Here is a 104,854-nt window from a genome sequence, read left to right as displayed (position 1 = left end):
TGAGTGATAACCTCAGTCGTGGCCTTCACACAATACTGCTACTTGATATTAAGGATAATGGTGATTTCATGAGTGTTAATGAGGCCGTGGAGCTTCTCAAGAGGATGGAGAGTGCGAGTAAGATGGGTGTCATAAGCAGTGAGTTAATGGTTATTTACGCAGCCAGGATTGGTTGGGATAACCAAAGTATTAAGGTGTCAACTATAGACGATGTACCTGACATGGGCGATACACCGCACACAATTGTTATACCGGGCCAGCTTAATCCCGTGGAGGAGGATTACCTAGTTAATGTCTTAGGTGCTAATGAGGAGTTGGTGCGTAGACATGAAAGATTCATAGATAAAATGATTAAGAGGCCCTCATGAACTGTGATTAGTGCGGTACGTTTCTTCGGAATATAACAGTACCATCCTTATGCCTAATCTCCACAACCCTGTGGTAGGGTATGTACGTCTCCCTACCACTACTACTAATGTATGTAAACCCATCCCTACTGATTGAGGTGACCCTTGATAAGTCAACAACCTCCTCATTATTCGGTGAGCCCCTTGATATGAAAACAACCACGTAATTATTAATCTGGTTCGTCCACTTAAGCCTATTTAATATGTCCCTAATTGTTACCATGAATCCCATAATTCCCATTACGCTTGATTATTTAATACTGACTAATGATGAAGAAATCAACCTGAAAATATTAATTAATTAGTTATGTAGTTGCATTGCGATGGTTGGGCCGTGCATATTCGTGAGCAGGAGTAACATGCCCTCTATAATATACTCAGAGCTCAATAAATTGCCTGTGGAAATCAGGATGTGGAAGGAGACGGGGGGCCCATGTGGGGGGGTAGGCAAGCATCGCCACCAAGGGAGGTTTGGATTGACGTGTTTAAGAACTGCACGGGGGCCATAGTTACCCTGGGCGACATTATTGATAGGTCACTCATTAATGAGGCTGATAAACTATTCATAATTAGTACGTATAGTGTTGGCGTTGATCACATAGACGTTAAGGCAGCTACTGAAAAGGGGGGGATCTATGTAACGCACACACCTGAGGTCCTTGTTGAGGCCGTGGCTGACCTAGCCATGGGCCTATTAATAGCCCTCGCCCGTAAGATAGTGCTCGGCGATAAACTCATTAGGGAGGGTGGGATATACGATAAGTGGGGGGGTTGGCTTCTTGGTAGTGAGGTGCATGGCGCCACCCTGGGAATAATAGGGCTTGGCAATATAGGTACGGCACTCGCCAGGAGGGCTAAGGCCTTTGATATGAAGGTAATCTACTGGTCAAGGACTAGGAAGCCCCATATAGAGTTTGCCCTTGGCATTGAGTATAGGCCTTTAGAGTCCGTACTCACTGAGTCCGACTTTGTCGTAATAACGGTAGCCGCAACCCCCGAGACTAGGCACTTAATTAATGAGGAGCGGTTAAGGCTTATGAAGAAGACCGCATACCTAATAAACGTGGCTAGGGGTGACATTGTCGATACCAATGCGTTAGTAAAGGCACTTAAGGAGGGTTGGATAGCAGGTGCGGCATTGGATGTGTATGAGGAGGAACCATTACCAAGCACCCACGAGTTAACGAAGTTTGATAATGTCGTATTAACCCCCCCACACATAGGCTCCGCCACATACGAGACCAGGGAGAGGATGGCTGAGGTGGCCGTTAGAAACCTAATAAATGTACTAATGGGTAAGAGACCATTGTACCTGGCTAATCCTGAGGTTCTTTCAATTAGGCCTCTACAGGCCCTAATATGATCTATGATGAATAGTGCTTATTAATTGGGTATAAGTGATTAAGGTATAATGTATTATGGAGTCATATAATGTAGAGAAATTGAGAAGGATTGTGAAGAGTAATAGGCCAATACCGGATAATGAGCATCTATGGGCTGCTGTTGCCGTTATTTACAACCCATGCCTAAATGCATTTCTCATAGGCAAGAGAACGGAGAACCCTGAGGATCCCTGGAGCGGCGATGCCGCGTTTCCTGGTGGTAGGTTTAAGCCCGCTAGGGATGGTGATTTGGTGGAGACGGCGATTAGGGAGGCTAGGGAGGAGGTTGGTCTTGACCTCACGAAGAATGCGGAGCTGCTCGGTGTTTTAGATCCATTCTCACCAAGCAATGCACCAAATATTAATGTTGTTCCGGTGGTGTTTTCATTGAGGGATTGTAATCCTAAGTTAATGGTAAATAGGGCTGAGTTATCGAAGGTGCTTTGGCTAAATGTCAATGATGTTATGAAGTACGTTAAATTAAACGTCAGTATAAAGGGCAGGGTAAGGCCAGCGATAATTATAGGGGGGGATGTAACGATATGGGGGGGTATGACGTATAGAATACTACGTAAATTGTTAAGGGATGCCTTCAACATAGATCTGCCAAAGGATCCAAGGGATATTGAGTAAATAACGAATTACTTAGGCTCACAAAGCAGCGCTAATCGTAATGGTGATCCTTCAGCTCCTCGAATCTTAAGTGGCATGAATATGAATAATCCCTCACCGTCTTTACAGGTATTCAATGCAATGTCCAGGTTAGTAACGCCCTCGATTATGTAGATACCGTTAGATAGTAACTTATAATGTACGTAGGTGACGTCATCCCTAGGCACCCTGGGCGGGTATGGGTAGCCCTCCTTACCTGGCCAACCGGCTATGCTGAGTGCCTCAATACCCACAACCCTAATTCCCTTAGTGACTAGGTAATCTGCCCCCCCTGACCTGTCCAGGTACGGCCAGTTATATAGGAATTCCTCCGTACCCCCCCAGGTCTTTGAGAAGCCTGTGTATAGCATTACTGCGTAATTACGCTGTATCTTATCATCGAACCTCCTCAGGTCATCCGCGGTAATGGCCTCGCCATGCCTCTTATAGCTTAGGTCTAGTATTACGCCGTAAGCCATGAAGTCCGTTAATGGTAATGCCTCCGCGGTCAAGCCATTGGGTACGAAGTGGCGTGGTAAATCTATGTGTGTACCGCTATGAAGCCCCCCCGCGGATATTTTCGATAGTGTTGATTCGCCATAGCTTTTTCCAACCTTAACATACTCATGGTTGAAGGGTGGGTCGCCAGGGTATGTGGGCATTCCGTTGTATAATTCATGGGTCAGGTCTATGAGCACTAGATTCTTGCTCATTAATTGATTGATTAATTCCTTTAACGTCTGCGACATACCGCGCTTATCACATGAGTGAATTAATACGCATTTCCCTAATGACTACATAATCTATATAGTGATTAAAACCCTTAGAACGTTTAAACATGAATTAATGAATATTAATGAATTGAAAACACTACACATATCTGGTTTATTAAGGGGGGGAATATCTCCATGAACCTTGATGAAGGCTGTTACGGTAATTCCATTGGTAAAGGACTCATTAGCATTAAGGGATATGCCAAAGCCATTACCTAAGCGTGGCCAGGTTTTACTAAGTCCAATTGAGGTGGGTGTTTGCGGTACTGATAAGGACATTATTGAGGGCAAGTACGGAGCACCACCACCCGGTGAGGAATACCTAATTCTTGGTCATGAGGCTGTGGCTGAGGTTGTGGAGCTTGGTGATGGTGTGGATAATGTGGGTGTTGGTGACGTAGTCGTACCAACAGTCAGGAGACCCACAACATGCACCCTACCAATAAACGAACTAGACTACTGCCCAAGGGGGGGTACATATGCGGAGCACGGTATATGGTACTTACATGGTTTCGCCGCCGAATTCGCAGTAACCGACTCCCAATACCTAGTTAGGGTTCCTAAGGAGGCGGTGGACGTCGCCGTACTCACGGAACCACTAAGCATCGTTGAGAAGGGTATTGACTTAGCATTAAGGCTTGGTAAGGCTAGGTTTGAGTCCTGGAGCCAAGGAGGGTTCTAATAATGGGTGCGGGGCCCATCGGCATGCTGGCATTAATGGTCATGAGACTCAGAGGTTTCACTGACGTAACCGTAACGGCCACAAGACCCTACGATAGCCTCAAGGCGAAGCTCGTTAGGGAGATAGGCGCGACCTACGTTAATACCAATGTCGATCAAATAAGTGGTGATTTCGACATAGTTATTGAGGCCACGGGATCAACGAGCGCCGCATATGAGGCGCTAAGGCATTTGGGGGGGCTGACGGTGTGGCGGTGCTACTGGGATATACCTGGATAGTAAGAATGTTAACATTGGGCCGTTACTCGATGATTGGAGGAGGAATAAGTTAATAATTGGTGCAACTAATGCGAGCATAAAGGCCTTTGAGATGGGTGTTTCAGACCTTGTCAAGGCTAAGTTTGAGTTCGGTGGCTGGGTTAGAAAGTTAATAACAAAGGAGGTAACACTCGACGAGTATGAGTACGCATATAACTGGGGGGGTCATGAGGATATAAAATCCGTAATTCAAATAAGGAGTTTATGAGTAGTCTACGAATTCGTCCTCACGGAAGAAGAACCTAATCTCCCTCTCGGCCTCTTTGGGGCTGTCGCTGGCATGGACCAGGTTGAATAATGCCCTCTTCTCCAGGTTTGCCAGGTCGGGGGGGCTGTCAACGGAGTAGTCACCCCCCCTTATTGTGCCTGGTGGTGATGAGTACGGCGTTGTTGAGCCTACGATCTTCCTAACAACCTCAACAGCCCTGTTGCCTTCGAGAACCATTACCACTATTGGGCCCATTGACAAGTAATCGGCCAACCAACCCCCCCTAATTATTTTACCAATCTCCACTGGGTCGTCAGTGCCTAGGTCAACCTTTGGGTCTTTCCCAATCTCTGAGTAGGACTTCAGGGACTTACTACCCACTGAGCGTAGCCAATTCTCATCGCTTGGGTAGAACTTGGCGGCCTCCTCCTTACTAAGCCGGATCATCTTCATGGCGATAATCCTCAAGCCAGCCCTCTCGAACCTACTTATGATCTCTCCAATCAACCCCCCCTTTTAACCGCGTCAGGCTTAATTATTACCAGGGTCCTCTCAATCATGTTGTGGATTGACGGCGCTCACGCCCTTTAAAGTTTTATGATTATGAAGATAAAGCTTAATGATATAGCCACTTTTTAAAGTCTTGATGAGTGAGTCCAGTAGGTTGTATGAGGAGGCACAGAGGGTACTAGTTGGTGGTGTTAATAGCCCGGTCAGGGCGGCAATTAAGCCATACCCATTCTTCGTGAGAGAGGGTAAGGGCCCATACCTATTTACAGTGGATGGCCAGCGATTAATAGATTACGTACTTGGCTATGGGCCATTAATCCTCGGCCACGCGCCTGAGCCTGTCGTTAAACGAATCGTGGATTACGTAAGCAAGGGTTGGCTTTATGGAGCACCAACAGAGGTTGAGGTTGTCCTGGCCAAGAAGATAGTGAGTCACTTCCCGAGTATTAAGAAGGTTAGGTTCGTTAATAGTGGCGGTGAGGCTGTGGCCACCGCAATTAGGCTTGCCCGTGGCTACACTAAGCGTAGGAAGATATTGAAGTTTGAGGGGGGGTGTTACCACGGCGCTGTTGACTATGTATTGGTCAAGGCAGGTAGTGCGGCGGCACACTTTGGCGCGCCATCATCTGCCGGCGTCCCTGAGGATGTGGCTAAATTAACGCTTGTGGCTAGGTACAACGACCTTGATAGCGTGGAGAGGATAATGAGGAGTGAGGGTAATGACGTTGCCGCGATAATAGTTGAACCTGTAATGGCTAATTACGGGGGTGATACCACCTAAGGAGGGTTTCCTGAAGGGACTTAGGGAGATTGCGGATAGGTACGGTGCCTTACTCATACTTGATGAGGTGGTTACAGGATATAGGCTTGGCCTTGGTGGTGCCCAGAGGTATTACGGCGTCAATGCGGACATAACCACGCTGGGGAAGATAATTGGTGGCGGATTTCCAGTGGGCGCTGTAGGTGCCCGTGATGAGATAATGGACCTACTGTCACCGAGGGGTTCCGTCTTCAATGCTGGTACGTTTAATGGACACCCAATATCCATGATAGCTGGGTTAGCCACTATAGAGGTTCTTGAGACCACGAATGCGTATGACATAGCCATAAGCGCATCGCGCAAACTGGCGGAGGGGGGGCTTAACGACATACTTAGCAGGTTAGGCATTGACCACGTCGTTAATTGGGTACCAACAATGCTTCAGGTATTCTTCACAAAGGGCGAGGTTATTGATCACGAAACAGCCAGTAAATCGGATACTAAGCTGTACTTAAGGCTCCATGAGGAGTTGCTAAGGCGCGGAGTCTTCATAGCCCCCCCAGTCAATTTGAGGCCGTGTTCACGAGCTCAAGCCATACAGGTGACGTTATAGAGGAGACGCTTAGGCAGGTTGAGGACGCTGCCAAGGCCCTAAGGCAGATTTAATTCTCGTTATTGCCCAGGATACCCATTAAATAACTCTTCAACTTCCTTACAGCGCCCTCATCACCTGCCTCCGCAAGTCTCCTCATGTTCTCCAGGTAATTATGCATGATCTTCTTAATTAACGACCTACTCATGGCATCAATCACAGCTTCCACATCCTCACCACTCCTTAATGCATTCACGGCCTCCCTAACCTCCTCCTTCCTGATCTCCTCAATAAACCTCATAACATCCTTAATGACCTCATCAGCATCACTACGCATGATAAGTCTCATTATTCTCTCGGCCTCATAATCAATTTCCGACAACTCACCCATCACCTTACTCTTACCATTAACGTAATTCAGGTATGGCTCCCTCAAATCCTCAAGTTTAATAACCCTAACATGCCCATCACCCTGGACATTAACGGCACTCGGTGTTGAAACATCAATTATTAACTTTGGTAATGAGTCACTTATAGATACATCGAGATTGATTAATGGTGATTGGACCGATACTGCAGCGATCAGGGCGTTATATTTACCGCTTGTTAATTCACTTGTTAATGAATCAAGCCTAATAGCCTTATTGAGTTACCAAATTCATACCTAAGCTTATCCGTTGTCCTATTTATTACCGTTATATTCCTATAACCATTCCGTAGAAGCTCCCTAACCACGCCCCCCCTTGCAACCTCACCACCGCCAATAACGAGTACACTACTATCCTTATCAACATTCCTCATTACGTAATCCGCCAGGAACTTCACGAATGAGATATCGTAAAGGTTATGCCTACGTCTAAACCCCCCCTCCCCCCCAAACCTAATCGCGGACTCAAACAATACTCTTAACCTTGGTGATGGCTTACCCGCACTATACGCCCTCTTGACCTGGGACAAAATCTCCCTTTCCCCCCCCAGAAACATTGAGTCAAGCCCAGCCACAACCAGCAGCAAGTGCTTAACGGCATCTAAGTCGTAAAGTACCCTAGGCCTTACCCCCCCAGCCTTCACATTAATTAACTCAATTAACTCATCCTCATTCTCATCACCATCCAGGTAAAACTCAACTCTATTGCATGTCTCTAACGCGACTAGTGAGTCGTATAATTTATATAACTTCGTTAATTCATCATTCGTGAAATACGCCTTAGCCAATGTGCTTAAGTCGTAATCCCGGTAAGTCATTACCAATGACTTTATCCTACTCATTCAATAATCATTAAGTATCGAATGTAGACTTATTTTAAGCATTGTTTCAGGTGCTAATGTAAAATAACTATGCTGTGGGCCTAGCATAAAGCTAAATAATTAACACTAAGGATCGGTTATTGTGGAGTCAAGGTTGGACCTGGGCAATGTGCTTAAGTATGTTGATGGGCAAAGGGATTTTGTAATTGAATTGTATAGAGGCTTCATACCAATAAAGGCCCTGGCCCCCCCGAGAATGGTGGCGACGGGGAGTGGGATAGGGCCAATTACCTATTGGGTGTGGTTAGGAGGTACTTTGATGAGGTTAGAGTGATAGAAGCTCCAGATAGCAGGGTTAGTAGGGGGGGTTCAAGGCCGAACATAGTAGCCCTGATAAAAGGGCTTGATAAATCAAGGACCTACTGGGTCATTGCTCACATGGACACTGTACCCGAGGGTGATAGGTCATTATGGAATTACGAACCTTTTAATGCAACAATAATTGGCGACACAATCTATGGTAGGGGGGGCGTTGAGGATAATGGGCAGGGAATCGTCATGGGGGGGATTACGTTGGTAAGGTGCTGAGGGAGCTCGGCATAACTCCACCGGTTAATTACGGCGTAATACTGGCCAGCGATGAGGAGGTCGGTAGTAAGTACGGCATTCAATACATAATCAATAAAGAACCAAATCTAATAAGTAGTAAGGACCTCGTGCTTGTTCCCGATGCGGGTAATGCCGATGGCACAATGATAGAGATCGCAGAGAAGGGAATACTCTGGGTTAAGGTTACCGTTTACGGGAAGCAGGCACATGCATCATTACCTGAACTAGGCCTTAATGCTACAGGCTTGGTAGTGAGTTGACCCTTGAGATAGATAGAAAGTTACATGAGATGTTTAATTATGAGGACCCGTTGTTCATACCGCCCAGGTCGACCTTCGAACCAACGAAGGTAGAGCTAAACGTTGGTAATGTGAATACAATACCTGGTAAACACGTATTCTACATAGATTGTAGAATACTACCTAAGTACGGCATTGATGATGTCCTCAGGGTGATTAAAGACACGGCGAATAAATACTGCAATGCCCACGGTTGTAGGGTTGATGTTGAAATTGTTAGTAGGGAGGATCCCGTACAACCAACAAGTGCGGATGGTGAAATCGTTAGGAGGCTGGCGAAGGCCATTAGAACCGTGAAGGGCTTGGAACCTAAGCTACTTGGTATTGGTGGTGGCACATACGCCCGTTACTTAAGGGCTAGGGGTATACCCGTGGCTGTCTGGATGACGTCTAAGGAAACGGCTCACGCACCCGACGAACACGTTTCTCTTGGCGACGTTATTAGTGATATAAAGACGTTGATCACGTCATTACTCACAGAGCCGTAATAACCAATGCCTTTAAACTCATAAAATTCCACATTAATCAAAGGGTAGAAATGAGGGTTTTAGTAACCTTTGAGCCATACGCGAGGAGTATAAGTCCATATGACTTACTATCTAAGATAAACTGCGGTCAAGTTGTTGAGTGGGGGGGTCGTAATAAATGTGTAATTGACCTAAGCAATTGCAGTTCAAACGCTCTAACACTTCTTAGGGATATCAATTATGTAGCGCATGTATCAATAATTGACCAAGTAATCAACAGAGACCTAAACACGTTATTTACGGCAGCCAGAGAGGTACTCTCAAACCTTATTAGCAATAGGGATGGTACGTTTAAGGTCATTGTTAAGAGGATGGATAAGAAGTACCCAATAACCAGCGTTGAACTTGCAAAGAAGCTTGGTGAGTACTTAGCCCAATTCGCTAAGGCTGACCTGGAGAATCCCGATTACATAATATATGTTGAGGTTAGGGAGGACTCCTTCATTGTGGCCCACTCGACGAGGGACTTATTCCGTAAGAGGAGGGAGGCGATACCAATGGACTGGGTAAATAAAGTGGTTGGTATTGTTGAGGGTCCTAAGGAGGTTTATGAGGCCATGGACCTGATACAGCTTAGTCACGCGCTTGGTATTGAGATTAGGTTAATAACAAACCAGTTGCTCGTTGATAGGGCGTTGAGAGCTTTAAAGCTTAATTCCCTGCCTAGGGTTAGGGTTATGAATGTTGAGGAGGCGTTAAGTGGTGTTGACATACCCATTGTTTTGTCAATGCATGCCAATTATAATGAGAGGAAGTTAATCGAGGTGAGTAGAGAGGCGTTTAGTAGGGGGGGTTGAGGATTGGCTTGATACTTGGTAATGAGTATGAGGATGTTAGTCTAGCCCTGAGGAGTAGGGCTATGTATGAGGTTAGGCTTGGCCCCCCCATGACCGGTCACCCTATGAGGACCACCATAGCGTTAGCTTATGCCATTAGTGTTATATACACAACGTGGTTAATGAATCAATGATGCTCCCAGAGGTTAATGTGGGGGGGCGTGGCAGGTTTAAGGCGTTACCTAGTAAGTACGCGTTACTATTTATTGCCTGGCACTCAAGAGGATCCTCAATAACCCTCTACAGGCTATTGTTAATGACCTACTTGGCATCGCATGTTGTTAGGTACGTATTTGAGAATCCACCAATTATTAGTAGGTCGGTTCTGAAGGACTTAAGCGAATTGATTAATGAGGGCTTGGTTGAGTTGGGGGACCGTGAATGGGAGGACCGTTGTTAAGGTTACTGATAGGGGTAGGCGATTAATTGGTGAGTTGTATGGTATGGGTAATGAGTATGTTTTATTTGGTGATTACCTAATAGTTAGGTTGAGGGATTTATTTAATGAGTTGGCTAGGCTTATTAATGCATATCAGGACATGGATACTGCCGTGCTTCTTTCAATAGCGCTTAGAGAGGTGTCGCTCAAGGAAAGTGGAGTTGAAAGTAATGTATTGAGGGACTTGGCCTTTGACTTGAGGAGACCTTGTGAAAACGCGCTTGGCTAGCATAATGTTTTTAATACCCACTCACAGCCAGGTCTTGATGGCGAGGGGGGGACTTTACCACTATTTGGCTGAGGCGTGGGCTGGGGGGGGCTAGGGATAGCTGGATTTGGGATGTGGTAATGAAGCAGAGGTTGATAGAGTGGCGTAGGGAGCCATCCATCGTTAGGGTTGAGAAGCCAACTAGGATTAACAAGGCTAGGCAGTATGGTTATAAGGCTAAGCAGGGGGGGATAATAGTCGTTAGGGTTAGGCTTAGGAGGGGGGGTCCATTTAACAGGAGGAGACCTAATAGTGGGAGGAGACCGAAGAGGATGGGCGTCTATGGAATAACAACCAGTAAGAGCTTCAATTAATCGCTGAGGAAAGGGCTGCCAGGAAGCACCCGAATATGGAGGTTCTTGGTTCATACTGGGTTGGTGAGGATGGAACGTACGTGTGGTATGAGGTGATACTCGTGGATCCAAGCCACCCAGCCATCAGGAGTGATCCAGACTTTGCCTGGCTTGTTGGTAAGGAGGATAGAGAGGGGGGGCGTAGAAGGAGAAGGTTGAGGGAGAGGCAGAGAAGGTTAATTGAGAGGTTAAGGAAGAGGCTGAGCAGTCTCAATCTCAGCAGTCGTGAATCCCTACTTTTTATGGCCATTAGTCAATTAGATCTTGAGGTTAATATACACGCGACTGAGGATCTGGATAAAGCCATTACTCATCTAATGAAGTTATTAACTGATAAAGCGCCAATAGTGATTGAGGTGCTTTATGGACATTATGGCAATCCAATATATAGGATTCAATCAACTATTAAGGATAAGGACCTGGCTATGAGTATTATTAAGTCCATATGCTCGTCGCTGGTGAATAAGGATTACCTATTAAGGACCTTGAGAGTAGGGTTGATGATTCTGGTAATGTCTTCCTTAGGCTTGATAAGCAGGAGTTTGTGATGAGCCGTATCGTGCTTAGTGATGGGGGGGATGATGTGATTAGGGTTAGGGTCAGGGTTACTGGTGTTGATGCCGTGCAGTTTATTAATGAGGTTTGTAAGTGAGCATTTATAATGTTTGTGGAGCTACACCTTAGCTCTACGGATAGGAAGTTGATTAGGCTTCTCAAGGCACTTGGTTATGGCATAGCGGCGCTGGTGGTTGGTGGTAATGATGTTGAGGAGATACCCACCTTTAGGAAGCTCGTAATTACGCAGAGGAGTGCCTGGAAGATTAGGATGTATAGGAGCTTTGACTTGGTGTCTGTGATTCCATGGAGTAGGTTCGTACTTAATAAGTTAATAAGTGATGATCGGGTTGATGTAATAACGATTAACGAGGTTAATAGGAGCATCCTACCATCTAAGGATCAGGCCAGGGTTATGGCTAGGGAGGGTAAGGCATTGGAGTTAGTGATAAACCCAATAGTGAACGATGGCGAGAGTGGACTTGCATTTCTGAGAGATGTCATTAATGAGTATTCAACGATCGATGGCCTTAGGATAATAGTGTCGCAGGGTATAGGCAGGGTATCCGATGTTAGGAATCCTAGGGATGTCATGAAATTAATAGAGGTATTAACAAACGTTAATGCCAAGCCCCCCCTGATTAGTGATAACCCATATGAGGTAATTGCTGATGCATTATACAGGAGAGGTATCTGCCTATGAGGTACGTGATAATAGATGTTTACCCGAGGGAACTCATTGACAGTGTAATTTCCGAGTTAAATAATTGGTTCCGGGTCTTCGCGGGCAGGGATGCCATTGGCTTTGAGTTGAGGATAATAGCGAAATACGATGGTAAGGGCAGGCTGGTTATTCAAGTACCTAATAACCTGCTTAAGTACCTAAGGTCGGCAGTAATAATGGTTGGTAGGGGAAGTGATGCTGCGGTCATTACTGTTAAGGTGACGGGTACGATGAGGAAGGCCCTGGCGATAGCAGCTCAGTGCCCTATTTATTTAATGAATTTCTTGAGCAATGATCAGCTCGTCGTGAGATCCTCACGGCTCAGTTTTGATACCCATCATCACCCGCGATATGTGTAATTCCCGGCTTAAATTGCTTTATAACATTCACTGTAGCGGTGTTGCCTGCCTAATGCTGTAATAACCCCTATTATAGTATATCAATGGCAATTTACTACTCATTACCTGGGCATCAACAACCTCCCCAATAAATATTGTGTGGTCACCACCTGGATACTTAGCAACCACTTTACAATCGAGATAGGCAATTGCACCCTCAATTATCGGCGAGCCGGTCTTTGCAGTCCTAATTCTCAACCCCCTAAACCTCTCCTCCCTTGGCGCAGTGGCGAATTTAATGGCTAGGTCCTTCATATCATCAGGTAGTATGTTAACGGCATAAACATTTGACTTATCAATGGCTTCATGACTAGCTAACCTCTTATCAATTGCTATAAGTACTAATGGTGGATCGAGTGATAATGACGTGAAGGAGTTAACTGTTAATCCGTAATACTCATTGTTATACACCGTGGTCACTATCGTGACGCCGGTCGGGTAATTCCTCATTACCGCCTTAAGCAATTCTCCTGATATGGACATTACGGCATTAAGTATGTTGATATTAAAATGCTTTGTGCCTCTAGTCATTACCTTTTGACGTAGAGCCAGCACTTAACGAATACGCCAGGCCTCGCCTCAACAACTGGTGGCTCCTGCTTCTTGCAAATATCCATTGCAAACGGACATCTCGGGTGGAATCTGCAACCACTTGGTGGATTAACTAGGTTAGGTGGTTCGCCGGGAGCTACCTTCCTCTCCCTCAGCCTATTACTTGGGTCCGGGTCCGGTATTGCCTCAATAAGTGATTGAGCATAGGGATGAAGTGGATTCTTAACTACATCCCTGAATGGGCCATACTCAGCGAATTGACCTGCATACATTATTAGTATGTAATCACTGAAGTACTTCGCAGTTGATATGTCGTGAGTTATGTACATGAATGCCATCTTATGCCTCTGTTGAATATCCTTAAGTATTGTCAGTATCTCAACCCTTATTGAAGCATCGAGCATTGAGACAGGCTCATCAGCAACTATGAAGTCAGGATTAGTTATTATGGCCCTAGCGATCGCAATTCTCTGTCTCTGCCCACCACTGAGCATGTGTGGGTACTTATTGATGAAGTCCTCAGGTGGCGTTAACTTAACCTCCTCGAGAGCCCTGTATATTCTTTCTTCCCTCTCCTCCCTGGCTACTCCCTGTACCATGAGTGGTTCCTCGAGTATGAAGTGGATACTGTGGAATGGATTGAGGCTTGAGTATGGGTCTTGGAACACCATGCTAACCCTCCTTCTAAATCCTATCCTTTTCAACTCCTCCTCCTTCATGTGCGTTATATCATTACCATCAAAGTAAATCTCGCCAGATATGGGTTCGAGGAGCCTAATGAGTGTCCTGCCCAGCGTTGTCTTACCACTACCAGACTCACCAACGATAGCTAATGTAATGCCTCTATCAATGCTTAGGCTAATATCATCAACAGCCTTAACGTATCTCGGCTTTGCAAATAAGCCTGGCTTTATTGTATAGTATGTCCTTAATCTATGGGCAACGACAAGACTATCTTTCCTAACCCATGGCGTATCCTCAAATACCTCAGGCATATAGCGATTATGCCTTTCAGGGATTGTTTAAAAATCTAACCTATATTTGCATTTATAATTTATTTGCGTATAAATTATTTATATAACCAACAGGCCACGAGATGCTTCCTACTGGCCTTACCCTCGAGTTCTATCATTGGTGGCTCCTTAGCATCACAAAGACCCTTTAGATAATCCCTATCCCTATAGAATGGGCATCTTGGGTGAAATCTACAGCCAGGTGGTGGGTTTATTAGACTCGGCACCTCACCAGGTATGAACGATAAGGTCTTATCAACCCTTAGCGTTGGCACGCTAGATATTAATCCCTGGGTGTACGGGTGGCTCGGGTTTCCATAAATATCCTCTGCACCGCCGATTTCCACAATCTTACCGGCATACATTATGGCGACTGAGTCTGCGAGCTCGCTCGCTAATGCTAGGTCATGAGTTATGAATATGTATGATAGCTTGTACTCCCACTTAAGCTTCTTAAGTAGGTTCATTATGTTCGCCTGTGTTATTACGTCAAGGGCTGACGTTGGTTCGTCGAGAATGACTATTTTGGGATGGGCCATTATTGCCATGGCTATTATGACCCTCTGCTTCATACCACCACTGAGTTGGTGCGGATATCTGTTCACGGTGTCCCTGGGTAACCCAACGGATTCCAGCGCATCCATAGCCATCTTCAACGCTTCATCCCTGTTAGTTCCCTGTAGCAGCAGTGTTCAATCATTTGATCGCCAATTCTTATTACTGGGTTTAGGGCATTCATTGATGCTTGAGGTACCATGGCAATTTTCTTCCACCTAATCTCCCTCCTAAACTCCTCCTCAGGTATGTGGAGAACCTCCTTACCGTCAAGGTAAACATCACCATCAACAAGTGACACATTCCTCTCCCAAACCCTAACGAGTAACTTAGCTAGTGTTGACTTACCACTGCCGGACTCGCCCACGACGCTAAGGTCTCCCCCTCATTTAGCTCAAAAGACACATTATCAACGGCCTTAACAATGCCCTTAGTAGTCGTGTAGTAAAGCCTTGCGTTTCTAACCTCGAGCAATGCCATACTCATCACCCATACCTAAGCCTTGGATTGACTACGGGTTCCGAGGCCATCGCAGTTAATATAAATACTACTGCCACGAAAGCAACGAGCAAACCTGGCGGTATAACCCACCACCAGTAACCAGATGTTAATGCACCGAATTCATCGGCGTAGTACAGGAGCATACCCCCCCACGTTGGATACTCAGAGCCTGCTAGGCCGAGGAAGTTTATGGATGCCAGAGTCAGTATTGCGCCAGGTACGTTCGTGACGAGTAGATACAGTATGTACGGAATTATCTGGGGTAATATGTGGTTCCTCAATATCCACATCCTGCTCGCCCCCCCTGCAATCACTGCTGATTCTATGTATTGGGCGCTCCTTATTTGCATTATCATTGCCCTAATAATCCTAGCCGATGCACCCCAGGACACAATTGCTAGGAACACAACGGCATCCCAAATACTCCAGCCGAACAGGACTGAGAAGACGATTAGCAATGGGAAGGCTGGCAATAATATCACGAAGTCCGTAAGTCTCATTAAGGACTCATCAACAAGCCCTCCATAAAATCCGGCCACGATGCCGATTACCACAGCTATAACCACTATTATTAATGCAGAGAGGAGACCAACCGCAAGGTCTATTGGGAAGCCCGCAAGTAGGCCGAGCCATAGGTCATGACCCTCATTATCAGTACCCATCAAGCCGTAGATCTGTCCCTGAAGCACTATTTCAAGGTCCTCCTTATTAATTACTGTTGAGTTTTGTGAAAATACGTAAAACACCATGACGAACTTATATGGTCCCTTCAACGGCACTAACTTACCATCATTAACGGTATAGAATAGATACGGCGTTGCAGATTGCCCAGTAGGTACAACACTGCTTATGTGGTATTCCTCACTATAGAATAGGTTGACTTGACTCACAACCTCTGGAGTCACACCGAGCGTCGTCACCCTCGTGTTAATAGGTAATGGGCCAAGTGTTATCTTGCTACCGTCAGGCCTATAAACTGTTATTGACACCACAGGAGGTTGAGACATGCTATATATGGCTGGGTTATTTACTACAATGAATAACTCATTCCATGGCTTATCATACTCATAATCAACGCTGAACGTGACTGTAATATAGGTAATTCCACTCTGTTGCTGGACTGTGAATGTGTAATCATGAACGTAAATCTGCGGTGAATATACAGGACCTATTATTGAGTCAATCCAGGCAGGCGGCGCATACTGCGGGTTTAACTGCCAATACTTTGGGTTATTCCATATCTTCGCGAAATTTGGCGGCAATACTATGAGTGCGTATATTGATACTACAATCAGGATTATGAATAATGCGGCAGCCACCTTACCGGTACTTGATGAGAAGAACTCCCTAACGATTTCACCAGGTGTCATTCCAAGAATCCTAAACTCACGCTGCTTTTTGGCCATGCCTATCACCTTATTCCCTTAGCCTTGGGTCAAGCATTATATAAACAATTTCCATTATGAATATTATCACGATATAAAGCAGCGTCGAGGCGTAAGTCAACGCAACCACGACAGGTAGATCAGGTGTTGGGGGGGAACCAACAATTGCTATGTTATATACGTAGCCCAACCCCCCACCAATGGAACACCATCTCTGTGACTAGGAAGCCGCCAAATATTATGAATGGTATTGTTATGAATATGCTCGTTAATATTGACGGCGCTGCAGGCCTGAGTATGTACCTATTCACCACATGGCTCTCGGGTAACCCCTTAATTTTTGCGAAGGTCACGAAGTCCTCCTGGGAAATGTTAAGTACGACGGTCCTTGCGAAGTACGCCCAACCACCAATATTGATTATTAACACTGTTATTAAGGGTAATGTGAAGTGCCATAGTAAGTCGAGAACCGCCTGCGGTATTGTGAATACCTTGGCAGGGTCTGTTAGCCATAGCTCATAGTACTTAGGGCTTATTATACCACCTGTTGGGAAGTAGATTGGTGAGTGAATCTGCGCTAAGTAGAATGAGAATACTAGTAGCATGACAATGCCAAGCCACCACTGAGGTATACCATTAGCTAAGGCCGCATAGTACATTACAGCCCTATCAGTCTTTGATCCATACTTAAGGGCTGACCTAAGCCCTATCTCAATCCCTATGAAGGCACTTAATAATATGCCAAATGTATCGAGAAGTATTGTTCCAGGCAGCGCGACAGTATTATATCAACAACCTTACCACCACCAATATTGCCATACTCACTTGGGAAGTATGAATAACCCCCCCAATTAAAGACAATCATATTATACATTATGTAAAGCGTCCTAATTGCAGGCGGTTTATTAAGGCCATAGGCATTCTCCAACTCAGTCATTATCTGAGTCTGTAACTGCTGTATCTGCGTTGAGTTGTAGTGACCATGAAGCATTAAGTGCATTATTATCGACTTCGTCTCCATCATTATCTCATCCTTAAGAATCTTCGACGCAGGACCTGCCAGGGCAAAGGATATTACAAAGAGTACTATGAATAGCAGAACGACGAGTGTCGCAGCCCTAACAGCAAGTGTCCTCGCAAGACCCATCGAACTTGAAGAGAATCCTTGCGTTATTTAAGCCTTACTAACGTTATGTAGGTCAATCTAGAATAAATATAAGAAAATAATTTTTAAGGGATTAAATTTTTACAAAAATAATTATTTCCTCCTTCTAACAGCCAACCAGGCGCCTATTGCAATTATTATTACAACTATAATTACTATTATGGCAATTAATAATGTTGTGCTCACTGTAGGCGGCTTCGTAACCTTAGGTGGCGGTGGTGGAGGCGGTGGAGGCGGCGGTGGAGGTGAGACTGTTAGTGATGTTACGTACTGAACGGGTATCGTGACTACGTTTGTGAATGCGTATAGTAATAGTTCGTAGGTTCCTGGCGTTAGTGTTGCGGTTACGTTGCTCGGTATCGTCACCGTCAACGTACCTGGCGTTGTCGAGGATGCGAAGGTCTCATAGACAATCTGCCAGTGGCTGGGTTAATCAGGTACACATAAGCCTCTGGGTTGCCAACAGCACTCACGCTGACCGTTAATGACGCCGTGGTGTTTGCGGTTATTGTAGTTGGTGATACCGAGGTTATACTAGGTATTAGATTAATGGGTACTGAGGTTACGCCTAACTTAACGAAGACCTGGTTGAACCAATACGTGTAGTTGTATGGGTAGCCACTCCATCTAACCAGTATTGCTGATTGCGGTGTCACAGTGGTTATGCTCTTGAGTATGTATGGCCCATTACTAATCCAGAAGTTGCCATAGGTGTTGTAGAAGTTGAGTGCGTCCTCATAGTCCTGTATGGCGGTTGCGGTTGCGTTTGGACCTAGGAAGTTATAGCCGTTGATTACGGCCCATGAGCCATTATCCCATATGTACCCAGTCTTAATCCAGTTCTGAAGCACACTGGCTAGGTACTGGTTGAACTGTGGTGACCTGAAGTCAGCCTGCGGTATACTTAGCGATTGAGCTTCACCGCTCGTGAATGCGTACTTACCCTGCTGATAGGCGTAAAACTCAAGGGCTAGGACAACCCATGGATTGGCAAATGACGGGAAGCCGGGTGCGTAGTATGCGGCCACGAAGTTGGGGTCTGGGAACCAGTAGTTGCCGTAAATCACCACTGTGCCGTTCGGGAAGAACTGCATGCCAACAATGGTGCTCACGGTTGGCGATATTGCACTACCAACGTCACTCGCAGTTGCCTGGTTGGGGGCCTAAGTCTGGCGCTCCAGTTGTTGTCGTAGCTGCTAGGTCAAACCATGTGTAGTAGTAGAAGATTATGTCTGCCATGCTTATTGGCTGGCCATCCTGCCAGTACTGACCCAGCCAGGTGCCGTTGAAGTATAGGTAGACAATGGACTTAGCGTAGTGTCCAGGCCCAACATCCTGCCACTTCTCAGCGGTCGCATTCCAAATAACGGCATTGGGTGGTACTGGGAATATCGCTGAACCATTCGGGCTAATTATTGCGTTCCAGGCACCCCCCCTAAGTGGCATTGGTTCGCCGGTGAATGGGTTATAGAAGGCGAATGGGTCGCTTGTGAACTCCTGAATGACGTCATATGAGTAAGCGTCTATTGAGATGAACCACCCGAAGTTATTCCATGGGAATTCACTGACGTGGAACATACCGACATTAAGCACGTTGGGGGGGTGAGCCGTTGAGTACGCGAACTTAATGCCTAATGGCCACTCAAGGCCGAAGATGCTGGGCATCCAGTTAGTTAGGTTCTGTATTGGATATGGGAATGTGGCTGCGACGAGCCAAACCCTAACGGCCTGCTGGAAGCAGTCATAGAGGGCGGTCTTTGAGTAACTCTCGAATTGCTGGAGTGATGTGAAGTTGCCTTCAGCAACCCACATGGTTATTGTATCAATTGTCGAGTTGGTGTACTGCCAATAGCCGGGCACGCCCCAGCCTGGCATGTCTCCAGTCCATGAGGCGCAGAAGTAGGCACCGGCGTAGGTGTCCCAGGGCTCTGGGTATATGGTCCAGGCCTCAGTGTATATCTGCCACTCCATCTGTGCTGGGTTAGAACCATAGACTATTGTAAGTGCCTCTGATAAGTCGCCGTATATTGGCTTGACTGTGAAGCCTAGGCTCTCGAGCTCTGACATGAACATCTGGCCAATGGCGTATCTGTATGGGTCATCCTTCCTAATGAAGAATATTATCGTGACAGGCTGCGGCGTAGTGCTATTGGGTGGTATGTAGTACCACTCGTGGTTGATGTATAGTATCCTGCCGACCCACGGATTATACATGCCGTCGAAGTTCGGCGTCGTGTTTATCGCCTGGAAGAGGGCGAAGATTGATTGATTAACGTAGGTTGGGTCGTAGTGTATATTTGCTTGAACAATCATTGGCTGGATTAAAAGCTGGCTGTCTATTGCGAAGGGCCCGGGCCAGTCATACATGGGTGTTGCATAGCCTGAGAAGACCTGGGTTATTATTGCGTGCCTATCAACTAGGTAGTTCATTAGGAATCTAAACTGCCAATAGGCAAATGGTTGAACGTAGTATTGCTTGGGTATGGGTTAAAGAGCAAGTCATAAGCTGAGGTTATTGCTGGGCTAACCATCTGAATGCCAGGTGTCGTACTTAACTGCGATAATACATTGGGCGGTAACGCGAATGGGTTTAAGTAAATGTCTATCTTACCTGATGTGAAGTATTGAACAGCCTCTGTCGGTGTAACTTCATATAGGTTTACCGTTGATGGCATTGTTTGTTGGGCATTAACAGCAAGGCCTAGCACTAAGAGCGCCGTTATTAACGCCGTTGCAGTTAGTACAAGTATTTTGTGGTTCATCCTCCATTGTTTAGGCATATCAAGCTAACCTGAATTAAGCTTTTAAACTTTTCCATGTATATTAATTATTGATTCTGTAAATCCAATTATTAATAATGCAATTACTATTATAAATAATATTGTGAGTATAATTGTTAAGGCATTAATCATCTCAGGTCTATAAATACCGATTATCGTAACCTCCCCCCCATTACCAACCGATGTTAAGTTAAGCCTAGTTATTGTTGTGAAGTTTAATTCCTTTAATTGATAAGGGCCTAAACTAGCCGTATAATAAAGCGTTAATGTTATGTTAGTTTCAGGCACCCACTTAACCACTGTTACGTTAATACTCAAATTACTATCGTTTGTCTCTAAGATAAGAAATATAATCCCCCCCGATGGATTTACCGTGAACGAACCATTAATTGGAGGCCCTTTATAGTAATAATGTATATTAAATGGATTTAATATTATATATGCAGCAAGAATAACGGTAATTATGCCAATTATGTAGGCGGCAATCACAAATTTATTTCTAAGGATTTCACGGAGCATTAAAAACACGCATTTTACCCTTATACCTTTAACTTCGTCCTTCTCCAGAGTCTCCTCGCTGGGTTCGTTAATACCCTCCTATCGGTCTTAGCAGTTACCCAAATTGGTGGTGCCCTATTTGACTTACCCGCCGCCGCAAGCCTTAACTTCTTACCCAATGGCTTATTCCTGGCCATGCCCATCACCTATACCTTATCCTGAACTCCCTATGGGTCTGTTTATAAATTGTTTCCAGTATCTTCTTGAGGTCCTCATCGGTTATGGGAACCCTAATCCTGCCAGACTGGGCCAGGGCAATTAACTGCTGCTCAAGGGCCTCAACGAGTTCTGGCTTAACAACCCTAAGATTATCAAGTCTCTCCCTGGCCTCAGGCGTTAGTATTACCCTGAGCACGGCCCTCCTCTGGGCAGCCAATTCCTGCTTCTTCCTCTCCTCCTCAATCTGCTTCTGAAGCTCCTGGAGCTTCTTCTGCCTAATGGCTTCGAGCTCGTCCTCACTCACCTCCTGGTCACCACCTGTCTCCTCTCCATAATCTTCGTCAATAGACATGGCATAACAAAGATAGTGAGCCTATTTATTAACCTTAAACCCTTATTGAACCCATGGATTTAATTTATTCAGTAGTTGTTTTGGGTGTCAAATACTTGGCAAGCTCAGGTCTTTGCTTAATTAATTCCTTAAATATATTTAGTGCGATCTTGTCAAGTAATGACCGGCCCTGTGGCGTTACAACCCTACCCTCCTTAGTCTTAGTTATGAGACCGGCAGTCTCGAGTTGATGAAGTATATTCCTAATTATTGCACCACCAGCCTTCCTCGTCCTCTCACTCCTGACAGCACTACCGACCTTAGCCCTATAGCTAAATGCCATCCTTAGGCTGCCAAGTCCTACAGGGCCATTTAGGTAAATTTTTTCTTAAAACGGCGGCAGCCCTTATGTACCACCAATCCTCCTGCATTGGAGGCCTATCCTTATTCGGCCCGGTCTTAACGAATACGCCCAGTCTGGCGGCTTTACCTGGGGGTACGTTTTCCTTCAGGTACTTAGCCAATTCCCTAATCAATAGGTCCGCCGGTACATCCTTAACGCTAACCAAGGCTGATCAGGAATACGGGGGGGGTAGTTAGGGTTAATAAGCATTTACTTTATGTGGCCATTTAATTCCCGAGATCTTGAAGGTAAAGGATTTAACTATGGCGCTTTAATAATTGAATTCATGACATTCTCCATAGTGGCCACTGACGAAACCGACGTGGGCGTCGCCGTCGCGTCTAAATTCATAGCCGTGGGCGCAATAGTGCCTCAGGCCAAGGCTGGCATTGGTGCTGTGGCGACGCAGTGTTACGCAAACCCGAGATTAGGTTCGTTAATACTTAAGTTGCTTGAATCAGGCCTTAATGCTAATGATGCATTGATTAAGGCACTTGGCGAAGATTCAGGTAGGGAGGAGAGACAGCTAGGTGTTGTGTCCATACGAGGCGATGCAGCCGCTTACACGGGTTCTAAATGCCCTGAGTATGCAGGGCATATAGTGGGTAGTGGTTATGCCGTTCAGGGTAACATACTCGCTGGTCCCGAGGTTCTTGAGAGGATGGCTAGAGCCTTTGAGGCAAAGCGAGGTGAGTTAGTGGATAAATTACTTGAGGCCTTATCCGCCGGCGACGCGGCCGGCGGAGATAGAAGGGGGGGTAAGCAATCAGCAGCTATTATAGTGCTTAGGCCGGGTGGCGGGTACTTAGGCCTAACCGATACGTATGTTGATCTTAGGGTTGATGATCATCCAGACCCCCCCGTTTCTGAGTTACGTAGGTTATTCAGTATTTGGGAGCTAACGCTGTTGAGTAGAGAGGATCCTAATGATGTGGTTCTAAAGTCTAATGTTGCATTAACCGTGCAGAGGATCCTGAAGGGACTCGGGCTCTATAGTGGTGATGTTAATGGTAATTGGGATGAGGCAACTGAAGAGGCCTTCAGGGCATGGGCCGGCCTTGAGAACTTTGAGAATAAAGTTAGGAATGATGATAAGATTTGGGGGGGATCAGTTTATCGTTATTTAATAAATGAGGCTAGGCGTAGAGGGATTATTGATTAATGATCAGAAGGATTAATAAATAGGTTGTTCTGTGGGTTTGTGCAATGGCCATTAAATTCTGCCCGAGATGTAGAAGCATAATGGTTTTAACAAAGAAGGATGGGAAGACTATTTGGAGATGCCCCAAGTGTGGCTATGAGGAGGAAGCTAACGTTAATGGTGCGAAGCTTGTTGAGAGGACTACACTGGCCAGGAGGGATGATAAGCCAATAGTACTTACCAAGTCTGGCGAGGAGGCGTTACCCAAGGTTAGGAAGACCTGCCCAAGGTGTGGCTATGAAGAGGCGTATTTCTGGGTTCAACAGACCAGGGCAGCTGATGAACCACCAACCAGGTTTTACAAGTGCGTCAGGTGTGGGTACGTCTGGCGTGAGTACGAGTAAAACCATAATTACTGGGTAATACTGTTTCTGCTGAGGATGTAGAGTTTATATTTAAGTGGCGGTTAGGTAATTTGATGTCTGAGGTAAAGATAACATACCCAGATGCGAAGGAGTTCTCGCAAATAATAGATGCAGTATCCGCGTTGATTGAGGAGGCAAGCTTCACATTGGCAGGTGATGGTCTTAAGCTAAGGGCCTTGGACCCATCTAGGACTGCAATGATCGACCTATTAATACCCAGAGAAGCCTTTGAGGAATTCCCTGAGAGCCTTAATGAGGAGGTTAGGATTGGCGTGAACTTTGACGACTTCAAGAAGTTATTGAGGAGGATTAAGAAGGGCGATAAACTGGGCATGGAGGTTAGCGAGGGTAAGCTTAAGGTTAAGCTTGTCGGTAAGGCCTCAAGGACAATGACATTGCCATTAATTGACATTGGCGCTGAGGAATTACCAACACCGAAGGTTGTATATACGGTACTCGCCAAGGTATCCAGTGATGCACTAAATGAGGCGCTTAAGGATGCTGACGTAATCGCCGATGCGGTTAAGTTTGATGCTAAGGATGATGGTTTATACGTGTCTGCAAGCAGTGATAAGGGCGATGTTGAGGTTAAGTTTGAGAAGGAGGGTGAGGTGATGTTTGAGTATGATCTTAAGGAACCTGCAACTGCTAAGTACAGCCTTGATTACTTGGTGGACACAGTATCAAAGGCGTATAGGATTAGCGATATAGTCACTATTGAGTTTGCCACGCAAAAGCCCATTGCGCTCACGTTTGAGATTCCAATGGGTGGTAAGTTAACGTATTACATAGCGCCAATGATTGAGTAATTTCACGCCATAAATAATTAAATAATACATTTTACGCTGTAAAAATGATTTTAATGTGGAAATTAATGATGTAGGTGTTTCATATGCCAGGCTTCATTGATTTAGTTAAGGTGTTATTTAGGAATTACTATAGGGGGGGTGTTGATCTATCTGAAATTAATGATTTAGAAAGAAGGGAGTTTGGTTTTCAATTCTTCGATAAGGAGGGGATGGTTAGGCACATGGCCTTTAAGAGTAGTGATGAATTGAGGCATTACCTAGTGAGTAATGTTCCATCCCACGTATACTACTCATCAGCCTTTACAATGACCCGGCTAACCAGGACATGGACGCCAAGGGTTGGCTGGGTGCCGATTTGATCTTTGACATTGATGGTGACCACCTACCCACGCAGAATTGTCAAGGTGTTGAATTAATGACCCTTGAATGCCTTAACGATGCCACTGAGGAGGTGAATAAGCTCGTTGATTTCCTGATTGAGGATTTCGGATTTTCAGATTCATCAATTAAAATATTTTTTAGTGGACATAGGGGTTATCACGTACATATTGAGTTACCCGATGTGCGAGGCTTGACTGATGAGGAGAGGAGGGAGATAATTGATTACTTACTGTTACGGGGCTTTGATATCGAGCGCTTAATTAGGGGCAATGTCATCCTCATAGATGCTAAGTTAAGAGGCATTGGTGGTAGACTTGCATCATTAATTCACGAGTTAGACCCTGACCTCCTCAACAGCCTCAGTAATAGGAGGAGACCTAGTAAGTACGTAATTCGAAAACTTGATTCCCTAAACTCCGTAATTAGTGAGCGCTTATCTACGCACGTCGATGAGGTGGTTACGATGGACGTGCATAGATTAATTAGAATGCCCAACTCACTTCATGGTAAGACAGGGCTCAGGGTTGTTAGGGTTAGTCCAAGTGATTTGGAGAGGGGGGTGTTGACTTCATAGTTGATAAGGCAATACAGTTTAGGAGGGGTTCATTAACGTTAAGATTAATTAAGAAGTTACCTGTAAGGAGAGTCCTGGGCGAGGACGTCGGCGGTGATGAGGGGGGGAGTATTATTAAAGTGCCAACCTACGTCGTATATACCTAGTAATGAGTGGTTGGGGGGGTGAGCCAGTTGATTAGTGATGTGCTTAGGAGGTTAATGGATTTCACAAAGCTTGAGGTGAGTACTGAAGAGATCCAAAGGCCGCCATTTGAGTCGTATGCCCAATTGGTGCAGGAGTTGAATAGTAAATTATTAACGAGCGGTAATGTACTTGATAAGGAGCTTGTTGAAACAACGATGAATATGGTTAGGGAAACAATAGCAATACTTGTTAGGAAGAGGATTGAGAAGATAATGAGATATTATCAAGCGGGTAAGGAAGTGCCTCAGGATGCATTACTCCCTGAAGAGAGGAGATTTCTGATGCCGTTATTAGAACTCAGGATTGCTGAGGCGCCAAGGAGTGAGGTTCAGGGGCTGGCAATTGTGTCGTTTAAGAAGGGGGTTCCCAGTACTCTATAGTGTTCGCCTAGTAACGATAGGTCCATTCTCGCAATTCGATGTTGCGGCAATACCGAGGAGTGATGCTGAGGAGCTTCTTCGTAGGGGGGGGTTATCGACATTATTCGTTAGGATTAATGGAGGTAAAAATATAAAAGGGGGGGTTTTATCCTGTGGTTACTTCGTGAAGTTTCCCAAGGTTGTGAGGGTTTATTGCCCAAGGTGTAATGCGTATACGGAGCACACAGTGACAATCTACAGCCATGGGAAGAGGAGGAACCTGGCCGAGGGACAGAGGAGGTACTTAAGGAAGCTCAAGGGCTATGGCTCCAGCAGAAAGCCTAAGCAGAAGAGGTTTGCTAAGACTACGAAGAAGATCGTCGTTAAACTTCAATGTAGGCAGTGTGGCTATGTGTTAATGAGGACTGTTGGTAGGTTAAAGAAGCTTGAATTAGCAGAGACCAGGTGAGGTGGTGATAATGCCCACCAACTGGCGTTCAGTCCTTGTTCCAAGGCCGAGGTCGAGGTTCCTGAGGGTTAGGTGCAATAATTGTGGTAATGAGCAGGTGGTCTTTGATAGGCCGGCCATGGTTGTTAGGTGTTTAGTCTGTGGTAACGTGCTCATAGAGCCGACTGGTGGTAAGGGTAGGATTGTCGGGGCAACCGTGGTTGCCGTATACGAGTAAAACAATGAAAAAGTATAAATTGCATTCTGCCTCCTCACATAGTCAATGAGTAAGAAGGAGGAGAAGGTAGACGATATTAAGAAAAACGTGTTATCAGTGAGGATAGCCAGGAAGGAACTACCCGACATCGGTGAGTTAGTCATTGGAACTGTATATAGGATATTGGAGCATGGTGCGTATGTTCTACTTGATGAGTATGGAGCATTGAAGCTTATGCGCCAATTAATGAGATTGTTCAGTCCTGGTTCCACGACATTAAGGATTACCTAAGACTGGGACAGAAGACTGTGTTCAGGGTTATTAGGGTTGATGCGCGTAGGAAGCTTGTTGATGTTTCGCTCAGGAAGGTTAGGGAGGAGGAAAAGAGGGAGAAATTGACGAAGTGGAAGAGGACACTTAGGGGTGTGAGACTTCTTGAGCTTGTCGCTAAGAAGTTGAACATACCACTTGATAAGGCGTTACAGGACTTTGGGTGGAAGCTAGAGGATTACTACGGAGACTTCCTATCAATATTTGAGAATGTGGCTAAGTATGGGCCGGGCGACCTCAAGAAGTTGGGCCTTAACGATGACGTTATTAACGCAATCGTGGAAATAGCTAAGGAGAGGGTTGAGGTGGAGCCTGTGGAGATTTCGGGCATAATTAGGGTGATAAGCATTAAGCCTGATGGCGTTAGGCATGTTAGGGATGTCCTGCTTAAAGCCATGGAATTAGCCAAGAAGGAGGGAGCCGAAAGCGTCCGAGTATACACAATAGGCCCTCCCAGGTACAGAATAGACATTGTTGGTAAAGATCCAAAGAAATTAGAGCAGGTGCTTAAGGATGTGGTTAACCTAGTCACTACGGAGATTAAGAAGAGGGGGGGTGGCGAGGCAAGTTTCACAAGGATAGGCGAGTAGACCAGGCGGTGATTATGGACTCAATACTAAGGAGGTGTAAGAGCTGTGGTAGGTACACCCTAAAGAAGGATAAATGCCCATACTGCGGTGGCGAACTTGAAGTGCCGCATCCGCCCAAGTACTCGCCTGATGATAAGTACGGTAAGTATAGGCTAATCATGAAGATTATGAGCGGTAAAATTAAGCTTAACCCAGACGTGGTGAACGCAATTATTTCGAGGTCATCCCAATCCGATTCTCAATGAATTTAAGTTAATGTTTGATTACGCGCTAATGCCTCAAGAACTTTGTAATTAACCTTATAAATTATCACCCAACCATACGGCCTAGAGACATAGACAAGCTGGGCCCAGGGTGGTGGTTGCAATAGGTAGTACCAAGGCGTTATTGGCCCGTTATAACCTGGTAGGCAATATACGTTAGTTTAAAGGAGGTGGCGTTTACACTGGGCATTATCGTTGGTACACCCTCAAATATCCAGTATGCCGGCATACCTCTTATGGTGCATGTTGACCACACCATGTATGATGAATCAACGACCTCGGAGTTGAACATTAGGTCGTAAAGCGTAACGTTGTATGCCGCGTAAAATGTGGCATTGGCGTATGGTACGTAAATTGCCGATGAACCAACCTGGCAGGGGGGGATATGAAGGTATTCAATATGTAATTATTTGTGTAACCTGCTATCCTAGCCATCCAATAACTCTTGGCGAAGTCACCACCCGCTGGGTACTCAGGTATGAGTACGCATACTGACCCAAGGCCATAATTCGTCAAATTCACTGGGAATACTGTATATGGCTCGAAGATTAATATGTACTGTGGGTCGTGTAACTCATTCAATTTATCTAGGACACCCGTGTAATTATATGGATTAGACATGAAGAAACTGCCTATCAACGCTATTTGTGTACTATTCACAGTTGAATTATCGGCCAAGCTAGTCCTATTCCCTATAACCGCAATCCAATAACCGTAATCCCACCACGAGAGGACAGTCGCATTTGGCGGAGTGTTGTAGGATAGCCATTGAAGTGCGTCTAACCAGTCAGGCGTTGGTATTGGCGGCGTCACAGTACTAACTATTTGCTGGGGCATTATGGACATCGATAGGGCAGGCTGTATATTGACTACCAGGGCAATGGCTAGTACGACACCGAGTAACGCCGCTATGGATAGACCAACGAGGATGCGCCTATTTAACGCGAGCTCCGTGAGCTTCACGAAGCCATATGCCGTGGCAGGCACCCAGAATAGCCCAAGCAACATGAATAGCCAGACCTCAGACGATGCGAAGTAGGCCGCGGCCAGTGATCCAAGGCTAATTAGTATTGCTGGGAGTGACAGTGACATAACCGAGAGTAGTATTGTGTATATTACGAATGGTACTGTTATTGAGATATTATACATACTTTGTTGGAGAGTTGATGGGGAGTGCTCAGCAACACTTTGTACAATGGCACTCCTGGCCAGTGGTAATAATGCACCAAGGAATTTACCACCCACCGAGGTGAAGCTTAGCCCAATTACTACAGCCACAAGCACGACTATGGCTATGAGGAAATACCTGACCACGGGAACCATTATCCTCGGGTACCTTGGGTATAGCTTGATTAGGGCGTAGGCTATTATTGAAAATAGTAATGCTGCGTTTGCCACACCACCCATTCCGGATATTAATGTGTGGAAGCCGTACCTAGGTGTTATGGCTACAAAGGCTGAGAATCCAAGGTCAGTGAGTACGTAGGTTATGACCAACTTATCTATGGTGAATGGTAGGCTTTGTCTCCTGGCGATCCTAATGAGTAGGTAAAGCAGTATTATTATTGTGAATAACCCGTAGAAGTTCCATAGGAATACATAGGAACCCCCCCACACCCAGGTTGTTATTCCATTAAATATTGCCGAGAGTATGGCAAAGAGTATCCAATAATTATCCTTTCTGGTTAAGGACTCAATATAGAAGGCTATGCCTAAGGTGGCTATGAATTGGAATATTGGCTCAGCCGCAAACCAACCGGCTGTACCCCTCTGCAGAAACATCGTGGTGAATACGGACCATAAAGCCGCCAATAGGCCAACGTACTTGCCACCAAGTCTATAGCCGAGGTAAAACATTGCTGGGACGACTGCAGCATTGGCTATTGCGGGAAGCAGGATGACTGATTGTAGTAAATCAAAGCCTAAGTGCGATAATACCTTATACGCAAGTACGCCTAACCAGGAGACACCTGGCGATAGTATTATAGTCCAATTAATACCCCCCCATGGATACCAGAAGTGAGTGAATATCACGCCGTAGCCCTTATGAAGCCACCAAAGGAGCCCCCCCTGATCGTTCCGTACTTAAGCATTTGCTCAGTCATGAAAAGCCTTATGTATGGGTCGAACTCGTTTATATACCAGCCATAGAGTAACACGGGGGGGTATAGCCTTAAGTAATAGGCGAGTAATGTGAAGGAGACCGTGGCCGAGAGTATTGCAATCCACTGAGTAACCCTCACGTCAAGTGGTACAGTAGGCATTGCCTGGGCAATAGTCTCCACCCTAGCCTTGCTGGCGGTCTTCGCCTTACTCATTACGGCTTGATTAAATAATCAATTTAAAAGTATTTTTCACAGGCAGGGTACGAAAAACAAATTAGTACGCGGATGACTCACTGACTGTGGAGTGCGTCGAACTAGGTAATAATGTTTCCCAAGCCGTAATATGCAGGAGAGGCGCATATCTACTCATGTGGTCTGTCTTGGGTAAGGACGTGATACTACCAGGTAATCCTGATAAACCGACGTGGAGCGGTATGGCAATAATGATACCGTTCGCGAATAGAGTGAGGGGGGGGTGGGGGGGGAGTATGAGTTTGAGGGTGTAAAGTATTACCTGCCCAGGAATGAGGAGGGTCACGCGATTCATGGGCTCGTCCTGAATGAGGAGTGGGACGTCATATCCATAGGTGAAGACAATGTAGCACTTAAGCATGTTCTTAATCACCCTGGTTACCCGACTGAATTAACATCAATAATTAAGTACGCACTTAATGATGAGAGTCTTAATGTCGAGATTATTGTACGAAATACGGGGGGGTTAAGAAACGCACCGCTGGTTGTTGGTACCCACCCATACTTCATAGTCAGTGATGATTGGAGGATGAGCATCCAGGGAGATGCGCGGATTTGTGAGTCGATTAACAAAATACCAACTGGTAGATTAATACCATTTAACTTAGATGATGTTGTAAGGAGGGAGTTTGATGATTGCTTCTTAATAAGTGGCGACATAACGTTAGAATCCCAATACTCAATGATAAGGATGGTACGGCGCAACATGCCCTATGTCCAAGTATTCACGGGAGTACCCAACGCAGTCGCCATAGAGCCAATGAGCGGCGCGCCGGACGCGTACCACAATGGTATGGGATTAACCATAATAAAACCAGGTGAGGAAGAGAGATACGGCTTCACGATAAGCGTCTTAAGAATCTAAACGAGAAAAACTAAAAAATCAATAATCTACACCATACTTGGCCCCCGTAGCTCAGCATGGATAGAGCGGCGGCCTTCTAAGCCGTAGGTCGTGGGTTCAAATCCCACCGGGGGGGCCGCCAGGCGTTTACTTCATTCCCATTACTCATTTATCACGCTATAATGAGACTTCTCGTTAATAGAATTAATTTTTAATCGCCAGCACTATATGTACGATAATAGATAATTGAGGTTTCTGGTCTCTGATTAATGATGAAACCCTGCCCAGTATGATAAAGAATCAAGATACTATATTACTATAGGGATTAGGTTTTATTTAGATTCTTCAAAAATTCTCTCAATTTCCCTATTAACTCAAACACAGCCTCCCTATGCACCTCGAATTCCTCCCTATCCATGAAGTTGTGGTAAAAGTTTGCATGTAGTCCTTCAGCCATTCTGAAGTTTGTTAGGATTGATTTATCCTTAGTCTCCTTGTACAGCCTTCCAATTATTACGTCGTAATCCCTGTGGCTGTAGTGATCCCAACCCCTTAATTCAGCAATTGCATTCAGTAAAGCCGCAATAGCGCCCCAGTACTTCTCACCGGCCTGAACCAGATCACCCTTATTGTACAACTCATCGGCAGCCTTAAGATAATCCTCGCTCAACCTTAGGTAAACCTCAACCTTACGCGGTGGGTCAAGTCTCTCCGTCACTATGTCAATTATGAATTCCTCAATATCCCTATCACCAGCTAACTCCCTAAGCAACTCCGCGATCGTCGGCGATAACACTAATGCCACAGGAATAAAATCGCTATGTTTATTTAATCCCTTTCTACATGATTTTACGGGCTCAGAATGAGTTCTCTCACCTCATCTATCATTTCCCTCACTTTATCTAACTCCTTCCTCACGAATTCTTCGTCGCACAGACCATCATAAAAGCAATCAATGTGCAGAAACTTCTCCCTAGCTGCGTACCTATCCCTTAGATAATCAAGGCCAAGCCTGCTCAAAGCGTCCCTTCTCTCCCTATATGTCCTGGCTTCAATACCCTTAGCTCTGAGCAAGGCCTCAATGGCCTTACTAACCGCTAACCACCCCCCCTTCTCGGCCGCATCCCTAAGTAGCATTGGGTCTCTAGACTTGGCGTACTCATTCAATTCAGCGATGGCCATCTCTAGCGCCTTGACGGCATCATTTAATGACTCACTCATACATACCATAAGGTAGTGACAACCAATTTAAGCATTTATGTTTAGGTACGTCTTCAATTTATTAATTAATTTAATGGCATCCTCCCTATGGGCATCAAAGGACGCCTTTCTCAGGAAGCCATGATAGAAATTTGCGTGTAGAGTCTCAACACTTGAGAATAGCCTGGTGTATTCAGGATCATGGGTCACCTCTGTTAGGTAAGATGCTATTTCCCTAAGGTCCCTATGACTGTAATGGGGGGGCATCCCTAATTTCTCACCAACGATATTAAGCAGGGCCGTCACGGCACCCCAGTACTTCTCACTAGCCTGCACCAAATCGCCCTTAGCATAAAGCTCCTCGGCAACTCTAAGGTAATCTCCATGAAGCTTCAAGTACAGTTCAATCCTACGTGAAGGGTCGAGCCTCTCAGCTATTAGGTCAATGATAAACTCCTCAATATCCTTAACACCAGCCAGCGTCTTCAGTAGCTCCGTAATGGTTTACGATAACGTTAACCCCCATATTATTATGAATGCCACGCCTTAGGATTTTAAGCCTCCTTACGATGCACAGCATACGCCCATTAGGTGTTGTAATGCTTTTCACTCACTTATGTACTTACGCAATGCAAACAGTATTCCCAGTGTTACTATTAGTACCATGAATGATGTTATACGAACTATTCCCAGACGGACCAGCCCACGGAGCATGCAAAGTAGCAGGAGCACCAAAACCAACAGGATGCGTATAACGAAAATATAAAAATCCATCATACTTAAAAATACTCTTCATAACTCACCTGCTTCATTAAATAACTTTTTAACCAATGAGAGAACCTTCTCAGCATCATTAAGTGCCCGCTCAGCATCTATCCTAGTGTACAATTCCTCAGGAGGTATTCCACTCTCTTCATCACCATACATTGAGAACTCCCTCTCCTTCCTTAGGCTCCTCGATATTGATGCCAACTCATCGATATATTCCTGAAACCACCCAGGAACTTACTACGTTCCCTTCTGAGTACTGGACCAACATCATGCCACCTCGGCGGCTCCACACCGACAATTCTCAGTGCAGCCTTAAGCAGTAATTCAACGGCCTCCTGGCACTGTCTAACTACGTATGGATAATTACCACCGCTTAATGCTTCTCTTGCATGCTTTATCCTTTCCATAGCCTGGTTGATATAGGACCTTGCCATCTCAAGATTATTCAATTTCAATCACCTCGCCAAATCTATAGTCTTTCTTTAGGACCAGTACCAAGCCTTATCACTAACCCAGACCCTCATCGCGCCCAATTCCCTTAGCCTGTTGATTATTCTTGTAAGCACTCCCTCAAAAAATCCGTCCTTATCATAAACAATCACGGCATCCTCAGTCATATCCAGATAAAGCGGTGAGAATCTCCTAGCTTCCTCCCTAGTCTTTATTAATGGGGGGGATAATGTAATGGCGTAGCCCCTATTCATTAACTCATCAAGTAATGGCTGAACCTCATCCTCGGCCCTCTCAAACATCTTAATCCTATCAGAAATGGGCTTAGGCAACTCCTCAAAAATCACTAGCATATCAATATCGCTATCCTTACGTTGATCACCTCTTGCAACGCTGCCGTAAATAATGAGTGAAACTAGGTTATCACCGTATAACTTAATCAATGAGTTCAGTAGGCTCTGAATGACCATCCTATAGGGCTCCTTAATGAAGTCAAGGCCCTTCCTAAACATTTAATTAAACCCACCATAACTTATTCGTAAAGATAAAATTTTAACTTAACGCCCCCCCTAAATTCAATGAAGGTTACAGAGACCTGTTAGACATCCTTACCCTTATCTGTGATGTGAATTATCGTTGAATACCAATTATCTCAAGTCTGATTAAACCCAGGTCTTCAAGTCTGTACAGCATGTCCATGACATCATTGATATTAAAACCAGCTATTTTAAAGCGTTCAGAAACCTCCTCAAGCTTGATACTATCCTGGCCCTTCCTATCACAGGTGTCGCCAATAATCCTTAAGACTGTCTTCTCCCTCTCGCCTAATTCTGCAGACATCATTTTATTTATTACATAACTTATTAATAAGGATTTTTATATTTAGAACAATTTAACTTAATACACATATTTAATAATAAATAATATTAAATTAATGCAGTAATTCAATACAAGAATCAATTATTATGTCTTCGGCATAACCCTTATTAAGCTTCATGGAGGTACTCCCATGATTGCCTATGCCATTGAGTAAGGATACTAAGTACATAAAATCAATAAATGGTAATGTTTCTGTAATAGGTATGGGAACGTGGGGTATAGGCGGCGGTTTTTGGTCACCTGACTACTCAAATGATGAGGATTGGGTCAGGGCATTGAGGAGAGGAATTGAGTTGGGGATGACTCTCATCGATACGGCGGAGATGTATGGTGGAGGCCATGCAGAGGAGCTGGTTGGTAAGGCGATAAAGGGCTTCCCAAGGGAGGAACTCTTTATAGTTACTAAGGTTTGGCCGAACCATGCCCGCTATGATGATGTTATTAGGTCTGCTAGGGCTAGTAAGGAGAGGCTAGGTACGTACATAGATCTCTACCTACTTCACTGGCCTGCCACTGATGTGCCTATTTGCGAGACGATGAGGGCCTTTGAGAGGTTGATAGATGATGGTGTGGTTAGGTTTGTTGGCTTGAGTAATTTCGATGTTGAGGGTATCGAGAGGGCTAGGCAATGCTTCAGTAAGTATGACATTGCTGCTGTGGAGAATAGGTATAGTCTCCTCCATAGGGTTGATGAGGCGTCAGTAATACCATACGTGCAGAGGAATGGAATGCTTTACCTGGCATATACGCCACTTGAGAAGGGCGAGTTTGCCCGTAATGAGTTTCTCGGAAATATTGGTAGGAAGTATGGTAAGACAGCAATACAGGTTGTGCTTAATTGGTATATAGGAATTGACAACCTGGTGCCAATACCGAAGGCAGGTAAGGTTGAGCATGTTGAGGAGAACGCAGGTGCCATGGGCTGGAGATTAAGTAAGGAGGATTGGGACGCAATAAGTACTCACTTCCGTAGGGTTTAATGATGCCAAGGACATTAACAATAATTAAGTACGCGGAGATAATATCACTGGCGTTATTAATCGTGAGCCTAATACTGCTAGTGATTCCATCAAACCAGGGCGTAATCACTACGTACACGTGCATAAACGGTGAGTTAAAAAGCAACACAACATGCATATTCCCTCAAGTAGTTAAGATTAATAATTACGTAATTGGTAGCGCATTAGTTTTAATAAATAATGGACAACCCGAGAGACTAAGTAATGGGTCAATAATAGCGAGAGAAATCACGTTAATGCCAGCAGTAAGCTATGTTAGAATAATCAATAATTCGCAAGTCACGTTCAATATTTATAATCCAACGAGTAAATGGGTCAATATCACACTACCGGGCTCATGCATCCTCACGATAAATGCCACAATACTTGGCAGTGGTTATGTATCAATTACCGTATTAAGCGATGGGAGAATCATTGATTATACGCCATACACATACTCACTATTCACAACAACCCAAGCCGATAATAATCTTGATATAATAATTAAACCGGCTGTTCCGTTATCATGCCCCCCCTGCATAAACACGATAGTCAACATACTAGTGAATGGTACATGCATTCAACGTAGTAATGCTATCATAACATCAGTGGCGTACGTTAAGGGTAATAATGCGGTTAATAATCTCCATGGTATGTACGCATTAATACTTATGTTAATCTCATTAATCATGCTTACGGCTTCATTAATCCTTAGCACTAGGCGGTGAGCATGGAGCATAAAGCATTTATAATTTGCTAATAAGCCAAGGTTAATGCCTGGGATTAATGAGATAGTTCAGGAGGAGGCCAAGAAGATTGTGAATAAGTACCTTGAGCAGGTAAATGAGAGAATAAATAAGGCCAGGGAGGAATTGCTGAAGAAGGTTGAGGAGATAAGGAACCTTAAATAACAGGGCCGTAGAGCTTAACCACGAAGTCCCTCGGTATGCCCTCCAGGAAAGCGTTTAACAACGTAATGACTAAGTCACTCTCAATGAATTTAAAGTGCACGGCGGCCAGGGCAGCGCCTGGCGAGAATTCAGTAAATAGTGATATCATCGAGTCCTCAAGGTCCTTTGCAAACCTGTAACTGAATGGACCAAGGTATTGAACCAATAACCTAAGGTCTGACGAACCTGCGACCTTAATTAATTGATCAACTGACGGAAATACCGAGGCCATCTCCTCAAGTATCCTCGTTGGTGACTCGCCGTATATCTTCACGGCTGTACTGAATACTGCACCTGAACGTATTGCTAATTCATTTATTAATTCCTGCGATATACCCCATAACTTACTCCTCAATATAACGTTAAGGTTATAAAAGTCAACAAGCTCCTTGATAAACCTATTAACTGAATAATCAATCCTAGCCAAACGCATTAGATACTCTATAAATGCCTTATCAATGAGCGTATCAATAAGCATCACGTTATACTGAGGATACTGCTTACTAATCCTTAGGAAGATATCAAGTGCTGGACCAGCTGGGTGCTGAAGCTCCATTAACTTATTACGTAAATCCTCAACATCCCTAACACTCATTATCGCAGCCAGAACATGCCTTCTACCAAGCTCCTCCTCAACAGTTACGTTAATTAAACCCTCTAATGATCCGCCGCCCTCCAATCCCCCTCGTTAATGACTTAGCTATTACTTTAACATTCTCAAGCTCAAACCTCACCAGGTATGACTTCAGAATGGTGGATGCCGGCGATGGCACCGACGATGCCAATGAACTTATTGACCTAATTATGTGAGACCTAACCTCATTAGTTACTTGAGCCTCATCAACTATCTTGCCCAACCTCTCAAGGGCATCCCCCCCATACTCAGTACCCTTTAACACATTCACTGCATCATCAAGGGTCTGGGCCAGTATCAAGGCGTTCAACTTATCCTTACTCAAGTACCTAGCCCTTAACCCCCCCCTAACCCTAGGGCCAAGCGCTGTTAATTTAATTACGTAATTACTCGACATTCCCCCCCTTACTCACCAATTAATGTCTTAACAACCTCATCAACGGTTTTATCAATCGCATTATTGACCCTCCTCCTGAACTCCTCAACCTCCTTACGTAACTGTTCCGAGTACTTGCTCACCTCATTCTCAATCTCCCTAGATCTGTTCTCCCTATACTCATTAATAACCCTCTTTATGTACTCCTCAACCTCACCCTGAACCTTAACCTTAACCTCATTTATTAACCTGCAATCTCAGCATCATTACTATCCCTTAGCTTGTACACCTCATCAACCTTACTATCGACCTTCCTAAGAATTTCATAAAGCCGTTCTAAGGACACGATAAGGATTTTGCGATGAGGCCTTAAAAATATTATTGCATCATAATTGATTATGACGCGTTGGTATAAGCCGTGGCTTATTGTTAATGATAAATAATGGTAAAGACCTAAAAATATCCCTTAAATTCCGTGGTTAATGGATACTAAGGATATTGTAAGGGCTTTCAGGTTCATAAGCATTGCACTATACGTAGTGATAATAGTAATAACCGTGGTCTTAGGCGCCGTGGCATTGTACTTAGCCGTTAGGGATATTGTATCGTTGATTCCCTTCTCCTCAATATCTGACGTGAAGATACTAGGTGCCTTATCTGCGGTGTTTCTGGTTGTCATAGCGTTGGAATTTGTCGACATGTTCCTAGAATATATAAAAACGGGCACTGTGGTCGTAGACCTGGTGCTTGCGGTGGTCCTCACGGCAATCTCAAGGGAATTACTACTTTATGTAGCATCGCCAGGTGCATCTTTCAGTTATGGCATACTACTGGTGGCCAGCATACTGGTGCTTGCGCTGGCTTATTGGCTGGTTAGTAGGGCTAAGGTGGGGTCACGCACTGGTTAATTCGAGCCTCCTCGGCATTTCAGGCAGTAAATTCCTAGTGCTATAAAGGGTTTCGTACTCATTTATATTCAATCTCTTCATTATATTGGCTATGGAATCTTCAAGCACGTCCTTATTAATGCCGTGTATCATGAAGTAACAGTTATATGGCCATGATCCAAGAGTCACCTCCCTAAGCACTACGTGTGTCGTTTCCTCAATTAACGCGGCTCTTTCACAGATTTCCGGCGTCGCCTTAAATACTACCATTGCATTCTCCCTAAATCCCACCTTGTCCGAGTCCAATGTCGCGTAAAAATCCCTAATCACTCCAACTTTCATTAAATAATCAATTAATCTTCTCAACCCATTAACATCTGTATTGGCGAGGTTAGCTATTTCATTAAAGGGCTCCCTCTCGATGCTTATTGCCCTTAACCTTCTGAAAAACTCCATTGGGAGCCCCCCCGTGGATTCTATGGGCGGCACGTTGAGTGGTAATATCATCGACTTTGTTCGAGATACCCCCCCACTGATTAGGTCAAACTTAACATCTATCTTATAGGTCCTTAATGCTGTTAATACCACGAAGTCATTAATGCCAAATCTGGACAGGGTATTAGAGACCTTCATTACTAATTCCTCCTTACTCCTGGCCTTCGTGACAAACCACATGTTGTACCTAGGGTGCTCCCTAACGAAGTTATGCGAGACCTGAGGATCGGAATTTACAGCCTTAGCAACCTCATCTATTAGCTCGCTTGGTACGTTAACGCCGATTAAGGCTGATACCAAGCCTCTCGATCTATAATTTACCAGTGCGCCGATTCTCTTGATTACGCCGTTGCTTAATAGGTTTCTTGTCTCACTCAGCACCCAATCCTCATCCTCACCAAGTCTCTCAGCCACGTCAAGAAATGGTCTTTTAGTTATTGGGAAGTTGTACTGAAGCTCCATTAGCAATGACTTTCTTTTGTCAGTAAGTTCCACAGGGCATGCCCCTGACCCTATTTAAAAAGTGATTTGCGTTTGCTCTCCGGTGAATAACTGTTATATAAGGGTTAATTAAATGCGCATTGTATGGAGGAGTACGATTCACGAATTATAAAAGCACTCGTTGATTTAGTAAGTAAGAGTAGGGGGGGTAGGAGAGTGACCATTAAGGCGAGGTCATTACTGAAATTCGCAGGGCTTAATGATAAGCATTCAGACATTCTAAAGACGGCTAAAGTCCTCGGCAAATTAGCGAGTGATGGCTATGTTAGGGTTGAGAGTACGAAACCGATTAAGACCAGGTCCAGGGTTCTTAGGTACATAATCACTGAGAGTATGGAACTATGGAAGTTGCTAAGGAGAATCCAAATGACGCCGTTAATATTTTGCTTAAGAGGTTAAGGGATTTAAGTAATTACGGTGAGGCTCAGGCTTAGGCCTGAATGGTGGGTAACGTATCCGTGAGGAAGGAGGTAGAAATCGTCAAGGGGGGGCATAGGCTTGATTATCAATTATACAAATACTTCCTACAGTACTTCTCGGAAAGTGAATTAGAAAGAATCTTTGAAAGCATTAGGATACCACCAAGTAGGTACTACATTAGGGTCAATACCCTGAGGATAAGCCCTGAGGAATTAATGAGATCACTGCGTGAAAAATCCATAGACGTAAATCCCGATGAGTACTTACCTGAGGCGCTATGGTTTCCTGTTAAAGGACCTAATAAGATACCGTCAGCACGTAAGTACGTACTCGCCGATAAGAGAGCTGCTGAGAGTGTTTACGTAGGCGCTAACCTATACGTGCCTGGCGTGGTGAAGATGGATGAGGGAGTTAGGAGAGGTGATGAGGTTAATGTTCTAGCCCCTAATGGTGAGGTTGTGGCGTTTGGAATAGCTGAGGTCGGTAATGACGATATTAAGACCGTTAGACACGGTATTGCGGTTAAGACCTTAGTCAGCGTTTATGAGATGCCTAAGGTTAGGGAGATGAGGGAGTACGAACTAGGTCTATTCTACGACCAAAGCCTACCGGCCCAGTGGGTTGGTCATGTAATCGACCCTAAGCCCAATGAGGTTATTATTGACATGAATGCGGCACCTGGTGGTAAGACGAGCCATATAATACAGTTAAGTGGTGGTAGGGCTATTGTTCACGCGTTTGATAGGAGTGAGGGTAAGGTTAGGGAGATGACTGAGATATTAAGTAGGCTTGGCATGGATGGTCTTTATAGGGTTGAGGTCAGGGATACGAGGTACCTAGACATTGATAGGCCCGACCTAGTTAATTCCGCGGATAAAGTCCTCATAGACCCACCCTGCACTGACATGGGCGTTAGGCCGAGACTCTTTGACGTAAAGACCATGGACTTGGTCATGGCAATGTCGAATTATCAGAGGCAGTTCATTAGGGTCGCATGGAGGTTATTGAAGCCGGGTGGCATCCTCATTTACTCAACATGCACGATACCGCCGCTCGAGAACGAGGATAACATTGCCTACGCCGAGGGCCTAGGCTTCGAGGTAATTGACATAAGTATTCCCAAGGTATCAGGCGGGTTAATTGATAAGTATAGGAACTCCGTCGTCAGGTTTTACCCGCATGTACATGACACGCCAGGCTTCTTCATAGCCAAGCTCAGGAAGCCTGATCAAAGGCATCAATAAACATCGGCTTTAGTAGATTCACCAGGTCCTTAACGTTAATCCTCATCAGCGTATTCCTAGACCCACCGCCACATAATACATAGTCATTCTCTAGTATTGATGGGTCCATAACGACCTTAAGCGATAGAACCCTTTCACTAAGTGGCGTCACTGCACCAACATCAACACCCAAAACCTGCCTAACCTCCCTCGCCTTAGCCATCGCCACCGACTTACCCAATGCCTTAGACAATCTATCAAAATTAATGACCTTATCACCCCCCCTAACAATCGCCACTAAGTACTCGTCACCAGCCTTAAGCAATAACGTCTTCACAATCCTACCCACGGGTTCACCACTCTCCCTAGACGCTGCCTCCACCGTCTCAACCCCCCCATGATCAAACTCCAGAACATCCACGGTCAAGCCCATAATGACTTCTCTACGTACCTTAACCACAGTACTCAATCAATGAGTTGCCCTTTAATCCTTTAATACATAATGTAGGGCATACCTCAGTAATTATGGCTGTGGACATAGTCGCTAGGGAATTCAGGGAATTCTTTAATGAGGAACCAGCCCTAATAACTTCGGCGCCAGGTAGATTAGATTTCCTCAATACACACCAGGACTATAAGGGATTACCCGTTGTTGCCGTTGGTATTAACCTAAGGACTTTCATCGCTATTTCCAGGTCTCAAGATGAATTCGTGGTGGCGTCAGGTAATTTAAGAGATGAAATGTGGAGTATATTGATAGGTTCTCATTAGGTGAATTGAAATTGCTTGGTGGCAGGTGGTTTGGCGATTACGTTAGGGCACTTGTAATGGCTTTTATGAGACATGGCTATTCTATCAGCCCCCCCTTTAGGGCGTGGATACGTAGTAATGTGCCGATAGCGTCGGGGGGGCTTGGCAGCAGTGGTACACTACTTGTTGCGTTAGCCTCAGCGATTAGCGCCATTAATGGGTTTAACCTGGATAGGAAGGCCATTGCTGAGATGGCCTATGAGACTGAGCACGATATTATGGGCATACCCTGCGGTAGGCTTGACCAGTATGCCGCCGCCTTTGGCGACATTGTAGTCATAGAGACTAGGCCTCCCTATAATGTTGAAGTTTTACCACGCCTTAATGGGGGGGTATTCCTCGTCGTCGATACTGGCATTAGGCATAGTACCGCGGATATACATCCTAAGCGTCAACAGGAGATTGATGAGGGACTCCATAAATTACTTAGTATGGACATACCTGGGAGCTTAAGGAGGAGACTTGGTGCCCATTATTGGGAGGTTCATTGGGACGAGATAAGGGAGGATGAAATAAGCCAATTTATTGATGAATTAGATAACACATCTAAAAGGAGGATATTATATACATTGAGGGCTAATGAAAGTACGAAACTGGCATTGAGCGTTATTAGGGGGGAGAGAGTGTTGATATTAAAGATATTACGAGAATACTCAACCTAAGTAGTGCCGAGGTGGATAGCTTGATTTCCCGTTATGACTGGAGGGAGGCCATAATTGGTAAGGTCATGACTTATCAACATAGATTACTCAGTGAATATTATGATGTTAGTTTACCCGTAATAGATGAACTGGTTAATTTCCTGGTGAGTGAGGGTGCCTATGGACCAAGTTATCCGGGGGGGCTGGTTTGGGTGGTTCAGTCATTGCGCTTGTTAGGGACGAGACTATCGCCAGGGAAATACTGAGCAAGGTCTTAAGTAGGGGCTTGGCTCCGAGGGGCTGGGTCGTTAGTATAGATAATGGGGGGTGATGGTGCATGGCTAATAAGCCCGTCATGGAGCTTAGGTGGGACCCAACGCTTAGGGAGTGGGTTTTGGTGTCGAACATTAGGCGTTTTAGGCCGTGGCAACCAAGTAATTATTGCCCATTCTGCCCCCCCGGAAATCCAGAGACTGGCTATGGGTGGAGAGCCCTAATACTTGAGAATAGGTACCCAATGCTTATGGAGAACCCACCCGAACCTAGCAATCACTGGTTTTATAAGACCGGTAAGTCAATGGGTAAGTGCTACGTGGTTGTTGAAACCCCTGAGCACAACATTGACGATATTAGTGACCTACCCATTGATCAGATCGAGTATGTATTAAACATGATAATTAATAAGGTGAGAGAGGAGACAGGTAAGGATTACGCGCATTACTTTCTTTGGTTTAGGAATAAGGGTAGGGAAATAGGCGTCTCACTAACGCATCCCCCCCATAGCCAAATATATGTGTTGCCATTCACGCCTAGTAGAATTGAAAGAGAGCTCAACAGCGCTAAGGAGTACTTTAATAATTATGGTAGGTGCCTATTTTGCGACATATTGAGTGCTGAGCTTAGGGATAATGTAAGGTTGATCCATAGTAATGATTACTGGGTCTCATTCATGCCCTTTTACTCGCATTGGCCCTTTGAGGTTCATATTTACCCGAGAAGGCACGTTCAATTAATCACGGAACTTACTAAGGAGGAGGTTAGGGGTTTAGCGGAGATCCTTAAGGTGTCGCTGTGCGGATTAACGCACGTGTTTAATAAGTCAATGCCATACATATTAGTGTTACACCAGGCACCACTGAAGGGTGATTATCCGTATTATCACCTGCACATTGAGGTTTATGGCATATTGAGGGAGGAGGATAAGATTAAGTATGCGGCCGGCATGGAGACTGGCGGCGGTAATTTCACGTATGACTCAGTGCCCGAGGAGAATGCGCAGAGGATTAGGGATTCCATGTTAAGAAGTTGCATTCACAATGGTTAGTAATTAGCTGCGTTAGGTTTTTATTGAATTCCATCTTTTACGGCTCAATGAGCAGTACATTTAAGATATCAGTTACTAAGATGGATTTTGGAGTTAGTGAAGAGTTAACGGGCAAGGTATACGACACAGTAATAATCGGCGGAGGACCAGCGGGCATGTCGGCGGCCATATACGCGGCTAGGTACGGCATGAGCACAATAATAATAACCGAGGAGGTTGGCGGGCAGGTAGCTAAGGCTGGCTGGGTTGAGAATTACCTCGGCTACACAAGGATTATGGGTCCCGACCTAGTGACTAAGTTTGAGGAACATGTTAAGTATTACAACGTACCTATAATCATCGATTCCGTGGAGAACGTGGAGAGGGATGGCGATCTATTCAAGATCTATACATTAAATGGTGATGAGTATACTGCGAGGACCGTAATACTCACGGTTGGTGAAAAGAAGAGGAAGCTTAACGTGCCTGGTGAGGACACGTACAATGGCAGAGGCGTCAGCTACTGCGCACCCTGTGATGCGCCGTTGTTTAAGGGTAAGGTCGTCGCGGTGGTTGGCGGTGGTGATTCAGCCGCATCAGCCGCACTGCTACTAACTGAGTACGCAAGCAAGGTTTACATAATACACAGGAGAAATCAATTGAGGGCCCAGAAGTACTACCAGGACCTACTGCTTAAGAATCCGAAGATTGAGATTATATGGAACACCGTGGTTAAGGAGCTGCAGGGCGATAAACTACTTAGGAAGGCAGTACTGCAGAGGGTCGATACGAAGGAGATCTTCGAATTACCCCTTGATGGATTATTCGTAGAGATTGGCGCGGAACCTCCAGTCGATCTATTTAAGAGGATTGGGCTTGAGCTCTCACAGGATGGTTACATAAAAGTCAATCACCTAATGGAAACAAGCATACCAGGTATTTACGCGGCTGGGGGACTGCGTTGACTTAACACCAAGAGACTTCAGGCAGATAGTGGTGGCTGCCGGACAGGGAGCCCTCGCCGCTTACTCAGCCTATAATTACATAATAAAGAAGTACGGCTTTAATAGACGCTGATCCGAAAAGAAAAATTATTATTGAGATTTTATAGAATCTTATCTCGAAATGGCTAATAGACGTAGTGAGGAAGAGGAGACTGTAGGCACGCTCGAGGAATTACCTCTCTCAGCCAGGTTAATCCTCAATTACCTGGAGTTTGAGCATTTAATAAATAATAAGACCTACGTCACGTTTAAGGAGATAATAGATGGTACGGGGGCTTGGAACTAGAACCGCCAGAAATGCCATTAATTTATTGCGCAAGAGGGGGTTTTGTTGAGACTTACCTGGACGTGAAGGAGAGGAGGAGGTACATGTATAGGCTTAACTTTAGAAATCTTACACAGGATAGGGTTGATGTATCGCCTGGGCTCTATATAATAGATGTTGGGCTTGGCACAATACCAAGCATGACATTTAGGATTTACAGGGTATTAAGGGCTACGACTGTGGCGTTTTACACGGATAGCGTCCCAACAAGCTATCTCGAGTTCACTAAATGTACCTGCGCAATGCAGAGGTTAATTAATTATGAGCCGCAGGGCTTTGAGGAGATTGTGTACATGGTGGTGAGTAACGGGGGGGGTTCTGTGGCATTGGTCATGGATGCATTACTTGATTCCCAGGTTGTGAAGCCATATGTGGACTCCATATATGAATCCTCTGACCATAATCATGTAATGATATATAGGGTTGTCGGTGTCTCACCAATCAGGTAGCCCTTGAATTACTATTAATGGGTAGGGAGGATAAGGTATCGTATAAGAGGGAGAGCACCATAATTCGAATAATAACGACTAGGGAAAAGCTTCAATTGAAGGATTACATTAAGGCGTACGTCCTGGCAATGAGCGAGGATGGATTAACACTCAAGGAGTATGACCAAGATCATGATTTTAATGGAATGAGGGCATACATTATTTACTCAAAGACGTAAATGAAGTCCTTAATTTTACTAATTTCACTCTCAGCTAATTGCTTACCGAGGTACTTAGCCGCTAGTAATAGGAACCTTAATCCTCTCCTGGCATCAGCATCCCTTAACAACTCATTCATTGTCTCAATGACAGACTTCCCATCAGCAGCAACCTCCCTCCTGGCAGCGTTTAGGGAGGCCACATAAGCACAGCACCTAATATGTGCCATGAACTCCAGCAATGTATCAAGGTTTGTCATTAAGTACGTACTATTATCATTAATTAAAGTATGTACCAACTCACTCAACACCTCAGGATCCCCCCCAAGCACGTCCTTTAACGTATCAAGAAGGCCAACATTACCCATTGCACCTATGAGGTCAAGGGCCTTCTCAACACCATCCCTTACGCTGGGTTCCGTGAGCTTTGCTATTATTGATAGAATCTTGTCGTGCTCATTAAGTAATTTAATGGCGCTTGTGGTCAGTAGGTTTTTCGCGAGGTCTTCAATGACCTCGTTATTTAATAAATTGTTTAATGAATCGAGTACGCCAAGTTCATCCAACCTCTTTATAACCTTAAGGAATTTAATGAGCGATTCCAGGTACTCCGGCGTTAGTACCTCGAGAAGCTTACTCTCAAATTCTAATCGACTCTCAACCATGCTACTCACCTATATAGGTAACGAAGTTTCGCCGGCTCCGTAGCCTCAAAGTAAGCCTCGAATATTGGGTCCCAGAGTTCTGGGTATAGTATCATGTCCCAATAAGTGGCTGCGAAGGCGACCTTGAACAAGTGGTTAATCCTGTTTATTGGGTATTTAATCGTTGGATTATTATAGTCGCTTATCACGAATGTGCCAAGGCCATAACCAACATCAAATGGGCAGTTAGTACGGCCCGTGTTACGAGCATCCTCACCCTGGAGTATCCTAGCCACAACACCAGCCTGCAGATGAGCTGTAACCCCCCCCGTTTTGGCGACGGGAAGTGCTGAGGCGTCGCCAATCACGAATGCGTCATCAAACCCCCCCTTAACCCTATTCGTGAATTTATCCGCCTGGACAAACCTATCACTATCCAGTACATCCTCCGGTACATACTTAATATCAACACCAACGTGCGGTGGTATGACTATTGCCGCATCGAACTTAAGCTCCTCACCCTCCATGGAGTAGGCGACCCTTTTCTCGGGGGGGTCTATGTGGTCAAGCGTGTAGAAGGTTATGTACTCAATACCCCTCTCCTTAAGCAGAGGCTCTATTAACTCATTCATGGGCTCGGCAGGGTACGGCCTTGGGTAGAAGGTTGCAAAGACTATCCTCACCTTATCCCTTAAGTCCCTCCTCCTGAAGAATTCTTCGGCGAGGAACGTACCCTCTAACGGGCTTGGTGGGCATCTATAAGCACCTGGAGTCAGTATGATCGCTAACGTGCCCTCCTTCATGCCGTTCAATGTCTGCCAAACCCTCCAGGCATTCTCCTCGTTACTATGGTAATTACCGAACATCTCCGTGACCTTATCGAGACCGGGAACCCTCGAGTAATCCACAGTGGCTCCTGTGGCTATCACTACATAGTCATACTCAAGCCTCTTCCCATTCTCAAGCTCCACATACCTATTCTGAAGATTAACAACCCTTACGCCGGACTGTATGAAGTTTACCCAGGGCTTAAGCACCGAGCGTATCTCGCGCTTAATGGGTCTCTTGGAGCCTCTGAATGCTATGTAGAGTAGCCAGGGCCAGAAGTAGTTATAGGGTTGTTTATCTATGACTGTAACCTCAAACTCATCTTTTGGGAGTCTATTAGCGAGCATTGCACCGCCTGTACCACCACCAATAATGATAACCTTCCTTTTAAGCGTGGACATGATAATTCACCTTAAATCACTTCTTGGCAGTTACCTTAATCACGGCGACTATTTTATCAGACTCCTTCCTAAGCTCCAGGAGCTGGTTGCCGGTCCTCTGTATCCAAGCCTTTATGTCAGGCTCAAAACCTGGATCCGTGGCCCAAACCTCTATTACATCACCATTCCTCGCATTCCTATACGCCTTAACAACCTCGGTAATGGGTCCTGGACAGGCAATGCCCCCTGGCGTCCACGAGGATCCTATTGCCCTGACCCATGCCCATCACCTCATATGAAGAGCACCTGCCCACCCTTGGCCATTTCCAGGAATGTTGTTACGCCAACAACATCATCAACAAGTGATGGGTCGAAGTCCTCCTTCTTAAGGCCGGCCGCTGACGCCATCATTGAGCATACATAGACCTTAGCACCCATCTTCTTAGCCTCCCTGAGCATGTCTAGCCACGTCGGCGCCTTTATCCTAGCCATACCCTCCTGAAGCCTAGGCACAAACTGCTCAAACTCCTTAGGCCAAACAGGAGGTGTCGGGTTCTTCAACAACTTAAACATCGCCCATCCAGTGAAGAATATATTCACCTCATAACCAAGCGCCGCAGCAGCCTGCGAAATCGCACCAACCGGTATTAACTTATCCTCAGTCCCTGAGAACACGATCATGCTTATCTTATCCCTACCCGAGCTCATACAAGGATACGAAGAATTCAAATGAATAAAAGTAATAAAATCAAGCGCAATTTATGCACCTGAAAAATAATCTTATAAAACCAAACAAAAGACTAAGAAAGAATATAGATAAAAACAAAACGATGCTAAAGAATTCATAAATTAATAATGCCCATGTCGCGTAATTTTATCGCGAGGACCCCTAATAATGTTGAGACCTACGTTGTAACCCTTCAATTCAATTTTCCAGTTAATACCCCTTCCTCATTTTGTCAAGCGACTCTGTACAACATCAAGACAATCAATACCCTTAAGAGATTCAATAATGTTCATAGTAATAGTTAGGTTATGAGCCGTAGATATAAATGATTAATGCTAAGGACTAGGAGATTTTATTAAGACATCCATTGCTGATTTTCATGAAATGGGCGAAGGCGTGGTACCCCCCCAGGTTAAGGACTTAGGGAATTACGTAAATTTCAGGCTTGAGGAGGCGATAATCGAGCTTAACCTAGCCATTGAACTCCTCGAGAGGGGGGATACAGCAGAAACGCATCGCAAAAGGCATTCATGCGTGGAAAGCCATAGTTAGTGCCCTAGTCTCGCTCAACATGGATAAGATGCCTAAAGACGATAAGGAGAGGGAGTGGTACAGAAAAATAGGTTTTCTAGCCCCCAACAACAGGACTCAACATAATAGCGAGGAGACTAGAGGAGCTGGGCTATAGGGAAGCCGTCGGCATAAACTCATTAGCCCTAAAACTACATAGGTATGCATACAACGGGCTCTACCGTGGGGCCAGCGACTATGCGGATAGGAAAGACGCGATAGAGGACTTAGTGATACTGATTAAGAAATTAACGCAATTAATAGCCGAACTGGGCAGGGAGAAGGAAGCCAATGAAATACTAAAGAAGATAGAAGGCCTAACCCACGGTCAATGAACCAAGACACGACCCACCAAAAAGCCCACAAGAACCACGAAGACTGGAGCCCCCCCGGCCGGGATTCGAACCCGGGAAAACTCGGTTCCTGCATATAAAATCGTCACTGCAGCCGAGCACCTTCGACCTCTCGGTCACCGGGGCATATTTTATTGCTATTCGGAGTTTTTTAAGTCTTTTGATGATTTTCCTGTTTCTCCGTGGATGACTGAGTTTGAATAAGCCTTTGCAAAGCCTTGAGTATTTTTCTTTTTCTCTTCTCATTATTATTAGCTCTATTCATCATTTCATATAGCTTTTCTATTACTGGTTTTTTAAGCCATTCATTCTTAAATATGGCTTCATGATAAATTATTATTTTATTATAGTCATTGCTCATCTTTGCTCCGTAATCAAAGTCCTCCCTTAAACCAAGGCTTTTAAGTATATTTCTAGCTTCATTAATAATACCTTCACGGCGACTCTTTAATCTAAGCGTTACGTAGCCTCGGTCATTAATGCTAATTGAGAAGCAATATTGCCGATCTCAACTTGTGATCTGCCTCGTCTACGACCTAATTCCATACAGGCCATCTGTTTTAATTTATTCCATTTATCGATGCTAAGATTATCAAACAAAACCCTTATTATTGGTGGTGTTGCCTCAATAATGTTTCTCGCTAATTTGACAGCATTGCTACCTCTAATCCTTACTTGAGTTTCACCCTTCGCATAATCACCAGTTCTAAAGTTAATACCAAAGTCTCTTAGAACATTAAGTACAGTTTCCCATTTTTCGTATTCACTATAACCAATTGATAGCCTAATTATTGGCTCAATACGATTATCATGCTTTAAGAACGATACATCAGCATCACCTAAAATTGCTGTATGTACAAAATTAAAAATACCGTCTTATCGGAATTTTTAATCACATCAAATGCTTCATTCTTTAATGAATTATATCCATAGGTCTCTAAGTACCATTTAATTTTTACGTCGTTTTTGTTTATGTCGATGCCATTAATACTTATGTGGATTTTTCCTGGGTATAGTAGCATCCATAGTATGGCTTGCCATAGGTGTGCTGTTATCATTGCTGGTTTTCTGTTTCTTATTATTTCGTCCGTTTTTGCGAAGCCTAGCCTCAATGGCACGAGTATTTCTTTTTCGAGTTTTTCGTATTCTCCTTTATTCATTATTTCCTTGAATATATTGGGTATTTCGATATTGATCCCCCCCCTTAGTCCTTTGATCCTTAGTTGTGTGGTTGTTCCACTGTTATTTCGTATTTTGTTTACGTCCAGCGTTATGTGGGTTTTATAGATGTGGACCGTCAGTGTCTTGCTTGTTTTATTTATTATTACTTGAGCCTTTCCGCTTATTATGTCTTGGATTAATTCAGCGACCTCATTTCCCAGTGTGCTCACCCAGTAGTTTCTTAAATCGTTGTCTACCCTGTTTAGTAGTGATTTGAGTATTTCTCTAATTGGGTTGATTATTAGCTTATGATATTCGTTCAGTTCTTCGTATTTCTCAAACCCATTGATTACCTCCTTAACCTCATTTACGTAATTACTAATCCATTGATCCCCATAGAGATCCCACTTCTCAATCTTGTCTATGGATTCCTCAAGTAATTCAATTACTTCGTCCCTGGTCACCTTATTTTTCACGGGCTCCCTCGCCGCGCATCTTCTACCTGGTCTGCAATCACCATAGTAAATCCCTATCTCATCAGGGACCTTATGAACCATTGAGCATCCATATACTTAATTTAACTGCCTGGTTAATAAATCACTTTCAGTGCTTAGATAGAAAGTATTCGGTGATTACGTGTTAACAAAATTAATAATTGCTTATTTCAGCCAAGGCTGAATTCATCACTTGTCAGGGCAGGGGGGGTTTCGTCATTAATTATAATTTGACGTTGACTCTCTTTAATCTCTTACTTTATCTTGTTTATTAATTCGTTCCTGACCTCCTTACCGAGTTTCGTGAGTATTCCCCCCCACGCTGCGAGTACGCCTGTGGCTGCCGCCACGTTTATGCCCCCCCTGGAAAGCCCTGCTCCGTCTCCTGCAGCGAATACGCCATCTACCGTGGTCTCCATGAACCTATTAACTACGGCCCTCATGCTGTAGTACTTAATCTCTGGTGCATAGAGTAGGGTGTACTTTGAGGCGAGTCCAGGTATTACGTTATCAACTCTGTGGAGAAACTCCATTAGGTTATCGAGCACCCTATGCGGCAATGCCATGCCAATGTCGCCCGGCGTCACGAACTTCAGCGTCGGCTCAATAACATTCCTCCTAATCCTATCCCACGTGGATCTCCTACCATCCTCGAGATCGCCAAGTCTCTGGATTATTGGTCTACCACCACCAAGCTTCGTGGCTAGCCTCGCAATTGATTTACCATACTCGATGGTGTCCTCCATTGGGTCCGTGAGCCTGATAGAGGTTAGTAATGCAAAGTTTGTATTACCGCTCCTTCTATCCACGTAAGTTTCCCCATTAACACCAACCGTACCATCGTCATACCTCTCCATGACCACGAAACCCCCTGGGTTAACGCAGAATGTCCTGACCTTGTCGTCATGGGACTTCGTGTACATTATGATCTTTGGGTCCATGTATAGATTAGTCACTGGGTCCATGACGTACTTGGGGGGGACCTCAACCCTAACGCCAACATCCAGTGGGTTAGGCATCAATTCAATACCCAACCTCCTCGCCTCATCCCTAAACCACTCAGCACCAGCCCTACCAGGCGCTATTAGGACCGTCCTGGCCTCAATAACGCCTCTCCTCGTCTTTAGTAGGAAGTTTCCGTTGCTCTTCTCGACATGCTCAACCGCAGTGCCAATGGCGAATTTAACACCTGCTTCCGTGAGGTACGAGACGAAGTTCTCAATAACCCTGGTAGAGCCGTCAGTGCCAATGTGTCTCTGCCTAATGGGCACTAACTGAGCACCAACCCGAGCTAATGCCCTCTGGTATTCCTCAAAGGCCGACCCCCCCTTAGGCTCAAAGACCCTATCCTGAGGCGCCCCCCCAAACTTCAGGAAGACCCTATCGATATAATCAATGAGTAGGTTGGCGGCATCCCAACTATTGAGGATCTCCTGAAGATCACCGCCAATGTCAGGCCTTAAATTAATGATACCACTACTAAATAGCCCTGCACCGCCAATGCCATGGGTTATGTGGCACGGCACGCACACGCACTTCCCAATCTTAGCTAACGGGCAATGCCTCTGCCTCGGCATGTAACCCTTATCAATCAATATAACACTGACGTCCCTCGCATTCTCCACAATCTCATACGCAGCAAACAGGCCTGCCGGGCCACCACCTATTATTGCCACGTCATAGATCATGGACCCATCACCTCACGCCTCATGTCAATCATGTCCATGGAATCCTCCCCCCCAGTCCCTATTAACGTGATTGGGACCCTCAACGCCTCACTAACGTTCTCGAGCCACCTCCTCGCCTCAACAGGTAGGTCAGCCCACCTCCTCTTGCCGCGGGCGTCTGGGAATAATGCGTCGAACTTCGTGATGGCTATTTGGGTCGGCCTATTAAGCATGACAGCCCTCCTGGCGAGGTCCATGTTAAATGGCGCGGCGCGCCTGGGCCTGCCCGTGACCGTGCCCCCCCTCTCAGCCCAACCCCCCCTGGCAACGACCTCCTCCATACTCAACTCACCGGGTAATTCGCCAGCCCCCCCAACCCTGGTAACGTATGCCTTAAACACCAGGATAATGTCACTAACGAGCCTCGGGCTAACACCAACCTCACTAATCACGCCGGCTGCCGTGGTGTCCCTGGAGGTTACGAATGGGTACGTGCCGTGGTAAAGGCTTAGGAATGTCCCCCCCTGCGTACCCTCAACAATCACCTCACCGCCTCTATCCAACTCTTCATTAACCTCCTTACTAACGTCAGTTATTAAGTCCCTGAGCTCAGGAAACTCCTTGGCAGTCTTCAAAACCCTCAACACCCTATCAACCATTGCCGCACCCACGCCCTGACCTGTTGAACCAATGACCTTCATTAAATACTCATTACTCCTCTCACTCTCCACGTGCCTATCCTCAATAACGCCCGCATTAGCGTCAACCCAAACCCTACCCCCCCTGCTACCTGTCTCCTCAATCTCCTTGAATAAAACATCAATCTTAAGCAATGCGCCTGGCGCTATCATGAGTCTCGTTGTTTTATTAACGAAGCATGACGGCAATATCCTAAGCTTCCAAGTCCTCCCATTATAATTAACCGTGTGCCCAGCGTTTATGGAGCCCGTCCTAATGCAAATACTTGGCTTATCCGCAAGTCCTAGGTAGGACACTACCTTGCCCTTACCCTCATCGCCGAACCAACCACCGACAACAACAATTAACGGCACTTTTTAATTAATGGCATCAACACTTATTTAAACATTGCTTTAGTAAATGCGTGTAATATGCTTATCATCATTATTAATTAAGTTTTTTAAATAATGATTCTGGTAAGCATTGTGGGTTTCATATCGCCGCTTGATGATAGGTATTACGAGGAATTGAGGGATTACGCAGCGGCAGTGTCCGAGGCAGCATTCACGAAGTATAGATTGAGGGTTGAGGTTCTATATCTCAATTTCTTAGTTAATTTGTTAAGCAGAGTTGGTCTAGCGAAGCCGTTAACTGATGATGAGAGGGAGAGGTTACTTTCGCTGGGGTTTAGTGAGGATGATTATGGGAAGTTCAAGGAGCTTGAGGGTAAGCTTGGTCATGATGTTAAGGCTATCGAGTACCTACTCAGGGAGAAGCTGGGCGGTATTGGTCTTGGCGGAATAGCCCATCTAACGCACCTTGGCTTGACCTCCGAGGACGTGAATAATCTTGCCCTTGGAATACTCGTCAGGGTGGCCACGTATAACTACCTAATGCCTGAACTAACTGGGTTGTTGAGTACCATGATAGCCCTAATGGAGAGGTACGCCGGCCTGCCAATGCTTGGGAGAACCCATGGGCAGCCAGCAACACCAACAACCCTTGGTAAGGAGATTGCATACCACGCCTGCAGGTTAACCTACTGGCTCAGCGTGATCACCGATATTAAACTGCAGGGTAAGGTTTCAGGAGCCACAGGCTCAATGGCGAGCTTCCCAATGATTAGCAGGGACATTGATTGGATTGAAGAGTTGAGCAGGTTCGTTAGGGAACTTGGTTTCGAACTAGCCATAGTCACAACCCAAGTATTACCACCCGACTCACTGACTCACTTATTAACATCCATTGGACTAATGTCTCAGGCACTCATTAACCTGGCCCAGGACCTGTGGATGTACAACATGCTCGGCTACATACATGTCCGCGGTAAACCAATAGGCTCATCCACAATGCCTCACAAGGTCAATCCCGTGGACCTAGAGAATGCAGAGGGCAATCTAAAGCTCGGTTCCTCAATCCTCATGGAGATAAGCAGGCATATCCAAGTGAGCAGGCTTCAGAGGGATTTGAGCGACTCAACCATTAAGAGGAATATTGGGCTTGGCATCGCCACGTGATCCTTGGAGTAAGGAGGCTGAATGCCGTATTGAGTAGCGTTGATGTTGATGAGGGTGCCATAAGCAGGGATTTAAATGATCACTGGGAGGTGCTCAGTGAGGCTGTCCAGGTTAGGCTTAGGGCGTTGGGCATGACCGACGCCTATGAAAGGGCATTAGCAATATTTAGGGGGGGGTCTAGAATGGGCGCGGAGGATTATGAAAGGGCGCTGAGTGAATTAGGCGTTAATGACGACACTCTGCGTGCATTGAGCCCAGGTAAATACATTGGTTATGCCAGGGAGTTAACCATGAACTGCGTGAGCCATTGCAAATACGTGCTGGAGGTAGTTAAGTCTAGGATAAATTATGAGGTAAATACAATGAAGTCCCTCGGATTCCTATAACAGTAATATTGCTTAACGTGTTTAATTAAAATAACTCAGCAGTAATTAAAGCCGCTAATGAGCATAGTTATGTGCAGAGCAATAAGTATGAATTGAGGAGGAGGTTGATGGGCATTACCGTGAAGGAGTTAGACATGGTAATAGTGGATGATGGGCATACATTTAGATTGATGATTAAGGGGGGGAGTGATGATTGCATGCGGTTAATCCTATTAAGCGATGATTATGAAATGATAGAAAGCAAATGCCTAAATGACGTGAGACTAGGCACAATAATAAGCTTCCTAAGGAAGGCACTACCGCATTAAACGAACCACCTCATTATCAATGCGAGGACAAAGCCTACGACAACGGCAATAATCATTGACGGTACAGCTTCAATAGCCCTCCTCAACCTAACCCAAAACCTCCTAACCGCACTCGGTCTCCTATAGATAATAAACTCTATGCTCAACGAACTAAAGCTACCCCCCTGACGTAGTAAGCCCTAACAACACCCCCCCTAAACCCTGAGTCACGTAAATCCTCCACAAGCCTAACCAAAGCCCTACTAGGCACTAATGAAGAAGTAGCAATAACTAATTAATATAAGTTATTTCCATTAATCGTAAATTACCCATCACAGCATATATACACTCATACATAACGTTGTAAGATTTAATTACTTAATAAGACTAAAATTCCCGCTTTAATAAATCTAGTTACTAGATCTACTATGATCGAGAAAACAAAAATAACTAGGAATTACCAAATAACGATACCGGCAGCCATTAGGAAAAAGCTTGGATTAAGAGTTGGGGGGGATATACTCATAGTTAAGCTTGAGGGTGATCGAATAATCCTTGAACCAAAGAGGAGGAGTATTACGGAGATAAGGATTAAGTTAGGAAAAAGGATAGATTGGAGGTATGTTGAGGAAACCATAAGAGAGGTAATCGAGAAGGGATAGTATGAGTTTCGTAGCTAATACGAACGTAATTATTGCCGTAATTTTAGAGGATGATGTAAATCATGATAAAGCGGTAAAATACTTGGAATTCCCTAAATGAAGCTTACGTACTAACAATCTCACTTATAGAGTTAGGTTATTTCTTTATTAGGCATAAAATCAACCTAAGCATTATAGGCGAGATTTTACGAGATCCTAAGATTAAGGTCGTTGAAAATAATACGCAGGACATATACTTCGCTATTAGTTATAAGGATTACATTAAGCATTACGATGACTTCAACGACTTATTAATACTGAGTACGGCATTGAGGTTAAACCTGCCGTTAATTACGTTTGATGAGGAATTACTAAATCTATATCATAAACTTAAGTGGTAAACATGTAAATAAGAATTGGTTTAATATTTATTTTCAATTACTAAAGCATCAGACATTAGTGCTTACCGTAGTCCTTAACAACCCTACCAAAATCAAGTATATAATCAAAAGTCCCATAAACACACCTAATGATTCTCCTCGGCCCCAACCTATAGAGTGGGTCAATATCACTCCTATTATTAAACACCAAGGTGCAGGGACCAGTCCAAACGCTCTTCGGAGTCAATCTATGCCTATATCTATCGACTAATTGAATCAATGGCTCGGCACCATCACCAGCCGGTGGAATAACCTTAAGGGCAAGCCTAGTGATTGGCAGCGGCTCAATCTTAGCGGGCTCCTCAGGCCTAATAACGGCAGTGACCAGCTCAATCCCTCAGGTCTCTCTAGGAATCCATAGACCAAGTCAAAGCTCCTCCTAATATCGAGGACCGCGAATTTTTTAGGTACACCCCCCCATATCTCCCTGCCTGCGGCCAAACCAACGTCACTATTAACGTAATTATAAGCCGTATAGTACTTCTCCTGACCATCAAGAAGCACCTTAATGTCCACGGCGAACTCATTATAAGGTCCAAGGGTACTAAATGGGAATTTAAAGAACGTGATTACTGCCTCAGTAGGTACTGGAACCTCAAGGTCCTCAGGAACAACCTCAGCCGCACCCTCAGGATCAGTCTCAAAGAATACCTGTAAAACCTCAGCATCAGGGAAGTACTGAGGCAGCTTCGCAAAGAGGGGGGGTGTATTACCTGGCATTGACCAGAGACTCTTAATGGGAAGTCTACCCTTCACTCTGTCCCTGCTCATCAATTTATTATGCCTTAGTATTAATATTTAATAGTGTTGCCTGTTAATTCTGTTCTTGTGTCTCTTGATTGGTTTAGGGCTTTGAGGGATGTTGTTACTAGTAGTCTTAGGGATTCCTGGCTTCCGTTCCCTATTGATAAGTCGATTTGTACTAAGTGGAGGGAGGGTTTATCCTTCGATGGCGATAGTAACACTATACTGTATACCTCATGCCTTTACCAATTGGCACCAGTCATTGAGAGGGCTGTGGCTGAGCTTGAGAGGTTTGGTGTTACTAAGGGTGGTGCATTGGCTAGGTTGACTGTCATCGGCGCGAGTCCTTGGTAAGGCACTGCTTAGGCCTAGTGATGAGGAGCTTGATAGGGCCAATAGGGTTGTTAGAAATATCTATAGCATGCTCAAGGCCCTGGGCATTAGGTTTAGGGTACTAGATAACGAGCCCTACAGTGGCGCATTGCTTTATGAGCTTGGCTTTGTTAATGAGTTTGCGGATTACGCGAGGAGCGTCTATAAGGTCTTTAGGGATAATAACGTGAGTGAGGTAATAACCATTGACCCACACACCCAGTACACGCTCGAGAGGCTTTACCCCCCCAAGTACGTGCCTGAGTTTAATATTAAGGTTAGGAGTTACCTGGACTACCTGGACCCAGGCAGGGTTAGGGTTAGGCTTAGTGAGTTCACGATCCATGACTCATGCCTATACGCCAGGTACCTGAATAAGTATGACCTGATTAGGGGGGGCTTACTTAGGGGGGGTAAGGCCGATGTTAAGGAGGACCCGGTAATAACTGGTAGGGACACATCGCACTGCTGCGGTGGGCCTATTGAGTCGACATACCCCCGAGGTAGCCGGCAAAGTTGCCAGTAATAGGGTTAGGGAGTTGGCTAGGCTCTCTAGGAACGTGATTGTTCAATGCCCAATATGCTACGTGAACCTGAGGAGAGGTGTTAAACTAAGTGGTGTTGAGGTTAATCTCTACGATATTGCCGAGGTCATTGAGGTGAGTGGGTGATGATGAGCATTAAGGAGATCTACGAGGAAGTTAAAAAATGTATGTATTGCGGCTTTTGTGAGTTCCCATGCCCGACATTTAATGCTCTACGTAGTAGGCTTATGGGCCTAGGGGGGGTAGGATTAACCTCATTAAGGTGTTGATAGAGAATGGTTTTGGGCAGGGTAAGGACGTGGGACTTGATAGTGATGTTATTAACCCAATAATGACTTGCCTACACTGTGCAGCCTGCGATACTCAGTGCCCGGCGGGTATTAGGATTGCTGATGCAATACATAGTTTCAAAGCAATTATCTTAGAAGCAATGCTTAAGTAATGGTGATTCGAGATGAGAAGCATGTCCCAGGGTAAGGGTGACGTGATTAAGGAGCTTGAGGCCGTATTCAAGGATAGGCTATTCACCGAGCCGCATATACTGGCCCTATATAGCATGATGCATCCTCGGAGGTTGGTGTTAGACCAATGGCTGTTGTTCAACCTGTGAGCGTTGATGAGGTGGTTAAGGTAGTAAAGCTCGCCATCGACCACGGCTTTAAGATCGTGCCCGTCGGCTCATCAACGAGCCTATCCGGTAATGCAACGCCAAAGCTTGAGAATACGGTAATCGTCTCCCTGGAGAGGATGAACTCGATAATCGAGGTCTCAGACATTGATTGGTACGCGAGGGTTCAACCTGGCATTAAGGTTGATGAGTTAAACCTGGAGTTGATGAGTTATGGCCTTCAGTGGCCTGTTGACCCGGCATCGTCTAAGACCGCGACCGTGGGTGGCGTAATCAGTAATGGCGGTGGTGGAATGCGTGGTGCTAAGTATGGCCCAGCATCTCATTGGGTTCTTGGTCTTGAGGCTGTGATTGGCACGGGTGATGTTATCAGGGTTGGTTGTAGGACTGTTAAGTGCCGTGAGGGTTACAACCTAGTCCAGGTGTTTATTGGTTCTGAAGGTACCCTGGGCATAGTAACCGAAGCGACGCTCAGGCTAGCGCCACTGCCGGAGTCCTTCGTGGGGGGGTAATGGCTAGGTTTAAGGATGCGGAGTCCCTGGTTAACGCCGTGATTAGGGTTAGGAGGGATAAGCTGTGGCCCATGGTCACCGAATTCATTGATGACATAACAGCTCAAATACTAAATCTCGAGCCGAGTTACTACCTATGGATTGGCGTTGACACTTACACAGGCAGTGAGCAGCAAGTACTGGCTAAGCTTAATAATGATATTTCCCTGAGTGGTGGTGAAATCGTTAATAGGGCATCCACATGGCAGGAATTCTCAAAGATACTGGAGCCAAGGAGAATGCTCTACTCAGCCACGCTTAAGGCTGCATTTAATGATTATGGGACTGACGTATTCGTGGCCTTTGAGGACATTGCAGTACCAATGAGCAAATTGCCCGAGGCCGTTAGGGATATTCAGGCATTGGGTAGGAAATACAACGTTAGGATGAACCTGGGTGGGCACATTGGCGATGGAAACCTACACCCAGCGGTTTGGGCTAGGCGCTCGGATAGGGATGAGATGGATAGAGTCATGAGATTCTTTGAGGACGTCGGTAGGTTGTCCATAAGGCTCAATGGCACGGTAAGCGCGGAGCACGGTATTGGAACGCAAAAGAAGGAACTATTGAGAGAGGCAATCGGTAGTAGGAATGGTGGTAATAGCGATGCTGTCATTGGGCTGATGAGGAGCATTAAGAGAGTCTTCGACCCATACGGAATATTCAATCCAGGTAAGATATTTGATTAATTAAGCGATCACCACAGCATACTCGTCATGCTTAACTTATTGCCAATTTACATTGACAATTACTGTAATGCTGATACCACCATGATACAAATGCTTAGGATAGCCATTAAGAACTCCTTTAAGCACCTTGATGAGACAACCTTCACTATACCCACCGGCCTACGCCGTATTACTCATCGTAGGGTTAATAATTAAGCTCTAATTTTAAAAACGAGAAAAATAAATATTTTTAAGTCATTTATTGATTAGCGCTTGACGGCCTTATGGATATTACCTTAACGATATCCCCCCCAGGCCCAACGCCATACAACTCCCTAACACCCCCCCTGGGTATTGTGAACTGCCTAGAGTCGGTGTGCCTAGTCCTCAGCAACCTAACGCCTTTTAACTCAATCACGAAACCCTTATACTCAAGCTCAACATCCGCAAACCTCAAATGCGTTATACCCAAAGCCCTAACCAGGCTAGCCGGTAATAGGACTTGGTTGTTTATATACACCCTAACAGTGAAGGGTAGCGCCGTCACATTGAACCTCTCCAACTTCCTACGTACAGTCACCCTAACAACCACGTTTACCACCGATCAGTTCCTCAACACTACCACACTTAAGTAATACTCCGTGGAAAACGCGTGAAACCAAATTGAAAAAGCACCAACATGCACGGTGGTAAATAAAGGTTTCACGTAAGATAAAGAACAGAAAGAGATTTAAAGAAGAGATTGAACACAAAACCAAATGCCAAGCAGAGCAATAGGAATGGGCATGTGCCCAAGATGCGGAAAACCAGGAACAGTAGTAATAAAGGCAGGAAACTACGTATACATAAAACACGGAAACACCTGGCACTACATAGGAACAATAGACAAAGTAAACCTAAACAAAATACTAATAAAAGATGAAAAGATGCTAGAAAAAATAAAGGAGAATAATATAAAATATAATTATAAATATATTAGAAATAGAAAAATAAAAATATCATTAATTACCTTAACAATATTCTTAGTTATAACTTTTAGTTTAGTATATTATTTTATGGTACATAATGATGGTAAAAAAATTAGTACAAATATTGCCTTAACAGGATGTCGTTATGTTAAGTCAATTAATGATACTGCATTCTTTATTTTATGCAATAGCACAAATGTTGGTATATCTAATAATTTTAATATTAAATATATAAATAATTTGACCAATTATAATATTTCAATTAACTATTTTAACTATTCAAAATAAATATATATACTGTTGTTACGGTAACTGTATATGGGCTTACGTTATAAATAAGAACATACCAAGTTCCCGGACCAGGATTAAATATTACAAATGCAGAACCTCCGCTTACTATATAGCCATATCCTGACCATGTGTTTGCATTTACTACACCCACAAGTAATGATGCTGATGATGGAGTCCATTGCACGTAAACCGCTAATTCTTGCCCAGAAGTTAATGTTACTGGTCCAAGTAATACACCTGAATTAGGTTGTAATGTAAATGGATCTGCTTTATGTTTTAATGGTAATACCTTTAGTTTTAGTGTTGTTACTTCCTTTATTATTGTTACGCCTGGTGTGTCTGGCTTTATCTTTGTTACCTGCATTGCCATTGTTGTTCCTGCCATTAGTGCTACTACGAGTAGTAACGCGGGTAGTACTAGTGCTAGGGCTTTCCTCGTCATAGGTAACAAGTACATTTAATATTTTTTAAATATTACCTCTGTAGTACTTTCGGTGTACTTTGTTCATTATTTCTATTTTATTATTTCAATCTGTAAAGGATATTCTTTAGAAATAGAAAACGAGGAATAGATTGGAATTAACAGGTTGAATTAAGGCATTGGCTCAGCACTCGGCAAACTCGTCACTCCTCTGGCAGGCGAGGTCCCTACTCATCACCCACAGCGGTAGTTGTCTAATCTCTTATAAGCCTTGGGTTTCTACATTAATTACATAATTATTCATATAAATATTTATTAATACTATGTAGAAGTATACATATAATTTTACGTATATAATTGATAATATACATGGATTATGCAATAATACTTATTAATCAGTTAAAATTAATTATTTAGGTGGTTACATGAGGGCGATCGACCTCGTTAAAAGGAGACCTCTTGTCATTACTGAGGATAGGCCGTTTATCGAGGCTGTGGATTTGATGGCCAAGGAGAATACCGGCTCTGTGGTTGTGGTTGAGGATTTGAATAGTATGAAGTTGCGTGGTATAATAACTGAGCGTGATGTGATTAGGGCCTTGGCCAGTAGGCTCCCGCTTGATACTCCTGTTAGTAAGGTTGGGACTATGGGTCCCAGGGTTGTTAGGGCTAGGGTTGATGATTCAGTGGGTACCGTGGCCTCCTTAATGGTTAATTACAGGGTTAGGCATGTGATCGTTGTTGATGAGGAGGATAGGGTCGTGGGCGTTATTTCAATTAGGGACTTGCTGGGCGATTTGGATGCTGTTAGGGAGGTTGCGAAGCTTGATAGGTACCCGAAGGTTAGAGAGTGATCTTTAGTATTTTGTAAATGAATGATGACATTATTATTAAAATCCCAGTCATAATCCAACCAAGTACCCCCCCGAAGTATTGTATTGCGTAGCTCATTACCACGCCTATTATTGAGCCTATTATTGATGATACTGTGAATAGGTAGCTTGTGGATTGGGCTATTAGTATTGGGCTTACGAGTTCATGCACGAGGTATAGCGTTAGTAGTAGGATTAGCGTAAATACGAAGCCAACAATCACGGGTATGAATAATTGGGCCTTGGCGAGCCCCCCCATGGGCATGATCACCGCGCAAGGGCTATTGTCAGGTAGAATAGCATCTTGCGTCTCTCCACCCTCAACGAATGCCTAAACCTGTATAGCAGTGGTGTTAGGGCCAGTGGAATTGTTAATTCCGCGATTGCTAGGTAACCACTGAAATTAATAATTAGTGGTAGTAGGCTTAGGTACACGCCCCCCCAGGGTATTGAGAAGGCTATGGATATCATAAGAACGTCTGGGTTATTCATGACGGCCATTAGCGATACGCTCTTTATTATCACGGCGTCCTTCATCGTGAGGAGTATGAGGACTGCGAGGGCGAGGGAGGCTATGCCCAGGTACAGCACGGCACTCTGCGTGATACCTATTATTACCAGTGATGATAGGAGCATTAATACCGTTATTGAGGATAGGTAAGTAACCTGGACCCACCTGGTTAACCCCCTAATACTCCACCAACCAAGTATCAGCAGGAGCGACGGCATCAAGTATAGTCCAAGCCCCCCCATACCCGCCAGGAACCTTAGTAGTAACGCCGTGTGGTAGCTACTCGTTGTTGAGAATATGAGAGATAATCCATTGAGTAATAGGCCTAGGAACATGGAGACCCTGTTACCAAGCTACTGAATAGGAATGTTGCTGGCAACTGCGTTGCCGCGAAGCCTATCATCGCGGTTGCATGGGGATTACGTAATAAACAGCGCTGAGCATTACCTTCCTTATTGCCATTATGTCGAACATTATGGTTGATACACCTAACCAGTTAATCATTATTAATGATAGACCTGCTATGCTAATGCCTAGTACGTAGTAGGCTTTCTTAATGACTAAAGCGTCCAATTCCTCAATAGGCCTATTATTAATCCCCCCCACATGAAACCCATATTTAAGCCCCCCCTTATCAAGGTTTCTAACTATTGACAGTTAAGATAAAGAGGGTTGAGAAATTCATGCCGAATTATCACTTGACTGCTCATCAGAGTCCTTGTCAATTCTCACGGTTATTACTGCCCTACTCACCTCCTCCTTAAGTCTCTCCCTGAACTCCCCCCCATACTGCTCAACCAGCGAACCTAATTTCTCCTTATACCTCTTGAGCACCAGGTTGAAGCTGCCAATGGCTATGTACTTAATGAGCCTCTTAACGATGAAGTTCTCAACCTTCCTAACTATTAAGTCACTGAATGCGATGGCTTCCTCAAAGGACTTAATTAAGGCCTTGAGTATGAACTCACGCCTCAGTGGGTCGTCAAGCATCTTATCCAGTACCGTGAAGTCCCTCTTCCTAAGCGCACCCATTGGTATGAAGGGCAGTGGGAACGTGAGGACCCTAAGCTTCTTAAGCCTGTCGAGAAGTTCCAGGCTTTTTACAACATCATCGTCCGTCTCGCCAGGCAGGTTGAGAATCATTGTACCGACAACCACCCAGTAATTATCATTAAGTATACCAATGGCCTCCTCAACAACGTCTGGGTACTGCTCGGGCTTGTACGGCAATGCCTTACCCGCCATTAATAGCCTTAATAGCCTGGGCGAGCCAGTCTCAATACCCATCTCAATGAAGTGCCAGGTACCACCCTCATTCATGTATTCCGAAACCTCCTTAACCATCTTAGGCGCGTACTTAACGACAGCTGCCGTGGTGAAGTCCGTGGTTATTTCGTAATCGTCTCCGTAGGACTTAACGAGCTTATACGCCTTAACTGTTAGGTCCAAGACCTTATCAGGGTTTGGCTCAATGCCCTTTGCACCATACCTAAAGAACTCTTCACTGTGGAGCGTGATCTCCTTGAAGCCACCAACCTCAATATTTAGTTTAATCTCCCTGTCAATATGCCCTTCAAATGGGAATGACCTAATCATACCACTCAATGTTGGTGTACAGAACTGGCAACCCCTGCCGCAGCCCCCTCGTGACCTCAACCATGCCGCCAATTGATGGTGTGACTATAGTTGGTACCATGTCTATCGGCACCGGCCTATGGGCTACCACCCTGTTCGGTACCGACTCGCTCTTCATTATCTTATCAAATAATTGCGGTCCATCCTCCTCGAACTCACCCTCATAAACGACATCAATGCCGAGTTCACCCTGCCTGCCAGTATCAACTATTTGCCAACCGGCAGGGCCTCCAATAACGATCTTTATGTGATCCCTATGTCTCTTTATTGCTGGGTGATTAATGACTTGTAGAAATGACTTGGCGATGTATGGTAGGCCCCTATACGGTAGGTCTGCCAGCTTTAATATCCAGTAGAGTATTCCTGAACCAAAGCTTAGCCCCAATGGGTCCATTACGTATATACCCACGATTCTCGTATTAGGTCCAATTACCCTATCGAGCTTATAAGGATCGGCGATTATTACGTCATTCCTCGTATAACCATGGGCGAGTAACGCAGCTTCAACCTTAGCAAGGCCATAGGGAGCCCTTAAAACCCTGCCATTTTTATCGCTTTTTATCCTGAAGAATCTGCGGGCAACCCAATCCCTAAAGTAATTCTCTGGTATTGCACTTGCGAATCCAACAACGGATGACCCGTGCGTATCGCTCATTGTTGCGATCTCGCCCGTTAAAACGATTGGATATCCACCGAATGACACAGACTTATTATATACCTGTAGTAAATAAAAACCCTTCTTCATTAATATAAACTACCGACTTCGCATAGTTTAATATAGGAATTGAAAGTCAGCTAATACCCTTCCTCGGAGTCCTCGCGCCGCAGGCCGTGCATACGAGTACGTATATCCTACCCTCCCTCTCGAGGTACGTATCTATTGAGTGGCACACAGGGCATTCAACGTAGAACTTAATGTACCTCTCATAAACAGCCTCAAGGGTCCTTGGACTCCTCTCGGCATATAGAACAAACGCATTACCCTCAATGCTACCCGGAAGTGCTAACTCCTTGAGGAAAAACCTGGCTATGTGCGTTGGGTCCCTATTAAGTCTCTGGGCAACATCTCTGAAATTCTGAATAATAGTCTTCTTGGGCTGAACTAATATGCTCAACTTAGGTATTTCCTGTCTTCTCTGTATCTTGGGCGTTATCACTGTGTAGGCCTTATCCAATAGCTTCATGTAAAGCTCATCATAATTAATATCACCTGGCATATCGACGTTAAGAGAAATTAATTACCTTAATAAATTCTTACCTCCTTATGTTCACGTTATTAATAATTTATTTAGGCCACGGTCAGTCTGGTTTAAAGTCTCTGTGTTTTAATAAATCATTAATGACCTTACTCGTTATTAAGGCTGCGAATAGGCGTGGAATGCTTCATGAAATAACCGGCGTTATTAAGGATTATGCAAGCATTGAGTGGGTCTTTGTGTCAATACCCTCGGAGACCGAGAGGGTAATAGCCATGAGACTTAGTGATTCACTACCAATAAGCGCGCTTGACAGGTTAAGGGGGGGTATAAACGGCGTTCATGATATTTGGGCTAGCCATGAGGCGCCAATGGAGTTGGTGGGTTTTGATAAGGAGATCCTTAGAAGCATATTAATGCATATGGTCCAAAGTGGTGGGGAGGTTCACGCCTTCTTAACGAAGCTTGGCTATGAAATGGGCTTGTCAATGGCGAGTACCATGCTTAGGACTAAGTATGAGATCCCATCAAACGCCACCATGAGCAAGGTTCTTGAGACGGCAATAAACATGCTCGTGGTCATGAACCTAACGAGGAGTGTCGAGAGCATAAGCATGAGTATGGATAAGAGCGGGCACATCGTCAATGTATCGTTACTAGAACCCTTTGACTTAGACGCGGGCCTACCATTCACTAGGGGTTACCTACTCGGGTTGCTAAAGGTCCTTCTTAAGTGCGATTGTAGTCTTGATGCCGTGATAAATAGGTCCAGGGTCACCTTCTACATCAAGGGTAGGTAGTACTCAATTTAATCATTATAGAACAAAACAGATTGTAATTAATACTTAAATAGACGTTATGAAACACAGTAATTAATGAGTTCTTTGGAGAGTTGGGTTAAGTCTTTAATAGATATAATGAAGAGAAGCCTCGATTCAAATGGTTTACCAATACCAATGGACAAATCCTACTGCAGTGAGTGGGCGAGGGATTTAAACATACCCAGGGGGGGTGGCGACACGATAATCTACACTTCATGCCTATACCAAATGGCTCCCATGATCAACCAATTAGTGCCCTGGATTGAGAAGATAAGGGGAACTCCATTAAGCGGTTTGGCAGGCGTTTTATCCAGGTTTGCGGGCTTTGTAATAAAGCCCAATAGGGCCGATATTGATAGGGCCAATGGAATAATTAGGAATATAGCCAAGGCATTGATTAAGGCTGGCATTAACTTCGGTTTTCTCTACGATGATGAGCCCTACAGCGGCGCACTACTTCATGAAATTGGGGCTGAGGACATCTTCCTGGAGTACTTTGAGAATACGGTCCTTAAGACCTTTAGGAAGTATGGGGGGGTTAGGAGGGTCATAACTATTGACCCGCACACCCATAATGTATTAACAAATGTCGCACCGAACTACTTCAAGCTTGACTTTGAGGTTGTGAATTACCTAGACCTAATTAAGGGCGTTAGGGTAAGGCCGAAGATAAGCGGTGATGTTGTTATTCACGACTCATGCCTATACGCCAGGTACCTCGGTAAGTACGATGTTTACAGGTCAATACTTGATAATGCTGGTGTAAAGCATGTTGAGGACCCATTAATAACTGGTAGGGATACATCAACATGCTGTGGAGGACCTCTTGAATCGCTTAGTCCTGAGCTATCGAGGAAGATTGCCAAGATTAGGATTGAGAATTTGTCCAAGCTCTCGAGGACCGTGGTGACCGTGTGTCCAATATGCCTGGCAAACCTTGGTAGGAATGCTGAGGGTGTTGTTCAAGTCTTGGACATAAATGAGGTCGTTGAGGCAGAGTAGGTTTAAATAATTATTTTATCAATGTAGTGCTAATGATGATGCGATGGCTGTCCAGACCAATGACGAGTAAGGTGTTAGCTGATTTCCGTCCAAGAAAGTGTTTTTATTCCGGCTTCACTACGTAGTTTTTAATGAGCTTCACACCCGTGTACGAGAGGGACCTGGAGGTACCGATAAAAATAAGTAAGTCTGCCAACGAGGATGCGAGGAAGAAGAGGCTTGAGAGGTGGCCTAGGGAGGCTGGCCTGTCCGTGCCTCTTGACGACTCAGGCACGAGTTTCATGCAGTTGGTTAAGTCCTTCTCCACGGACTACGGCCTGACACCTGGCGAGAGGGTTTGGGATGTTAAGGATGTTGGTGGTAAGTACAGTATTAACATGGTTTGGAAGTTGATGAGGGGTAATGAGGAGAAGGGCTATGCCAGGGTTACCGGTGAAATACCGCTAACGCCAACCGGTGAGGAGGGTAATAACGTTGTTTATACCGCGAGACTTAAGTACGTGATTGAGATAAGCAATGACGTACTTAGTGAGAAGGCCACTGCGGAGAACGTCCCTGAGGTTAACCTATTTGGTTAAGCGTGGGTAATTCATTAAAACAATTTGAACAATCAATAAGGTAAATGTATACTGTACCAACTAGGGAATTCGAGAGGAGACTAAGCCTGCTATATAGGGTTATGGATGAGAAGAGGTTAGATGCTGCGTATATAGTTAATCCAACAAACATCGCCTACTTCATAGGATTTTACTACCTACAGACTGAGAGGCCCGCCGCCGTTGTCGTACGTAGGAATGGCGATATTTACTTCTTTGGGCCATTGCTCGAGAGGGATCACGTGTTGAGTCAGACGAAGCTCGTGAGTAGGGTATACACGTATAGGGATTACCCAGGTGAGGTACACCCAATACGACTATTCGCTGACTGGCTCAGGGAATTACACCTGGATAGTTCAGCCATTGGTTATGACTCAACGCCAGGTTACGTAAGCTACTGGGGGGGTTATAAGGGACCAAGCCTCACGGAATTACTTCCAAGCGCCAAGTTCGTGAGTATATCAGACGATATTTACTCCATGAGATTGGTAAAGAGCGATGTGGAGATTGAGTTACTCAGGGAGAGTGCCAAGTGGGCAAATCTCGCCCACTCACTGCTTCAGGACTACACGGCACCCGACATGTATGACTACGAGATATCACTAAGGGCTTCCCTCGATGCTTCCATAATGATGAAGAAGGCCTTGGGACCTGGGTATAAGCCTTTGAGGTCTGAGTACCCTGCCTACGCAGGTTTTAGGGGGGGTCAGGTTGGTGAGCATGGTGCTTACCCGCACTCAATAAGTGTGGAGAGACCTATCAAGATTGGCGATGTTTTGGTAACGGGCGCCACGGCGGACGTTGGCGGTTACATGGCCGAACTCGAAAGGAATCTCTTCGTCGGTAAACCAAGTAATGACGTAATTAAGTACCACGAAATAGCACTTAAGCTTCAGGATGCAGCATTGAGCGTCCTGAGACCTGGAGTCAAGGCTTCTGACGTTGATAGGGCTGTTATAAAGACCGCCAAGGAGCTTGGTGTGATTGAGCACTTACTTCATCACAGTGGGCATGGACTGGGGGCTTGAGGGTCATGAGGCGCCGTTCCTTGATATTGGCGATGAAACAGTGCTTAAGCCGGGCATGGTTGTTACGGTTGAGCCAGGCATATACATAAATGGCCTTGGTGGGTTTAGGCACTCAGATACTGTAGTTATTCACGAGGATTATGTCGAGGTAATAACGTATTACCCAAGGGATACCGAGTCATTAGTAATCGAGATCTGACCCATTAAGTGTATAAGCCTATTTTAATTACTATTGATACTGTGGGTGCTAAGCAATTCCTAACGTACACAGGCATTATCGCTGCGGTGCTCGCCTGGTTGTTCATAGCCATTAGCATTAGCGTTAATCCCTGGTTCGTATTCACCAAAAACGCCTTTAGCGATTTGGGTGGGCCATATGCAACTGACCCCTGGATTTATAACTATGGATTAATAATAACGTCGGTATTCGTTGACCTATATTCAATAAATCTATTACTGGTATCGAGGAATAAGGTTGAGGATTTCGCCTCAGCCTTCGTGTTCATTGCAGGGTTGTTCCTGGCATTAATAGGGATTTATCACGAGGGGACTAGGCCGCATGTCTTCGTATCAACCTGGTTCTTCACTCAGATGGATATGGCATTAATCACGTGGGGGGGCATAGGCTCATTGATGGCCAAGGATAGGAGACTTGGGTTGTTTTCGTTACTTCTCGGCGTTATGTCGCCAGTAATAGCGTTAATCGTCCCATGGCCATCGGCAGCCACTGAAGAGGCCTATGGAATTGTGGTGATAGACCTATGGGTAGCATTAATGACGTATTTCGACGCTAGGCACATGATTGTGGCGCGCTAAATGTCAATGTTTGGACTGGAAGAGTGGAGGTAAGAATAATCTCACCTCCACTCTGCCTGCCCAACCATCAACTTCCCAATGGCGATACCACGTTCATTAACGACTGAATTGGCGATTAATGTTTTTAAGAGTTGCCGTATTAATCGTCTTGATGTCTGACGAGTGGTTGATTAAGGATGTCAGGAGTGTTTTGGAGAGGGTTGATAGGGTTGGGCTTGGGTTTAGGGCTCAAAATCCTAGGTTGTTAATCGTAATCTTCTATGACCTTTACTGCCCTGGCTGCGCACTGCTTGAGGATGAGGCTGGTGATTACCTCGTTGAGTTGTACAGGAGTGGTAAGGCATCGCTTTACTTCGTTGATTACCCAGTACACAGGGGGGGTGTTGAGAGGCTCCATGCGACCTTCAGGTGCATCTATAGGAGGGATCCAATGGTCTTCCTGGACGTGGTGAGGAGGCACTACGAGGCGTACCTAAGCGGTAAGTTAAAGGGTGAGGAAGCCATTGCAGAGGCTAGTGGTGACTGCGTTAATGAGGAGCTTCAAAGGGTTATGGAGGCTAAGTCCGTGGCTAAGGAATTGGGCGCCCCCCCGGGTACGCCAACGATAATAATCGGTAACCTAGTCAGGAATGTTGGGCAGGGCATATTTGGTTACCCAGGGATTATGAAGCTCATGAGGATTATCGAGGATATTTACGTTTATTAAAAGAGCTCACCTGCGGGATTTAGTCGTTGGTGAGTACCTCCTCCTAACCTGAATTAGGGTTACCAGGATTAGGGCGTTGCCTATGGCATTTATTGCCGTGCCAACCTCCATAACCCTTGGTATTAGGGCTAGCCACATTATGACAGCCACTATCGAGATTAATGCGCCAACCCTACCCACATTGCTCCTAAATTGATTACTGACCATGTAGGCACCCACGTAACTAGATACGGAGAGACCGAGTATTAAACTCACGGCTATTAGGAATAACACGGCGGCCGCTATCTCATCGCCGTATAGGTAAAGTAGGTAGGAGAAGGCCATTAGTGGTGGTGCTACGAACATTAGGTACCTGTAAATTGTCGATAACCTGCACGAACCCCCCCTATTAACTATGCAAACACCGCCCCAGCCAAACATCTCAATTCCAATCCAGAGTATTGCAATGATTAGTTGCAGTACGTCATAAACGAGGTCTGTGAAGCCTATGAGGAGTAAGGCCTTCAGCGCTATGTCCAGTATGAAGCCGTATATTATGGCCGTAAAGCCTCATAAACGCCCCCCCGGACAATGCTCATCAATATTTTAAGAGGTTACCAATGATTTTAAGCAGTATCGTCATAGGCTCAGGATTAGGTAATTAATTAGGTTCATTATTGGGTGTATTAGCCAGGATGGGGGGGGTATCGTGGTTGATAAGACGAGTATCGTAAAAACTATTATCAAGCTCTCAGCCAACCCACCCTTCCAGCCAGTCCCCCCCAACTCTCTAGCGAGCCTCACGTAATAGGGCACCGAGATTACGGAGTTAATGACCAGGAGAACCGCGAGCCAGGTAAGGTTTCCATAAACCAATGCCAGTATTATGTATAGCTTTGACCAGAAGCCCAGGAGCGGTGGTGTGCCTATGAAGGCCAGGGATATCAACCAAGTACTCACGGCATTATTACCCTTTGAAAATACCGTGTTAAAGAATCCCATTTTACCAACAGCATTCATGAACAACTGTAGTAATAAGCCAACGAGCGCCAGCCCCCCCAGGGTTACGCCCATTTCCTGAGCACCCATCATTGCGGCTGCGAAGGCGGCCATTACATAGCCCATGTTGGCTATTGAGGAATAGGCAAGGACTCTAGGACTTTCCCTACTCGTAAGCGCGCCTATGTTGCCTAGGAACATTGATATAGTCGCGAAGGCACCAGCTATGTAGGCTAGGTAGTAGGGTGGTATCTTGTAAAGGCTCATTGTTGTTAGTGTTATCTTAACGGCTACGATGAACGGGGCTATCTTTGCTATTGAGGCTATTATTGCGACGGGTATTGGGTTGCCAGCCGTGAATACGTCGGGGACCCACTCATGCATTGGTGCCGCACCAACCTCCAGGGATAGGCCGAGGAGCAGTAGGGAGAAGCCTATTATGTACGTTATTAATGACGGGCCTGAACTAATTATTACTGCACCCACGAAGAAGAGTACCGTGGCTATTATCATGTTGACCACATACTTAACACCAACCTCAATGCTGGTATTTGGATCCCCCATTAGGATTAGTAGGTATGTTGGCGCTGAGACGAGCATCAACGACAGTAATGCTAGGGCTAAGTTGCTTGTATATAGGGCTAGCGCCGTGGCTATTATCATTATTGAGACGAGTACGTAATCAACACCCCTTATTGGAGAGTTAAGCCTCATCAAGGTGACTATTCCCAGGACGCCTATGACTACGAGGAACGCGGTGTAGGCCATTAAGTACGTGTTTGGAGCTATGAGGAGTATTATCATTGATATTAATGGCGCAATCCATGAATACCTCCTGGCACCCTCGCTGAGTAGTGTCGGTGCTGTACCGACAACGCTTATTATTGCCGATGCAAGGAGGATGTATGTGTATGGTATGGACACTTCACATCACCCTGTCCACGTGATTTAAGTATTACTCTTTGACTCGACATACTGCTCACCACCAGCCTTAATCTCCTCAACCCTCACTGACTTCCTAATCCTATCCATCGCCATTATAGCCGTTATCAAGGTCATGAATTCCGTGGATGATGATAATATAGTTACAATAAGTATGCCGAGGGCAACCACGGCATTAACAGCAAAGAGCGGAACCAGCGCTAGGAATATTGCATTGAACATGAGCTCAAGGGATATCAAAACCCTAATCAGGTCATTAGCCCTAAGCGCGCTGTAGTAGCCGATCATTAGTATTATGGATGCGAACCCGTACAGTATGGCCGCATTCACGACCTCCATCCCCCACTCACCTCCAGGTAATACATTATTAGCCCAATCATTATCGCCATTAGGAGTGACGCCAACAATGCAATTAGTAATAAACCATCTGGCGTTGATGCGAAGCTAATCAGCGATTGGCTAGTTACTGGCGTCACCTCATAGTTCGTGAATGCCGAGGCAACGATTACCGCAATTATGAATAGTAGCATTGGCGCTATCCAGGACTTACCAACGCCACCCCTAAACTCAACCCTCCTATAGGTCGCCGCTAGGACTATTGTCATGGTTATTGTGGCACCAACGAATATTAGGTATATCAGTATAAAGCCGTAGGTTATCCCAAACAGGCCGTATACCGCGCCAACGAGGCCTGTTGCTATGGCTAGGTATATCGCCGCGTATAGGTTGTCCTTCGTTATGGTTACGCCTATGGCCGATAATACGGCGAAAACACCAAGCGTTATTAATGCACCAATGTACGTGCTAACCATAGCAAGGAAGACATAATTCACGTGTTTTTAAGTATAACCAATCGACATTCTACAAGTGTTTACTTGAGGACTTGAATCACTGCGGTAATGCAAATTAATCCCACTTACAACGCGCCGTGTGGGGGGGTTGGTACTGCTCTATACCGGTGATGGCAAGGGAAAGACCACGGCCGCTCTAGGCCTCCTCCTCAGGGCTGTTGGGCATGGGTATAGGGTCGTGATTGCCCACCTAATGAAGACATTGATCTACAGGGGGGGTGAGTACGTGGGTGAGTACCTAGCCATTAAGAAGTTCCTCAGTGACTATGTCGATGTTTACTCCCTGGATCCAGACCAACACCTGACGCCTAGAGACGTGCTTAAAATGGCGCTTGAGAGGGCCAGGGAGGTTAAGCCCTTCCTGTTAATCCTCGATGAGGTCAATAACGCGGTAGCCAATGGTTACCTAACAGCCAGCGAGGTCATTAGTGGTATTAAATCATTACCGCCTGAGGTTAATGTCGTGTTAACCGGTAGGGACGCGCCTAACGAGTTTATGGAGATTGCCGACTTAATAACCATTATGGAGCCCAGGAGGCACTACTTCGATAGGGGGGGGTGTGGTTGGTGTAAGGGGGGGCCTTGAATGGTAATACTCTTTAATTCCCTACCCAATCATTAATCAATGCCAACACTGAGGTTTAGGGATGATAGGCCCACGCTCATAGGCGTCGTGCACTTACCACCACTGCCAGGCTCTATTAGGTATGGTGGGCTTGACATAAGCACCATCGTGGACTTCGCCGTTAGGAATTCCAAGGTCCTCGATGAGGCGGGCTTTGATGCCGTTATTCTCGAGAACTACAACGATTATCCATTCAAGGCTAGGGTTAGGGAACCCGAGACTATAGCGTCCATGGCGATAATAGCCAGGGAAGTCGTTAAGTCAGTAAATATACCCGTCGGTATTAACCTACTAAGGAATTCAGGCCCCGAGCCGCGGCGATAGCGGCTGTCACCGGCGCATCCTTCATCAGGTCAAACGCTTACTGCGAGGCCATAGTGAGTGCTGAGGGGGGGTTGATAGAGCCCGTGGCCAGGGAGGTCCTTGAGGTAATGACGAGACTCAACACTAAGATCACCGTGCTCGCAGACATATTTGTCAAGCATGCAAGCCCGTTACACAGGATGACCATCGAGGACGTGGCCAAGGACTGCGTTGAGAGGGCCCTGGCAGACGCAGTGGTGGTCACAGGCCCAAGGACGGGGGGGGAGCCACCAGACCCATTACTACTTAGGCGAGTTATTAAGGCGGTGAACACGAAGGTACTAGTGGGAAGTGGCATAAACCCAAATAATGTAAACGATTACAGAGAGGCCCATGGCTTCATAGTAGGCACATACCTAAAGGATGAGGAGGGACAAATAGATCTGGCGAAGGCCAGGAACATGGTAAACGCAGTAAAGGCATTAACAAAGCCGTGAATAGGCACACCACGATTCAGGAAGTCACATTGCTTGTCAATATTTGGACTAGAAGAGTGGAGGTAAGATTAATCTTACCTCCACTCTACCTGCCCAACTATCAATCTCTAATAACCATCCAGGCCATTCATAATAGGCGATCCATGGCCGCGCACTTAATCCCAGCCTGCTGGGCTACTTATGGCAGTTTCCGCCAACTTAGCCAGGGTGAAGTGGGTATTAATTTCCATTGGGCTTCATTAAAGCCTTGATATGATGTATAATAGCGAGATCACGATTAGGTTTAGTAATGCAATTAGCAATGTTGGTGCTGCATACTCGCTGGCCGGTACTCGGTTGCTTGATAATGGTACATTAATATCGTGCATTATTAAGGTGGCTGGTCTAGACACCTACGGTGAATTCGTAGTACTCGTACAGGCACTTTACCTAAACGGCACCATAGCCTATGAGTGGAACTCAACGTATCTAGGCCACATACCCCAGTACGACATAGTGAATAAGTATGACTTGCCAGGGCATTTAGTGCGCTCCGACGGCTTCGCCCTCGTGGTACCGCTGGGCCAGTCAGCCATTATTAAGTTATACGCACCAATAACCTTTAGCCGAGGCACCTACATCATCAGGGTCTACGATGTCGATAGGCAATATGAGACTTACGGCATTAAGTTCCAGGTATACGTAACAGTTAACGGATAAATCTATTCACTTCTACCAATCTCGTTAAAAATCTATTGCTTTTACTTTCTGCTCTACCTACCCGACTCCTATTATATTCTTAAGTTCATCAATTAACGGCCTTATGTACTTAACCCTCCTCTCAACCTCATCAATTCTAATCCTTACTTCGTGAAATCCATTTACGTGTAAAAAGTAAGCCTCAGCCCAGGCCCTCTCTGCTATATCACCTAGTTTTGAGGCGGCATCATCAAGTAAACTTACACTCCATCTGCCCTTGCTTAATGCTTCCCTGGCCTCATCGAGGTTTTTGGCGATTGCCAATGCCTTAATGGCTCCTCAACCGCCTTATACAGCTTCTCGCTACTTTGAACAACATCACCCCCCCTATCAATAAAGTTAAGGCCCTCATTAAACGCCACCAAAGCCAACTCAGCATGAGCCCTAGCAGTATCTAATGGATCTAACTCGAGTTTTGACGCTAAGATATCAATTACGTAGTCTATGTCAAGGCCTCTCCTCCTAAGTGCCTCAATTAATGATTGAGGTATGCTCATACTACGTGGAGTAATTCATAAACATTGTTATAAATCTTCGCAATACTTACCCAGGGTTTACACCGTAGGCCCTCATTAGGTCAACGAGCTTAACAGCCTCACGCTTAAGCTGCCTTATCCAAGCCGTAACCTCACCATCCCACTCCTCGGTGGTGTATATGAAGAACTCGATCCTAGGCTCAATGAAGTCCTTAAGCAGTAATCGCCTCTCTAGCTGATCCATACCCCTCACATCATCACTAATAATCACCAAGTCAATATCGCTCATGTCCGTGTAATCACCCCTAGCCCTGGAGCCAACCACGTAAACCTCGGAAATACTAATCCTAGACCTCGCCCTAACCACGAACTCCCAAGCCCTCCTAAGCAGCATGACTTGACTCTCTACTGCAGATTTTGCCTTACCCATTCAACCACCTCCCTAGCCATCTCAAGAACACTCCTCGCTTTACCCTCAGTATATACCTCGTATGGTAATCCATTGGCCGCATCAGGGTATCTGGAGGTCGTGTAATGCATGGTCAACTCCCTAAGGTGATCCATTATTCGCGATACATCTATGTGAAGCTCATCCCTAATTATATAGCCGAGTTCCACCAGGTCATGACCCTTAACCACCTTACCCCCCCTCGAAATAAGCAATGCCTTGAGCGCCTTCTCAACAGCCTGTTGGGACCAGAATGCGCAGGCGTAATAGTCTCCGGAGTTAAGTGAGTTCTCCGCTGTACGTAAGTCCCTAAGCGCTTGGGCAAGCCATTTTTGGTACTCCATTACTCACTAAGTGATTAAGTGCAGGGCTTAAATGCCATTCCCAGCATTATTCATTAATGCTGCATGAGTAAGTAATTAAACGGCGGTGAAGGGTGATTCTCAATTTCATACCTTGGGCATGCTCCTGTATATGGCTTTGCTCCATGCGTATCCTGCCTCAAATAGTGCTATGAACATTATGAACCAGAGTAACGTACTTATTAATGTTGGGTCTGGGTTTATTACGGCTATGGCCACGAGAACCCCCCAAAGTAAATGTACGGCCTATTCCTCGACAGCATGTCCGGCATTATTAAGCCGGCCTGGGTCAATAGGGCCATTACCACAGGTGTCTCAAAGAGGAAGCCGGCAAAGAATAGTGTTGCTATAAACGTGTCCAGGAAACCACTCACAGTTAGCATATGCACGAAGCCGAACAGACAACTCCAGAATAGGCTTATCCTTAGGAAGGCTGGGAATACGAAGTAATAACCAATGAATACACCTTGATAAAATAGCGTGGCTGCGACCCACACGTATTTCCTAACGGCCTTAAGCTCATGTGGGTATAGGGCTGGCTTAACGTATTGGTAAATCTCGTAAATAAACACTGGTATTGTTATGAGGAGCGCTATGACGATACTAAGCTCGACACTAAATACGAAGGGGCCGAGAACTGTAGTCGAAATTATACTGATGGGTTGTGTGGAGTTACTAACGACGTAATTACTGGTACACGTCACCGACTTAGCCGGTGCTGTGACTAAGTTGTATATGTAATGCCTATATATGTAGGCAATTATTGGGTTATACTCCATGGTGAAGAATCCAATGACGACCTTTGCGATGTTATGACCACTAACGTCGGGCATTGGTAACCAGAGCGCCACGAAGACGATTGCGAATACTATCAAGGCCCTCCTAAGCCTAACCCCCCCAAGCTCACGAATATACTCCCAAAGAGGCAACTCCCTATCATAAGGAGGCCTATCTTCACTCATTACTGCTTATAATGAGCGCGTGTGGGTAAAAATCCCCCCCTTTTTCACATAAATGATAAATGATGCAACCAAACAATTGACTCTTAGTAACTCCTTATTTCAAAAAGGATAAGTTTTGTATTTAATGTACGCGTTTGTTTAGTATGTCTGTGAGTGTTAGGTTTAGGGTTTGGGTTGAGGTTGGTGGTAGGCATGTTATTGGTCCTGGTGGTTATGAGATTCTTAAGGCTATTGATGAGGTTGGTTCGATTAGTGGTGCTGCCCGTAGGCTTGGCATGTCCTACCGCTTTGTCTGGAATTACATTGATAGGATGGAGAAGACCCTGGGCATTAAACTAGTCGATGCAAGGAAGGGAGGCAGAGGCAGGGGGGGAGGTGCAAAACTAACACCGGAAGCCCAAGCACTGCTAAAGTACTACGAGGAGATAATCGAGGAAATGAACCAAATAGCAAACAAATGGTCACAGGAACTAACTCGGAGGTTTAAGGATTTAGCTTATGATTACTGATTCTCATTACTGGATAGTTTTCTTAGTATTTCGTTTATTATTTGCTGCTTTGTCTTTCCTTGGGTTTCTATACCCAGCGCCCTGGCTATCCTCAGTATGTATGGGTCCACCGGGTCCGTCACGGCCCTCCTCACGTCGATTACCGCGTTTCTCACATCCATCACCGCATTGCTCATGGTATTCCTGGCCTCATAGACTGGCTCGTTGATTTCCCTCATGAACTCCTCCATTGACTTCCTAGCCCAGGTGTACCACTTGCCGAGTTCCCTGGCTATTTTCGGTAATGTCTCGGGTTTCCAGGCGAGTAGGATTAGGAGGAATAGGAATAGGAGTAGTCCCGTCTGCTCATCGAGGATTAGGTAAACGCCCATTTTAAGTGTCACCGATTAACTTATCTTTAAAATCACTTATTGCTGAGTCTCCAATTAATCTCCTTAATCAAATCCTCCTCACTCTTACCCCTAGTGTCAATGCCAAGCCTCTCCGCAATCTCAAGCACCTTGGGATCAACACTGGGCTTCTCGGCGGCAGCCCTCTGCTGCTGACCCAACTTATTATTTATCTCCGTAAGCAACTCATCCCTACTCTTGCCAGTTGGGTCTATGCCAAGCTTCCTGGCAATCTCGATAAGCTCAGGCTCGGGCTCACTCTCACTGGCGCCACGCTTAAACTCCCTAATTGACTGACCAAGACTCCTAGCCAACTGGGGGGGAATCTTACTCGGACCCCCCCAAATAACAAGGACAATGAAGGCTATTATAATCAAAATCAAGGTCTGAGTATCAATAAACAACACTACACCCATCAATAGGTTTTTCGTGGATTTACTTAAAAACTTTGCTAACAATTGTGTGAAAATTCTCGCGTAGATCCCTAAATCAAATTGAATGTGTAAATGAGCGCCTCAATCCATCATTAAAAGTGGAGTTGAAAATAAATCCACGACCATCATAAACCCCTCACTAAATCCCTATGAATAATTACTAATAAGGCAGAAGTGATTATTGTTAGAATCGGTAGGACTATTAATGAGTAATGAATCAGCTCAAGGGCATTAATGCTAAATACGCTCATTACGATCATCGCCATTGGCGAAATACCAGACACAGGTACTGTACAGACACCCAAGCCACAGGCCGAGCTAACAAATGCAGCTGTGCCCGTGGATGCGGCAATACCCACAGTACCACCAATTGCACTACCTAACTTAGTGACTACACGCTTCGTAGCAATCCTCAATTGCAGGTAAGAAACGCTAACTATTAACCACGTACTCAATACTAGGTTTATGATACCCATAATCATTAATATTAAATTGAGTGAACCACCAATGGATGGGGGGCAATGCTGAGCTCCATACCATAGGTATTCACCGCCTTAGTAATTCCCGCGTTAATTAAGTAGACAATTACTGCCGGTATCAGTAGTAATAGGTATAATTGAATTAATCTTCTATGGGTAAATACGTCAAATATGCCATGAGTCTCGTAAACCCTAATCACATCACTCACAAGACCCCTCGCCAGCGATGAACTATATTTGTAAATTAACACCGCACCTATTATTAGTAAAATCGCTGCACTAATTATTGCATTGATGTATTCGTGAATAACAGCATAAACGTTGATGATGCCCACATAACTTAGGTGGGCACTAATTAGAGTTAATAATAATGGTAGGATTATGGTAAATACTGCAAAAACATAGATTACTAATAGTGCAATACCCTCATTGCTCATAACCCTATCATCAACGCACCACTATTTTTAATTTAAAGCAGTTCAATTCATGTATTTTAAATGATTCTTATAAGCTGTTACTCACATATTCATTGTATAAATATCAACATGCTACTTATCTATTTATCTAGTAAATTCAAAATAACAAAGAAACCTCATTTAAATACATGGTCATTTACTGACCCGTAGTATGCCAATAACAATCCCATCAATAGGGGGGGAGAAATTCCCTGAGCTAAATGTAATGACGACCCACGGACCAATGAAGCTACCGGATGCCTTCAAGGGTAAGTGGTTCGTACTCTTCAGCCACCCAGGCGACTTCACGCCAGTGTGCACTACGGAGTTCGTAAGCTTCGCAAAGCACTATGACGACTTTAAGAAGCTAAATACAGAGTTAATTGGCCTTAGCGTGGATAGTGACATTAGCCACATTGAGTGGGTTCAGTGGATTGAGAAGACGCTAGGTGTTAAGATACCATTCCCAATAATTGCAGACCCATTGGGTGAGGTTTCAAAGGCCCTAGGTGGGTTACATGCCCAATCAGGCACTGCCACGGTTAGGATAGTCTATATAGTTGATGATAAGGGTACGATAAGGACAATACTGTATTACCCACTGGAGCTTGGTAGGAACATACCGGAGATACTGAGGATTGTCAGATCGCTGCAGCTCATTGATAAGTATGGAGTAGTTATGCCGGCTAACTGGCCGTATAACGAGTTAATCGGTGAGAATGTACTAAACCCACCACCGCATAATGTTGAGGAGGCTCCGAAGAGACTCCAGCAGTATAAGGGCTATGCCTGGTGGTTAACGTATAGGGAGTTACCGAAGGATGAGGTTGAGGAGACCAAGAGAATAATCAAGCTAAGGATCGAGTAGGCTGAGGATACTTCTGCAAATAACCCCCCCCTTTAAAATACTTTAAAAGGGTTATTTATTATCCCGAACTTACATGAAATTTAAGGGAGATACCGTATTTGGAAGTGGCATTGTCAGCGGTGAGTTGGTGATTTACCGAGAACCACTTTCTTTCCTCGGCGATGTTGATGGTAAGAATGGCGTCATAAGGACTATTAACGCCAGCATTGCTGGTAAGATTTTGGTGATACCTAGTTCGAGGGGTTCGACGGTGGGTCCTTACGTGATGTATCAATTAAGTAAGTATGGTAAGGCTCCATTAGTGATACTTAGTGTTAAGGCCGATACTATGTTGATAATTGGGGCTGTCATGGCGCAAATACCGATAATGACTAACCTACCTAGGGAAATACTGAACCTTAATAATGGTGCCATCGCCAGGGTTGACCTGGATAGGGGGGGTGAGGTCTATGTCAATGAGCCTGAGGCGAGACTTGCATTACTACTGCTTGAGGAGCTTGAGTTGAGGAATGGAAAGGCTAAGCTTAAGTACCTGAAGGTTTATAGGATGATGACCTACTGGCTCGGCCCTAAGTACTCCAAGGCGATACTTGATAGACTCATCTCAAGTGGCTACATAGTGATTAATGGTGATAGAATTGAGTTGCTACGTAGGTTTAAAGCAAGTAAGAGCCAATCACAAATATATAGGGAGGCCAGGGATGTAATCATTAATGCTTACTTATCAATGCATCGACCACCGAGCAAATGAAGTAGCTCAAGGACCTTCTCATTATACACGCCTAAAGCCCTCACCCCACTAACTGCCTTATTCATGTTAAATGATGAGTTAATTAATAGGCCACCGAGCACCCAAACCACAGAGTCAAGATTGAGTGGTGGTATACCACTGAGCTTACCAATCTCACTCCACACACCCTGAATCTCGGCCCTACGCTTAGTCATTAATTCCCTGGCTAGCTAGTCACATTATTGAGATCTCCCATGACCGGCATTAAACCGCTGCATATCGTTATTACGGTAACCCTGTAATCCACGGGTATTGGTATCTCCATCGGAGCGGAAACATCAAGCCCACAGGCCCTACCTACGTAATACGCCATCTTGACAGCAAACACTATAGTCTTCTCATCACCACGCGTATTAGTCACTTTCGAAAGTAGTCTCCAGAGTGATACCAAGTCACCTAAGTAATTACTAATACTCAACCTGGCTATTTGCGGGCAGGTATTTTGAATCCTCCTTACCCTCGAATCCCTATACCGAGCCAAGTACCTACTATTCATCACGTAATTTATGAAGTCCCTGCATAAATCAACCGGTTTATTCCCAATGAAGTAATTGGCGAAGTAGTTCCAGTGATCCTCACCCTTACCAGTTAGTTGATAGCTAACTAAGGCGTTAAGTATCGTTAATTTCAACGTTATTTCAACGTCGAGCTTCAATTCACGCATAGCCTAGCCACGGCGAGGTACTGAGGATCCCTCTCCTCAAAACCCCCCCTGATCCAGCTATGCCTAGTTCACGCAATACCTCCGCTATCTTCTCCTTAACGTCACTCATTATCAACCCCGCATTAATCTGCGGATTGAGTAGTACCTCCAAATGGTTATTAGCGCGATGACCTGGCCCCAGTCAAGGTAAAGGAGTGGTTTGCCTACGGTAATTAGTACGTAGGTCAGTGGGTAAATGATTACCGGCGCACCTATTGTGAATAGGTATATGTAGTGCGTTATTACGTAGGAAACCCCCCGTAAACAATGCCCGATGAGTCGAGCACGATTGACGGCTTTACTATGTAGGCTATGTACGTGATTATCCATGCAAGGAATAGCAATGATGAAACCCTCCACATATAGAGATATAGCGGTAAATAACTAACATGAACCACCTCCCCCCCAGACCTATAAACCACATAGCCATAAACCCTAGGCTCCAGGGCAAACGCCTCGCCAAAGTGCGATAGACCCAGTGGTAGGAATAATACCGTAATGACAATACCGAGTATAAACCCCCCCTCCTAACCCTCGCCCTCACGTCCTCACGACTACCCAGGGCACTACTGTTACTCATTGCCGATTAACCCAATTAAGCAGTTATTAAAGAATCACGCACCTCCCTAAATCAACCTATACAGGCCGGTTATCAACGTATAATAAAGCGTAAGCCCTATGAGGGACCATAGAACCACCGATACTGCAATCATAACCTTACTCCTCAATGCCTGATCCCTAATCACCTTCGTGAGAAGCGCCTCCAGGAATTGACCACCATCAAGCGGATACGCAGGGAAGGCATTGAGCAATGCCAGAGTTAGGTTCAGCGTGTATATCCAAAACATTAGGTTGTAAAATGATCTGCTCTCCACGACTATACCCCCCCACGGGCTTATGTACAGGCTGAATAACCAAGTAGCGCCATTGATAGGTTGCCCGTGCTCAATACCTCATTGAATACGGCGCCATTTGCTGGGTTAAATATGGTTAACGTGACATTACTTGAGCCGGCTGAGTTCAATATTGATATTAATGAGTATATACTAGCCACTGGCTGATTGTTGACCGCCGTTATTATGTAGCCGTTTCTGAGGGCTATATCCGTGGAATTCGCTACATAGACAATCGTGGTTCCCAAAAGGCTTCGCGTTAATGAGGGACTTAGTAATGCGAGTTCCACGAGGGCCACGGCTATGTAAGCAAGTACTATATTCATGAATACACCGCTTGAGTACACGGCGAGCCTTACTAGAATACTCCTATTCCTTAGTTCCTCCTCGTCGATCTCAACAAAGCCTCCAAAGGCGAGGAATAGGAGGGCGAAGGCTCCTCCAGACTTTATCCTTATTCCGTACCTCGAGGATACTGCGCCATGCGCCAGCTCATGCAGTAATATCCCAATTCCGATAGCCACTATTATGTAGATGAACGTGTATAACGACACGGTGACGCCGGGTATTAACGGCGCAAGTGGTGTGAATCCCCCCCTCTCCACAGTCTCCATGGGGGCTTAATTTATGGGTCATCGCTATGATCATTAAGACTAGGTTCTTTGACATTAGGTAAAGCATTGATGGCAGGCCCCCCCACGCGTTGATGCTCATGATTATTAGTGGTATTGGCACTATTACGAACATAGATACCGAGAAGAGGCCCACGGTTAGTAATATTATTAACCAACCAGGCACCTTACGTAGCACATTCCCAAGCGGCGCAATCACCTCCTTAACTAACTCCTCATCCTTAAGCATTATGAATACTCCGTAGTAGACCTTAACAGGCACATTAATGCCGAGGCGCCTAAGCAGGTATATTATCCCGACAATTACGAACCAAGCGGCGATAACGATTAATAAGCCAAGATACTGCATGCCAATCACCCGAACCTAAGTATGGAGCCTGTACCGACATCATGAACATTCCTATAACCACTCACCAACTCCCTCCTAAGCCTAGGGCCTGTGCCATGCAGTGGATAAACACCGCTCAAGCCCCCCCTAATTATGTCCCTTAATAATACACCCTGATACTCACTAATTGATGTAGCTCCCAGGCCACCCACGAAATACCTAACATCGAGCTCCCTGAAAAACCTCGTTATCTCATCATCATTAATAAGCCATAGGTTCAACCACAGCCACTAATCAGTAATTTATGGCTTGGGAAATAAATAAGTAATTCACCAACCCTCCTGTTACCAACCCTAATGAACTCCACCGCACCAAAACCAAGCTTGACCCTTTCCCTACCACCGACTTCAATGACGTCGAGACCAAGCCCCTCAAGCTTACTTCTAAGCTCAAAGCCGTGCATAGTATTATCAACAGGAATTACGACCGCCGATACGTCACCAACGGCGTCAATACCACCCCAGTGGTGATTAACCGGTGTCGTTATGACGAGCAACCTAGGCTTAATGTTAATACCCAATACCTTACTATTACTAATTAATTTGCCAACGCTTGAGCATGTATCAATCATTAGCTCATTATTAACAAGTAGCGATATCGAATTATCCCCCCCCTCCACATTTGGCGCCTTCACTTCATTATCACATATTACGTTGATGGCTAATTCATTATTAGCATTCATTTCCACTAGGCAATAACTATATAGGAAATAAATCTTTTCTCACACACCACCAATGTTCGGTAAGTTTTAAATGGGCATTAAAGTCTAGAGACCCAAGATGTACTCACAACAAAGTAGTACTTGGAATAAGGTGCTTAGGTATGTATGGCCTATAGCGTTTGTACTGGCCTTCGCCATAGTTGGTGCCTGGGGTAACGTCGCGCATGAGACGTTTGTAACCTGGATAATAGTGATTGCGTATTTAGTGATATTCTTTGGCATAGTGATTGCCATAGGCATTAGGAGTACCAGGGTTAGGTTTAGGGAGATTGAGGAGTACATGAAGTCCACGAAGTCTGGAGCCATTGAGAAGTTAACGCGCGATGACTTCATTAAGGCCATGGAGAAGGACCCTGAGTATGTGCAGGAGACGAATAGGTTTGTTAAGTCTCAAATGAAGAATCTAATAATACTTATGGTGGTCCTAATAGGCTACTCCTACTCTACACCTACGTACTCTCGGGACCATTCATAACACTGGCCAAGTACATATCAAGCACGATAAACATTGGTTATTACTTAAAGCCCTGGTTCACGCCAACGATTCAGGAGGCAAACCTATTCTACGCATACTTCATTGATTACCTCATATACTTCGGAGTCTTCTTCATACTCATGTACGTTATATTCAGGATAATGAGGATGCCCTTCATGACCACGAACGTACAAATAACCGACTACCCATACACAGTGACTAAGGAGTTGATAATCTTTAGGGATGCCATGCTTATCGATGGTATGTACCTACTCAAGTCACCAATACAGGTCAGGCAAATCGTAATTAATGAGAAGAGGAGGTTTATAGAGTTTCAATTATCAAAACCACTGTCTGGACTACCATACACAAAGATAAGGATTTACCATAAATCACCAAGGGACCTGTGGGATAGGGCTATGAAGAACCTATTTAAGGTTGAGGAGGGTACCGTCAAGTGATTTTGAATGGGCATGAATTTAATTTAACAATGAATTTAATCAGCCAAAGAGACTTGCAAGACCAGCCGCGATCTCCTCCTCGCTCGGGCCCTCCTTCTTTTCCTCAGCCTTCTTCTCCTCAGCCTTAGCCTCAGCCTTCTGCTCACCACCAGCCGCAGCACCACCAGCCTGGGCTGCAGCCGCAGGGGCAGCGGCCACAGGCATTGCGACAGCCGTCTTTATGGCCTCGTCAATGTTAACCTCCTTCAGCGCAGCCACGAGCGCCTTAACCCTAACCTCATCAACCTGTATCCCAGCTGCCTGTAGAACCTTAATTACATTCTCCTCATTAATGGGTTGTTTGCCGTAGTGCAATAGTAATGCTGCATATACGTACTCCATACCTCCTCGACATGTCAATTGAAGACCACTTTAAAAACATTACTTGATTCAATAAGTCATAGATGCCAAAGAAGATAGTCATAGTAACGGCCGATTGGGATTACTTCAAGGATCAATTAACCACCCTATGCTCGCAGTTCATTAAAGCTGGCATTAGCTGTGAAATGAGGGATTATGGAAGCCCCGATGCCCTGCAGTTAATAATTAAGTATGGTATTGATAATGGCTTGGTGAGGATACCGCAAATATACCTAATCAGCAATGGTGAGGTGAGAAGAATTGCTTATGAGATTACGAGTGATTTAAGGCTCGTAATTAAAGACCTTGATAATTATTTAAAGTGAGTAAGGATGAAATATGGCCGGGGGGGTAACCCACGACCTTCATCGGCCCGTTCGTCGGGTCTCTGTGTGGTAGTTAGTCAATATTAACATTGATTTAATAATCTTTCGCCGCATTATAGGCCCTGGAACTTGGGTTGTCTCTTCTCCTTAAACGCCCTAATGCCTTCCTGGAAGTCCTGGCTATATCGCAGTAACGCGAAGGTCTTCCTCTCAATGTCGAAACCGACATCCATTGGCGAGTCTTGGATTAGCCTAATGGCCTCCTTCAATGCCTTAATCGCAAGTGGTGACAGTGACATTAAGTCCCTGGCTATCTCCATAACCCTATCATGAATCTTGGCAGGATCCACAACCTCATGGACTAAGCCAAGCTGCAACGCCTCCTCCGCCTTAATCCTCCTGCCAAGGAGCAGGTAATACCTCGCGCGCAGAGCCCCCCCGAGCGCCTTAACAATCCTTGTTAGTCCACCACTCGCTGGCACCATGCCAAGCCTTATCTCAGGAAGCCCTATTTCCACGTCTGGCGTGCCTATTCTAATGTCGCAGGCGAGGGCTAATTCAGTGCCTGCTCCAAGTACGTAGCCCCTGAGGAGGGCTATCGTTGGCTTGCTGAGATTCTCCACAGCCTCTATTGTCCTACCCCAATCAATTAATTCGGTGGGTGTGGTGTTTAGGAATTCCGTAACATCACCACCTGCACTAAATGCCCTATCACCACTGCCCTCGAAAATCACGACCCTCACGTTACCGTCCTGCTCCAACTCATTTATTATCCTGCCCAGGTCCCTCCTCATCTCAAGCGTTATCAGGTTCAGTGGCGGCCTATTTATTATGACCTCAGCAACGCCATCGTTAATCCTTACCAACCAACCACCGCCTGAGTATGTCCTCTCCACAAACCTATTGCTAAGGGGGGGCACTGATTTTAAATGAGTACCGGGATTAACATGTTTGAGTAAGCCCTTATTAATCAGTTATTAAGTGAGGCATGTCAATATGCATGGTTATGCAGGTAGAATACTCTGGATTAATTTAAGCCGTAACGAGGTGAGGGCCGAGGGCATTAATGAAAATGTGGCTAAGCTATTCATAGGAGGCAGGGGGGGTTGGGGGGGCTAAAGATGATTTTTGATTTGAACCTGAACCTTAACAGTGTTGATCCGTATGGCCCTGAAAATCCGTTGATAATAGCCACAGGGCCTCTAGGTGGGACGAGAATGCCATTGGCAACCAGGGCCGCTGCCATATTTAAGTCACCGCTCACGAATAGGTGGAGCTACTCAACCGTTGGTGGGACACTCGGCGCATACATGAAGTATGCCGGTGTTGATGCCGTAGTAATTACCGGCGTAAGCCCAAGGCCTGTTCATTTAGTGATTAGTGATGGTAAGGTTGAATTTAGAGATGCGAGGGAGTTATGGGGGGCATGGACACGGTGGAGACCGAGCATGCCATTAAAAGGGAGTTTAGGGATTCGGCGGTCTTAACGATAGGGCCTGCCGGTGAGAATAAGGTGCCATATGCGTGCATTGGCCATGAGGAATGGAGGCAGTTTGGACGTACTGGGGGGGCTGGGGGGGCTGTCATGGGTAGTAAGGGCGTGAAGGCCATAACCTTCATACCCGTTAGCAAGGCCGTGGATGTGCTGATGATAAGGCCTACCAGGACTTGGTTAGGAACCTAGGTAGGCAAGCCGTCACGAATCCCGGCATGATACCGTATAGGCAGGGCGGCACTGTAAGGCTTATAGACACTGGCAATGGCATGGGGGGGTTCTTCCCATCAATTTACTGGACCAGGGTTGTTATGCCTAATTGGGAGGACATATCGTGGGAGAAGGTGCTAAAGCAAGGTACTTCATTAAGCATGGCGCCTGCCTATACTGCCCAGTGGCTTGCCATAAAGTCGTTAGATCAAGCAATGGTGAGTATGACCTTGAGTATGAGACAACAATGGCCCTTGGAGGTCTAACGGGTGTTCATGACCCACAGAGGCTCATTGACCTTGCTGAGCTCGCCGATAGGCTTGGTTTCGATACGATAAGCCTTGGAAACACAATAGCGTTCCTAATATACCTTGGGGGGGAGAAGGGCATTGTTAAGGGTGCGCCGAGGTGGGGGGGGTGATTATGAGGGTATTAGGCGCCTAATAATTGACACTGCCTATAGGCGTGGGCTTGGTGAGCTAGCAGCATTGGGCACTAAGCCATTGCCGAGAAATTGGGTGTTCAGGATTTGGCTATTCATGTTAAGGGCCTTGAGCCGGCCGCCTATGACCCAAGGACGCTTAAGGGCATGATACTCAATAATGCAATTGCCGAGAGAGGCGCTGATCATCTCTGGTCTAGTGCTTATGCTGTCGATATCGCCGGTCAGGCGGGTGGTAGGTTCGCCACTGGCGAGGAGAAGGTTAGGGCTGTAATGGATATTGAGGAGAGGAATGCCTTATACGATTCAATGCTTCTTTGTAAGTTCGGTAGGGCGATATATACGTGGGACGTCATTAGGGACGTCATGAAAGCCGTGACGGGCTTTAACTACACGGTTGATGAGTTGAGGGAGGCTGCCCAGAGGATTATTGTGCTTCATAGGTACATGAATGGTACCACGATTGAGCAGGATAGGTTACCGCCAAGGTGGTTGAGGGAGCCCGTTGAGTATGAGGGCAGGCAGTACGTGGTTACTGAGGAGGAGTGGTCGTTCATGGTCAGGAAGTATTATGAATTGAGGGGGGGTTATGATGAGGTTGGGAGGCCTAGGCAGGATACGTTGGCTAGGCTTAAGATACTTCCCTAAAATCAAGTCTTCACGGCCCTTATTAATAGGAATATTCTAGGTACGTTCGATGAAGCACAACGTTACCAACTAACTCCCCCCCAATTAGCCTTCTTAGCCACGAAATACCTCCAATGCCCCCCCTAACCGTAATTCTCATCGTGGCGTAATCCCAAACCTCCCTTGGCGCCACTATTGATACTAAGAGCGGTAGCACAAGTACTAGGTAAAATAGTAGGATGGCGTATGTTAGTGGATTGTCGGGTCTCCAAAACTCGAGGACTATGAATGAACCACCCCCCCTCCTGAGGATCCTACGCACCTCAAGCAATGCCATTGACTTATTGCCGAATTGCCTCAGTGCGAATGACGTATAGACAGCACATATCGACCCATGCCTGATCGGCAGGTACTCACCAACGCCAACAACCTTATCAATAATATCAGAGTATTGGTCACCCACTAACTTAAGACCATTGATCGCCGGGTCAAGCAGTATTACTGGCCTATGTCTCAGGCCGTTGTGTATTACGAACCTAGTCATTGAGCCATCCCCAGCGCCAAGATCGAGAAGATAACCGTCGCAATCGCCTATTGATGAGACTATCTCTCGAAAGGCCCAGTACCTGAGTCTCCTTAATTGAAATAATGTGATGACTGTATTCACCAATTCATAGTTTGAGTATACGAAGACTTTGTTCATAACGTCTTTAAAGAATCGAGACAAACTCACACAATCACCTTAACAACTTCAGCGAGCCGGTGACCTTATTAATTAAATCCTCAGGTCCAGGCCCTATCGCAAGTACGGTGATCGTGCCCGGCGGTAACTCCGTGAGACCGGCATCCTCCACGAGGAATGTCGGCAAGCCCAGTTTCTCCGCCTTCTCCTTAAGCCTAAGCAATTCATCCAGCGAGTTAACAACCAAAACAACCTTCTTTTGCCCAGAGGACTCCCAAGCCCTAAACCACTCGAGCCAATCCCTCTTACCATCCTCAAGAACTCTAAGCACAGCCCCCCCAACAGCGCCATGAGCCACCTGGGCGGCCGTCTTACCACAGGACATCCCAAGGTCAGCCCTAACCACAATAACCTGCTTATACACCGGCGGTCACCTCAGCGAACCCCCCCAATCACTGAGTACTTTCCTCGCCGCGTTGTAACCAGGCACTCCAGTCACCTGTCCACCAGGCCATGTACCTGCACCACCCAGGTAAAGGCCCCTTATCGGCGTTGAGTAGCCCCAACCAGGTACAGGCCTATTATTAAACATGTAATCCTCCGTCATTGGTAAGTGGTTGAGGTTTCCACCGGCCAACCTAAATATTGATTCGTAATCACTCGGCGTTATTAATTCAAAGGCCTTAATGCTCGACCAGTCAATGTCGACGTACTCACCGAGCTCATCTTTAGTTGGTAGACCCGTGACTATTAGATAATTACCATGAACCACTGTTTCGCCAAAGGGTAATTGTAGGATTGAGTCCCTGTAATTATTTAACTCACCCCCCCTCAACTTAATTGGTTCATTACTAACAATGACCAACCTAGACGCACCACCCAGGGGGTACGCCTCTCAGCCTATCGATCACCGACTTATCGAAGTACTCCTCACCAACTAGGTTAATCAATGTATTTATTGGGCTTGCCGTGGATAACACGGCTCTCGCTCAATACTCCTCCCATCATCAGTGAGCACTCCCCCCCTGACCCTCCCACCATCAACGATTATCTTCTTAACGCCCAGGCCAAGCACCACCTTAGCACCGGCCCTCAGGGCGGCATTGTATAGTTCACGCGCAAAGACCTGCATACCAACCTCACCACCCTTGGCAGGGAACCACCAATCAGTGTCGGGGTTGTAATAACCAACCATGAAGGCTGGCTGGTCTAGGTAAGGCTCGAATATGAACATATCCCAAAACTCCCTGGGCAGGTATTGGCTAAGGAACTCCCAACCCCCCCTCAACCTAATGAACTCACTCAGCACTGGGTCATTGAGTAATTCGTCCTTACTTGGCGGGTCCAACCTATACATGTACTTGCGTAATGCCCTATGGAAACTCACGATCTTACCCCACATAGCCCTTAGGTCATCGCCAAGGCCCCACCTATTGAACTCACGAACCCTATCCTCAAAACCTCTCCACCACCTAACCAATTCACCGTCTTTTACGTAAACTGCTATAGGTTCCGGCTTGTACTGGTCAACGTTTATTCCTAACTCGTTCATTAAGTCGCTGGGTATTAGGCCAAGTACGTAGGCCCCCTATGGGCACCTCAACACCGCCAACAACGTGATAACCAGCCAAACCACCAGGCCAAGTCACATGATCCAGAGCGAGTACGTCGAGCCCAGCCCTGGCCAGGACTATACTTGCCACTAATCCATTATGCCCTGCGCCGATTATCACGACATCAACCACAAGGTATTTAGGAACCCGTGACTTTTAATAACTTAGCTCAAGGAATTTCCTATACTGCTCTACGTAGGTCCTTAATGACTCAGGTACTTTTATCACTAACGCCGCTGCGCCCAGGATACCAATGTCATCACCAAACCTAGTAAACTCAATACGTGCTGGCTTAACAGCTAAGTACTTCTTTAGGTATTTTTCAATTCCCCTTCTAAATAAATCCATATTATTAAGGGCCATTGAACCCCCAAGCACTATTAACTCCGGATCATAAGCATTCATTACACTCGCTAAGCCTGCCGCATGTACCTTCATTAAGTAATTATCTATGAAATCGGTGGCGAGCTCATCCCCCTCATAATAAGCCTGAAATACTTCCTCAGTACTTACATACTCACCCTTAACAAGCCTTTCATATAACCTTGACCTATACGACCTCCCTTTAATAAACTCCTTAATTACCCTCGGTATGTTAGCTCCCGAACCAAGGGCCTCCCAATGCCCATAACCACCACAACCACATTGTATCTCCGAATTCACGTCAATTACCATGTGGCCGATCTCGTGAGCATTACCATCCTTACCAACGAGCAAGTGCCCGTCAACAATAACGCCAGCGCCAATGCCGGTGCTAAGGGTTATATAGACGAGGTTGTTAACGCCCTTACCAATACCGAATAGGTACTCGCCCCCCCATACGGCTGCCATCGCATCATTGCCTAGGACCACGGGTACCTTGAACTCCTTGATTATTGGCTCCACGAGTTTAAATCTCTTGATTGGTGCATTCGGTGCCCAGGGTACAATACCCTCCCTTAGGTCTAACGGGCCTATGGAGCCAATACCTATACCATCAATGCCACCTCCACCTGCCAAATCCCTTATTGATTTAATGATCACGTTAGCCACGGTATTCTCATCACCACTTGCTGGCTGTCTTGTCTTCACCTTGTTAATAACCTGGCCGTCCTCATTCACAAGTCCAATCCTTATGTACGTAGCGCCAACATCAACACCCACATACACCATACTAAGTTCTTCGGGAAAGTACGCACTTTTAAGTTATTAAATTGACATAATTGATGGATTTATAAAAGGGCTCTAAGTATGGCTTTATTGCATTTATGGTTAAATTAGTCGTAAAGCCCATAGCTGATGTACTGAACGAAGACGAGATCAGGAGGAAGACCGAGGAATACGTAAGTGAAATGCTGAGGAATGCCCAGGTCATTGGCGATGATTTATTCCTCGTGGATAAACCCACGGGCAAGGCCACTCCATCCTTCTTCAGTAATGATTGTTTCGTTAAGTCACTAATAAAGCTTAGGTTTGGCACGATAACGAACATGGACGGTATAAGGAGCTTAGCGAGGGGTAGGGCTATTCACGACCTCTATCAGGAGTGGTTTAAGATCGCCAATCCCAGGGTTCACGTGGAGGTTGAGAGTGGCATAGAGACTGTGGATACCTCGGGTAGGGCCGACATCGTGTACATGAGGGAATTTGATGGTGAGGAGATTTGGGGACTAATCGAGTTGAAAAGCTCGTGGAATCTCGATGAAGATAGAGAAAGGAGGTACCTCAAGCAGATAGTCTCCTACGTGCTCATGCTTGAGGAGGCTGGAATAACCATTAGGGAGGCGTATCTAGTGACCATGAGGGATGTTAAGTCATTACCCATAAATAAATTGAGGAGAGACTACCAAAGCGTATTAGCCGAGCTTAAGGCGATTGAGAGCTACCAGGGCTGGCCTATGGAGCCACCAGACCCATTACTATGCATTAAATGCGAGTTAAGGCCTATTTGCAGTACATACGCAATTTATAGGGGGGGTAGTAAATCCATGATTAGTATTAACAAAACTGGTAATGGTTGATAATATTTATTAATTGAATTATTTAGTGAAAAATCAATGTCATTAATAACAAAGATATTGGTTGGCTACGATGGCTCGAAGGCTGGGGGGGATAAGGCGTTGGATTACGCGATAGGTATTGCGAAGACCTTTAACGCAAAGCTCTACGTACTTCATGTGATTGAGGAGGGTAAGATTGCCATAGCCCCCCCTGACTCAACGATGTACCCAGCCTTAATCGATACCATGGAGAGGCAGGGTAGGGACCTTCTGAATAAGGCTGTTGAACGTGCCAAGAACCAGGGTGTTAATGCGGAGGGTTTGCTCGAGGTTGGCACCGATGCTGCTGAAACCATAATAAATATCGCGAATAACCTAAACGTTGATTTAATAATTGTTGGCTCTAGGGGGGGATTGAAGGGGGGGTTGACTAGGTTCCTGCTCGGTTCTGTGTCTGAGAAGGTTGTTAGATATGCCAATAGGCCCGTCCTCGTTGTTCATTGAGTGAAGTTAGGCTTAAAACGCTGATAGCTCATAATCATAGGGCAATAACAATATGCCGATAATCGCCTCCGCAAGTGGTTCAGGCAGTGTTGGTGGTGGAGTTGGTGGTTTAGTCCCTAGTTGGGTTTGGACTACCATAATAGTCATTGTGACTGCCGTAGTGATTTATTTTGTTCTTGACTATGTATTCGATAAGTTGGTTAGGGCTTTTGTTAAGCTTTCGAGGAAGGGCGATGTTGAGAATGCGAAGTTTATCTTTAGGATAATGCTCATAGTCACCTTATTGTCGGCCATAGCCTACGTCTATCAGCAATACTTAATCGTTGGTGCCCTACTCATTGTCTTCGCCGTAATACTGATACTAGGCACTAGGCCGATAATTGAGGAGTACTTCACGGGTAAAATAACCAGGCTCATTAAGGATTACTCATTGGATGTCGGGGATCACGTGGAAGTCATGGGGGGGATCAAGGGCTATATAATTAAGCAATCATCAATGGGCTTAATAATTAGGAGCTCACGTAATGAATTAATATACGTACCCTACACATTGGTGTTGAAAAACGTAATTAGGAAGGTACCGCCAACCGAGGGGATTGAGATTAGGATACCGTTTAAGGTGCCCAAGGATGGGTTACTAATTGATGATTTACGTAAGGAGCTCACGGATTACATGGAGGAATTAGGCATTGAGGATCCTCACGTCGATGTGGCGGCCATTGAGGATAAGTACGTGGAGTTAATGGCCCGAGGCACTTACAAGGACTTGAGAACAATCGATGATGTTAGGTACTCCATACTAAATAAGGCATTCGAACTGTCAATGGAGCTTGGCAGGAGGTATAGTGTTAGGAGTAATGAGTAATCTTAACGGTTATCCACCCAACTCACTTATTAATTTATTTACGTTTTCCGATGGACCCACGATAACCAACTCATCATTACCCTCTATGACGTAGTCACTGGCTGGTTTGGTAACGCCACTTGACGTCACTATATACGGCACTGCAACGCCATAATTATCAATTACTTCGCTAATAGGCTTACCTATTAATTGCGAGTCGGTATTAACCCTCACCACCGCGAATGTGAGGTTTATTGATGGGTCGGTGAATAGGGATTTAGCTATACTACTCATTATCAGGGTCTCCACATTCTTTGACACTACGTCCTCGACGACGATCGTATCCACATTTAATTCCCTAAATAGATCCACGTTATCCCTATTGTTAACCCTGGCGATTATCAATGGAACTCCCTTACCCCCCCTAGCTATGCTGCATGCCTTATAATTCAATTCGTCATTATCGGACAAGGCTAAAAACAACTCGGCCTTATCAATACCAACCTCATTAAGTACATCCTCACTACCTGGATCACCCCCCCTATAAATAAGTGCTGACGACTTAAGCATCTTAAATGCCCTTGAGCATGCCTCATCATTTGAATCAACAATCACTACGTCATACCTATCCACGAGAGCCTTGGCCACGTTAATACTCACGTTATTTGCTCCAACTATTATGGCTAGCTTCAATATTAATCACCAATCACGTAACTTAGGCGGGAACCATTTAAATTCATTATTACTTATTACAAGTCGTGATCCCAAGGGAGTGGGTGGAGCTTGTTAAGGACGGGTTGAAATACTCATACGCACCATATAGCGGAGTTAAGGTGAGTGCACTGGCGATAACGCCTGACGGTAAGGTGTATAGGGGAGTTAATGTGGAGAACGCATCCCTTGGACTAACAGTATGCGCAGAGAGGGTCGCCATATTCAACGCAGTATCCAACGGTGAGAGGAAAATAAAGACCATAGTACTAACCTCAAATCTGGACAAGCCAATATACCCCCCCTGCGGAGCTTGTCTTCAGGTGATGAGTGAGTTCGGTGTTGAGGAGGTGATTATTGTTCATGGAGATAAGGTGATTAAGCACAGCCTTAGTGAGTTGTTCCCAAGGCCATTCAGTGATTGGAGGAGGTAAGGGTGATTGAATAAATTAAATTGCGATGTTATGGGCCTTCAAAACCACAGACTGGGCACTTGTATGGATTTCCTGTCCTCCTACAGTGCTCACACCTCCAAATCTCGGCTTTACCACAGTTTGGGCATAGAAAGTGCGTTGCTCTCTCGTATGGCTTAATTGGCTTACCGCATGAGGTGCATACTGGTACTGTTGGTCCATGGAGTACCGGCCTCGGTCTCTCAACCTGGGTAGCGTCATTGGGTATTCGTGGGGGGGTAATCACTAATTTAAGCATTTCTATAACGTTATTAATGCGTGAGTAATCCTTAATAAATCCGGGTATCCACTGTATCGAGATGGACGTTAATAAGGTAATAGATACAGCAATATTCGTACTGGTGATTATATTAGCCGCGGTATTGACGTACTTCCTACTCGCAAAGATCGTTGCGCCACCTTCAAAGCTGCATAGTGGTGTAACAGAAATCACATACCCAATTGGTACATCGGGCATTGTCATATGGCCGCCATACTTTCAATTAGATAATGCATCGCTCATATACAGCAGCTTTAGTAATTATAGCCTAGTTTATGGGCCTAGCACGGCCCCCAATCAAGGTGTTAATACTTTATAATCCAGTCATGCCCCCCCTGCAACGAACTTCACCGTTAATAACGTCAATTACATAATTAATACTTCGAGTAAGGGGCTTGTTCAGTATGAAATTGCGTTTAATGTTTACTCATACATGGGTACCATGTCCGCATCCCCCCCATTGACGACCGCCGAACTTAATGTTGCATCAGTGGCTTACTGCCTATACTTCAACTCAACAAATAAGTATGATGCCCTACTCTTCCTTAGTAAGGTTGGCTCAATAATTGGGTCGAATGCAAGCAATATAGCTAACTTAACAACTATTTCCTCAGTGCAGTCAATACTTAATGGCATGGGTATTAACATAAATGCCACATCCTGCGTGAATAAGTATGAGCAGTACGTCATGAAGTACCAAGGCGAGGTTGGTATAGTACTCACCCTATACTACGTACCACCATTCTTAACCCCATCACCACTCACGTACGAGGTTCCCATAAACTCACCAATAATATTCACGCTGGGTTATAATACCATGACGGGGGGGCCTACGACGATACCATTAATAACATTCAGTTACCAATATTCGTGCAGAACCTAATGACCCAAAAGTTCATATATCAAAGCCTAAGCGGTTAACTAATCATACTACTTATTAAGCCCTTCAATGCCGTTATTTCGAAATACTCAACATTCGCCGCTATGTAAAGAAGCACCACCGAGATTAGGTAATATATTATTAATACCGTTACATCACTCTTGCTAATACGCCTACCACCACGTAATGAGGTAATGAGGTCTCTTGTGAAGGTTAGCGAGCCAGTCGTGGAGAAGGCGTATGCGAGAAGCTCTATTATTCCATGGGGGGGAAAGAACATTGTTATGAGTAGAGATATTATAAGACCGAGTATTGAATTCAACGCATACGCTACATACACGCCTAATACGAAGCCTGTCATTACCAGGGCAAGCACGAAGAAGAATGGACCAATCACTGGAATTGCCATTAATGTATCAATTTCCAGGTTATGAAGGAAGATATAGTTTGGACCTAGATCAACTGTGCTTATTAATTGGTTACGCAGTGATTTAATTACTGATTGGCTCACGAATAATGGGCCAACGTAAAAACCAATTATTGATAATAATACTAAGGTGATTAACTCAATTACGTAGATCAGAGCGACCCTCTTAATATTAATTGCCATAATGTCTCACTAAGTAATTATTGTGAATTGAGGAGGGATTTTGTAAATCTGCGTTCAAATCCTTCGTCACCGCTCGGTGCATCCCTCCTGTCTTCATTACGTGTAAAACCACTATGAAGTACTTAAGCCTTACTTACCAAGTCAACGCCTACCTAATGATTCAAGGAGTCTATTAATCACTATCCTCCTGACGAACTCCTCACGCTCATCCTCATCAAGCTTAAGCCTAACGAACCTCGCACTCTCGACAATCCTGGGCAACAATACGTTGTCTATGGCATTCACCATTCTCTGGTACTCCCTGACCCTAGCCAGTAACGTATAGAATAGGCTCTCCAGATTCATCATCTCCGAGATTGCCCTGAAGTTGCTATAAATACCGTACAGGGCGCTATCAAGTTCCGGCGGTATTGCAAATATGCCATAGTTAGGACTTGAAACACCCCTAAACTCAAGCCCCCTGAACTTAAGCCCTTCCATTATTATGTCCGTAAACTCCGCATCAACTGACGGCTTTACAACCTCACTCAACTTTCCGTAATCCTCAATGCTCATCTTCGAAATGACGGCCTTAAGCATTAAAGATGCCTTACCCAATTCCTCATAAACGCTCTTCCTCGCGCTCTCGAGCTTGGGTATTATTGCCCTAATTCTCTGTATTGTCGCATTCCTCGCATCCTCAACCGTCTTCTTAATACTCCTATAAAGCCTCTCCTGATTTCTAAGTCTTAATAGGGTTAGCCTTGACGGTATTGGTCTCTCAAAGGCCACGTAGTTAGGGTACGTTTTATATTTTTAAACATTATTACATAAGCATAAGGTCCAATAAATGAGTAGGGTAAGCCAGACCGAGGCTTGGAGGAGGGTTAGGAATGTCCTGGAAATGAGTGACTTAGTACTTGAGGTTATTGATTCCAGGGACCCCCCCGTGGAGACCAGGAATAAAAGGGTTGAGGAGTTACTAGGTAAGTTAGGTAAGCCGTTAATAATAGTAATCAACAAGGCCGACTTAGTGCCTATTGACGTGCTTAGGGAGTGGAAGGAATACATCGAGCGTGAATACCCAACGGTGTTCATAAGCGCCAAGAATAGGCTTGGCACTAGGAAACTTATCGTCAGTATTAAGCAGCATGCGCCCAGGCTTCCCGTCAGTCTCCGTGGTTGGTTATCCTAACGTGGGTAAGTCAACAATAATTAATTACCTGAAGGTAGGCATGTCGCTGAGACAAGCCCAGTGCCTGGCTGGACTATCGGCGAGCAGATCGTCAAGGCTAAGCAATGCTCATCGTCATAGACACGCCCGGCGTTATACCACCTGAGGAGGTTAAGGATGAGGCTTTACTAATTATTAAGGGCGCCATAGACCCCCTCCAAGCTTGAGGACCTGTTTTACCGGCGGTAAAGTTAATAATGAGGATTAAGTCGTTCAACCCCAAGGCATTTATGGATAGGTATGGCGTTGATTCTGAGGATCCAATGGAGCTCCTGGAACTAGTCGGTAGAAGGAGGGGGGGTTGCTTTTGAGGGGGGGTGGTAAGGTAAATATTAGGGAAGCCGCCATTGCCGTGATTAGGGATTGGATACTCGGTAAATTAACTTACTACTACAGGCCTGGGGGGGTGATTGGCAATGCTAAGAGGCTCGTGCCAATGGTGCCCAAGCCATCCGTTAGGCCCCCCCTTAAGTATTATGACATTGTTGGCGATTTAATGATCAATTTCCTAGCAAACAGGAGAGCCGCCATTATTAAGCAGGTTGGTGATTCGGCGACATTAATGACCAGGGCTAAGCATGAGGATGGGAGTAAATTGCCGATCATAATTAATAATAAGGATGAGTTGATTAGGTATGTTAAGGCTGGCGGTATTGATTTCATGGCGTCCGTGGGCACGGCGTTGTCGAGGGGGGGTATTGACATTGCCATAATAGATGTTAAGGGTGGTAGGAAGGTTTGGATGCTGGATAGGGGGGGGTTGGAGTTAATGGACTTAATAGTGACTGTGATACGCGTTGTCTTTGAGTACGTTGGTTTAGTGAATAATGCGGTGATATTTGATGGCATGAACGGTTTTAAAGTGGTTGCGTCATTATCGAGGGAGGTTAGCGATGATGACATGAAGTCCTTCGTTAATTTAGTGGGTGAGGTGGTGAATAGGAGCTTGAAGTCCTTCGATCTATTCCAGGCATACGGTAATGACGTAATCATTGGCGGTAACACAATGCTTAAGGTTAAGATGTATAGGGTGCCCCTGTCCCTGCATTGGTCAACTAAGCTATCAGCAATACCACTTGCCAGGGTTTATGATTTCCTGACACTTTATGCAGATCCATCAAATGTGATTAAGCGCTTAGAGACCAATAGGAAGCTACTTGAGCCATTATTTAGTAAGAATCCTATTGATTCATTGCTTGATGCTGTGAATAGGTGGGCTAATAATGATTACGAATTGATTTACTATATTAAGGGTGTTATTAGGAGTAGAATTAAATACGGCGGTGTAGGTACTGAATTAGGAATTGATAGAGAAAACCTTAAAACAGAGTATTAATCCTTTAGGCGATAATTATGAGAAAGATCATATTGACGTTCATAGTCATTGGCATAATAATACTCATAATGTCTAACATAAGGATTGCATTACCAATAACTAATGTAGCAATGCTTAATTTCAACGATATCGTTAACGTACGCCCGGATTGAAATTAATAATCAGCGACACCAATGGCTCACTAACACTAATACCAATTAAAGGCTACTCATCATTCATAGACACTATTGATTATTTATCACCAATATTCATATTCGTAGGGATAATAATATCGATAACCCTACTAATAATTAAAAGGAATCAAAGCATTGATGTTTCAGACCCACTATTCTTCGGAATAATCCTAATGCTTATAGTGGCCCTCGTATTCTCACTACCCATACCAACCCAGATCTACCTGAGCGAGGTCCAGTTACGCAATCAATATTAGTTGGCGTCAATGCGTATGTTGGGTTCTCATCAATAACTTACTTAATAAGCACAATACTGCTCATGATGAGCGCCTGGCTTTACCGTGAGAAGACCGCCATGGAGGGCACGTATTCGGACATTGACCAGTTAATGAGCATGACCATTATGCTTAAGAGCGAGGAGGAGACGGAGCGGTCTGAGAATAATGAGGAAAGTCAGTAATAAGGGTGTGATTTGCTTCTTCTGCCTGAGGAGGGTCAGGGAGTACTACATCGTTGATTATGAAGTTAAGGAATTGGGCATGACATTCAAGGTGTACGCATGCCCTGAGTGCTACGCAAAAATCACATCGCGCAGAGGAAAGCAGACTCAGTAAAGTGCTGAGTTGGTTCGATTATTACCATTAATATCATAAATGGCTCCAGGATACCCTAAATGTTTTTATGTTATCGATTATACCGTCAAGCCCATTAATGAAGGAGTTAATCTGGTAAATGCTAACCACTGGCACACCCTCAATAAACTCCGTGGATGCCCTATGCCAGGTAATAACAACAGGTATAAGCAACGCCTCACCCCAATTAACACCAATCCTACTCATCAAAACCTCAGGCTCTCTGGCAACCAGCCCAACCTTCTCAAGATGCCTATTCACAATCTGACGTATCGATGATGAAATCCTCCTCCAACGCTTAGCTTCTATCAGCAGTACCCAGGGTCTCCTATAGGCTATTACGTCGAACTCAACCTAGAACCAGTCACGGGAACCCTAAGCCTACTAACAACCCTAAATCCCCCCCCACTCCTCAAACACAAGCCTAATCAAAGCCTCAAACTCATCCCAGGGCAGGTACCTCGATACCGACTCAAGATCAACATAAACACCCCCCCTATCCACGAAGTACCTAATTAACCTATGAGGTGGCATGACCGACTTATAGCCATCACCAACCCTAACTAAAACCCCCCCATCATTAATCAGAGAGCCTATGAACTCATCAATCATGGAATCACCAAGCCCAGACACCGACTTAAGCGACTCACGCGTAAAAACACCATCCTTAGAGACGATTATCAACGCCTTAACAAGTCTCTCCCTTAAACTCATCCTTAATAAATGTATTTTAACACCCACTTATAGTGTTTTGCAGATGATGAAACTTCAGCGGCGGATGAACACCAATGAATGATGGGTCAGGGACTGACTAACCATACGTTATAACAATAGTCTTCAACTCAGTAACATCCTCAACACTAAAGCCCACGCCCTCCCTACCGAATCCTGAATCTTTCACTCCCCCCCCAAACGGGAATAAGCCGAGTCCATGCCTTGGGAAGTCGTTTATCGTGACCTCACCAACCTCAAGGGACCTCGCCACCCTCCATAGTGTGCCTACGTCACGCCCGAACACGGCGGCGTCAAGCCCGTAAATGACCTCGTTAGCCGTCTCGATGGCTTCATCAACGGACTTAACCCTTATGATAGGTATTATAGGTCCGAAGGTTTCCTCAAGCGCAAGCCTTGATTTTCTACTCACGTTATCAATCACGGTGGGTTCATGGTAAGTGAGCCAGTACCTACCGCCGTAGATTAGCTTGCCTCCCTTAATCAATGTATCATCAACCATTGAGTGAACCCTCTCAACAGCGTTTGAATCAATGAGCGGGCCAACCCTAACCTTTGGATCACGTGGATCACCAACAACCCACTCGCTCACTTCCTTAACGATGTACTCTATTAATTCGTCAGCGATATTATCAATGGCAATGACTCTGCTAATCGCATCACAACGCTGGCCCGAGAGCCTTAATGAACCCATAACTATCTTCTTAGCCGCATCTCTTAAATCGGCATCCTCAAGGACTATTGCCGGCGCCTTACCACCAAGTTCGAGCTGCAGCTTCTTTAAGCCGGCCATCCTCATGACCCTAAGTCCAGTCTCCGTACTGCCAGTCAGAGTGACGGCTCTGACCAATGGGTGCGTTACCATGGCATCACCCACTGTTGCTCCAGGCCCTGTAACCATCGCGAAGTAATTACCGAGCCCCCCCGCGTATTCAATGGCCTTAGCTATTAACACTCCGGTTATTGGTGTGTAACTCGATGGTTTAAATATTACGGGGGGGTCGCCGGCTAAGAGAGCCGTGGCTATCTTAACCATTGATGTGAATAATGGGTAGTTGAATGGTGCAATCGCCGCGACTACGCCTATGGGCTCCCTAACAACCACCGCGTACTTATTCTCAGTACCCGCCCCATACTCGCCTGGAATGCCCACGTTTAACAGCCTGCCCAGATCCTGGTGAATCATTCTGAGCCTAGTTATTGTTGAATCAACCTCACCCTCAGCCTCACTGATGGGTTTTCCACCCTCGATTATGAGGACATCCCTAAACAACTGCCTATACTCCTGGATGAAGTCCGCCACCTTTATTAGCATGTCAGCACGCTTATGCGCCGGTATTGCCTTGAGTGACGGCCATGAATAGTGAAGCCTCTCTATGGCTGAATTAACGTGCTCTGCGCCTAACTTATTTACCTGTGCTATCACCTCACCATTTATTGGTGACTTAACCGGCATGTAGTTACCGAAGTCTATCCACGAACCAGCAATAAAGGCGCGGAAGACACCGAACTTGGTCATTGTGTCGTGGAATTCCCTGGGGAAATCCGGCAATGTTACGGGACCGAGTATGTTTATGGTTATTGCCTGCATTAACCATGCTCTTAATGACCTTAAAATAAGCCTTCTGGGTTAACTTAAGGTTTAATGATTGGAAATGCTTAACTGGGGGGGAGGCACCACTCCTTTACTAATGAATGCGCAGGAGTTAATGACTAGCAACGTATTTACGGTAAGCCCTAACCAGGAATTACTAACTGCCGCTCAATTAATGGTTGATCACGGCTTTAGGCACCTACCAATTACTGAGGGTGGTTCTGTGAGGTTCGTATTAACGGCATTAGGCATAATCAATGGAATTATTAACAATGGTATTAATGCCCTGAGGGAGCCCGTAGCTAGGTATGGCAGTGAGAGGTTCTTAATGGTGTCGTACAGCGACGATGCCATGACAGTGATTAAGAAAATGCTCGATAATGGTGTTGACCACGCACTCGTGCTTAAAGGCAACGAATTAGTCGGTATAATCACTGAGCGTGATTTAATCAACAAAATGCCTGAACAATCATTCACTAGGTACAGGGTTCATGAGATTGCTAATAGGAATCCAGTAAGGATTAATGAGGATGAATCATTAACCTCCGCCATGGAGGTTATGATTAAGCATGGCATTAGGCATTTATTAATTACGGACCAGGACAAGCTGCTTGGGATCATGACGGTTAAGGACATACTGAGGTATGTGGTTAGGTACTATAAATTGAGGGGGGGTCAAGTTGACCTTGGTATTGCCGTATCAAAGTTGATGAGTCATAATCCAGTAACAATCGATAGCGCAGCTTCGTTACTCGACGCAGTTAGGTTAATGAGGAGGAATAATATTGGTTCGTTACCGATCGTTGAGACCGGCAGGTTAATGGGTATAATCACAGAGCACGACATTGTTAGGAGTATAATTAAGTAAATTTAAGTCTGCACCGTAACAATGCCCGCCTATATCTTGATTAAACTCTTTATTGTATCAACGACCTCCTTACTCAGATCGGGTACTTTACTCCTAACGTTCTTCCTCAAGTCCTCATAATAATTATTACCATATGAATCAATTATCACGGTTAATGGGCCAAAATTCTCAACCTCAAGAACCACATGGCCTCGGCAATCCCCAGGTCAAGCCAGTACACATCAATAACCCTCTTTATCGCCTGCGCCGCAAGAACCCCCCCGGCGCCGCCGGTGAATATTGCGTAAGCCGCCTTATACCTCTTCATGGCCTCCGTGGTTTTAACGCCCATGCCACCCTTACCAATCACTAA

157 protein-coding genes, 2 tRNA genes and 21 pseudogenes (3 of these 180 only partly in view) are annotated in these 104,854 nt (G+C 45.2%); 93 read left to right on the top strand and 87 right to left on the bottom strand.

The window, feature by feature from the left end; genetic code table 11:
- On the top strand, positions 1–3 hold the end of the coding sequence (locus JCM11217_RS14820; RefSeq protein ID WP_243678634.1) for an SAM-dependent methyltransferase. It extends 471 nt beyond the left edge of the window; 3 of the gene's 474 nt are visible here — the last part of the coding sequence; its start codon lies beyond the left edge, outside the window; its stop codon occupies positions 1–3.
- Positions 1–368, top strand: the 3' portion of a protein-coding gene (locus JCM11217_RS14815) for a hypothetical protein (protein WP_243678633.1). 1 nt of this gene lie to the left of the window's left edge; only the last 368 of its 369 coding nucleotides appear in the window; its start codon straddles the left edge of the window (only 2 of its three bases are visible, at positions 1–2); its stop codon occupies positions 366–368. The genes JCM11217_RS14820 and JCM11217_RS14815 overlap by 4 nt, the downstream gene beginning before the upstream one ends.
- Positions 369–375: 7 nt before the next feature.
- On the opposite strand, the gene JCM11217_RS06880 is transcribed toward JCM11217_RS14815, so the two are convergent.
- Complete coding sequence (locus JCM11217_RS06880) at positions 376–630, bottom strand: DUF504 domain-containing protein (RefSeq protein ID WP_243678632.1); 255 nt, start codon at positions 628–630, stop codon at positions 376–378.
- 189 nt (positions 631–819) lie between these two features.
- Between JCM11217_RS06880 and JCM11217_RS06875 the strand changes: the two genes are divergently transcribed.
- Together JCM11217_RS06875 and JCM11217_RS06870 are read left to right on the top strand one after the other, a co-directional pair.
- Complete coding sequence (locus JCM11217_RS06875) at positions 820–1,770, top strand: D-glycerate dehydrogenase (RefSeq protein ID WP_243678631.1); 951 nt, start codon at positions 820–822, stop codon at positions 1,768–1,770.
- 55 nt (positions 1,771–1,825) lie between these two features.
- Entirely contained in the window at positions 1,826–2,422 is a 597-nt protein-coding gene (locus JCM11217_RS06870) for a CoA pyrophosphatase (protein ID WP_054842456.1), read from the top strand.
- 8 nt (positions 2,423–2,430) lie between these two features.
- Here JCM11217_RS06870 and JCM11217_RS06865 read toward each other — a convergent pair whose 3' ends face one another.
- Positions 2,431–3,189, bottom strand: coding sequence for a cyclase family protein (locus tag JCM11217_RS06865; RefSeq protein WP_054842455.1), 759 nt, complete (start codon positions 3,187–3,189; stop codon positions 2,431–2,433).
- Between the two features lie 223 nt (positions 3,190–3,412).
- On the opposite strand from JCM11217_RS06865, the gene JCM11217_RS14810 reads away from it, so the two are divergent.
- Entirely contained in the window at positions 3,413–3,895 is a 483-nt protein-coding gene (locus tag JCM11217_RS14810) for an alcohol dehydrogenase catalytic domain-containing protein (protein ID WP_243678656.1), read from the top strand.
- A gap of 41 nt (positions 3,896–3,936) precedes the next feature.
- Positions 3,937–4,420 (top strand): annotated as a pseudogene (locus JCM11217_RS14805) (hypothetical protein).
- Here JCM11217_RS14805 and JCM11217_RS06855 read toward each other — a convergent pair.
- Positions 4,415–4,980: pseudogene (locus JCM11217_RS06855) on the bottom strand (nucleoside-diphosphate kinase). The pseudogenes JCM11217_RS14805 and JCM11217_RS06855 sit on opposite strands and share 6 nt — an antisense overlap.
- An 86-nt stretch (positions 4,981–5,066) precedes the next feature.
- Between JCM11217_RS06855 and hemL the strand changes: the two are divergent.
- Positions 5,067–6,356: pseudogene (gene hemL, locus JCM11217_RS06850) on the top strand (glutamate-1-semialdehyde 2,1-aminomutase).
- On the opposite strand, the gene JCM11217_RS14800 reads toward hemL, so the two are convergent.
- Together JCM11217_RS14800 and JCM11217_RS14795 are read right to left on the bottom strand one after the other, a co-directional pair.
- A complete protein-coding gene (locus tag JCM11217_RS14800) occupies positions 6,353–6,718 on the bottom strand; it encodes a hypothetical protein (RefSeq protein ID WP_243678630.1) in 366 nt (121 codons plus the stop codon). The pseudogene hemL and the gene JCM11217_RS14800 sit on opposite strands and share 4 nt — an antisense overlap.
- Before the next feature lie 182 nt (positions 6,719–6,900).
- The gene (locus JCM11217_RS14795; RefSeq protein ID WP_243678629.1) at positions 6,901–7,527 is read right to left on the bottom strand and encodes a hypothetical protein; all 627 of its coding nucleotides are present in this window, start codon (positions 7,525–7,527) and stop codon (positions 6,901–6,903) included.
- Between the two features lie 145 nt (positions 7,528–7,672).
- On the opposite strand from JCM11217_RS14795, the gene JCM11217_RS14790 reads away from it, so the two are divergent.
- The 13 genes and pseudogenes from JCM11217_RS14790 (at position 7,673) to JCM11217_RS06810 (ending at position 12,499) form a co-directional block, all read left to right on the top strand.
- Positions 7,673–7,864 (top strand): hypothetical protein, encoded by a 192-nt coding sequence (locus JCM11217_RS14790; protein WP_243678628.1) that lies wholly within the window; start codon positions 7,673–7,675, stop codon positions 7,862–7,864.
- Entirely contained in the window at positions 7,831–8,118 is a 288-nt protein-coding gene (locus JCM11217_RS14785) for a M20/M25/M40 family metallo-hydrolase (RefSeq protein WP_243678655.1), read from the top strand. Before JCM11217_RS14790 ends, JCM11217_RS14785 begins: the two co-directional genes overlap by 34 nt.
- A 164-nt stretch (positions 8,119–8,282) precedes the next feature.
- Positions 8,283–8,560 (top strand): annotated as a pseudogene (locus JCM11217_RS14780) (peptidase dimerization domain-containing protein); the annotation flags it as partial.
- On the top strand, positions 8,543–8,926 hold the full coding sequence (locus JCM11217_RS14775) for a M20/M25/M40 family metallo-hydrolase (protein WP_243678654.1): 384 nt from the start codon (positions 8,543–8,545) through the stop codon (positions 8,924–8,926). The pseudogene JCM11217_RS14780 and the gene JCM11217_RS14775, both read left to right, overlap by 18 nt.
- 50 nt (positions 8,927–8,976) lie before the next feature.
- Entirely contained in the window at positions 8,977–9,762 is a 786-nt protein-coding gene (locus JCM11217_RS06835) for a THUMP domain-containing protein (protein WP_243678627.1), read from the top strand.
- Positions 9,759–9,935, top strand: coding sequence for a hypothetical protein (locus tag JCM11217_RS14770; RefSeq protein ID WP_243678626.1), 177 nt, complete (start codon positions 9,759–9,761; stop codon positions 9,933–9,935). Before JCM11217_RS06835 ends, JCM11217_RS14770 begins: the two co-directional genes overlap by 4 nt.
- Positions 9,932–10,201 carry a hypothetical protein gene (locus JCM11217_RS14765; protein ID WP_243678625.1) on the top strand — a complete coding sequence of 90 codons (270 nt, stop codon included), beginning with the start codon at positions 9,932–9,934 and terminating at the stop codon, positions 10,199–10,201. Before JCM11217_RS14770 ends, JCM11217_RS14765 begins: the two co-directional genes overlap by 4 nt.
- Positions 10,179–10,469: a hypothetical protein gene (locus JCM11217_RS14760; RefSeq protein ID WP_243678624.1), complete on the top strand. Its 291-nt coding sequence runs from the start codon at positions 10,179–10,181 to the stop codon at positions 10,467–10,469. Before JCM11217_RS14765 ends, JCM11217_RS14760 begins: the two co-directional genes overlap by 23 nt.
- Before the next feature lie 62 nt (positions 10,470–10,531).
- Positions 10,532–11,064 (top strand): annotated as a pseudogene (locus JCM11217_RS06825) (50S ribosomal protein L15e); the annotation flags it as partial.
- Positions 11,065–11,178: 114 nt separating this feature from the next.
- Positions 11,179–11,289, top strand: a pseudogene (locus tag JCM11217_RS14755) (exosome protein); the annotation flags it as partial.
- A gap of 47 nt (positions 11,290–11,336) precedes the next feature.
- Positions 11,337–11,407 (top strand): annotated as a pseudogene (locus JCM11217_RS14750) (exosome protein); the annotation flags it as partial.
- 115 nt (positions 11,408–11,522) lie between these two features.
- Positions 11,523–12,119, top strand: coding sequence for an RNase P subunit p30 family protein (locus JCM11217_RS06815; protein ID WP_054842454.1), 597 nt, complete (start codon positions 11,523–11,525; stop codon positions 12,117–12,119).
- Positions 12,116–12,499, top strand: coding sequence for a hypothetical protein (locus JCM11217_RS06810; RefSeq protein WP_243678623.1), 384 nt, complete (start codon positions 12,116–12,118; stop codon positions 12,497–12,499). Before JCM11217_RS06815 ends, JCM11217_RS06810 begins: the two co-directional genes overlap by 4 nt.
- A 27-nt stretch (positions 12,500–12,526) precedes the next feature.
- Here the strand turns inward: JCM11217_RS06810 and JCM11217_RS06805 are convergent, their stop codons facing one another.
- The 15 genes and pseudogenes from JCM11217_RS06805 to JCM11217_RS06760 form a co-directional block, all read right to left on the bottom strand.
- On the bottom strand, positions 12,527–13,021 hold the full coding sequence (locus tag JCM11217_RS06805; protein ID WP_054842487.1) for a flavin reductase family protein: 495 nt from the start codon (positions 13,019–13,021) through the stop codon (positions 12,527–12,529).
- A gap of 47 nt (positions 13,022–13,068) precedes the next feature.
- Complete coding sequence (locus JCM11217_RS06800; protein WP_243678622.1) at positions 13,069–14,085, bottom strand: ABC transporter ATP-binding protein; 1,017 nt, start codon at positions 14,083–14,085, stop codon at positions 13,069–13,071.
- Between the two features lie 74 nt (positions 14,086–14,159).
- A pseudogene (locus JCM11217_RS06795) lies at positions 14,160–15,138 on the bottom strand (ABC transporter ATP-binding protein).
- 5 nt (positions 15,139–15,143) lie between these two features.
- A complete protein-coding gene (locus JCM11217_RS06790; protein WP_054842485.1) occupies positions 15,144–16,565 on the bottom strand; it encodes an ABC transporter permease in 1,422 nt (473 codons plus the stop codon).
- A gap of 10 nt (positions 16,566–16,575) precedes the next feature.
- A complete protein-coding gene (locus tag JCM11217_RS14745) occupies positions 16,576–16,734 on the bottom strand; it encodes a hypothetical protein (RefSeq protein WP_243678621.1) in 159 nt (52 codons plus the stop codon).
- A complete protein-coding gene (locus tag JCM11217_RS14740) occupies positions 16,718–17,203 on the bottom strand; it encodes an ABC transporter permease subunit (RefSeq protein ID WP_243678620.1) in 486 nt (161 codons plus the stop codon). The genes JCM11217_RS14745 and JCM11217_RS14740 overlap by 17 nt, the downstream gene beginning before the upstream one ends.
- Before the next feature lie 71 nt (positions 17,204–17,274).
- Positions 17,275–17,691, bottom strand: coding sequence for a hypothetical protein (locus JCM11217_RS14735; RefSeq protein ID WP_243678619.1), 417 nt, complete (start codon positions 17,689–17,691; stop codon positions 17,275–17,277).
- Positions 17,692–17,802: 111 nt separating this feature from the next.
- A complete protein-coding gene (locus JCM11217_RS14730; protein WP_243678618.1) occupies positions 17,803–18,081 on the bottom strand; it encodes a hypothetical protein in 279 nt (92 codons plus the stop codon).
- Positions 18,078–18,803 carry a hypothetical protein gene (locus tag JCM11217_RS14725; protein ID WP_243678617.1) on the bottom strand — a complete coding sequence of 242 codons (726 nt, stop codon included), beginning with the start codon at positions 18,801–18,803 and terminating at the stop codon, positions 18,078–18,080. Before JCM11217_RS14725 ends, JCM11217_RS14730 begins: the two co-directional genes overlap by 4 nt.
- A gap of 43 nt (positions 18,804–18,846) precedes the next feature.
- Entirely contained in the window at positions 18,847–20,139 is a 1,293-nt protein-coding gene (locus JCM11217_RS14720; protein ID WP_243678616.1) for a hypothetical protein, read from the bottom strand.
- Positions 20,139–20,489 (bottom strand): hypothetical protein, encoded by a 351-nt coding sequence (locus JCM11217_RS14715; protein ID WP_243678615.1) that lies wholly within the window; start codon positions 20,487–20,489, stop codon positions 20,139–20,141. The genes JCM11217_RS14720 and JCM11217_RS14715 overlap by 1 nt, the downstream gene beginning before the upstream one ends.
- Positions 20,490–20,513: 24 nt before the next feature.
- Complete coding sequence (locus JCM11217_RS14710) at positions 20,514–20,807, bottom strand: hypothetical protein (protein ID WP_243678614.1); 294 nt, start codon at positions 20,805–20,807, stop codon at positions 20,514–20,516.
- A 221-nt stretch (positions 20,808–21,028) separates the two neighbouring features.
- Entirely contained in the window at positions 21,029–21,184 is a 156-nt protein-coding gene (locus JCM11217_RS06770) for a 50S ribosomal protein L39e (protein ID WP_054842484.1), read from the bottom strand.
- 5 nt (positions 21,185–21,189) lie between these two features.
- The gene (locus JCM11217_RS06765; protein ID WP_054842452.1) at positions 21,190–21,558 is read right to left on the bottom strand and encodes a DNA-binding protein; all 369 of its coding nucleotides are present in this window, start codon (positions 21,556–21,558) and stop codon (positions 21,190–21,192) included.
- Between the two features lie 64 nt (positions 21,559–21,622).
- A pseudogene (locus JCM11217_RS06760) lies at positions 21,623–22,106 on the bottom strand (30S ribosomal protein S19e).
- Between the two features lie 120 nt (positions 22,107–22,226).
- Between JCM11217_RS06760 and JCM11217_RS06755 the strand changes: the two are divergent.
- From JCM11217_RS06755 to JCM11217_RS06715, 11 genes are all read left to right on the top strand, one after another.
- Complete coding sequence (locus JCM11217_RS06755; protein ID WP_054842483.1) at positions 22,227–23,102, top strand: DUF1028 domain-containing protein; 876 nt, start codon at positions 22,227–22,229, stop codon at positions 23,100–23,102.
- Positions 23,103–23,146: 44 nt separating this feature from the next.
- Positions 23,147–23,485 carry a transcription factor S gene (locus JCM11217_RS06750; protein WP_243678613.1) on the top strand — a complete coding sequence of 113 codons (339 nt, stop codon included), beginning with the start codon at positions 23,147–23,149 and terminating at the stop codon, positions 23,483–23,485.
- A 74-nt stretch (positions 23,486–23,559) separates the two neighbouring features.
- Positions 23,560–24,315 (top strand): proliferating cell nuclear antigen (pcna), encoded by a 756-nt coding sequence (gene pcn / locus JCM11217_RS06745; protein ID WP_054842451.1) that lies wholly within the window; start codon positions 23,560–23,562, stop codon positions 24,313–24,315.
- Between the two features lie 83 nt (positions 24,316–24,398).
- Complete coding sequence (locus tag JCM11217_RS14705) at positions 24,399–24,674, top strand: hypothetical protein (protein WP_243678612.1); 276 nt, start codon at positions 24,399–24,401, stop codon at positions 24,672–24,674.
- Entirely contained in the window at positions 24,641–25,270 is a 630-nt protein-coding gene (locus JCM11217_RS14700) for a DNA primase small subunit domain-containing protein (RefSeq protein ID WP_243678611.1), read from the top strand. The genes JCM11217_RS14705 and JCM11217_RS14700 overlap by 34 nt, the downstream gene beginning before the upstream one ends.
- A gap of 164 nt (positions 25,271–25,434) precedes the next feature.
- Positions 25,435–25,836 (top strand): hypothetical protein, encoded by a 402-nt coding sequence (locus tag JCM11217_RS06735; RefSeq protein WP_243678610.1) that lies wholly within the window; start codon positions 25,435–25,437, stop codon positions 25,834–25,836.
- Between the two features lie 163 nt (positions 25,837–25,999).
- On the top strand, positions 26,000–26,284 hold the full coding sequence (locus tag JCM11217_RS06730; protein WP_054842481.1) for a 50S ribosomal protein L44e: 285 nt from the start codon (positions 26,000–26,002) through the stop codon (positions 26,282–26,284).
- A 10-nt stretch (positions 26,285–26,294) separates the two neighbouring features.
- Positions 26,295–26,501, top strand: coding sequence for a 30S ribosomal protein S27e (locus JCM11217_RS06725; protein WP_054842480.1), 207 nt, complete (start codon positions 26,295–26,297; stop codon positions 26,499–26,501).
- A 45-nt stretch (positions 26,502–26,546) separates the two neighbouring features.
- Positions 26,547–26,771, top strand: coding sequence for a hypothetical protein (locus tag JCM11217_RS14695; RefSeq protein ID WP_243678609.1), 225 nt, complete (start codon positions 26,547–26,549; stop codon positions 26,769–26,771).
- Positions 26,756–27,400 (top strand): translation initiation factor 2, encoded by a 645-nt coding sequence (locus tag JCM11217_RS06720; RefSeq protein ID WP_243678653.1) that lies wholly within the window; start codon positions 26,756–26,758, stop codon positions 27,398–27,400. Before JCM11217_RS14695 ends, JCM11217_RS06720 begins: the two co-directional genes overlap by 16 nt.
- Positions 27,401–27,414: 14 nt before the next feature.
- The gene (locus JCM11217_RS06715; protein WP_054842449.1) at positions 27,415–27,645 is read left to right on the top strand and encodes an RNA-protein complex protein Nop10; all 231 of its coding nucleotides are present in this window, start codon (positions 27,415–27,417) and stop codon (positions 27,643–27,645) included.
- Positions 27,646–27,784: 139 nt separating this feature from the next.
- On the opposite strand, the gene JCM11217_RS14690 is transcribed toward JCM11217_RS06715, so the two are convergent.
- The 3 genes from JCM11217_RS14690 to JCM11217_RS14685 are packed head-to-tail and all read right to left on the bottom strand — an operon-like array spanning position 27,785 to position 29,981.
- Entirely contained in the window at positions 27,785–27,955 is a 171-nt protein-coding gene (locus tag JCM11217_RS14690; protein ID WP_243678608.1) for a hypothetical protein, read from the bottom strand.
- Positions 27,955–29,697, bottom strand: coding sequence for an STT3 domain-containing protein (locus JCM11217_RS06710; RefSeq protein WP_243678607.1), 1,743 nt, complete (start codon positions 29,695–29,697; stop codon positions 27,955–27,957). Before JCM11217_RS06710 ends, JCM11217_RS14690 begins: the two co-directional genes overlap by 1 nt.
- The gene (locus tag JCM11217_RS14685) at positions 29,694–29,981 is read right to left on the bottom strand and encodes a hypothetical protein (RefSeq protein ID WP_243678606.1); all 288 of its coding nucleotides are present in this window, start codon (positions 29,979–29,981) and stop codon (positions 29,694–29,696) included. Before JCM11217_RS14685 ends, JCM11217_RS06710 begins: the two co-directional genes overlap by 4 nt.
- Positions 29,982–30,067: 86 nt before the next feature.
- Here JCM11217_RS14685 and JCM11217_RS14680 point away from each other — a divergent pair, with 86 nt between their 5' ends.
- The 3 genes from JCM11217_RS14680 (at position 30,068) to JCM11217_RS06700 (ending at position 31,006) form a co-directional block, all read left to right on the top strand.
- Positions 30,068–30,274 (top strand): hypothetical protein, encoded by a 207-nt coding sequence (locus JCM11217_RS14680; protein ID WP_243678605.1) that lies wholly within the window; start codon positions 30,068–30,070, stop codon positions 30,272–30,274.
- Entirely contained in the window at positions 30,244–30,885 is a 642-nt protein-coding gene (locus tag JCM11217_RS06705) for an aldose 1-epimerase (protein ID WP_243678604.1), read from the top strand. The genes JCM11217_RS14680 and JCM11217_RS06705 overlap by 31 nt, the downstream gene beginning before the upstream one ends.
- 39 nt (positions 30,886–30,924) lie before the next feature.
- Positions 30,925–31,006 (top strand) — tRNA-Arg (locus JCM11217_RS06700).
- A gap of 183 nt (positions 31,007–31,189) precedes the next feature.
- Here JCM11217_RS06700 and JCM11217_RS06695 read toward each other — a convergent pair.
- Genes JCM11217_RS06695 through JCM11217_RS06685 form a run of 3 tightly spaced genes read right to left on the bottom strand, consistent with a single transcriptional unit; the run spans position 31,190 to position 32,565 of the window.
- Complete coding sequence (locus JCM11217_RS06695) at positions 31,190–31,669, bottom strand: PaREP1 family protein (RefSeq protein WP_054842448.1); 480 nt, start codon at positions 31,667–31,669, stop codon at positions 31,190–31,192.
- Positions 31,670–31,713: 44 nt separating this feature from the next.
- Positions 31,714–32,085 carry a hypothetical protein gene (locus tag JCM11217_RS06690; protein WP_054842447.1) on the bottom strand — a complete coding sequence of 124 codons (372 nt, stop codon included), beginning with the start codon at positions 32,083–32,085 and terminating at the stop codon, positions 31,714–31,716.
- 27 nt (positions 32,086–32,112) lie between these two features.
- Positions 32,113–32,565, bottom strand: a complete 453-nt coding sequence (locus tag JCM11217_RS06685) for a PaREP1 family protein (protein ID WP_054842446.1) — start codon at positions 32,563–32,565, stop codon at positions 32,113–32,115.
- 170 nt (positions 32,566–32,735) lie between these two features.
- On the opposite strand from JCM11217_RS06685, the gene JCM11217_RS14675 reads away from it, so the two are divergent.
- Complete coding sequence (locus JCM11217_RS14675; RefSeq protein ID WP_243678652.1) at positions 32,736–32,819, top strand: TusE/DsrC/DsvC family sulfur relay protein; 84 nt, start codon at positions 32,736–32,738, stop codon at positions 32,817–32,819.
- A gap of 37 nt (positions 32,820–32,856) precedes the next feature.
- Here the strand turns inward: JCM11217_RS14675 and JCM11217_RS06680 are convergent.
- From JCM11217_RS06680 to JCM11217_RS06670, 3 genes and pseudogenes are all read right to left on the bottom strand, one after another.
- Positions 32,857–33,242, bottom strand: a pseudogene (locus tag JCM11217_RS06680) (HEPN domain-containing protein).
- Positions 33,243–33,317: 75 nt separating this feature from the next.
- The gene (locus tag JCM11217_RS06675) at positions 33,318–33,797 is read right to left on the bottom strand and encodes a nucleotidyltransferase domain-containing protein (protein WP_243678603.1); all 480 of its coding nucleotides are present in this window, start codon (positions 33,795–33,797) and stop codon (positions 33,318–33,320) included.
- Between the two features lie 118 nt (positions 33,798–33,915).
- On the bottom strand, positions 33,916–34,125 hold the full coding sequence (locus JCM11217_RS06670; protein ID WP_243678602.1) for a MarR family transcriptional regulator: 210 nt from the start codon (positions 34,123–34,125) through the stop codon (positions 33,916–33,918).
- Between the two features lie 179 nt (positions 34,126–34,304).
- Here JCM11217_RS06670 and JCM11217_RS06665 point away from each other — a divergent pair, with 179 nt between their 5' ends.
- From JCM11217_RS06665 to JCM11217_RS14670, 3 genes are read left to right on the top strand one after another with little or no spacing between them, the layout of a single operon-like run.
- Positions 34,305–35,144 (top strand): aldo/keto reductase, encoded by an 840-nt coding sequence (locus tag JCM11217_RS06665; protein ID WP_054842445.1) that lies wholly within the window; start codon positions 34,305–34,307, stop codon positions 35,142–35,144.
- Complete coding sequence (locus tag JCM11217_RS06660) at positions 35,144–35,890, top strand: hypothetical protein (RefSeq protein WP_054842444.1); 747 nt, start codon at positions 35,144–35,146, stop codon at positions 35,888–35,890. The genes JCM11217_RS06665 and JCM11217_RS06660 overlap by 1 nt, the downstream gene beginning before the upstream one ends.
- Before the next feature lie 45 nt (positions 35,891–35,935).
- Positions 35,936–36,073: a hypothetical protein gene (locus tag JCM11217_RS14670; RefSeq protein ID WP_243678601.1), complete on the top strand. Its 138-nt coding sequence runs from the start codon at positions 35,936–35,938 to the stop codon at positions 36,071–36,073.
- On the opposite strand, the pseudogene JCM11217_RS06655 reads toward JCM11217_RS14670, so the two are convergent.
- Positions 36,066–37,143 (bottom strand): annotated as a pseudogene (locus tag JCM11217_RS06655) (V-type ATPase subunit). The gene JCM11217_RS14670 and the pseudogene JCM11217_RS06655 overlap by 8 nt on opposite strands.
- 461 nt (positions 37,144–37,604) lie before the next feature.
- Between JCM11217_RS06655 and JCM11217_RS06645 the strand changes: the two are divergent.
- Complete coding sequence (locus JCM11217_RS06645; RefSeq protein ID WP_054842443.1) at positions 37,605–38,030, top strand: phosphate-starvation-inducible PsiE family protein; 426 nt, start codon at positions 37,605–37,607, stop codon at positions 38,028–38,030.
- On the opposite strand, the gene JCM11217_RS06640 is transcribed toward JCM11217_RS06645, so the two are convergent.
- Positions 38,016–38,999 (bottom strand): hypothetical protein, encoded by a 984-nt coding sequence (locus JCM11217_RS06640; protein ID WP_054842442.1) that lies wholly within the window; start codon positions 38,997–38,999, stop codon positions 38,016–38,018. The two genes, JCM11217_RS06645 and JCM11217_RS06640, sit on opposite strands and share 15 nt — an antisense overlap.
- A 90-nt stretch (positions 39,000–39,089) precedes the next feature.
- On the opposite strand from JCM11217_RS06640, the gene JCM11217_RS06635 reads away from it, so the two are divergent.
- The gene (locus JCM11217_RS06635) at positions 39,090–39,404 is read left to right on the top strand and encodes a hypothetical protein (RefSeq protein ID WP_243678600.1); all 315 of its coding nucleotides are present in this window, start codon (positions 39,090–39,092) and stop codon (positions 39,402–39,404) included.
- A gap of 59 nt (positions 39,405–39,463) precedes the next feature.
- Entirely contained in the window at positions 39,464–40,669 is a 1,206-nt protein-coding gene (locus tag JCM11217_RS06630) for an RsmB/NOP family class I SAM-dependent RNA methyltransferase (RefSeq protein WP_243678599.1), read from the top strand.
- Here the strand turns inward: JCM11217_RS06630 and JCM11217_RS06625 are convergent.
- Positions 40,641–41,108 (bottom strand): YbaK/EbsC family protein, encoded by a 468-nt coding sequence (locus tag JCM11217_RS06625; RefSeq protein WP_054842440.1) that lies wholly within the window; start codon positions 41,106–41,108, stop codon positions 40,641–40,643. The genes JCM11217_RS06630 and JCM11217_RS06625 overlap by 29 nt on opposite strands.
- 65 nt (positions 41,109–41,173) lie before the next feature.
- Between JCM11217_RS06625 and JCM11217_RS14665 the strand changes: the two genes are divergently transcribed.
- The 7 genes from JCM11217_RS14665 to JCM11217_RS14645 all read left to right on the top strand — a co-directional run bounded on the left by JCM11217_RS14665 (position 41,174) and on the right by JCM11217_RS14645 (position 45,398).
- Positions 41,174–41,419, top strand: a complete 246-nt coding sequence (locus tag JCM11217_RS14665; protein ID WP_243678598.1) for a galactokinase family protein — start codon at positions 41,174–41,176, stop codon at positions 41,417–41,419.
- The gene (locus JCM11217_RS14660; protein ID WP_243678597.1) at positions 41,392–42,120 is read left to right on the top strand and encodes a hypothetical protein; all 729 of its coding nucleotides are present in this window, start codon (positions 41,392–41,394) and stop codon (positions 42,118–42,120) included. Before JCM11217_RS14665 ends, JCM11217_RS14660 begins: the two co-directional genes overlap by 28 nt.
- A 316-nt stretch (positions 42,121–42,436) precedes the next feature.
- Entirely contained in the window at positions 42,437–43,423 is a 987-nt protein-coding gene (galT, locus tag JCM11217_RS06615) for a galactose-1-phosphate uridylyltransferase (RefSeq protein WP_054842439.1), read from the top strand.
- Positions 43,424–43,470: 47 nt separating this feature from the next.
- On the top strand, positions 43,471–44,367 hold the full coding sequence (locus JCM11217_RS06610; RefSeq protein ID WP_243678596.1) for an FAD-dependent oxidoreductase: 897 nt from the start codon (positions 43,471–43,473) through the stop codon (positions 44,365–44,367).
- Between the two features lie 160 nt (positions 44,368–44,527).
- Entirely contained in the window at positions 44,528–44,692 is a 165-nt protein-coding gene (locus tag JCM11217_RS14655) for a hypothetical protein (protein WP_243678595.1), read from the top strand.
- The gene (locus tag JCM11217_RS14650) at positions 44,683–45,180 is read left to right on the top strand and encodes a hypothetical protein (protein ID WP_243678594.1); all 498 of its coding nucleotides are present in this window, start codon (positions 44,683–44,685) and stop codon (positions 45,178–45,180) included. The genes JCM11217_RS14655 and JCM11217_RS14650 overlap by 10 nt, the downstream gene beginning before the upstream one ends.
- A 17-nt stretch (positions 45,181–45,197) precedes the next feature.
- Complete coding sequence (locus JCM11217_RS14645) at positions 45,198–45,398, top strand: hypothetical protein (protein ID WP_243678593.1); 201 nt, start codon at positions 45,198–45,200, stop codon at positions 45,396–45,398.
- Here the strand turns inward: JCM11217_RS14645 and JCM11217_RS06600 are convergent.
- Genes JCM11217_RS06600 through JCM11217_RS14640 form a run of 3 tightly spaced genes read right to left on the bottom strand, consistent with a single transcriptional unit; the run spans position 45,383 to position 47,452 of the window.
- On the bottom strand, positions 45,383–46,042 hold the full coding sequence (locus tag JCM11217_RS06600; protein ID WP_054842479.1) for a hypothetical protein: 660 nt from the start codon (positions 46,040–46,042) through the stop codon (positions 45,383–45,385). The genes JCM11217_RS14645 and JCM11217_RS06600 overlap by 16 nt on opposite strands.
- A 5-nt stretch (positions 46,043–46,047) precedes the next feature.
- Positions 46,048–47,250: an FAD/NAD(P)-binding oxidoreductase gene (locus tag JCM11217_RS06595; RefSeq protein WP_054842438.1), complete on the bottom strand. Its 1,203-nt coding sequence runs from the start codon at positions 47,248–47,250 to the stop codon at positions 46,048–46,050.
- 16 nt (positions 47,251–47,266) lie between these two features.
- Complete coding sequence (locus JCM11217_RS14640) at positions 47,267–47,452, bottom strand: sulfurtransferase TusA family protein (RefSeq protein ID WP_243678651.1); 186 nt, start codon at positions 47,450–47,452, stop codon at positions 47,267–47,269.
- Between JCM11217_RS14640 and JCM11217_RS14635 the strand changes: the two genes are divergently transcribed.
- Positions 47,388–47,528, top strand: a complete 141-nt coding sequence (locus JCM11217_RS14635; protein ID WP_243678592.1) for a hypothetical protein — start codon at positions 47,388–47,390, stop codon at positions 47,526–47,528. The genes JCM11217_RS14640 and JCM11217_RS14635 overlap by 65 nt on opposite strands.
- Here the strand turns inward: JCM11217_RS14635 and JCM11217_RS06590 are convergent.
- Entirely contained in the window at positions 47,521–47,937 is a 417-nt protein-coding gene (locus tag JCM11217_RS06590; RefSeq protein ID WP_054842437.1) for a DsrE/DsrF/DrsH-like family protein, read from the bottom strand. The two genes, JCM11217_RS14635 and JCM11217_RS06590, sit on opposite strands and share 8 nt — an antisense overlap.
- Before the next feature lie 403 nt (positions 47,938–48,340).
- Between JCM11217_RS06590 and JCM11217_RS14630 the strand changes: the two genes are divergently transcribed.
- Positions 48,341–48,508: a PaREP1 family protein gene (locus JCM11217_RS14630; RefSeq protein WP_243678591.1), complete on the top strand. Its 168-nt coding sequence runs from the start codon at positions 48,341–48,343 to the stop codon at positions 48,506–48,508.
- 397 nt (positions 48,509–48,905) lie between these two features.
- Here JCM11217_RS14630 and JCM11217_RS06585 read toward each other — a convergent pair.
- The 5 genes from JCM11217_RS06585 to JCM11217_RS06565 form a co-directional block, all read right to left on the bottom strand.
- A tRNA-Cys gene (locus JCM11217_RS06585) sits at positions 48,906–49,005 on the bottom strand.
- 25 nt (positions 49,006–49,030) lie between these two features.
- A complete protein-coding gene (locus JCM11217_RS06580; RefSeq protein ID WP_054842436.1) occupies positions 49,031–49,240 on the bottom strand; it encodes a hypothetical protein in 210 nt (69 codons plus the stop codon).
- A 478-nt stretch (positions 49,241–49,718) separates the two neighbouring features.
- Positions 49,719–50,597, bottom strand: a complete 879-nt coding sequence (locus tag JCM11217_RS06575; RefSeq protein ID WP_054842435.1) for a hypothetical protein — start codon at positions 50,595–50,597, stop codon at positions 49,719–49,721.
- 191 nt (positions 50,598–50,788) lie between these two features.
- Complete coding sequence (locus JCM11217_RS06570; protein ID WP_054842434.1) at positions 50,789–52,222, bottom strand: NAD(P)/FAD-dependent oxidoreductase; 1,434 nt, start codon at positions 52,220–52,222, stop codon at positions 50,789–50,791.
- Complete coding sequence (locus JCM11217_RS06565) at positions 52,219–53,253, bottom strand: adenylosuccinate synthetase (RefSeq protein ID WP_054842433.1); 1,035 nt, start codon at positions 53,251–53,253, stop codon at positions 52,219–52,221. Before JCM11217_RS06565 ends, JCM11217_RS06570 begins: the two co-directional genes overlap by 4 nt.
- A gap of 93 nt (positions 53,254–53,346) precedes the next feature.
- Between JCM11217_RS06565 and JCM11217_RS06560 the strand changes: the two genes are divergently transcribed.
- The 3 genes from JCM11217_RS06560 (at position 53,347) to JCM11217_RS06555 (ending at position 55,090) form a co-directional block, all read left to right on the top strand.
- Entirely contained in the window at positions 53,347–54,396 is a 1,050-nt protein-coding gene (locus JCM11217_RS06560) for a lyase family protein (protein WP_243678590.1), read from the top strand.
- Entirely contained in the window at positions 54,393–54,782 is a 390-nt protein-coding gene (locus JCM11217_RS14625; RefSeq protein WP_243678589.1) for a hypothetical protein, read from the top strand. The genes JCM11217_RS06560 and JCM11217_RS14625 overlap by 4 nt, the downstream gene beginning before the upstream one ends.
- Positions 54,783–54,853: 71 nt before the next feature.
- Positions 54,854–55,090, top strand: a complete 237-nt coding sequence (locus tag JCM11217_RS06555; RefSeq protein WP_054842432.1) for a hypothetical protein — start codon at positions 54,854–54,856, stop codon at positions 55,088–55,090.
- Here the strand turns inward: JCM11217_RS06555 and JCM11217_RS14620 are convergent.
- Entirely contained in the window at positions 55,087–55,236 is a 150-nt protein-coding gene (locus JCM11217_RS14620) for a hypothetical protein (RefSeq protein WP_243678588.1), read from the bottom strand. The genes JCM11217_RS06555 and JCM11217_RS14620 overlap by 4 nt on opposite strands.
- A gap of 261 nt (positions 55,237–55,497) precedes the next feature.
- Between JCM11217_RS14620 and JCM11217_RS06545 the strand changes: the two genes are divergently transcribed.
- Entirely contained in the window at positions 55,498–55,731 is a 234-nt protein-coding gene (locus JCM11217_RS06545) for an AbrB/MazE/SpoVT family DNA-binding domain-containing protein (protein WP_054842431.1), read from the top strand.
- 435 nt (positions 55,732–56,166) lie between these two features.
- Here the strand turns inward: JCM11217_RS06545 and JCM11217_RS06540 are convergent.
- A pseudogene (locus JCM11217_RS06540) lies at positions 56,167–56,870 on the bottom strand (acetoacetate decarboxylase family protein).
- A 108-nt stretch (positions 56,871–56,978) separates the two neighbouring features.
- On the opposite strand from JCM11217_RS06540, the pseudogene JCM11217_RS06535 reads away from it, so the two are divergent.
- The 4 genes and pseudogenes from JCM11217_RS06535 to JCM11217_RS14615 all read left to right on the top strand — a co-directional run bounded on the left by JCM11217_RS06535 (position 56,979) and on the right by JCM11217_RS14615 (position 59,874).
- Positions 56,979–57,937, top strand: a pseudogene (locus tag JCM11217_RS06535) ((Fe-S)-binding protein).
- A pseudogene (locus JCM11217_RS06530) lies at positions 57,937–58,253 on the top strand ((Fe-S)-binding protein). Before JCM11217_RS06535 ends, JCM11217_RS06530 begins: the two co-directional pseudogenes overlap by 1 nt.
- A gap of 12 nt (positions 58,254–58,265) precedes the next feature.
- Positions 58,266–59,679, top strand: a pseudogene (locus tag JCM11217_RS06525) (FAD-binding protein).
- A 27-nt stretch (positions 59,680–59,706) separates the two neighbouring features.
- Positions 59,707–59,874 (top strand): hypothetical protein, encoded by a 168-nt coding sequence (locus tag JCM11217_RS14615; RefSeq protein WP_243678587.1) that lies wholly within the window; start codon positions 59,707–59,709, stop codon positions 59,872–59,874.
- Positions 59,875–59,917: 43 nt separating this feature from the next.
- On the opposite strand, the gene JCM11217_RS06520 is transcribed toward JCM11217_RS14615, so the two are convergent.
- Positions 59,918–60,259: a hypothetical protein gene (locus JCM11217_RS06520; RefSeq protein ID WP_054842430.1), complete on the bottom strand. Its 342-nt coding sequence runs from the start codon at positions 60,257–60,259 to the stop codon at positions 59,918–59,920.
- A 157-nt stretch (positions 60,260–60,416) separates the two neighbouring features.
- On the opposite strand from JCM11217_RS06520, the gene JCM11217_RS06515 reads away from it, so the two are divergent.
- Positions 60,417–60,914, top strand: a complete 498-nt coding sequence (locus JCM11217_RS06515) for a hypothetical protein (protein ID WP_054842429.1) — start codon at positions 60,417–60,419, stop codon at positions 60,912–60,914.
- On the opposite strand, the gene JCM11217_RS06510 is transcribed toward JCM11217_RS06515, so the two are convergent.
- Positions 60,898–61,359, bottom strand: a complete 462-nt coding sequence (locus JCM11217_RS06510) for a hypothetical protein (protein WP_054842428.1) — start codon at positions 61,357–61,359, stop codon at positions 60,898–60,900. The genes JCM11217_RS06515 and JCM11217_RS06510 overlap by 17 nt on opposite strands.
- 404 nt (positions 61,360–61,763) lie before the next feature.
- Here JCM11217_RS06510 and JCM11217_RS06505 point away from each other — a divergent pair, with 404 nt between their 5' ends.
- Positions 61,764–62,192: a CBS domain-containing protein gene (locus JCM11217_RS06505; protein ID WP_054842427.1), complete on the top strand. Its 429-nt coding sequence runs from the start codon at positions 61,764–61,766 to the stop codon at positions 62,190–62,192.
- On the opposite strand, the gene JCM11217_RS14610 is transcribed toward JCM11217_RS06505, so the two are convergent.
- The 6 genes from JCM11217_RS14610 to JCM11217_RS06490 all read right to left on the bottom strand — a co-directional run bounded on the left by JCM11217_RS14610 (position 62,182) and on the right by JCM11217_RS06490 (position 65,573).
- On the bottom strand, positions 62,182–62,475 hold the full coding sequence (locus JCM11217_RS14610; protein WP_243678586.1) for a hypothetical protein: 294 nt from the start codon (positions 62,473–62,475) through the stop codon (positions 62,182–62,184). The two genes, JCM11217_RS06505 and JCM11217_RS14610, sit on opposite strands and share 11 nt — an antisense overlap.
- A 2-nt stretch (positions 62,476–62,477) precedes the next feature.
- Positions 62,478–63,056, bottom strand: a complete 579-nt coding sequence (locus JCM11217_RS14605) for a hypothetical protein (protein WP_243678585.1) — start codon at positions 63,054–63,056, stop codon at positions 62,478–62,480.
- Between the two features lie 64 nt (positions 63,057–63,120).
- A complete protein-coding gene (locus JCM11217_RS14600; RefSeq protein WP_243678584.1) occupies positions 63,121–63,327 on the bottom strand; it encodes a hypothetical protein in 207 nt (68 codons plus the stop codon).
- Between the two features lie 75 nt (positions 63,328–63,402).
- Complete coding sequence (locus JCM11217_RS14595) at positions 63,403–64,317, bottom strand: radical SAM protein (protein WP_243678583.1); 915 nt, start codon at positions 64,315–64,317, stop codon at positions 63,403–63,405.
- Complete coding sequence (locus tag JCM11217_RS14590; protein WP_243678582.1) at positions 64,310–65,059, bottom strand: hypothetical protein; 750 nt, start codon at positions 65,057–65,059, stop codon at positions 64,310–64,312. Before JCM11217_RS14590 ends, JCM11217_RS14595 begins: the two co-directional genes overlap by 8 nt.
- A gap of 88 nt (positions 65,060–65,147) precedes the next feature.
- Positions 65,148–65,573: a translation initiation factor IF-2 subunit beta gene (locus tag JCM11217_RS06490; RefSeq protein WP_054842426.1), complete on the bottom strand. Its 426-nt coding sequence runs from the start codon at positions 65,571–65,573 to the stop codon at positions 65,148–65,150.
- Between the two features lie 122 nt (positions 65,574–65,695).
- On the opposite strand from JCM11217_RS06490, the gene JCM11217_RS06485 reads away from it, so the two are divergent.
- From JCM11217_RS06485 to JCM11217_RS06460, 7 genes are all read left to right on the top strand, one after another.
- Positions 65,696–66,352, top strand: coding sequence for a hypothetical protein (locus tag JCM11217_RS06485; protein ID WP_054842478.1), 657 nt, complete (start codon positions 65,696–65,698; stop codon positions 66,350–66,352).
- A gap of 75 nt (positions 66,353–66,427) precedes the next feature.
- A complete protein-coding gene (locus tag JCM11217_RS06480; protein WP_243678581.1) occupies positions 66,428–67,375 on the top strand; it encodes a (Fe-S)-binding protein in 948 nt (315 codons plus the stop codon).
- A 131-nt stretch (positions 67,376–67,506) separates the two neighbouring features.
- Entirely contained in the window at positions 67,507–67,953 is a 447-nt protein-coding gene (locus JCM11217_RS06475; protein ID WP_054842424.1) for a hypothetical protein, read from the top strand.
- Positions 67,954–67,997: 44 nt separating this feature from the next.
- Positions 67,998–68,999, top strand: a complete 1,002-nt coding sequence (locus JCM11217_RS06470; RefSeq protein ID WP_243678580.1) for a Xaa-Pro peptidase family protein — start codon at positions 67,998–68,000, stop codon at positions 68,997–68,999.
- On the top strand, positions 68,983–69,198 hold the full coding sequence (locus tag JCM11217_RS14585) for a M24 family metallopeptidase (protein ID WP_243678579.1): 216 nt from the start codon (positions 68,983–68,985) through the stop codon (positions 69,196–69,198). The genes JCM11217_RS06470 and JCM11217_RS14585 overlap by 17 nt, the downstream gene beginning before the upstream one ends.
- 41 nt (positions 69,199–69,239) lie before the next feature.
- Positions 69,240–69,815: a DUF998 domain-containing protein gene (locus tag JCM11217_RS06465; RefSeq protein WP_054842423.1), complete on the top strand. Its 576-nt coding sequence runs from the start codon at positions 69,240–69,242 to the stop codon at positions 69,813–69,815.
- Between the two features lie 151 nt (positions 69,816–69,966).
- Positions 69,967–70,521, top strand: a complete 555-nt coding sequence (locus JCM11217_RS06460; protein ID WP_243678578.1) for a thioredoxin domain-containing protein — start codon at positions 69,967–69,969, stop codon at positions 70,519–70,521.
- 6 nt (positions 70,522–70,527) lie between these two features.
- On the opposite strand, the gene JCM11217_RS06455 is transcribed toward JCM11217_RS06460, so the two are convergent.
- The 4 genes from JCM11217_RS06455 to JCM11217_RS06440 all read right to left on the bottom strand — a co-directional run bounded on the left by JCM11217_RS06455 (position 70,528) and on the right by JCM11217_RS06440 (position 73,253).
- Complete coding sequence (locus tag JCM11217_RS06455) at positions 70,528–70,941, bottom strand: hypothetical protein (RefSeq protein WP_243678577.1); 414 nt, start codon at positions 70,939–70,941, stop codon at positions 70,528–70,530.
- Between the two features lie 198 nt (positions 70,942–71,139).
- Positions 71,140–72,423, bottom strand: a complete 1,284-nt coding sequence (locus tag JCM11217_RS06450) for a proton-conducting transporter membrane subunit (RefSeq protein WP_054842421.1) — start codon at positions 72,421–72,423, stop codon at positions 71,140–71,142.
- Positions 72,424–72,447: 24 nt separating this feature from the next.
- Positions 72,448–72,780 (bottom strand): F420H(2):quinone oxidoreductase, encoded by a 333-nt coding sequence (locus JCM11217_RS06445; RefSeq protein ID WP_054842420.1) that lies wholly within the window; start codon positions 72,778–72,780, stop codon positions 72,448–72,450.
- A complete protein-coding gene (locus tag JCM11217_RS06440) occupies positions 72,768–73,253 on the bottom strand; it encodes a hypothetical protein (protein WP_054842419.1) in 486 nt (161 codons plus the stop codon). The genes JCM11217_RS06445 and JCM11217_RS06440 overlap by 13 nt, the downstream gene beginning before the upstream one ends.
- Before the next feature lie 118 nt (positions 73,254–73,371).
- On the opposite strand from JCM11217_RS06440, the gene JCM11217_RS06435 reads away from it, so the two are divergent.
- From JCM11217_RS06435 to JCM11217_RS06425, 3 genes and pseudogenes are all read left to right on the top strand, one after another.
- Entirely contained in the window at positions 73,372–73,878 is a 507-nt protein-coding gene (locus tag JCM11217_RS06435) for a cob(I)yrinic acid a,c-diamide adenosyltransferase (RefSeq protein ID WP_243678576.1), read from the top strand.
- A gap of 39 nt (positions 73,879–73,917) precedes the next feature.
- Positions 73,918–74,717 (top strand): annotated as a pseudogene (locus JCM11217_RS06430) (BtpA/SgcQ family protein).
- Between the two features lie 252 nt (positions 74,718–74,969).
- The gene (locus JCM11217_RS06425) at positions 74,970–75,416 is read left to right on the top strand and encodes a TQO small subunit DoxA domain-containing protein (protein ID WP_054842418.1); all 447 of its coding nucleotides are present in this window, start codon (positions 74,970–74,972) and stop codon (positions 75,414–75,416) included.
- A 57-nt stretch (positions 75,417–75,473) separates the two neighbouring features.
- Here JCM11217_RS06425 and JCM11217_RS06420 read toward each other — a convergent pair.
- The 4 genes and pseudogenes from JCM11217_RS06420 to JCM11217_RS06405 all read right to left on the bottom strand — a co-directional run bounded on the left by JCM11217_RS06420 (position 75,474) and on the right by JCM11217_RS06405 (position 77,703).
- Positions 75,474–75,952: pseudogene (locus JCM11217_RS06420) on the bottom strand (PaREP1 family protein).
- A gap of 46 nt (positions 75,953–75,998) precedes the next feature.
- Complete coding sequence (locus JCM11217_RS06415) at positions 75,999–76,361, bottom strand: nucleotidyltransferase domain-containing protein (RefSeq protein ID WP_243678575.1); 363 nt, start codon at positions 76,359–76,361, stop codon at positions 75,999–76,001.
- Positions 76,337–76,723 (bottom strand): HEPN domain-containing protein, encoded by a 387-nt coding sequence (locus tag JCM11217_RS06410; protein ID WP_054842477.1) that lies wholly within the window; start codon positions 76,721–76,723, stop codon positions 76,337–76,339. Before JCM11217_RS06410 ends, JCM11217_RS06415 begins: the two co-directional genes overlap by 25 nt.
- Before the next feature lie 227 nt (positions 76,724–76,950).
- Entirely contained in the window at positions 76,951–77,703 is a 753-nt protein-coding gene (locus JCM11217_RS06405; RefSeq protein WP_243678574.1) for a twin-arginine translocase subunit TatC, read from the bottom strand.
- Between the two features lie 143 nt (positions 77,704–77,846).
- On the opposite strand from JCM11217_RS06405, the gene JCM11217_RS06400 reads away from it, so the two are divergent.
- The gene (locus JCM11217_RS06400) at positions 77,847–78,212 is read left to right on the top strand and encodes a LysR family transcriptional regulator (protein WP_054842417.1); all 366 of its coding nucleotides are present in this window, start codon (positions 77,847–77,849) and stop codon (positions 78,210–78,212) included.
- On the opposite strand, the gene JCM11217_RS06395 is transcribed toward JCM11217_RS06400, so the two are convergent.
- From JCM11217_RS06395 to JCM11217_RS06380, 4 genes are all read right to left on the bottom strand, one after another.
- A complete protein-coding gene (locus JCM11217_RS06395) occupies positions 78,206–78,583 on the bottom strand; it encodes a hypothetical protein (RefSeq protein ID WP_054842416.1) in 378 nt (125 codons plus the stop codon). The genes JCM11217_RS06400 and JCM11217_RS06395 overlap by 7 nt on opposite strands.
- A gap of 32 nt (positions 78,584–78,615) precedes the next feature.
- Positions 78,616–79,017 (bottom strand): twin-arginine translocase TatA/TatE family subunit, encoded by a 402-nt coding sequence (locus JCM11217_RS06390; RefSeq protein WP_054842415.1) that lies wholly within the window; start codon positions 79,015–79,017, stop codon positions 78,616–78,618.
- A 143-nt stretch (positions 79,018–79,160) separates the two neighbouring features.
- Positions 79,161–79,511 carry a hypothetical protein gene (locus JCM11217_RS06385; protein ID WP_243678573.1) on the bottom strand — a complete coding sequence of 117 codons (351 nt, stop codon included), beginning with the start codon at positions 79,509–79,511 and terminating at the stop codon, positions 79,161–79,163.
- An 11-nt stretch (positions 79,512–79,522) separates the two neighbouring features.
- On the bottom strand, positions 79,523–79,951 hold the full coding sequence (locus JCM11217_RS06380; protein WP_054842413.1) for a hypothetical protein: 429 nt from the start codon (positions 79,949–79,951) through the stop codon (positions 79,523–79,525).
- A 190-nt stretch (positions 79,952–80,141) separates the two neighbouring features.
- Between JCM11217_RS06380 and JCM11217_RS06375 the strand changes: the two genes are divergently transcribed.
- Entirely contained in the window at positions 80,142–80,837 is a 696-nt protein-coding gene (locus JCM11217_RS06375; RefSeq protein WP_054842412.1) for a peroxiredoxin, read from the top strand.
- Between the two features lie 73 nt (positions 80,838–80,910).
- Positions 80,911–81,588: a DUF126 domain-containing protein gene (locus JCM11217_RS14580; RefSeq protein ID WP_243678572.1), complete on the top strand. Its 678-nt coding sequence runs from the start codon at positions 80,911–80,913 to the stop codon at positions 81,586–81,588.
- Here the strand turns inward: JCM11217_RS14580 and JCM11217_RS06365 are convergent.
- The 8 genes and pseudogenes from JCM11217_RS06365 to JCM11217_RS14545 all read right to left on the bottom strand — a co-directional run bounded on the left by JCM11217_RS06365 (position 81,555) and on the right by JCM11217_RS14545 (position 84,925).
- A pseudogene (locus JCM11217_RS06365) lies at positions 81,555–82,291 on the bottom strand (N-glycosylase/DNA lyase). The gene JCM11217_RS14580 and the pseudogene JCM11217_RS06365 sit on opposite strands and share 34 nt — an antisense overlap.
- Positions 82,284–82,442 (bottom strand): hypothetical protein, encoded by a 159-nt coding sequence (locus JCM11217_RS14575; protein WP_243678571.1) that lies wholly within the window; start codon positions 82,440–82,442, stop codon positions 82,284–82,286. Before JCM11217_RS14575 ends, JCM11217_RS06365 begins: the two are co-directional and overlap by 8 nt.
- A gap of 130 nt (positions 82,443–82,572) precedes the next feature.
- Complete coding sequence (locus JCM11217_RS14570; protein WP_243678570.1) at positions 82,573–82,728, bottom strand: hypothetical protein; 156 nt, start codon at positions 82,726–82,728, stop codon at positions 82,573–82,575.
- Positions 82,729–82,956: 228 nt separating this feature from the next.
- Positions 82,957–83,205: a site-2 protease family protein gene (locus JCM11217_RS14565; protein WP_243678569.1), complete on the bottom strand. Its 249-nt coding sequence runs from the start codon at positions 83,203–83,205 to the stop codon at positions 82,957–82,959.
- A 20-nt stretch (positions 83,206–83,225) separates the two neighbouring features.
- Positions 83,226–83,828: a site-2 protease family protein gene (locus JCM11217_RS14560; protein ID WP_243678650.1), complete on the bottom strand. Its 603-nt coding sequence runs from the start codon at positions 83,826–83,828 to the stop codon at positions 83,226–83,228.
- Positions 83,716–84,204: a hypothetical protein gene (locus JCM11217_RS14555; RefSeq protein WP_243678568.1), complete on the bottom strand. Its 489-nt coding sequence runs from the start codon at positions 84,202–84,204 to the stop codon at positions 83,716–83,718. Before JCM11217_RS14555 ends, JCM11217_RS14560 begins: the two co-directional genes overlap by 113 nt.
- Before the next feature lie 5 nt (positions 84,205–84,209).
- Positions 84,210–84,464, bottom strand: coding sequence for a hypothetical protein (locus tag JCM11217_RS14550; RefSeq protein ID WP_243678567.1), 255 nt, complete (start codon positions 84,462–84,464; stop codon positions 84,210–84,212).
- Positions 84,461–84,925, bottom strand: a complete 465-nt coding sequence (locus JCM11217_RS14545) for a hypothetical protein (protein ID WP_243678566.1) — start codon at positions 84,923–84,925, stop codon at positions 84,461–84,463. The genes JCM11217_RS14550 and JCM11217_RS14545 overlap by 4 nt, the downstream gene beginning before the upstream one ends.
- Before the next feature lie 97 nt (positions 84,926–85,022).
- On the opposite strand from JCM11217_RS14545, the pseudogene JCM11217_RS06345 reads away from it, so the two are divergent.
- Positions 85,023–85,900 (top strand): annotated as a pseudogene (locus JCM11217_RS06345) (DUF2208 domain-containing protein).
- A 39-nt stretch (positions 85,901–85,939) separates the two neighbouring features.
- On the opposite strand, the gene rpl12p reads toward JCM11217_RS06345, so the two are convergent.
- A complete protein-coding gene (rpl12p, locus tag JCM11217_RS06340; protein ID WP_013337282.1) occupies positions 85,940–86,281 on the bottom strand; it encodes a 50S ribosomal protein P1 in 342 nt (113 codons plus the stop codon).
- 62 nt (positions 86,282–86,343) lie between these two features.
- On the opposite strand from rpl12p, the gene JCM11217_RS06335 reads away from it, so the two are divergent.
- A complete protein-coding gene (locus tag JCM11217_RS06335; RefSeq protein WP_054842411.1) occupies positions 86,344–86,625 on the top strand; it encodes a hypothetical protein in 282 nt (93 codons plus the stop codon).
- A gap of 113 nt (positions 86,626–86,738) precedes the next feature.
- Here JCM11217_RS06335 and JCM11217_RS06330 read toward each other — a convergent pair whose 3' ends face one another.
- Positions 86,739–87,545 carry an enoyl-CoA hydratase/isomerase family protein gene (locus tag JCM11217_RS06330; protein WP_243678565.1) on the bottom strand — a complete coding sequence of 269 codons (807 nt, stop codon included), beginning with the start codon at positions 87,543–87,545 and terminating at the stop codon, positions 86,739–86,741.
- Between the two features lie 61 nt (positions 87,546–87,606).
- On the opposite strand from JCM11217_RS06330, the gene JCM11217_RS14540 reads away from it, so the two are divergent.
- From JCM11217_RS14540 to JCM11217_RS14515, 6 genes are all read left to right on the top strand, one after another.
- Entirely contained in the window at positions 87,607–87,744 is a 138-nt protein-coding gene (locus JCM11217_RS14540; protein WP_243678564.1) for a hypothetical protein, read from the top strand.
- A gap of 2 nt (positions 87,745–87,746) precedes the next feature.
- Positions 87,747–88,112: an aldehyde ferredoxin oxidoreductase N-terminal domain-containing protein gene (locus JCM11217_RS14535; protein ID WP_243678563.1), complete on the top strand. Its 366-nt coding sequence runs from the start codon at positions 87,747–87,749 to the stop codon at positions 88,110–88,112.
- Positions 88,061–88,309, top strand: a complete 249-nt coding sequence (locus tag JCM11217_RS14530) for an aldehyde ferredoxin oxidoreductase N-terminal domain-containing protein (RefSeq protein WP_243678562.1) — start codon at positions 88,061–88,063, stop codon at positions 88,307–88,309. The genes JCM11217_RS14535 and JCM11217_RS14530 overlap by 52 nt, the downstream gene beginning before the upstream one ends.
- Entirely contained in the window at positions 88,294–88,596 is a 303-nt protein-coding gene (locus JCM11217_RS14525) for a hypothetical protein (RefSeq protein WP_243678661.1), read from the top strand. Before JCM11217_RS14530 ends, JCM11217_RS14525 begins: the two co-directional genes overlap by 16 nt.
- Positions 88,485–88,751, top strand: a complete 267-nt coding sequence (locus JCM11217_RS14520) for an aldehyde ferredoxin oxidoreductase C-terminal domain-containing protein (RefSeq protein ID WP_243678649.1) — start codon at positions 88,485–88,487, stop codon at positions 88,749–88,751. The genes JCM11217_RS14525 and JCM11217_RS14520 overlap by 112 nt, the downstream gene beginning before the upstream one ends.
- Positions 88,752–88,844: 93 nt before the next feature.
- Positions 88,845–89,420: an aldehyde ferredoxin oxidoreductase C-terminal domain-containing protein gene (locus JCM11217_RS14515; RefSeq protein ID WP_243678561.1), complete on the top strand. Its 576-nt coding sequence runs from the start codon at positions 88,845–88,847 to the stop codon at positions 89,418–89,420.
- A 22-nt stretch (positions 89,421–89,442) separates the two neighbouring features.
- Here the strand turns inward: JCM11217_RS14515 and JCM11217_RS06320 are convergent, their stop codons facing one another.
- The 6 genes from JCM11217_RS06320 to JCM11217_RS06305 all read right to left on the bottom strand — a co-directional run bounded on the left by JCM11217_RS06320 (position 89,443) and on the right by JCM11217_RS06305 (position 92,846).
- Positions 89,443–90,132 carry a class I SAM-dependent methyltransferase gene (locus JCM11217_RS06320; RefSeq protein WP_243678560.1) on the bottom strand — a complete coding sequence of 230 codons (690 nt, stop codon included), beginning with the start codon at positions 90,130–90,132 and terminating at the stop codon, positions 89,443–89,445.
- 4 nt (positions 90,133–90,136) lie between these two features.
- Entirely contained in the window at positions 90,137–90,505 is a 369-nt protein-coding gene (gene pth2, locus JCM11217_RS06315) for a peptidyl-tRNA hydrolase Pth2 (protein ID WP_054842410.1), read from the bottom strand.
- Positions 90,506–90,511: 6 nt separating this feature from the next.
- On the bottom strand, positions 90,512–90,946 hold the full coding sequence (locus JCM11217_RS14510) for a hypothetical protein (protein ID WP_243678559.1): 435 nt from the start codon (positions 90,944–90,946) through the stop codon (positions 90,512–90,514).
- 90 nt (positions 90,947–91,036) lie between these two features.
- The gene (locus tag JCM11217_RS14505) at positions 91,037–91,633 is read right to left on the bottom strand and encodes a hypothetical protein (protein WP_243678558.1); all 597 of its coding nucleotides are present in this window, start codon (positions 91,631–91,633) and stop codon (positions 91,037–91,039) included.
- The gene (locus JCM11217_RS14500; protein ID WP_243678557.1) at positions 91,608–91,826 is read right to left on the bottom strand and encodes an NAD(P)-binding protein; all 219 of its coding nucleotides are present in this window, start codon (positions 91,824–91,826) and stop codon (positions 91,608–91,610) included. The genes JCM11217_RS14505 and JCM11217_RS14500 overlap by 26 nt, the downstream gene beginning before the upstream one ends.
- A gap of 24 nt (positions 91,827–91,850) precedes the next feature.
- Complete coding sequence (locus JCM11217_RS06305; protein WP_054842409.1) at positions 91,851–92,846, bottom strand: ROK family protein; 996 nt, start codon at positions 92,844–92,846, stop codon at positions 91,851–91,853.
- Positions 92,847–92,941: 95 nt separating this feature from the next.
- Here JCM11217_RS06305 and JCM11217_RS06300 point away from each other — a divergent pair, with 95 nt between their 5' ends.
- Genes JCM11217_RS06300 through JCM11217_RS06290 form a run of 3 tightly spaced genes read left to right on the top strand, consistent with a single transcriptional unit; the run spans position 92,942 to position 95,042 of the window.
- Positions 92,942–93,694 (top strand): Dna2/Cas4 domain-containing protein, encoded by a 753-nt coding sequence (locus JCM11217_RS06300; RefSeq protein WP_054842408.1) that lies wholly within the window; start codon positions 92,942–92,944, stop codon positions 93,692–93,694.
- A 36-nt stretch (positions 93,695–93,730) separates the two neighbouring features.
- Complete coding sequence (locus tag JCM11217_RS06295; RefSeq protein ID WP_054842407.1) at positions 93,731–94,177, top strand: universal stress protein; 447 nt, start codon at positions 93,731–93,733, stop codon at positions 94,175–94,177.
- Between the two features lie 52 nt (positions 94,178–94,229).
- Complete coding sequence (locus JCM11217_RS06290; RefSeq protein ID WP_054842406.1) at positions 94,230–95,042, top strand: mechanosensitive ion channel; 813 nt, start codon at positions 94,230–94,232, stop codon at positions 95,040–95,042.
- 9 nt (positions 95,043–95,051) lie between these two features.
- On the opposite strand, the gene JCM11217_RS06285 is transcribed toward JCM11217_RS06290, so the two are convergent.
- Positions 95,052–95,714: a TrkA family potassium uptake protein gene (locus JCM11217_RS06285; protein WP_054842405.1), complete on the bottom strand. Its 663-nt coding sequence runs from the start codon at positions 95,712–95,714 to the stop codon at positions 95,052–95,054.
- Between the two features lie 65 nt (positions 95,715–95,779).
- Between JCM11217_RS06285 and JCM11217_RS06280 the strand changes: the two genes are divergently transcribed.
- Positions 95,780–96,166, top strand: a complete 387-nt coding sequence (locus tag JCM11217_RS06280; protein WP_054842404.1) for a cytidine deaminase — start codon at positions 95,780–95,782, stop codon at positions 96,164–96,166.
- Positions 96,167–96,194: 28 nt separating this feature from the next.
- On the opposite strand, the gene JCM11217_RS06275 is transcribed toward JCM11217_RS06280, so the two are convergent.
- Positions 96,195–96,431 carry a zinc finger domain-containing protein gene (locus tag JCM11217_RS06275; protein ID WP_243678556.1) on the bottom strand — a complete coding sequence of 79 codons (237 nt, stop codon included), beginning with the start codon at positions 96,429–96,431 and terminating at the stop codon, positions 96,195–96,197.
- A gap of 73 nt (positions 96,432–96,504) precedes the next feature.
- Here JCM11217_RS06275 and JCM11217_RS14495 point away from each other — a divergent pair, with 73 nt between their 5' ends.
- Together JCM11217_RS14495 and JCM11217_RS14490 are read left to right on the top strand one after the other, a co-directional pair.
- Entirely contained in the window at positions 96,505–96,783 is a 279-nt protein-coding gene (locus tag JCM11217_RS14495; RefSeq protein ID WP_243678555.1) for a hypothetical protein, read from the top strand.
- A gap of 123 nt (positions 96,784–96,906) precedes the next feature.
- Entirely contained in the window at positions 96,907–97,347 is a 441-nt protein-coding gene (locus JCM11217_RS14490; RefSeq protein ID WP_243678554.1) for a hypothetical protein, read from the top strand.
- 34 nt (positions 97,348–97,381) lie between these two features.
- On the opposite strand, the gene JCM11217_RS06265 is transcribed toward JCM11217_RS14490, so the two are convergent.
- Positions 97,382–97,954: a stage II sporulation protein M gene (locus JCM11217_RS06265; RefSeq protein ID WP_054842402.1), complete on the bottom strand. Its 573-nt coding sequence runs from the start codon at positions 97,952–97,954 to the stop codon at positions 97,382–97,384.
- Positions 97,955–98,095: 141 nt separating this feature from the next.
- Positions 98,096–98,725 carry a V-type ATP synthase subunit D gene (locus JCM11217_RS06260; protein WP_054842401.1) on the bottom strand — a complete coding sequence of 210 codons (630 nt, stop codon included), beginning with the start codon at positions 98,723–98,725 and terminating at the stop codon, positions 98,096–98,098.
- 58 nt (positions 98,726–98,783) lie between these two features.
- Between JCM11217_RS06260 and JCM11217_RS06255 the strand changes: the two are divergent.
- The 5 genes and pseudogenes from JCM11217_RS06255 to JCM11217_RS14480 all read left to right on the top strand — a co-directional run.
- Positions 98,784–99,588, top strand: a pseudogene (locus tag JCM11217_RS06255) (50S ribosome-binding GTPase); the annotation flags it as partial.
- Between the two features lie 15 nt (positions 99,589–99,603).
- The gene (locus tag JCM11217_RS06250) at positions 99,604–100,503 is read left to right on the top strand and encodes a hypothetical protein (protein WP_054842475.1); all 900 of its coding nucleotides are present in this window, start codon (positions 99,604–99,606) and stop codon (positions 100,501–100,503) included.
- A 148-nt stretch (positions 100,504–100,651) separates the two neighbouring features.
- Entirely contained in the window at positions 100,652–100,933 is a 282-nt protein-coding gene (locus JCM11217_RS06245; RefSeq protein ID WP_054842400.1) for a hypothetical protein, read from the top strand.
- A 62-nt stretch (positions 100,934–100,995) separates the two neighbouring features.
- A complete protein-coding gene (locus JCM11217_RS14485) occupies positions 100,996–101,136 on the top strand; it encodes a hypothetical protein (protein WP_243678553.1) in 141 nt (46 codons plus the stop codon).
- The gene (locus JCM11217_RS14480) at positions 101,120–101,290 is read left to right on the top strand and encodes a hypothetical protein (RefSeq protein ID WP_243678552.1); all 171 of its coding nucleotides are present in this window, start codon (positions 101,120–101,122) and stop codon (positions 101,288–101,290) included. The genes JCM11217_RS14485 and JCM11217_RS14480 overlap by 17 nt, the downstream gene beginning before the upstream one ends.
- A 33-nt stretch (positions 101,291–101,323) precedes the next feature.
- Here JCM11217_RS14480 and JCM11217_RS14475 read toward each other — a convergent pair whose 3' ends face one another.
- The 3 genes from JCM11217_RS14475 to JCM11217_RS06235 all read right to left on the bottom strand — a co-directional run bounded on the left by JCM11217_RS14475 (position 101,324) and on the right by JCM11217_RS06235 (position 103,631).
- On the bottom strand, positions 101,324–101,569 hold the full coding sequence (locus JCM11217_RS14475) for a hypothetical protein (protein WP_243678551.1): 246 nt from the start codon (positions 101,567–101,569) through the stop codon (positions 101,324–101,326).
- A gap of 132 nt (positions 101,570–101,701) precedes the next feature.
- Complete coding sequence (locus JCM11217_RS14470) at positions 101,702–102,022, bottom strand: hypothetical protein (RefSeq protein ID WP_243678550.1); 321 nt, start codon at positions 102,020–102,022, stop codon at positions 101,702–101,704.
- A 97-nt stretch (positions 102,023–102,119) separates the two neighbouring features.
- The gene (locus tag JCM11217_RS06235; RefSeq protein WP_054842399.1) at positions 102,120–103,631 is read right to left on the bottom strand and encodes an aldehyde dehydrogenase family protein; all 1,512 of its coding nucleotides are present in this window, start codon (positions 103,629–103,631) and stop codon (positions 102,120–102,122) included.
- 100 nt (positions 103,632–103,731) lie between these two features.
- Between JCM11217_RS06235 and JCM11217_RS06230 the strand changes: the two genes are divergently transcribed.
- Positions 103,732–104,502, top strand: a complete 771-nt coding sequence (locus JCM11217_RS06230) for a CBS domain-containing protein (protein ID WP_054842474.1) — start codon at positions 103,732–103,734, stop codon at positions 104,500–104,502.
- 29 nt (positions 104,503–104,531) lie between these two features.
- Here the strand turns inward: JCM11217_RS06230 and JCM11217_RS06225 are convergent.
- Positions 104,532–104,854, bottom strand: a pseudogene (locus JCM11217_RS06225) (FumA C-terminus/TtdB family hydratase beta subunit) (it continues 312 nt past the right edge of the window).

Origin of the sequence: Vulcanisaeta distributa JCM 11217 (assembly GCF_001316005.1) — an archaeon.
Lineage (GTDB): Archaea > Thermoproteota > Thermoprotei > Thermoproteales > Thermocladiaceae > Vulcanisaeta > Vulcanisaeta distributa_B.
The sequence above is the reverse complement of the archived record's forward strand: the minus strand, read 5'-3'. Positions and strand labels throughout refer to the sequence as shown.

Coding starts and splice junctions, on each gene's coding strand:
- JCM11217_RS06440 (WP_054842419.1), bottom strand. CDS start 73,253: ATGGTTAGCACGTACATTGGTGCATTAATAACGCTTGGTGTTTTCGCC.
- JCM11217_RS06490 (WP_054842426.1), bottom strand. CDS start 65,573: ATGCCAGGTGATATTAATTATGATGAGCTTTACATGAAGCTATTGGAT.
- JCM11217_RS14605 (WP_243678585.1), bottom strand. CDS start 63,056: ATGTTCCTAGGCCTATTACTCAATGGATTATCTCTCATATTCTCAACA.
- JCM11217_RS14545 (WP_243678566.1), bottom strand. CDS start 84,925: ATGAATGCTAATAATGAATTAGCCATCAACGTAATATGTGATAATGAA.
- JCM11217_RS14810 (WP_243678656.1), top strand. CDS start 3,413: ATGCCAAAGCCATTACCTAAGCGTGGCCAGGTTTTACTAAGTCCAATT.
- JCM11217_RS06265 (WP_054842402.1), bottom strand. CDS start 97,954: ATGGCAATTAATATTAAGAGGGTCGCTCTGATCTACGTAATTGAGTTA.
- JCM11217_RS06510 (WP_054842428.1), bottom strand. CDS start 61,359: ATGACGAGGAAAGCCCTAGCACTAGTACTACCCGCGTTACTACTCGTA.
- JCM11217_RS06675 (WP_243678603.1), bottom strand. CDS start 33,797: ATGTTTAGGAAGGGCCTTGACTTCATTAAGGAGCCCTATAGGATGGTC.
- JCM11217_RS06870 (WP_054842456.1), top strand. CDS start 1,826: ATGGAGTCATATAATGTAGAGAAATTGAGAAGGATTGTGAAGAGTAAT.
- JCM11217_RS06385 (WP_243678573.1), bottom strand. CDS start 79,511: ATGGGTATCATAAACCTAGTATTGAGTACGTGGTTAATAGTTAGCGTT.
- JCM11217_RS14795 (WP_243678629.1), bottom strand. CDS start 7,527: ATGACTTACCGGGATTACGACTTAAGCACATTGGCTAAGGCGTATTTC.
- JCM11217_RS06425 (WP_054842418.1), top strand. CDS start 74,970: ATGATGTATAATAGCGAGATCACGATTAGGTTTAGTAATGCAATTAGC.
- JCM11217_RS06290 (WP_054842406.1), top strand. CDS start 94,230: ATGCCGATAATCGCCTCCGCAAGTGGTTCAGGCAGTGTTGGTGGTGGA.
- JCM11217_RS06515 (WP_054842429.1), top strand. CDS start 60,417: ATGCCAAGCAGAGCAATAGGAATGGGCATGTGCCCAAGATGCGGAAAA.
- JCM11217_RS14690 (WP_243678608.1), bottom strand. CDS start 27,955: ATGTTCAACTCCGAGGTCGTTGATTCATCATACATGGTGTGGTCAACA.
- JCM11217_RS14615 (WP_243678587.1), top strand. CDS start 59,707: ATGCTTAACTTATTGCCAATTTACATTGACAATTACTGTAATGCTGAT.
- JCM11217_RS06570 (WP_054842434.1), bottom strand. CDS start 52,222: ATGATCTATGACGTGGCAATAATAGGTGGTGGCCCGGCAGGCCTGTTT.
- JCM11217_RS06790 (WP_054842485.1), bottom strand. CDS start 16,565: ATGGCCAAAAAGCAGCGTGAGTTTAGGATTCTTGGAATGACACCTGGT.
- JCM11217_RS06865 (WP_054842455.1), bottom strand. CDS start 3,189: ATGTCGCAGACGTTAAAGGAATTAATCAATCAATTAATGAGCAAGAAT.
- JCM11217_RS14595 (WP_243678583.1), bottom strand. CDS start 64,317: ATGATTAGGTCATTCCCATTTGAAGGGCATATTGACAGGGAGATTAAA.
- JCM11217_RS14740 (WP_243678620.1), bottom strand. CDS start 17,203: ATGTACTATGCGGCCTTAGCTAATGGTATACCTCAGTGGTGGCTTGGC.
- JCM11217_RS06835 (WP_243678627.1), top strand. CDS start 8,977: ATGAGGGTTTTAGTAACCTTTGAGCCATACGCGAGGAGTATAAGTCCA.
- JCM11217_RS14485 (WP_243678553.1), top strand. CDS start 100,996: ATGATGAGCGCCTGGCTTTACCGTGAGAAGACCGCCATGGAGGGCACG.
- galT (WP_054842439.1), top strand. CDS start 42,437: ATGGCTAATAAGCCCGTCATGGAGCTTAGGTGGGACCCAACGCTTAGG.
- JCM11217_RS06410 (WP_054842477.1), bottom strand. CDS start 76,723: ATGGAGTACCAAAAATGGCTTGCCCAAGCGCTTAGGGACTTACGTACA.
- JCM11217_RS06665 (WP_054842445.1), top strand. CDS start 34,305: ATGCCATTGAGTAAGGATACTAAGTACATAAAATCAATAAATGGTAAT.
- JCM11217_RS06755 (WP_054842483.1), top strand. CDS start 22,227: ATGACATTCTCCATAGTGGCCACTGACGAAACCGACGTGGGCGTCGCC.
- JCM11217_RS14585 (WP_243678579.1), top strand. CDS start 68,983: ATGGACTGGGGGCTTGAGGGTCATGAGGCGCCGTTCCTTGATATTGGC.
- JCM11217_RS14765 (WP_243678625.1), top strand. CDS start 9,932: ATGATGCTCCCAGAGGTTAATGTGGGGGGGCGTGGCAGGTTTAAGGCG.
- JCM11217_RS06800 (WP_243678622.1), bottom strand. CDS start 14,085: ATGCCTGAGGTATTTGAGGATACGCCATGGGTTAGGAAAGATAGTCTT.
- JCM11217_RS14480 (WP_243678552.1), top strand. CDS start 101,120: ATGAGGAAAGTCAGTAATAAGGGTGTGATTTGCTTCTTCTGCCTGAGG.
- JCM11217_RS14645 (WP_243678593.1), top strand. CDS start 45,198: ATGGGTAGGGAGGATAAGGTATCGTATAAGAGGGAGAGCACCATAATT.
- JCM11217_RS14705 (WP_243678612.1), top strand. CDS start 24,399: ATGCCAGGCTTCATTGATTTAGTTAAGGTGTTATTTAGGAATTACTAT.
- JCM11217_RS06235 (WP_054842399.1), bottom strand. CDS start 103,631: ATGCAGGCAATAACCATAAACATACTCGGTCCCGTAACATTGCCGGAT.
- JCM11217_RS14630 (WP_243678591.1), top strand. CDS start 48,341: ATGGGCGAAGGCGTGGTACCCCCCCAGGTTAAGGACTTAGGGAATTAC.
- JCM11217_RS06470 (WP_243678580.1), top strand. CDS start 67,998: ATGTATACTGTACCAACTAGGGAATTCGAGAGGAGACTAAGCCTGCTA.
- JCM11217_RS14505 (WP_243678558.1), bottom strand. CDS start 91,633: ATGAACGAGTTAGGAATAAACGTTGACCAGTACAAGCCGGAACCTATA.
- JCM11217_RS06770 (WP_054842484.1), bottom strand. CDS start 21,184: ATGGCCAGGAATAAGCCATTGGGTAAGAAGTTAAGGCTTGCGGCGGCG.
- JCM11217_RS06580 (WP_054842436.1), bottom strand. CDS start 49,240: ATGAGCAATGACTATAATAAAATAATAATTTATCATGAAGCCATATTT.
- JCM11217_RS06395 (WP_054842416.1), bottom strand. CDS start 78,583: ATGGGCGTTTACCTAATCCTCGATGAGCAGACGGGACTACTCCTATTC.
- JCM11217_RS14675 (WP_243678652.1), top strand. CDS start 32,736: ATGTTATACGAACTATTCCCAGACGGACCAGCCCACGGAGCATGCAAA.
- JCM11217_RS06405 (WP_243678574.1), bottom strand. CDS start 77,703: ATGAGTGAAGATAGGCCTCCTTATGATAGGGAGTTGCCTCTTTGGGAG.
- JCM11217_RS06375 (WP_054842412.1), top strand. CDS start 80,142: ATGCCAATAACAATCCCATCAATAGGGGGGGAGAAATTCCCTGAGCTA.
- JCM11217_RS14670 (WP_243678601.1), top strand. CDS start 35,936: ATGCCTGGGATTAATGAGATAGTTCAGGAGGAGGCCAAGAAGATTGTG.
- pcn (WP_054842451.1), top strand. CDS start 23,560: ATGTCTGAGGTAAAGATAACATACCCAGATGCGAAGGAGTTCTCGCAA.
- JCM11217_RS06295 (WP_054842407.1), top strand. CDS start 93,731: ATGTCATTAATAACAAAGATATTGGTTGGCTACGATGGCTCGAAGGCT.
- JCM11217_RS06715 (WP_054842449.1), top strand. CDS start 27,415: ATGGACTCAATACTAAGGAGGTGTAAGAGCTGTGGTAGGTACACCCTA.
- JCM11217_RS06880 (WP_243678632.1), bottom strand. CDS start 630: ATGGTAACAATTAGGGACATATTAAATAGGCTTAAGTGGACGAACCAG.
- JCM11217_RS06610 (WP_243678596.1), top strand. CDS start 43,471: ATGAGCAGTACATTTAAGATATCAGTTACTAAGATGGATTTTGGAGTT.
- JCM11217_RS14495 (WP_243678555.1), top strand. CDS start 96,505: ATGGACGTTAATAAGGTAATAGATACAGCAATATTCGTACTGGTGATT.
- JCM11217_RS06335 (WP_054842411.1), top strand. CDS start 86,344: ATGCCAAAGAAGATAGTCATAGTAACGGCCGATTGGGATTACTTCAAG.
- JCM11217_RS06480 (WP_243678581.1), top strand. CDS start 66,428: ATGAGTTCTTTGGAGAGTTGGGTTAAGTCTTTAATAGATATAATGAAG.
- JCM11217_RS06230 (WP_054842474.1), top strand. CDS start 103,732: ATGAATGCGCAGGAGTTAATGACTAGCAACGTATTTACGGTAAGCCCT.
- JCM11217_RS14655 (WP_243678595.1), top strand. CDS start 44,528: ATGGCTAATAGACGTAGTGAGGAAGAGGAGACTGTAGGCACGCTCGAG.
- JCM11217_RS06485 (WP_054842478.1), top strand. CDS start 65,696: ATGACCTTACTCGTTATTAAGGCTGCGAATAGGCGTGGAATGCTTCAT.
- JCM11217_RS06380 (WP_054842413.1), bottom strand. CDS start 79,951: ATGAGCAATGAGGGTATTGCACTATTAGTAATCTATGTTTTTGCAGTA.
- JCM11217_RS06390 (WP_054842415.1), bottom strand. CDS start 79,017: ATGGGTGTAGTGTTGTTTATTGATACTCAGACCTTGATTTTGATTATA.
- JCM11217_RS06690 (WP_054842447.1), bottom strand. CDS start 32,085: ATGAGTGAGTCATTAAATGATGCCGTCAAGGCGCTAGAGATGGCCATC.
- JCM11217_RS14700 (WP_243678611.1), top strand. CDS start 24,641: ATGGACGCCAAGGGTTGGCTGGGTGCCGATTTGATCTTTGACATTGAT.
- JCM11217_RS06455 (WP_243678577.1), bottom strand. CDS start 70,941: ATGTTTGGCTGGGGCGGTGTTTGCATAGTTAATAGGGGGGGTTCGTGC.
- JCM11217_RS14490 (WP_243678554.1), top strand. CDS start 96,907: ATGTCCGCATCCCCCCCATTGACGACCGCCGAACTTAATGTTGCATCA.
- JCM11217_RS14610 (WP_243678586.1), bottom strand. CDS start 62,475: ATGCCCATGGGGGGGCTCGCCAAGGCCCAATTATTCATACCCGTGATT.
- JCM11217_RS06750 (WP_243678613.1), top strand. CDS start 23,147: ATGGCCATTAAATTCTGCCCGAGATGTAGAAGCATAATGGTTTTAACA.
- JCM11217_RS14665 (WP_243678598.1), top strand. CDS start 41,174: ATGGCTGTGGACATAGTCGCTAGGGAATTCAGGGAATTCTTTAATGAG.
- JCM11217_RS06765 (WP_054842452.1), bottom strand. CDS start 21,558: ATGTCTATTGACGAAGATTATGGAGAGGAGACAGGTGGTGACCAGGAG.
- JCM11217_RS06300 (WP_054842408.1), top strand. CDS start 92,942: ATGGTTAAATTAGTCGTAAAGCCCATAGCTGATGTACTGAACGAAGAC.
- JCM11217_RS06415 (WP_243678575.1), bottom strand. CDS start 76,361: ATGGGTAAGGCAAAATCTGCAGTAGAGAGTCAAGTCATGCTGCTTAGG.
- JCM11217_RS06445 (WP_054842420.1), bottom strand. CDS start 72,780: ATGGAGGTCGTGAATGCGGCCATACTGTACGGGTTCGCATCCATAATA.
- JCM11217_RS06600 (WP_054842479.1), bottom strand. CDS start 46,042: ATGGTTGAGAGTCGATTAGAATTTGAGAGTAAGCTTCTCGAGGTACTA.
- JCM11217_RS06805 (WP_054842487.1), bottom strand. CDS start 13,021: ATGTCCATATCAGGAGAATTGCTTAAGGCGGTAATGAGGAATTACCCG.
- JCM11217_RS06475 (WP_054842424.1), top strand. CDS start 67,507: ATGAGCTTCACACCCGTGTACGAGAGGGACCTGGAGGTACCGATAAAA.
- JCM11217_RS06460 (WP_243678578.1), top strand. CDS start 69,967: ATGTCTGACGAGTGGTTGATTAAGGATGTCAGGAGTGTTTTGGAGAGG.
- JCM11217_RS06305 (WP_054842409.1), bottom strand. CDS start 92,846: ATGGTGTATGTGGGTGTTGATGTTGGCGCTACGTACATAAGGATTGGA.
- JCM11217_RS06545 (WP_054842431.1), top strand. CDS start 55,498: ATGATCGAGAAAACAAAAATAACTAGGAATTACCAAATAACGATACCG.
- JCM11217_RS06660 (WP_054842444.1), top strand. CDS start 35,144: ATGATGCCAAGGACATTAACAATAATTAAGTACGCGGAGATAATATCA.
- JCM11217_RS06590 (WP_054842437.1), bottom strand. CDS start 47,937: ATGAGCTCGGGTAGGGATAAGATAAGCATGATCGTGTTCTCAGGGACT.
- JCM11217_RS06810 (WP_243678623.1), top strand. CDS start 12,116: ATGAGGTACGTGATAATAGATGTTTACCCGAGGGAACTCATTGACAGT.
- JCM11217_RS14715 (WP_243678615.1), bottom strand. CDS start 20,489: ATGCCTAAACAATGGAGGATGAACCACAAAATACTTGTACTAACTGCA.
- JCM11217_RS06250 (WP_054842475.1), top strand. CDS start 99,604: ATGGTGCCCAAGCCATCCGTTAGGCCCCCCCTTAAGTATTATGACATT.
- JCM11217_RS06670 (WP_243678602.1), bottom strand. CDS start 34,125: ATGTCTGCAGAATTAGGCGAGAGGGAGAAGACAGTCTTAAGGATTATT.
- JCM11217_RS14580 (WP_243678572.1), top strand. CDS start 80,911: ATGAAATTTAAGGGAGATACCGTATTTGGAAGTGGCATTGTCAGCGGT.
- JCM11217_RS06635 (WP_243678600.1), top strand. CDS start 39,090: ATGGAGGAGTACGATTCACGAATTATAAAAGCACTCGTTGATTTAGTA.
- JCM11217_RS14725 (WP_243678617.1), bottom strand. CDS start 18,803: ATGCAGTTCTTCCCGAACGGCACAGTGGTGATTTACGGCAACTACTGG.
- JCM11217_RS14735 (WP_243678619.1), bottom strand. CDS start 17,691: ATGGGTCTTGCGAGGACACTTGCTGTTAGGGCTGCGACACTCGTCGTT.
- JCM11217_RS14470 (WP_243678550.1), bottom strand. CDS start 102,022: ATGAGTTTAAGGGAGAGACTTGTTAAGGCGTTGATAATCGTCTCTAAG.
- JCM11217_RS06400 (WP_054842417.1), top strand. CDS start 77,847: ATGTCTGTGAGTGTTAGGTTTAGGGTTTGGGTTGAGGTTGGTGGTAGG.
- JCM11217_RS14695 (WP_243678609.1), top strand. CDS start 26,547: ATGAGTAAGAAGGAGGAGAAGGTAGACGATATTAAGAAAAACGTGTTA.
- JCM11217_RS06575 (WP_054842435.1), bottom strand. CDS start 50,597: ATGGTTCATAAGGTCCCTGATGAGATAGGGATTTACTATGGTGATTGC.
- JCM11217_RS06505 (WP_054842427.1), top strand. CDS start 61,764: ATGAGGGCGATCGACCTCGTTAAAAGGAGACCTCTTGTCATTACTGAG.
- JCM11217_RS06595 (WP_054842438.1), bottom strand. CDS start 47,250: ATGTCCACGCTTAAAAGGAAGGTTATCATTATTGGTGGTGGTACAGGC.
- JCM11217_RS06560 (WP_243678590.1), top strand. CDS start 53,347: ATGATTCTGGTAAGCATTGTGGGTTTCATATCGCCGCTTGATGATAGG.
- JCM11217_RS14535 (WP_243678563.1), top strand. CDS start 87,747: ATGATTTTTGATTTGAACCTGAACCTTAACAGTGTTGATCCGTATGGC.
- JCM11217_RS06815 (WP_054842454.1), top strand. CDS start 11,523: ATGTTTGTGGAGCTACACCTTAGCTCTACGGATAGGAAGTTGATTAGG.
- JCM11217_RS06725 (WP_054842480.1), top strand. CDS start 26,295: ATGCCCACCAACTGGCGTTCAGTCCTTGTTCCAAGGCCGAGGTCGAGG.
- JCM11217_RS14555 (WP_243678568.1), bottom strand. CDS start 84,204: ATGCAGTATCTTGGCTTATTAATCGTTATCGCCGCTTGGTTCGTAATT.
- JCM11217_RS06645 (WP_054842443.1), top strand. CDS start 37,605: ATGGATACTAAGGATATTGTAAGGGCTTTCAGGTTCATAAGCATTGCA.
- rpl12p (WP_013337282.1), bottom strand. CDS start 86,281: ATGGAGTACGTATATGCAGCATTACTATTGCACTACGGCAAACAACCC.
- JCM11217_RS14720 (WP_243678616.1), bottom strand. CDS start 20,139: ATGAACTACCTAGTTGATAGGCACGCAATAATAACCCAGGTCTTCTCA.
- JCM11217_RS14685 (WP_243678606.1), bottom strand. CDS start 29,981: ATGAGTAAGGCGAAGACCGCCAGCAAGGCTAGGGTGGAGACTATTGCC.